The sequence below is a fragment of the Streptomyces sp. NPDC002623 genome (assembly GCF_053592635.1).
Genome location: NZ_JBSFWB010000007.1, coordinates 330,525 through 436,864, shown reverse-complemented (window position 1 = coordinate 436,864; position 106,340 = coordinate 330,525). Strand labels below are relative to the sequence as shown.

The window sequence follows — 106,340 nt, the reverse complement described above, 5'->3', positions numbered from 1 at the left end:
TGCCTATGACCCCGACCCGTCGGAGATGCCCAGATGTCGGAGATCCAGCGCCCCGGAGCCCTCTACCAGCAGGTCGCCGCCGCCATCCGCGAAGCGATCCTGTCGGGTGAGTTCTCACCCGACTCCCTCTTGCCGTCCGAAGCCCAACTCATGACCCGCTACGGCGTCTCGCGCCCGACCGTCCGCAACGCCATCGCAGCCCTGCGCGCCGAAGGTCTTATCGACGTCCGCCACGGCAAGGGCAGCTTCGTGCGCTCCGACGGCCAGCCCTCGCTGACGATCGAGCGCCGGATCAGTCGCACGGCTGACGGCAAGTTCGTCATGCCCAACGGCGACGTGTGGCAGGAGACCGAAGAGCCGAGCGCCTACCGCACCCACACGACGAAGACCACCGGCAGACTTCTTCAACTCGGCGAGGAGGAAGCCCTGTTCGGATGTGACCGGCTGCTGTTCGACCCGAGCACGGGCACGCGCGCGCTGCACCGCACCCTGGTCCCGTTCGCCGTGGCCGACAGCGTTCCGCTGCTCGCCGAGGAGCCCTGCAAGCGTCCGGCCGCGTTCTACCGGCTGCTCACCGAGGACGGCCACAAGCTCACGTGGACGGAGACCGTACGGGCCCGCATGCCTCTGCCCGACGAGCGCACCGCGCTCCAGCTCCCCGATGCGACACCGATCCTGCACCTGTCCCGCGTCACCCACGACACCGACGACCGACCGCTGATCCTCGAAGAACTCCGCGTCGGTGCCGACCGGGCCGAACTCGCCTACCAGATCGCCGCCGACAAGCAGCCCGTACGACGCACCCGAGGTTGACCGGCAACGCGCATCGGTCGAAACAGTCTTCACTTCCTCAAGGGCGCGCCTGCGGCGCGCCGGGCCGCCCGGCCGCCCCGGCCGGGCGTGCGGCGTGGCCGCCGGTCCCGTCCGGTCGCCGGACGCCCCACACCGCAGCCAGCCAGACGAGTCGAAGGGTCGACCGTTCGTCGAGGGCCGGGGCGTGGGTGGCCGGGGGTCGACGGCCTCCGAGACTTTAGGCAGCCACCATGGGGCGAGCCTCGAAGAACAGGGGGCCAATCGGGCACAACACCGGGCAGGTTCAGTACCTGCCCGATTCGCCGGGCGAGCGTAAGGCCCCCTGTTCACTCGCCCCATGGCAGCTCCTGCCCAAAGTCTCTGCGGCCGGCGACGTGCCCACGTGCACCGCTCACCAGCGGAAACACCCTTCACTCCGCACCGCCGTCACCATCGGCGAGGGCCTCCAGGAGCACGGCGAGCTGATCCACGGCATTCGGCCAGCCCGTAATGCGCACGACCCCGCGCCCGTCCTCGTGCGTCGAGGCGACCGCCCGTAACTCGGATAACTCCAGGCCGGACCCCAGTAAGGCCCGGTTCAGCCGGTCCGCAGCCTCACGCGCTGTACGCCAGCCCGCAATGTAGTCAACGCCGGACACCCACAGCCCGGAGCCCGCCCCCGTGACGCCGTCGAGTCCATCGCTCAGCCAACCTTCACCCGAGCCAGTCATGTTGCTGTCACCTCTGCCCTGATCTGGATAACGGATCGTCAACTCTCTTTGGCCCAGGGCAGATGCACAGCACGAAGACCCCGGTACCATCAGGCACCGGGGATCTTCGCGTTCCCCAACCGGGCCACCCCTTGCTTTCCAGGGCTGAGAGGGTGGCCCGGTCTCGGTATGAGGTTGTGAGGCGTGGCCCCCAGGCGCTGAGTGGGGAACTCAGCGAACCAGCCCAGGAGCCACGCCCCGATCTCCGGAGGGCTCGCCCTCCGGCTCCCGGCTGTCGGACCACTCCCGAGGGAGTGACACGGATGACGACAGCCGGAGATCATCAGGACGGATGGCCCCGAGTTCCGCCGTCGAGGTCGATTCGGCACCACACGGTCTTGCCGCCCCGGTCTTCCGGCGTCCACCAGACCGCCGCCGCCAAACGCTGAATGATCAGCAGTCCCCGGCCGTTGTCCGGCAGGACCGCTTCCGACAGCTCTTCCATCAGGCCCGGCCAGAACGTGTCACCGAGCGGTAGCAGCGGCGGTGACGAGTCCTCATCCGCGACCCCGATGAACAGCCACTTCGGCCACACCTTGAAGTGCACGTCGACACGGCGGGAGCCGCCAGGACGTGTCAGGGAGCGTTCCGGTACCACATGGTTCACGACGTTGCCGACCAGCTCTGAAACGATCAGTCGAGCGTCGTCCACCGCCTCACCAGCCCCCACGCCCCGCAGGAATTCGGCCGTCTGGTCCCGCGCGACACGGGCCACGTTGTCGCACTCCGTGAAGAGGGTCAGGGTGAGGTAGTGCCCGCCGGACGAAGGATCCGGCGCGGCGAACCAGTGTGCATGCGCGTCCAGTTCACTCGCTAAGTGCGCATGTGATCGCGCTCTTTTCGCGTCCATGAACGGGCCCCGTCTCAGGTCACGTCTACCGAGGCTTTCCCGGCAGGGAGATGAGGGTGCCCCCTTCAACCCACCTGCCGCTCCCCCCTCTTGGGGACCCCCCTCACCGGTACACTGGGCAATAGGACGTGAGTGCAGATCGAGAGAGCCGATCTGACGAAGGGCGTCAGGTCAATCACGATGGGGAAGTGAGATGGCCGAGGCAGCACCGACACCGGCAGCTCTGCCGCCGCACGTGCTGGAGCGCGCGGACGTGCGGTCAGCGATCGCCAACCACGACTTCGGCGAGGTCTTCAGACTCGCCAGGCTCCACGGCCACGTCAGCTACGCCAAGATCTCCGAAGCCGTCGGCTACAAGCGCGAACACATCGGCAAGATGGCCCGCCCCGAGACCGACGGCAAAGGCGTCCGCCCACGGATCACCCAGCACTACAAGATCCTCGAAGTCGTCGACGGCCTACGCATCCCTGGCCATCTCGCGGGACTCGCACCGCGGCCGTGGGAGTTGGAACGACCGGCCACCACCTCCCCGACAGACGATCCGAGCACGCTTATCGCGCAGGGCGGAGCCGGTCTGTGGGACATCGCCGAGATGCTCCGGCGCACCGAGATGTCCAGCATCAACAGTGCCGCCCTAGAGTCGATTGAACAGGGCATCGACCAACTCGCGCGCGCGTACCCGTACGCCGATGCCGACTACCTCCACGACCGCACCCGCAACGGCCTCCAGTACGTCACCAAGCAGCTCGAAGGCCGAACGACGCTCCGCCAGCACCGGGAACTACTGGTCGACACTGGATGGCTCTTTCTGCTCAACGCGTGTGTCCAGTACGACCGAGGTCAGCGCGAGGCCGCGAACCTCAGCAAGGCCGCCGCACTGCGCATCGGACAGGAGGCCGGACACGGCGAGATCATGGCGTGGGCATGGGAGATCGAGGCGTGGTTCGCCCTCACCCAGAGCCGTTGGCAAGACATGCTCGAAGCCGTCGAGGCCGGCCACGTAGCCGACCAGACCCACTCCGTAGGCGTCCAGCTCTACGCCCACAAGGCACGAGCCGCCGCCCGCATGGGAAACGCCCGCCTGGTCCGAGACTCCCTCGACGCCGGCCGCGCCCGACTGGACCGCCTACCCCGCCCCGACCACCCCGAACACCACTTCATCATCGACCCCGACAAGTGGGACTTCTACGAGATGGACGCCTACCGCCTCCTCGGAGACGACGAACGCGCCGCCGCCCACGCCCGCTCAGTAATCCGCATCAGCACCGGCCCCGACGGCACCGAGGCCTCCCCCATGCGCGCAGCAGAAGCCCGCCTCACACTCGGAGTTGCCGCCGCCCGCACCGGCGACATAGAAGAAGCCATCGGCATGGGCACCACGGCCCTCGAAGCCGACCGCAAGTCCCTCCCGTCCCTGCTTTTAGTCGCCGACGAACTGGATAAAGAACTTCGTTCACGATATCCGCGCGAAACAGCCACCCGGGATTTTCATGAACGCATTACGAATATCAAGCGAGGCGCGGCCGGGCCAGAACTCCCCTTTTAAGTTTTACTGAATGTGAAAATTTCAAAGAATCACCCATACACAAGTAGCGGCTAACCGCAAATCAGGCAGTGTCAGTAGAAAATGTGCTCAAACTTCCTTGAAAATCTTGCGTAGCGCGGCTGCCAGTTCAGCCCTGGAAACTCTGTTGCGTTCATGCTTCTTTACACGTCTCCCAGTTGAGATCCTGGATTCAATGGAAACATGGGATGAGCTTTGCTGGAGCACGCAAACATTTAGAGGCTGAGCTGTGGGCGTGGCCTGTGCTTCAAAACACATGAGATGCCCAGGATGAGGGTTAGTTCGTCGCCAAGACCGTCGATGATGAGTACAACGCGCCAATTCGTTGGCGAAGTCTCGTGCCGTCCCCTGACGACCCCCCGGCGAAATTGAAAGTCCCCTATCAATCACCTTGGCGAGGCTCAACGAGACATGGGGGGCCACATCGCGAATACTATTGAATTGACTCGCCAGGATCAAGCCTCTCCTTTCAGCTAGCCCAATCTCCTTGGGTCCCGTCGGATACTGTCCCGACAATATAAAAAAGACGGTTGCGGCGAGAGAATATACATCGGAGGCCACAGAGCACGCATCCTGCGCCATAGAAAGAACTTCGGGTGCAACGGTGGCCATAGTACCGTTCGCCGGTGCACACCCTGCGGCGTTTACGGATATAGCCATCCCCATATCACCGAGCAGCACATCTCCCTTTTCGTCAAGGAAGGCATTTCCCGGCTTTACGTCTCGATGCAGTAGACCCGCCTTATGCATTCGATCCAGCCCGAAACCCAGTTGCTGGCCCCAGCGAATCGCCATTCTTGGAGCGACACCGAATTCGTCTGCGAAGTTTTCCAGGTCGCCGCCGCCCATAATCGGCGTCGTAATGTATCGAATATCCGATCCGATTACAATGTCGGCGTTCAAGACAGGCATCAAAAACTCGCTACTGAGCTGCTTCAGAGTCTGCGCTTCATCCCAGTTGGCAGGTTGGTTCTGCTGGGGCTTCAGTAGCTTCAATGCCACCTCGGTGCCCAAATGATCATCAGCGACACGGTAGACCTCGCCGAAGGTACCTACCCCCAACATGGCGAGAACGCGGTAACGATCATTGATGCGGTCGCCCACTTGGGCAGCAACAGATCCGAGCATGCCGAACAGCTTATAGTGAGCTGCATGTTGACGCTCGGAGTCAGTACGTCGTTCGCTGCTGGACGCTCACCCGTCCTCACCCTGGTATTTGCGGAGGGTGATCTTCAGGAGTCAAAACTTGTCGATTCTTGCGAACTTCGGACTGCAGAGACGTTGATTCTTGATCAGATTGAGGACCTGGCCCGCAAGTTCAGTAGCACGCTCTCCGGTGCCAGTCCCAACACCGTCGTCATCAAGGTTGCTGACACTGCGCCAGCTGGAAACCGGACCTCAGGGCCCCGCCATCGCCTCATGATCGAAGGGGCGCTCGCCTACGTGTGCCGCGAACAGAAAATTCAGGACGTCACCCTGCGCAACGGCAAGGAGTTGGGGGAAGTGTTCGGGACAAGCAAGGCAGACGCGCTAGCTCGCGGGAAGAAACTCGACGCCAAGCGCGGTGAGGCAGCTGCTGCTGCGTTGTCCGGGCTGCAGTCACAAGCCTGAAGGAGTCCCCGTATAGCTGGGCAAGCTGATCGCACTGCTCGGCGTCTGCTCCAGAACCGTCAACTCGTCAACCCCGCAGTCGGCAGCTCGCGCTGTGACCGGAGTCAACTGATGTAGCACCGCCGCATGGATGTGCTCTGCGCCGGCCTTCCGCGCCAAACGAGCCGCTTGCGCGACTGCTGTTCCACTTGCGAGATTGACGTCAACGATCAGCACATTGCCCGCGGTTGGAGATTTGGCCGTCAGGCTCCGAAGGGCACTCGATACTTGCAGGACAGCCCCGACCAGCCGTTCTGCCACAGGGCTGGCTGCCAGCACCGTGAAGGCACCTGAAGATTTAGCCAGCTCCACCACACGTTCGGCTGCTGCCCGCAACTCAGCCGGTTGAGCAAGTTGATCAATATTCGTCTGAGCCGTTCCTACGGCCGCAAGCAAGTCCCCCATTACGCCACCCCGCGTCTCTCTGATGAGCCCCTACTCCTAGTCTCATCTGGTAACGATGTGTTGCCAAGGGCGTTGCGGAAGCCGTTACCAACATCTCGCCCTAGGTACCCATGGCTTGCTACAACCGCGGTTACTCCTGTTTTGGCTGCCCCACGGACGCTTGTGGGGCACCGATGAAGCGCTGGACGCAGCCTGATGATGTGGTGCAACGAACGCCCGCTGAGGTCAGTGCATGGCAGCGCCGGGTATCAGAGCAACTGCTCCTCAGAGGAAGCTACCCACTGCTGCCAGTGCGACAAGGGCAGCCTTGCTGTCTGAGAGCAGTCTGGAGCAGAACTCGCGTACTCGCCGTCGGAAGATCAGCAACTTCAGCTTCTGTCAGCGGTGCTGATGGATGTGGCGACCTAGGAGGATGCCGGTGACGTTGTTGCGGCAACCATCGGCCCGTCCTCTTACCGGAGCCCCACAAGTTACTGGAGCTTGAAAGAAGGACATGAGGAGAACTGCAGCGGACAGGGTGGTGATCACCGCCGGGCCTGCTGCCCCGTTGATCCACGTGACGACGAGGAATGCACTCGCCAAGAGGCTCCACCATCGTCTCAAGCCGCCGAGCTGACTTCCTCTTGCCCCCGATGCCGCCATGTCTTTAATCTCGAACCACCGCTCACGATGGTTCGCCTATGTGACCGACGCCTCTTTACCCTTCCGAAAATCGTCGATTAGTCGATCCCACTCGTCAATAATGATTTGCCCGTCCACGATCTTCTGCAATGCAACGTGCATTTCGTTCATGATTGGCCGAATGTGGCGACTCTCTCTCGCCAGTTGCCGTGCGCTATCCGAGAAGGTATTCAGCTGAGGTGTGACCTCTTGAGTTACTCTGACGAGTTCTTTGACGCTTTGGATGAATTCCATGACCATCACCTCGCCTCTCTCATCCAGGACACCTTCGGATGCTTGCCTGATGAGCGAAATGATTCCGGGGTCAACCTCAAGAAGCCCGGTTGAGTACTTGGTTCCTAGTTGTGACATGGTCTTGACGGGCGCAGCAAGGCGCTTGGCCATTTCTTGCGTAACTCGAACTCTGCCCGCAAATCCTCCCCCTCTTGCGTCCGAGTAAGTCAACTCGTTGGCAGCCCAATCGATTTCCGCAGTGATGGCTTGAGTGACTTCGGAAAATTCTTCGATAGTCGCCGTCCATTTAGGGAGGGCATCCTTTGTGACCGCCATGACTTCGATGAATTCAGGCTCATCGAAATCTCCTATTGTGCGATTTGAATCGGGCGGTAGAACGGTCGAAGCCGAATCGATGATGTTACTAATTCGGAGCGCGAGCCTATGGATTGCCTGCCGATAGGTAGGCGACTTTTCGTCATCTAGGCGAAGCTCACGCCAATCCTCCCATTGCTGCCGAGCGACTAGCGCCGCCACTTCGTCATCGGCGTCATCGCCGGAGAGTTGTGAAACGTTAACGTAGTGAATGGGGAGCAGGAGGTCTTCCAGGTTTAGACTGGCAGCGTGGCCTGCGAAAGTGATTACCCCCTTCCGGCATTCTTGACTTTTAAGGAATCGTGGAGTCACGACGGGAATGAAGAATGTGACGCTTGACAATGCCATGTCGATCCGAGTGCGCCAAGATTCACCCCACGAGATCGATGCATCATCCAGGAATATTTTCAACTCTTCGCCTGTAATGATTTCAAACTCATATGCGATGGATTGGGCCAGTCGGGTAATCCTCCCGCCGTCCAATTCGTCGTCCCGTCGGCTATAGCACCAAAAGGCGACGGGCTCCCCGCCGGCCGGGCGGGGAGGCGTGCGAGCACTCGTGTCGGTCGTGGCCGACAGCCAGAGTCGCCGGAACCGTTCCTCGTCGCCGTTCAGTTCGCGGACGATTGCGTTGACAGTCACCCACGAGGGGTGCCGCCTGCCCTTGAGAGTGTCGGCCACTGTGGTGTGGCTGACCGTGCCGATGCGCTGCGCGAGGGAGCGCAGGCTGGGCCTGCCTGCCTGGCCGTATAGATCTTGGAGCGCAGTCGCCAGCTCGGCAAGCGGCTCGGTTGCCGCGTCGTTGATCGGCATCGATCCCCTACTTCCGCTTAATGGGCGGGCCTGACCGCCTCTGTAACGTGTAATCTTACAGAGCTTTACGGCGATCTGTCGTTGGGCGGTTTCGGCCTGCATTGGCCACGATATCGAGGAGGCGCGGATGACCTCGCCCTCAGGGAACCTTGCGGCGGGTTGCGTGCAGGGTACGTGCACCGTCAACGAAGCTCGGCTGCCCGTCGAGGCCCGCCAGGCCCTCGCCCTCATCGCCGCGGGCGGCCCCTTCCCGTATGCGCAGGATGATGCTGTCTTCTCGAACTTCGAGCGTCGGCTGCCGACCCGCCCGCACGGCTACTACCGGGAATACACCGTTCAGACCCCGAGCGCCCAGGACCGCGGTGCCCGGCGCATCGTGACTGGACGGGGACGGGAGGTGTACTACACCGAGGATCACTACACGACGTTCTGGTCGGTACTCAAGTAACGCTAGTTCACGGGTGAGGTCCGGGTGCGCCCCCAAGAGGTGGTCCACTCGGTGGACTCGGGAGCAGGCACGATGCCCAGTCGGTGTTCTGCAGATCTTCATCGCGCTCATGGTGCTCGACGAGGCAGGAGTAAGAAATTGCCTCATCCAGCCCCCTGAGCAGCGAAGTCATTACCGCATCAGCCAGACTTGACCGACGATTCGCGCAACGCGGCGATCGGCGCCAGTTCCGCGCGGGTCTGGGCCCACAGGACGAGGGCGTACGCGAGGACGGACAGTGCGGCGCCGAGGAGGCCGACGGCGGCGAAGGGACGCAGGAGGGCGACGGTCCGGCCGCGCCAGCGGTGGACGGCGTAGGCCGGGAGGACGAAGCCCTGCACGGCCATCAGCCAGGCGATGTAGCCCAGCGAGGACCCCGAGGCGCGGACGCCGAGGCCGTCGACGACGGTGTACGCGGCGATGGTCAGTCCGGTCGCCAGCGCGGCCCCGATCGCCGCCCAGTCGGGCCGCCGGCCGCGCAGCCCCCACAGGGCGACGCCGGTCAGTCCCGCGCAGGACAGGGCGATCCCGGCGGCCGCCCAGCCGTCGGGCACCTCGTGCACGAACACGGCGGCCAGGACGGTGACCACGAGGGGCGCGGAGCCGCGCGCGATCGGGTACGCCTGCCCGAAGTCGCCGAGCCGGAACGACCGCATGAGCAGCGCGTAGTAGGCGATATGAATGAGCGAGGAGCCGAGCAGGTACGGCCACGCGGCCGGCGCCGGGAACGCGGTGAACGGTGCGAGCGCGAGCCCGATGACCATGCCGCCGCCGGCGATCAGCGTGAACCCGACGAGTTTGTCGGTGATCCGGTGGGCGATGGCGTTCCAGCCGGCGTGGGTGACCGCGGCGACCAGGACGGCCGTGGTGACCAGCGGTGTCACGCGGTGTGCTCGCGGACGTCCACGAGGGTCGCGTCGGCGTGCTCGACGAGGTCTGCGGGGGCCATGGGGAACACGGTGTGCGGGGTGCCCGCGGCGGCCCAGACGACGTCGTGGGCGAGGAGACTGCGGTCGGCCAGCACCGTGGTCCGGGTGCGGTGGCCGAAGGGCGGGACGCCTCCGATCGCGTAGCCGGTCGTCTCGCGTACGACGTCGGCGGCGGCCCTGGTGACCTTGCCGGCGCCGAGTTCTCTGCGGACCAGCTCCACGTCGACCCGCGAGGCCCCGTCCATCAGCACCAGCACCGGGACGCCGTCCGCCGCGAAGATCAGCGACTTGCAGATCTGGCTCAGCTCGCAGCCGATCGCGGCGGCCGCCTCGGCTGCGGTCCGGGTGGCCTCGGGGAAGCTGCGCGTCGGAAGGTCGTCCAGGCCGAGGACGCGGAGGGCTTCGGCGAAACGGGGGTGCGCGGCAGACGTCGTCATGCGGGCACGCTAACGGTCGGTGTAGGGGGCAGGCGAGCGGATTCCGCGCGTGACGACGCGCCGTCGGGCGTCGAGGCCGTGCCGTCAGGCGCCGCTGCCGTGCCGTCAGGCGTCGAAGCTGTGCCGTCAGGCGTCGAAGCTGTGGCGTGAGGCCTCGATGTGGCCGAGGTGGCGGTGGGTCCAGTCGCACATCGCGTCGACCGTCGCGCGCAGGCCGCGGCCCGCCTCGGTGAGGGTGTACTCGACGCGCGGCGGCACGGTGGGGTGCACGGTCCGCTCGGCGAGGCCGTTGCGCTCCAGCATGCGGAGGTTCTGGGTGAGCATCTTGTGGCTGATGCCCTCGACCTCGTCCCGCAGCTCGCTGAAGCGGAGGGTGCGTTCGCCGAGGGCCTCGATGATCAGGAGCGCCCACTTGTTGGCGACGTCCGAGAAGATCTCGCGCGCGAGGGAGTCGGCCCGCCTGAGGTCCGCCATTTCCTCGGGCGTGCCCTTGAACTGCTTGGTCACCATCAGGTTCCCCAGTCACCGAAAAGTGCGTTCTTCCATGTCAGGAGCCACTCTCTTACGGTTCCCCAGTAACCACAAGAGAGCACGGAAGCAGGCAATGTCATGCCCATCACCCTGATGAACCCCGCCGGACTGCCGACGATCGACGTCTACCGGCAGGTGTCGGTCGCGTCCGGCTCGAAGCTGGTCTTCGTCGCCGGACAGGTCTCCTGGGACGCCGACGGAGTCACGGTCGGCGCAGGCGACCTCGCGGCGCAGGTCGAGCGGTGCTACCTCAACATCGGTACGGCCCTGGCGGCGGCCGGCGCCTCCTTCGACGACGTGGCGAAGCTGACCGCCTACGTCGTCGACTGGACGCCCGACAAGATGCCCCTGTTCCTGGCGGGAGCGGGGCGGGCGTTCGCGAAGCTGGGGGTGACCCCGGTCCCGCCGGCCACGCTGCTGGGCGTCGCGGCGCTGGACGTCCCCGACCACCTGGTCGAGATCGAGGCGACGGCCGTCGTCGACTGAGCGCCGTCGACCGAGCGCCGTCGACCGAGCGCCGTCGGTCAGATGCGCCAGGTGTCGGAGTACTGGATGTGCAGACGGGCCGGTACGTGGCGGCGGGCGGTGGCGTGCGGCCAGGGGCCGGCGCCGAGTTCGACGCAGAAGTGCCCGGCCCCGGCGCCCGGGTGGCGATGGGCATACGACGGGGCCTCGTCGACCAGGGCGCGCAGCGCGGTGCCGTGTTCCCGGAACGCGGTGGAGCTGCCCACGACGAAGAGGGTGTGCGCGGCGATGTCGAAATCGAGGTGGTCGCGGAACTCCCGGTGGTGACGCCGGTCGTGGTCGATGGCCGTCTCGTCGGGGAAGTCCTGGTCCGGGGTGGTCACGGTATGGGGTCTGCCCGCGCCGAGGCGGGCCCTGATCTGCTTCCACGACGCGGTCGGAAACTGCAGGCTGTGGTGGACCAGGACCACATCCAGCGCGACCGGCTCGCCGTCGCCGACGACGCCCTCGGGGACCGGGTCGGCCCGGATCGGCAGATGGACCAGCGACCGGGCGGATCGGGCGGCCAGCGCCCACAGGGCGACGAGTTGGGCCGCGCCGTCCCGGTCGGCGTACATCGACAGCCAGTGCCGGTCGTCGCGCAGCGCCAGCCGTCCGGCGGCCGGGTCCGCCCGGATCACCCGGAACTCGTCGCCGCCCAGCCGTACGTGGTGTATCCGTACCCGAGTGCTCATCCGGCCCAAGGATACGAAGTCCCTTGGATCACCCGGACCGACGCCCGGGACATGAAAGAGCGGCGCGCCCGACCCGGAAGAAAGGGTCGGACGCGCCGCGGGCCGTGCGGGTCGGTCAGTGGCGGTCGCCGCCGTGGTGCTGACGGTCGCCGCCGTGGTTGCGGTCACCGCCGTGGTGCTGACGGTCACCGCCGTGGTTGCGGTCGCCGCCGTGGTGACGGTCGTGGCCCCAGGACTCCTCGTCGACGAAGCGGTCGCGGTCGTTGCGCAGGGTGGCGGTGTCGGCGCGGTTGCCCCACACCTCACGTCGACGGTCCTGGAACAGGTCGCTGCGGGTGTCGCGGCCCTCACCGGTGTGGATGCGGACGGTGGCGCGGGGGGCCAGACGGTAGCGGCGGAACGTGTAGGTCTCGCCGCTCTCGTCCGAGAGGGTCCAGCCGTGCAGGTTGATCTCGTGGCGGGTGGTGTTGGTCAGCTCCACCCACTCCTTGTTCAGGGAGCGGGCGGAACGGTCGTCTCGGCCCGGTGCGTCGTACTGCACGGCGCTGATCTCCACCTTCGGCCGGTCCTGACGCGGGTGGTCGGCGGCGGAGGCCGGCAGCGCCACCGTCCCGACCACGGCGGCGGCGACCGCGGCGACGGCGAGACAGCGAGCGGAAACAGAAGCAGACACAAGGTCTCCTAATTTGTGCGGGTTTGCGGACCAATCGGCCGCACGGCCAACACTTGACCATCACCACGCACCAAGCGCCCCATTGACACCGCTCGTTACGAACCGACCATATTTCGGTGACAGTAGCCTTCAATGTCCATGTATGTAACGAACGCTCCGAACCCTGGCCTGACCGGCCCGCATGGCCCGGGACGGGACCGCGCCTCACCCGAAAGTGGGTCACGAAGCGGGACACGAAGCGGGGCGCGAAGCGGGACACAAAAAAGAAGCCGGTGAGGGCGCCCCGTCCCCACGGAGCCCTCACCGGCGGTCCTTCAGTCGGAACGGGGCGTCAGACGCGCACCAGTTCCCGGTCCTCGTCCGGATCCGAGTGCTGGGCCTCGACGAGCTTCTGCAGGCCCTCGCCCTCGACGTCCACGTTGGGCAGGACACGGTCCAGCCACTTCGGGATCCACCAGGCCTTCTTGCCCAGCAGGGCGAGGACGGCCGGCACGATCGCCATGCGCACGATGAACGCGTCGAAGAAGACGGCGATCGCGAGGCCGAAGCCGATCATCTTGATGATCGGCTCGGTGGAGCCGATGAAGCCGGAGAAGACGGCCATCATGATGACCGCGGCGGCGGCGACCACCCGGGCGCTGTGCCGGAAGCCGGTCACCACGGCCTGGCTCGCGCTCTCGCCGTGGACGTACGCCTCGCGCATCCGGGTCACGAGGAACACCTCGTAGTCCATCGCCAGGCCGAAGACCACGCCGACCATGAAGATCGGCATCATCGACATGATCGGGCCGGTCTCCTCGACGCCGATGAGACCGCCCAGCCAGCCCCACTGGAAGACCGCGACGACGGCGCCGAGCGCGGCGAGCACGCTGAGCAGGAAGCCGAGGGCCGCCTTCAGCGGGACCAGGATCGAGCGGAAGACCACGATGAGGAGGAGGAAGGCGAGGCCCACGACCAGGCCCAGGTACGGGATCAGCGCGTCGTTGAGCTTCTGCGAGAAGTCGATGTTCATCGCCGTGGTGCCGGTGACCAGCACCTTCGCGTCCGTGTCGGCCGTCACGTCGACGCCCTCGGCACGGATGGCGTGCACGACGTCCTCGGTCTGCGTCGAGGACGGCTTCGACTCCGGGATGACGGTGATCATCGCGGTGTCGCCGGCCTTGTTGAACGTCGGCGGGGTCACCGTGACGACGTCCTTGAGGCCCTTGACCTCGTCGGTCACCGCGTTGGCGGCGGCCTGCGGGTCGGCGCTGTCCTTGGCGTCGACGACGAGCATCAGGGGGCCGTTGAAGCCGGGCCCGAAACCCTCGGACAGCAGGTCGTAGGCCCTGCGCTGGGTGGTGGACGTCGGCTGCGAGCCCTCGTCGGGCAGGCCGAGTTCCAGTTGGGTGGCCGGCAGGGCCATCGCGCCGAGGCCGACCACGCCGAGCAGCAGCACGGCGACCGGACGACGGACGACGAAGCTCGCCCAGCGGCTGCCCATGTTGGGCCGGTCGGCGACGGAGCCGTCCGTGGCGGCCTCGGCGGATCCGGCCTTCTTCGCCTTGCGGCCGCCGAGCAGCTTGCCCTTCTCGCCGGCCGGCTTGACCTTGCGGCCCGCGTAGCCGAGCAGCGCCGGGACCATGGTGAGGGCGATGAGGACGGCGATGACGACCGTGCCCGCCGCGGCGAGGCCCATCTTGGTCAGCATCGGGACGTTGACGACCGCGAGTCCGCCCAGCGCGATCACGACCGTGAGGCCCGCGAAGACCACCGCGGAGCCGGCGGTGCCCACGGCCCGGCCGACCGCTTCCTCGCGGTCGCGGCCCTCGGCCAGCTCGCCGCGGTAGCGGGAGACGATGAACAGCGCGTAGTCGATGCCGACCGCGAGGCCGATCATCAGGGCCAGCGTGGCGGTGGAGTCGCCGAGGTCGAACGCGCTGGCGAGGGAGGTGATGGTGGCGCCGCCGATGCCGACGCCGATGATCGCCGTCAGCAGCGGAAGTCCGGCCGCGACGAGCGAGCCCAGGGTGAGGACGAGGACGATCGCGGCGATGGCCAGGCCGATGATCTCGCCGGTGGCCGCCTGCTCGGGCTCGGCCTGCAGCGCGTCACCGCCCATCTCGACGGTCAGCCCGGCGTCCTTGGCCTTGTCCCCGGTGGCTTCCAGGGCGTCCCGGGTGGAGTCCTGGATCTCGATCGCGGAGACGTCGTACTTCACCGACGTGTAGGCGATCGTCCCGTCCTTGCTCACGGCGTTGGACGTGAACGGGTCGGTGGCGGAGACGACCTCGGAGCCGTCGCCGAGCTCCTTGACGGTCCTCTCGACGATCGCCTTGTTGGCGGTGTCGGTCACCTTCTGGCCGTCCGGCGCCTTGAAGACGACACGGGCGGTGGCGCCGTCGGCGCTGCCGCCCGGGAACCGCTGTTCCAGCAGGTCGAAGGCCTTCTGGGCCTCGACGCCGGGGATGGAGAAGGAGGAGGTGCCGGCGGCGGGCGCGGAGGCCGCGCCCACGCCTGCGAGGGTCAGCAGCGCCACCCATATCAGGACGGCGAAGTGTCGTCGGCGAAAGGCGAGTCGGCCGAGTTTGTAAAGGAACGTGGCCACGGAGGCGTACTCCCGGTCAGGTCGTGTGTGTGGGGGCCTGTGTCGGACCCCAAGGGCAGGGTTGACCAACCCGGCGGGGAGACACGGGTGATCGGCCCGACGACGTGAGCGGTGACGTCAGGAGGGCGGACCGTGGGGACGGTCAGGTGGTGGTGGGTGCGCAGAGGGCGGGGAGCACCACTGCGTCGATGTACGAAAGGAGGAAGGCCTGCGTCGGCGGCTGCTCGTCGAGCATGGTGCGGGCGGCGAACGCGCCGATCATCATGTGCGGGACGAACGCGAGCGCCGGGCTGTCCGCGCGGACCTCGCCCCGGTCGACCGCCCGCTGCATGACCCGGCGGAACTCGGCCATCTCCGGCTCGATCAGGTGTTCCTTGAACGCCTTCAGGAGGTCCGGGTTGCCGTGGATCGCCATGGCCAGGCCTCGCATCAGCGCGGAGTTCTGCTCCATCTCGCAGTCGTCCGAACGCATCGTGAGGGCGTGCAGGTCGCCTCGGACCGAGCCGGTGTCGACCGCGCCGGCGGAGCCGCCCGGCTTGTCGTGCCGGACCGCCCTGGCCACCAGCTCGGCCTTGCCGCCCCACTGGCGGTAGAGGGTCGCCTTGCTGGATCGCGTGCGAGCGGCGATGGCGTCCATGGTGAGGGCGTCGTAGCCGACTTCGCGGAGCAGTTCGAGCACGGCCTCGTAGAGCTCGGCCTCGCGCTCGGGGGTGATGCGGCTGCGACGCGCCGTTGCGACCTCAGTCATTCCGCTCACCTTCCCGCTCTGGACCCAGCTGAACCGACACGGTTCCGTATCCGTACATGACGAATGTAGCGCACTCTCATGCGAAACGAAACTGTTTCGTACGTGCTCTGCCTCACGTCGACCGGCGCCACGTACACATGTCGCACATCTGTCATAAGTTGCCCTGGTCCATCCCCCGGAAAAGCATGGGGAGGTGAGCTATCTGCGCCTGCCCCACCTCAGCGGTGACCTGTTGTGCTTCGTGGCCGAGGACGACCTCTGGCTGGCCCCCCTCGACGACCCGGGCCGCGCCTGGCGGCTCACCGTCGACCGGACGAAGGCCGGACACCCCCGCTTCTCCCCCGACGGCCGCCGGATCGCCTACACGAGCTGGCGCAGTCTCGTCCCCGAGATCCATCTGGTGCCGGTCGAGGGCGGACCGGGCCGGCGGCTGACCTACTGGGGCAGCTCCGACACACAGGTCCGCGGCTGGACACCGGAGAGCGACATCCTCGCCGTCGCCTCCCACGGCGAGCCCTTCTCCTACTTCACCTGGGCCTACAAGGTCCCCACCGACGGCTGCCCCGGCCGCAAACTCCCCTGGGGCCCGGTCTCCGACCTCCAGGTCGCCGACCTCGACGGCGAGCGCCGGACCCTCCTCCTCACCGGCACCCCACCGCATGAACCGGCCGCCTGGAAGCGGTACCGCGGCGGCGCCACCGGCCGGCTGTGGCTGCACGGGCAGCGGCTCCTCGAAGGCCTCGACGGCCATCTCGACTCCCCCCTCTTCGTCGGCGGACGGATCGCGTTCCTCTCCGACCACGAAGGCGTCGGCAACCTCTACTCCTGTGCCTACGACGGCTCCGGCCTGCGCCGGCACACCGACCACGACGCCTTCTACGCCCGGCACGCATCGAGCGACGGGACCCGGGTGGTGTACCAGTGCGCCGGGGAGCTGTGGATCGTCGACGACCTCGCCGCCGACTCCGCACCGCGCCGCCTCGACGTCCGGCTGAACGGTCCGCGGGCCGGGCGGCGGCCGTACCAGATCCCGGCCGCCCAGCACGTGGACGGCGTCTCCGTCGACGAGACCGGACGGGCGAGCGCCGTCGTCGTCCGCGGCAGCCTCTACTGGCTGACCCACCGGGACGGCCCCGCCCGGACGATCACCGACACCCCCGGGGTACGGGTGCGGCTGCCGGAGATGCTCGGCTCGGGCGGCCAGGTCGCCTATGTGACGGACGCGGAGGGCGAGGACGCCGTCGAGATCGCCTTTCTGCCGCGGGCCACCGGCGACCGCGAGCCCCGCAGGCTGGCCTCCGGGGAACTCGGCCGGGTCCTGGAGATGGTCTCCGACCCGCAGGGCGAACGCCTCGCCCTCGCCGCGCACGACGGCCGGCTCCTGCTCATCGACGCGACCGAGGAGTCCGACGGGGAGGTCACCGAGGTCATCTCGTCGACCAACGGACCCGTGCGCGACCTGGCCTTCTCCCCGGACGGAACCTGGCTGACCTGGTCGCATCCGGGCATCGGGCGCTCCCTGCGGCAGATCAAGATGGCCCGCATAAAGGACCGGCTGATCGTGGACGTGACCAACGGCCGGTTCGAGGACGAGAACCCCGTGTTCACGCGCGACGGCCGCTACCTCGCCTTCCTCTCCTGGCGCGGCTTCGACCCGGTCTACGACGTCCACACCGGCGACCTGTCCTTCCCGCTCGGCTGCCGGCCCTACCTGGTGCCGCTCTCCTCGGCGACCCCCTCCCCCTTCGCCCTGACCCCGGAGGGCCGACCCGCCGCCGGCGGCCTGGACCCGGTGGAGGACGACGAGGGCGGCGGCGACGGGACCGTGACCGTCGAGATGGAGGGCCTGGAGAGCCGGGTCACGCCCTTCCCGGTGACGGCGTCCAAGTACTCGGCGATGTACCCGGTCGCGGGCGGCGGACTGGTGTGGCTGCGCTGGCCGATCTCCGGCGCGCTGGGCGAGACGTTCGCCAACCCGGACGACACCAGCGGGCGGCCCACCCTCGAACACTTCAACATCAGCAAGGCGAAGAAGTCCGAACTCGTGGACCATCTCGACTGGTTCGCGCTCAGCGGCGACGGCAGCCGGCTGGTCCTGGTCGACGAGGGCGAGCTGCGCGCGGTGCCGGCCGGCGAGTCCGGGGACCTCGACTCCACGGTCTGGATCGACCTGCGGCGCATCCTGCACGAGGTGGACCCGGGCGCCGAGTGGCGGCAGTCCTACGAGGAGGCCGGGCGGCTGATCCGCGCGTACTTCTGGGACCCGGGGATGTGCGGGATCGACTGGGACGCGGTGCTGGACCAGTACCGTCCGCTGGTCGAACAGGTCGCCTCGCCCGACGAGTTCGCGGACCTGCTGCGCGAGGTGCTGGGCGAGCTGGGCACCTCCCACGCGTACGTCACCGCCGCCCGGCGCAACGAGGGGCCGCCGCACTACCAGCGCCTCCAGGGTCTGCTGGGCGCCAACTTCGTACACCGGGACGGCGGTTGGACCGTCCGGCGGATCCTGCCCGGCGACTCCTCGGACTCCAAGGCGCGCTCCCCGCTGGCCGGGACCGGGATCCGGGAGGGCGCGGTGCTCACCCACGTGGACGGCCGTGAGGTCGACCCGGTGACCGGCCCGTACCCCCTCCTCGCCGGAGCGGGCGGCACGACGGTCGAGCTGACCTTCACCCCCGCGGAGGGCGAGGCGGGCCGCTCCCGCCGAGTGGCCGTGGTCCCCCTGACCGACGAACGGCCCCTGCGCTACCAGGACTGGGTGGCCAAACGGCGGGCCGTGGTACGGGAGTTGAGCGGCGGCCGGTGCGGCTATCTGCACATCCCCGACATGGGCGGCTCGGGCTGGGCCCAGTTCAACCGCGACCTGCGCATGGAGGTGTCGAGACCGGCCCTGATCGTGGACGTGCGCGGCAACGCGGGCGGCCACATCAGCGAACTGGTCGTGGAGAAACTGACCCGCACGATCCTGGGCTGGGACCTGACGAGGAACGCCCAGCCGGTGTCGTACGCGTCGAACGCGCCGCGGGGCCCGGTCGTGGCCCTGGCCGACGAGGCGACCTCCTCCGACGGCGACATGATCACGGCCGCCTTCAAACTCCTCAAGCTGGGCCCGGTGGTCGGCCAGCGCACCTGGGGCGGAGTGGTCGGCATGACCGGCCGCCACCGGCTCGGCGACGGCACGGTCATCACCGTCCCGATGAACGCGGCCTGGTTCGACGCGTACGGCTGGTCCGTGGAGAACAGGGGCGTCGCCCCCGACCTGGAGGTCCTGCGCACCCCCCTCGACTGGGCCGAGGGCCGCCACGCCCAACTCGACGACGCGGTCCGACTGGCCCTGGACCTCCTCGCCACCGGCCCCCCGGCGACCCCGCCCGACCACACCGACGTCCCGGACCGCAGCCGCCCGAAGCTGCCGCCGCGGGCGCCTTCTTCTCCATAGGAGCGCGCGGAACCGCGCATCGTTTCAACGCACTCAGGGTGCCCTCCGAGAAGGGCACCCTGAGTAACCGGCAAGAGCCGAGCAGTACAGCTACGCCTGGGACACGACTACATGTCGTAGTCCTGGCTCAGCCGGTCCTCCTGCTCGCGCCGCATCCGCTCCGCGTCGCCCTCACCCGGCCGCGCACCCGGCCGCGCGCCCTGGCGCACACCCTGACGCTCGCTCGGCCGCTCTCCCGGACGCTCGCTCGACCGCTCTCCCGGACGCTCGCCGGGGCGCTCGCCGGGGCGCTGCTTGCCGCGCTGCTGGGCCTGCTCCTTGGCCTGTTCGGCCTTCTGCTTGGCCTGCTGCTTCCACTGCTCGGACTGGTCCTGGAACTTGTCCTTCATACCCATGTGGGTTCACTCCTGTGGGAGATGAGGGGGGGTTGGGGCCCCTTGGTGGGGCCTCGACCAGATTCACATGGGCGGTCACGGCGCGCATGTCGATCAACTACGCTGCGTAGTTCCCGTGCTCCTGGCCTGCTCGTCGGCCGAGCCGCCCGCGCCCACCAGCCCCGTCCGGATCCCCTGCAGCCTGGGCGCGAACCGTTTCATCTCCCGCGCGCCGACCGTCGCGACGATCCCGGGAAGACAGCCGCGCACGCCCTGCATGCCCCGCAGCCACCACTGTCCGTACACGTGCGACGAGCGCCGTTCGATGCCGGCCACGATCCGGTCGACGGCCGGCCCGAGCGGGTACGTCTTGTTCGACGGCCACGGCAGCCGCTGCCTCAACTCCCGCATCACCTCGTCCTGATCGGCCCCGCGCACCATGTCCGTGTCGGTCCAGGACAGATATCCGACGCCGACCCGGACGCCCTGGTACGCAACTTCGGCGCGCAGACTGTGCGCATACGCCTCCACGCCCGACTTGGACGCGCAGTACGCGGTCATCATCGGCGCCGGGGTGATCGCGGCGAGCGAGGCGATCTGGAGCAGGTAGCCGCGGCTCTCCTTCAACAGCGGCAGGAACGCGCGGGCGGTGACCGCCGAGCCGATCAGGTTGACCTCGATGACCCGCCGCCAGGCCTGCGGATCGGAGTCGGCGAACGGACCGCCGTTGGCGACACCCGCGTTGGCGACCACGATGTCCACCCTGCCGAAGCGTTCCTTCACCTCCGCCGCGACCCGCGCCATCGCCTCGTGGTCGGTGACGTCGGCGTACCAGTGGTCGCTGTCGCTGTGCAGCCGCTCGGAGACCTGCTTGAGCGCGTCCGGCTCCAGGCCGACCAGCGCGACCTTCGCACCGCGTGCGGAGAGCTTGCGGGCGAGCAGTTCCCCCACGCCCCGCGCGGCCCCGGTGACGACGGCCACCTGTCCTTCGAGGCTGACCCTGCCGCCCATGCTGCCCCTGCTGCCTGTGCTGCTCATGCGCCCTCCTTCAACTGTGCGTACGCGGTGACGAGTTCCCGGATTCTGCGGTTGACCAGGTCGGGCGCCTCGACCGGCGTCATATGGCCGAGGCCGGGCAGTTCGGTGACCCCGAGCGACCGGGGCAGGGCCGCGGCGATCCGATGGGCGTGGACCGGCGGGGTCAGCCGGTCGCCGGTGCCGACCAGCACCGCCGTCGGCACCCGCAACTCCCGTACCGAGTGGTCGAGATCGAGCAGACTCAGCACGTGCGACCAGGCGTGCCGCACCCTGCGCGGGCAGGCGTGCACGATCCGGGCGCAGGCGTCCACCAGATGCGGGGCCGAACCGGCGCCCATCGTCGCGTACTTCAGGATCCGTTTGGCGACCGGTGTGACCGGCCCGAGCGGCGCCCGCGACCCGAGGACGCGCCGGGTCAGCCAGGTCCGCAGCCGACCCGGCCGCAGGGGGACGACGGTGGACTCGGCGACCAGCCGCGAGGCGCCGGTGCTGCACAGCAGGACGGCCACCGCGTGCTCCCGGAACACGCCTCTGGAGGCCGCCGCCAGGATCGTCATGCCGCCCATGGAGTGACCGGCGATCACGGCCTTCTCCCCGGGCGCGAGCGTCGCGTCGAGGACGGCTTCCAGGTCGTCGGCGAGGGCGTCCGTGCTGCACACCGGGCTCGCCGGGGTGCGTCCGTGGCCGCGCTGGTCGTAGGCGATGACGCGGTGGTCGACGGCGAGGTCGCGGATCTGCGCCGCCCAGAAGGCCGTCGAGCAGGTCCAGCCGTGGGCGAGGACGACGGCGGGCGCGGTCCCGGGATCGTGATCGGGGCGGTGTTCGGGGTCGTGTCCGGGGCCGTGTCCGGGGCCGTGTCCGGGGCCGTGGATCTCGACGTGCAGCGGGGTGCCGTCGGCGGAGACGGCGGTGAGTTCGCGGTAGGCCGTCACTACGCCGTCACCTCGTCCTTCTCGTCGTTTCTCTCGTCGTTTCTCTCGTCGTCCCTCTCGTCGTCCTTCCCGGCCGTGACGGCGGGGGCCCGCAGGACCTCGTACTCCGCGAGGTCCACACGCCGCGTGGCCTTGCGGAACTCGGCGGTGGTGCCCGGCCAGACGGTGGTGTTGCGGCCGTTCGCGTCCAGGTACCAGCTGGTGCAGCCGCCGGTGTTCCACACCGTGCGCTTCATCCGCTCCTGCACCCGACGGTTCCAGGCCTGCACGGCGCTCGGCCGGGCGTCCAGAGCCGCGCGCCCGCCGAGGACGTCCAACTGCCGCAGATAGTCGGCCATGTAGTTCAGCTGGGACTCGATCATCAGGATCATGGAGGAGTTCCCGAGGCCGGTGTTGGGGCCGATGATCGTCATCCAGTTGGGGAAGCCTGCGGCGGAGGCGCCGCGCAGGGCCTCCATGCCGTCCTTCCAGCTCTCGGCGAGGGTCCGCCCGTCGGCGTCCACCACCCGGTCGGTGATCGGCATGTCGGTGACATGGAACCCGGTGCCGAAGACGATCGTGTCGACCTCGGCCTCGCTCCCGTCGGCCGCGACCAGCGTGGACCCCCGGATCTCGCTCAGCCCGCTCGCGACGACGTCCACGTTGGGCTGCGCGAGGGCCGGATAGTAGGCGCTGGAGAGCAGGATCCGCTTGCAGCCGATGCGGTAGTCGGGGGTGAGTCTGGCGCGCAGCGCCGGGTCCTTGATGGCGCGGGCCATGTTCCGCTTCGCGATCTGCTCGACCAGGCCGAGTTCGTTCGGATGCTTGGTGAACGCCTGGACCTGGAGTTCCCGCAGGCCCCACAGGAGCCCGCGGCGCAGCTGGGCGGTGACGGGCAGGGCCCGGTGCAGGGCGCGTTCGGCGCCGCTGATGGCCCGGTCGACGCGGGGCATCACCCAGGGCGGGGTGCGCTGGAAGAGGGTCAGCCGGGAGACGTCGGGCTGGATGGCCGGCACGATCTGGATCGCGGACGCGCCCGTGCCGACCATGGCGACCCGCTCACCGCGCAGATCGTGCCCGTGGTCCCACTGGGCGGAGTGGAACACCTTGCCGGGGAAGGAGTCGAGGCCGGGGATCTCCGGCACCTTGGGATCGGACAGCGGCCCCGTCGCCGACACGACCACGTCGGCGAAGTACCGTCGCCCGCCGCTCGTCTCGATGTCCCAGCGCAGCTCCTGCGGGTCCCAGGTCATCCGCAGCACCTCGGAGTCGAGCCGCAGATGCGGCCGGAGCCGGAAGACGTCCGCGACGTGCTCCAGATAGGCGCGGATGTGCTCCTGCCCGGAGAACGTGCGCGGCCAGTCCGGGTTGGGGGCGAAGGAGAAGGAGTACAGGTGGGAGGGCACGTCACAGGCGCACCCCGGGTAGCTGTTGTCCCGCCAGGTCCCGCCGACGCTGCTCGCCCGTTCCAGGACGACGAAGTCGGTGATCCCCTCGCGGCGCAGCCGCACGGCGGCTCCCAGCCCACCGAAGCCGGATCCGATCACCGCCACCCGTACGTGTTCGGTCATCCCGACGCCTCCTAGCCGTGCGTGCGACTCTACGGACCTTGCGACCTTGCGACCTTGCCAGTGAACACTGGCGCAATGGGAGCGTAGAGCAGCTCCGTACCGATGGGTAGGGCCGGGAGAGGGAGAGTTACCGGCGGTAGAACATAGGCTTCGCCCGTGACGGAGAAGCGGGAGTACCGGACGGAGGAGCTGGCCGGGGAGGCCGGCATCACGGTGCGCACGCTGCGCTTCTACCGCGAACGCAAACTGCTCGCGCCGCCCCGCCGCGAGGGCCGCATCGCCTGGTACGACGACCATCATCTGGCCCGGTTGCGCACGATCGCGGCACTGCTGGAACGCGGTCACACCCTCAACGGCATCGCGGAGTTGGCCGACGCCCTCGACCACGGCCGTGACGTCGCCGACCTCCTCGGCGTCGGCGGACCCACCGAGGAGGAACCGGTCCGGCTCACCCCCGAGGAACTCGCCGCCCGCTTCGAGGGCCAGGTCACCCCGGAGAACCTCGCCGCCGCCCTCGACCTCGGCTACCTGGGCACGGACGGCGACGAGATCGTCCACATCAGCCGACGGCTGCTGGACGGCTGCGCCGCCCTGGTCCGCGAGGGCATCCCGCTCGCCGAGGTCCTCGCGGCCGGCGCACGCGTCCGCGAACACGCCGACGCCCTCGCCGACCTCTTCACCGCCCTGATCCTCCGCCACACGACCGAGGAAGACCTGCCCCGCCTGCGCCCCCTGGCCGCGAGCGTCATGGACGCGGAACTCTCACTGGCGCTGGACCGACGGTTGCGCAAGCACAAGTAGCTCCGGTTGCGACGGCGACGGATTGCGCCATCCGGCACTGCAACCGTCCTGGATTTCACGGGCGTTCACACCATGGAGCCATTTCCCGGCCGACAGCGGACGGAAATCGGTTCGCACTCCGAGAGTGAGATCGAAAAGGCCCCGGCGGCTGTGCCATCAGCCCCGGGGTGTGGCCGAAGGCTCCCAACCCGACCAGCACAGGCCCTGAATGAGGCGGGGCGTACCGGTCGGGTGCGCCCCGCTCTTCTCACGGTTCGAACACCACCGTCACCGGAGCATGGTCCGACCACCGCTCCTCATAGCTGGCCGCGCGCTCCACGTACCCCTTGACCGCACGCCTGGCAAGCCCTGAAGTCGCGACGGCCAGGTCGATCCTCCACCCTGAGTCGTTCTGGAAGGCCCGTCCCCGGTACGACCACCAGGTGTACGGTCCCTCCACGTCCGGATGGAGCTCGCGCACGACGTCGACGTAGCCGCCGTCCGTCGGCGCGAGGACCCGGCTCAGCCAGTCCCGCTCCTCCGGCAGGAAGCCGGAGTTCTTCTGGTTGGCGCGCCAGTTCTTCAGGTCGGCCTGCTGGTGGGCGATGTTCCAGTCGCCGCAGACCAGGACCTCGCGGCCGTCGGCGGCGGCGCGGGCGCGCAGATCCTTGAGGTGGGCCAGGAACTCGGTCATGAAGCGGACCTTCTCGTCCTGCCGGTCGGTGCCGACCTCGCCGGAGGGAAGGTAGAGGGAGGCGACCGTCACACCGGGCAGGTCGGCCTCGATGTAGCGGCCGCTGCCGTCGAACTCGGCCGAGCCGAAGCCGATCCGGACGGCGTCCGGTTCACGGCGGGTGTACAGGGAGACGCCGGCCCGGCCCTTGGCGGCGGCCGGGGCGTGGGTGACATGCCAGCCCTCGGGCGCACGGACCGCCTCCGGCAGCTGCTCGGGCTCGGCGCGCACCTCCTGCAGGCACAGCACGTCGGCGGAGGTGTCCGCGAGCCACTCGACGAAGCCCTTCTTCGCGGCGGCACGCAGTCCATTCACGTTCACGGAGGTCACGGTCAGCACCCGGGCACGATACCGGCACACTGGACGAGGTCCAGTTTTCCGACCGGTTTCCGGCCTTCACGAGGGTGTACAAATTTACTGTGAGTGACATGAACATACGCCGGGTCCCCTTCGACCACCCCGACGCGGTCAAGCTCAACGACGAAGTCCAGGCCGAGTACCACGAGCGTTACGGCGACGGCGGCGACGCCACGGTCCTGGAGCCGTCCGACTTCCTCCCGCCGCGCGGGGTGTATCTCATCGCCTACGACGAGGCCGAGCGCCCCGTGGCCACCGGCGGCTGGCGCAGCCAGGACGAGAACGGCGAGGGCAACCAGGACGGCGACGCCGAGCTGAAGCGAATGTTCGTCGTGCGGGACATGCGCGGCCGGGGTCTGGCGCGGCGGATGCTCACCGAGCTGGAGGCGGACGCGCGGGCGGCCGGACGGATCCGGATGGTCCTGGAGACCGGCTCCGAGCAGCCCGAGGCCATCAGCCTGTACACGGCCACCGGGTACGAGCCGTGCACGAAGTTCGGCTACTACCGCGAGTACGACTCCAGCCGCTGCTTCGCGAAGCCCCTCAGCCTCTGAGGACCCTCGGCGCTTCTGAAGCCCCTCAGCTTCTGAGGTAGGCCAGCACGGCGAGGACCCGGCGGTGGGTGTCGTCGGCCGGGGGCAGGTCCAGCTTCGTGAGGATGCCGCCGATGTGCTTGCCGACGGCCGCCTCCGACACCACCAGCGCCCTGGCTATCGCCCCGTTGGACTTTCCCTCCGCGACCAGCGCCAGCACCTCCCGCTCGCGCGGGGTCAGCCGGGCCAGCGGGTCGCGGCGCCGGCGCAGCAGTTGTCGTACGACCTCGGGGTCGACGACCGTGCCGCCGGCCGCGACCCCGCGCAAGGCGTCCACGAACTCCTCGACCTGGCCGACGCGGTCCTTGAGCAGATAGCCGACGCCGCTGCCGTCCCCGGAGTCGAGCAGTTCGGCGGCGTACGCGCGCTGGACGTACTGGCTGAGGACGAGCACCGGCAGCCCGGGCCGCTCGGCGCGCAGCCGGACCGCCGCGTGCAGCCCCTCGTCCTGGAAGCCGGGCGGCATCCTGACGTCGGTGACGACGACGTCGGGCTCATGCTCCGCCACCGCCGTGAGCAGCGCCGACGCATCGCCGACCGCCGCGACGACCTCGTGGCCGAAGCGGGTGAGCAGGGCCGTCAGGCCGTCGCGGAGGAGGACGCTGTCCTCGGCGAGGACGACGCGAAGTGCTCGTGCATCGGTAGAGGTATCGGTATCGGTGTCGGTGTCGGTGTCGGCTCGCAAGGGATCTCCACACGCAGCAAGGTCGGTCCGCCGGGCGGGCTGGTCACGGACAGTGTTCCATCCAGCACTGACACTCGGTCCGCGAGACCGGTGAGCCCGGTGCCGCGTGCATGGTCGGCGCCGCCTCCGCCGTCGTCGGACACCTCCAGCACGAGCAGCCCTCCGTCCCGGTGCTCGACGTGCACGCGCGCGCGTGCCGCTCCGCTGTGCCGGGCCACGTTGGCCAGCGCCTCGCGGACCACGAAGTGGGCGGCGGCCTCCACCGCCTGTGGCAGCCGGGCCGCCTCCGGCAGCTCGCACTCCACGTCCACCGGGACCGGCGACCGGTCGGCCGCGTCGGCGACGGCCGCCGCCAGGCCGTGGTCGGCGAGCACCTTGGGGTGGATGCCGTGGATCAGCTCCCGCAGTTCGGCGAGCACCGCGCCCGCCTCGTCCTGGGCGCGCGCGAGCTGCTCGGCGAGCGGTCCGCCGGGCGGGGCGTCGAGCCGGGCCAGGCCCAGGGCCATGCTGAGGGCGACGAGGCGTTGCTGGGCGCCGTCGTGCAGATCGCGTTCGATGCGGCGCCGCTCCGCCTCGAAGGCGTCGACCAACCGCGCCCGGGACCGGGTCAGTTCGACGACCCTGGCCTCCCTGCCGCCGTCGCGCGGGGCGACCAGCCGACGGGTCAGCGCGGCACGCGCCCCGGCGGCGGCGCCGAGGACGTACGCGCCGCCCGCCAGCAGCAGCACGCCCAGCACGGCGGAGCCGAACGCGGCGGGCTGACCGGTGACCGTCCACAGCTTCACCACCCGTATCTCCCGCCCGGCGCCGACCGTCGCCAGCAGCAGCGGGGTCGCGGCCATCGCCAGCGGCAGGACCAGAGCGACGGCGAGCAGGACGGCCTCGGCCGGCCAGAGGAGGCAGGCGGCGAGGAGCGTGTGGCCCAGCTCGCGCCAGGTGGCGCGGTCGCGCAGGCGGGTGGTGAGCCAGGCGCGCACGCCGGGCGTACGGAGCTCGGCATGTGCGCCGGGCGCGGGCTCCCCGTCGATCCACCGCAGCCTGCGCCGCTCCAGCGCGCCCACGGGCAGCCCGGCGAGCAGGGTGACCGCGAGCAGGGGCAGCCCCACGAGCACGACCGCGAGGACCCCGCCGACGGCCACCCACAGCACGAGCCCCACCAGCACGACCGCCCCGCCGACGGCCCCCGTCAGCAGATAGGCGACGGCCCGCCAGGGCCACGGCGAGAGCAGATAGCCCGGCCGGGACAACGCCTGCCACACGTTCCGGGGAGTCGAGGGAGGCGGGGGAGGCAAGGGAGGCGAAGGATCCGACGGTTGAAGGGGATGCAAGGGATGCAGGGGATGCATACGGATCACCGTAGGAGTGCGGCCGACGGCCTGGCCATCCCTCTGGCCCGAGCCTTCGGGGTATGCCCAGCCCTACCCCAAGTCTCGTTCCTGCCCGACAGACCCGGCGGGGCTGCGCACGCTTTCGTTGAGCCATGACCGCAGCGATGACCGCAGCCACAACCGCACCCACCCTCCAACTGACCTCCGTGAGCAGGCGATACGGCACCGCCGGCACCGGCACCGGTGTGACCGCACTCGACGACGTCACCCTCGCCCTCCCCCGCGGCTCCTTCACCGCTGTCATGGGGCCGTCCGGCTCCGGCAAGTCGACGCTGCTCCAGTGCGCCGCCGGACTCGACCGGCCGACCTCCGGCTCGGTGCGGATCGGCGGGACCGAGCTGACCGGGCTGAGCGAGCGACGGCTGACGCTGCTGCGCCGGGAGCGGATCGGCTTCGTCTTCCAGGCGTTCAACCTGCTGCCCGCCCTCACCGCCGAGCAGAACGTGGCCCTCCCGCTGCGTCTGGCGGGCCGCCGCCCGTCGAAGGCGCGGGTGCGCGAGGCCCTGCGCCAGGTCGGACTCGCCGACCGGGCAGGCCACCGCCCCGCCCAGCTCTCCGGCGGCCAGCAACAGCGCGTCGCCCTGGCCCGCGCCCTGATCACCCGCCCGGAGGTCCTGTTCGGCGACGAGCCGACCGGCGCGCTGGACTCCACGACCGGCCGCGAGGTGCTGACCCTGTTGCGCTCCATGGTCGACGAGACCGGCCGGACGGTCGTCATGGTCACCCACGACCCGCTCGCCGCCTCCTACGCGGACCGGGTGGTCTTCCTGGTCGACGGCCGCGTCCACGCCGAACTCGCCAACACGGGCACACGCGCGCGTGTAGGTGGGAACGTCTTCGCCGAGACGATCGCGGCGCGCATGGCGGGACTGGAGAGTGCCGCGTGCTGAGCGTCGCGCTGCGCACCCTGCGGGCCCGGTGGGCCGCCTTCGTCGGCAGTTTCGTCGCCCTCGCGCTCGGCGTCGCGCTGCTCACCGTCATGGGGCAGGCGCTGGCCGCGTCGCAGAACGCGCCCGCGCGCGCCCCGGAGCGTTTCGCGGCGGCGCCGGTGGTGGTCAAGGGGCAGGACACGCTGCGGGTGGCGACTCCGACCGGCGAGCGGACGGCTCCGCTGACCCGTCCCCGCCCGGTGCCCGCCACGACCGTCGCCGCCCTGCGCGCGCTGGGCCCGGTCACCGAGGACCGCTCCTTCCCCGTCACGGCGGAGGGCGCCCCCGACGACCTGGTCGGCCACCCCTGGTCGACGGCCCGCTTCGCCCCGTACCGCCTGAGCACGGGCCGGCCGCCCGAGGCGGCGGACGAGGTGGTGGCATCCGGGGACTGGACGACCGTCGGCGCCCGACTCCGCACGTCGGACGGGCAATTGAGGGTGGTGGGAACGGCAGACGGCCCCGTCCGCTTCGAGAACGCCCTGTTCTACACGGACGCGCAAGCGGCCCGACTGGCGCCCGTGTCCCACCAGTTGGTGGTGGAGACGACCGACCGGGCGGCCCTACGGGCGATCGCGGACGACGACGTCCGCGTCCTCACCGGGGACGACCGTCGGCTGGCCGACGCCGCCCCCGGCCGGGACGCCGAGGCGCTGACCGCGCTGAACGCCCTGTTCGGCACGGCCGGCGGCGTGACCGCCTTCGTGTCCGTCTTCGTCGTGGCCTCCACCTTCGCCTTCGCGGTGGACCGCCGACGCCGCGAGTTCGGGCTGCTGCGCACCGTCGGCGCCACCCCGGGCCAGATCCGGCGGACGGTCCTGACAGAGGCCCTGCTCATCGGCGCGCTCGCCGCGGCGACGGGCTGCGCGCTCGGCGCGTACGCCGCACCGCACCTGGCCGAGCTGGTCGTCGACGGCGGGCTGGCCCCGGACTGGTACGCGATCGGCGGCCACGGCGAAGGGACCTGGCCGTACCACCTGGCCTTCTGGACAGGCCTGTCGGTCGCCCTCGGCGGCGCGGTCGCCGCGTCCTGGCGAGCCGGACGGACCGCCCCGGCCCAGGTGCTGCGCGAGGCCGCGGTCGACGGCCGCGCCCTGACCCGGGGCCGGCGTCTGTGCGGTACGGCGCTGCTGCTGACGGCCGTGGCGACCCTGGCGTATGCGCTGCTGACCGACCCGGGCGAACTGCTGCACCGCAAGACGTACATCAGCCGCCCCATGCTGCTCATCACGGCGGTGGCCCTGCTGTCACCCGTGCTGGTGCGCCCCCTGGTGCCCCGACTGCCCGGCACGACAGGCCTGTTGGTCCGCGCGAACGCCGTCACCGGGGTCCGCCGCACGGCCGCCGTGGCCGCGCCGGTCCTGATCACCGTGGCACTCGCGGGCTCGCTGCTGGGCGCGACGGCCACCCTGAACGAGGCGAGGGCGGCCGAGGTACGCCGACAGACGACCGCGGACTTCGTAGTGACCCCGCAGACCCCGCAGACCCCGAGATCCCCGGGGACCCCGACCGGGACGGTGCTGGAGGCAAAGGACGTCGAGCGACTGCGGCGGCTGCCCGACACGATCGTCTCCGCGGTCTCCGCCACCACGGTCTACACCGTCGAGGACGGTGTGGCGCTGGTGAAGTCGCAGGCGAGGGCGGCCGATCCGGCGCTGCTCGCCGCCACCGTGGCACTACCGGTGACGGCCGGTCGCCTCACGGACCTCGACGACGACTCGATCGTCGTGACGGAGGAATGGGCGCACCACCGCGTGGGACAGCAGGTGCGGTTGTGGCTCGGTGACGGCACTCCGAAGACCCTTCGCATCGCCGCCGTACTGGCCACCGGCACCGGGGACAACGGCGCCTACGTCACCCCGGCCAACGCGGGCGGAGCAGACGTGGACCAGGTCGACGTACGGGTGCGAGCGGGCGCCGACAAGGCTGCGGTGGCGGCGCGGCTACGGGCCATGGACGGGGTGAGGGTGAGGGTGATGGACAAAACCCAGTGGGTTCGCGCCACTTACCCGGAGACGAACCGGACGACCCGCCTCGGCGTGCTCCTCGTCCTGGGCGTCGCGCTCCTGTACACCGGCATCTCGCTCGCCAACACCCTGATGACGGCGACCGCCGACCGCCGACCCGACCTGACGGCCCTGCGCCTGGCCGGCGCCACCACCGCCCAGGTCCTGCGCCTGGCCACCGTGGAGACCCTGACGGTCGTCGCCCTGGGCGGCCTCCTCGGCCTCCTGGTGACGGCCGTCAACCTCGCCGGCATGACCACCGCACTGCACCTGCTCTCGGCCCCGACACCACCGGTCCTGCCCTGGCCGGCCCTCGCCTGGACGACCGCGGCATGCGCCCTGCTCGCGACGACCACGACTCTCGCGTCAACAGCACTGGCCCTGCGCCCCCGGAGGACGTGAACCACGCGAACGGGAGTTGGTGCCGGGCCGGGCACTGCGCAAGCCGGGCAAGCCGGGCAAGCACCTTGGGAAGCAAGATCCGGAGTAGTTGCCGTACTTCGCTGCTGATGCGACGCCAAAGAACCCCTACCGGGTTTCCCCGGCAGGGGTTCTGAGCTGCGGTGGACCTGTGGGGATTTGAACCCCAGACCCCCTCGATGCGAACGAGGTGCGCTACCGGACTGCGCCACAGGCCCTTGCAACGAGTGAAACTCTAGCACCCCCATCGGGCTGCTTGGAAATCCGTTCCCGGAGGCCGCTCGGAGCGGAGATTCCGTGCTGCGACGCAGGTCACTCGTTGGCCGCCCGGGGGCGGCCGCCTTCCTCGTACTGGTCGAAGAGGGGCGTGCGGCCCCGTTCGCGGGAGCGTCGGGCGGAGGCTGCGCGGCGCGCGTCGCTGCGCTCGTCGCCGCCCTCCGTCCGGCCGTCCGCCGGGTCCGAGTCGTCGGACTCGCCGTCGTCGGCCGCCGCCCCGGCCTCGTGGTGCTCGACCGCGTCCTGGTCCGGCGCGACGGAGCTCGAGCGGGCCGAGCTCCAGGCGTCCGGTGCGCCGAGGTCCACGTCGGAGGTGGCCCGCGGTGCGACCGGTGCGGTCACGTACGTCGGCAGGGGCACCGGTACCGGGTCCCAGCTGTCGCCGTGCCCGGGCCGACGCTGGCGCTCGCGCTGCTGGTCGACCCACTCCGCATGGTCGGTCTGCTCGACGAGCGCCCGGCGGTCCGCGGCGAGGGCCAGCAGGCCGGGGTCGGTCTCCGGTTCGGGGCCCTCGTGCGGCTCCTCTGCGCCGGCGTCGGGGCCGGGGTCGACCGACGACGCGGCTGCCGAAGCGGGCGCGCGCCGGCGCGGCTGGCGTTCCCGGAGCCGCTGCGCGGCGACCTCGGCGCGTCTGCGGTCCATCTGGAAGGCAAAGCGGCGGCGCTCCTGGGAGCGCAGGTAGGCGATGTACGCGCTGAGCAGGACGGCGGGCACGCCGGGTGCCCAGAGGAACGCGAGCCCGCCGACCGCGGCGACGATCGCGCCGAGCGTGAAGGCGAGGAAGAGCATCACGGTGGTGCGCCGACGGCGGGCGAGCGCCTTCGAGCGCTGTGCGCGCGCGGCGGACGCCTGAGCTGAGGCCTGAGCAGCGGCCTGCGCGGCGGCGGATGCCTGAATGGAGGGCGCGCGTCGCGCGACCGGCGCACGCCGGCCTGCGGGAGCGGCGCTTCCGTCACGGTCACGCTGTTCCCGCGCGGGCTTGGCCGCCGAGTCCCGGGCAGGCTCCCGCACCGACTCGCGCGCCGGAGTGCGCTCCTGATTGCGCTCCTGATTGCGCTCCGGTTCGCGTGCCGTCTCCGGACGCCCCTGACCTCGCTCCTGACCCCGTTCCTGACCGCGTTCCGGAGCTCGCTCCTGACCGCGTTCCGAACTCCGCTCCTGGCCCCGCTCCTGCACCGGTGCCTTCACCTGACGGCGGGCCGGGGGCATGGCGAAGGCCCGGACGTCCACCGATGCGGTGACGACGTCCGGAACGTCGGCGTCGGGCTGCCCCTCCTCGGTGGAGCGCGCCCGCAGGTCCTTGGCGTACCGGCGCTCCATGCCCGCTCGTCCGGACAGCAGCCGGATGGCGGTGCTGAAGCGTTCCGTCGGACGGGCTTCGTTCAGCTCGTCCTGCCTACGGAGCCACATGGGCACCAAGTAGGCGGCCCAGGCCCCGACAATGACTGCGTAGATGAGGCCGCTGCTGCTCACGCCTCACACGGTAGAGGGGTTTACGTGAGGCCATCCGCCAATTGGGCCGGTGTGTCGCACGATCTGGCTGATATTTCGAACTTTTTTTGTGACCGATGCGATCAGCAGGCCGCCGGGGGCGCGAATTCCACGCCCCAGACGGTCACCACTCGATCATTATCGAACACTTATTCAATTTCCGGAGCTGCCGAGATTCCCGCCGAGATTCCCCCCGGCATTCCGCGCGCTCCGGGAGCGGGTGCGCCGCCAGCGGCTCAGCAGGCCCTCCGGGACCTCCTCCGCCGTGAGCGCGAACACGAGGTGGTCCCGCCAGGCGCCGTCGATGTGGAGATAGCGCGGCCGCAGCCCTTCCTCACGGAATCCGAGTTTCTCGACGACCCGGCGACTGGGGCCGTTCTCGGGCCGAATGCAGACCTCGATGCGATGCAGTCCGACGCTGCGGAAACAGTGGTCCACGACGAGCGCCACGGCCGTCGGCATCACTCCCCGGCCGGCCACCGATTCGTCCACCCAGTAGCCGACGTGCCCGGAGCACATCGACCCCCAGGTGATCCCGGCGACCGTCAACTGCCCGACGAGCCGCCCCTGGTACTCGATGACGAACGGCAGCATCCGCCCCGCGTTCGCCTCGGCCCGCAGATGCCGGACCATCTGGCGGTAGGTCGGCCGGTGCGCGATCGGCCCGCTGGGCGCGGGCGGCGGAATCGTCGCCTCCCAGGGGCGCAGCCAGTCCCGGTTGCGCCGGTTGACCTCGCGCCAGGCCCGCTGGTCGCGCAGCTTTATGGGCCGTAGGACGATGTCGCCCTCCGTCAGTTCGACGGGCCAGGATGCGCTGTTCAGCTCGCACCCCCATGGCTGGGTCTGGGGTGGTCGCCGCCGCGGAGCTGGTCCACGGCGTGCTTCAGCAGGGGCTCCAGGACGGCCAGGCCGTCCTTCACCCCGCCGGTGGAGCCCGGCAGGTTGATGATCAGAGTGCGTCCCGCCACGCCGGCCAGGCCCCGGGAGAGCGCCGCGGTGGGCACCTTCTCCCGACCGTACGCCCTGATGGCCTCGGCGATGCCCGGCACCTCGTGATCGATCACCGCGCGGGTGGCCTCGGGGGTGCGGTCGGTGGGCGAGATCCCGGTGCCGCCGGTGGTGACGACGACGTCGTACCCGGCCTGTGCGGCGGCGCGCAGGGCGCTCTCCACGGGTTCGCCGTCGGGCACGACCTGCGGCCCGTCGACCGCGAAGCCGAAGCCGCGCAGCCCCTCGGCGATCAGCGGGCCGCCCTTGTCCTCGTAGACGCCGGCGGCCGCCCGGTTGGAGGCGGTCACGACGAGTGCCCGGTACGGCACCGCGCTCATGTCCGACTCCAGTCGCCCGACTTGCCGCCCGTCTTCTCCTCCACGCGCACGTCCGTGATCACCGCTCCCTTGTCGACCGCCTTGACCATGTCGATCACGGTGAGCGCGGCGACGGAGACCGCGGTGAGGGCCTCCATCTCGACGCCTGTGCGGTCCGTCGTCTTCACCGTGGCGGTGATCTCCACGGCGTCGTCCGCGACCGACAGATCCAGTTTCACACCGGAGACGGCCAGCGGGTGGCACAGCGGGATCAGATCCGGGGTGCATTTGGCGCCCATGATGCCCGCGATCCGCGCGGTGGCCAGTGCGTCGCCCTTGGGGACGCCCTCGCCGCGCAGCAGCTCGATCACGCGGGGCGAGACGAGGACGCGCCCGCTGGCACGCGCGGTGCGGGCGGTGACGTCCTTGCCGGAGACGTCGACCATGCGGGCCGCGCCCGCGTCGTCGATGTGCGTCAGTCGGTCCTGCGTAGTCATGCTCGTGGCGCTCCCGGTCCGGGCCCGGCGCGGTGCCGCGCACGGGCCTGCTGTGCGCGACACGGTACCCCCAACCAGGAGGGCTCAGCCGAGCAGGACGACCTCGACGTCGGCGCCGGGCTCGACGGACTCCACGTCCTCGGGGACGACGACCAGCGCGTCGGCGTGCGCGAGGGCCGCGACCAGGTGGGAGCCGGCGCCGCCGACCGGGCGGACGGCGCCGTCGGCGTAGGTGGCGCGCAGGAACTGTCTGCGGCCCTTCGGCGAGGTCAGCGCCTTGTCGGCGAGGAGTTTCGCGCGCGTGGTGGGCCGGTGGACGTCCGCCAGCCCCATGAGGGTGCGGATGGCGGGGCGGACGAACAGCTCGAAGGAGACGTAGGACGACACGGGGTTGCCGGGCAGTGCCAGCAGGGGGATGTGGTCGGGGCCGATGGAGCCGAAGCCCTGGGGCTTGCCGGGCTGCATGGCGAGCTTGCGGAACTCGATGCCGCTGCCCTCCTCGTCCTCGTCGCCGACGTGCTCCAGCGCCTCCTTGACGACGTCGTACGCGCCGACGCTCACCCCGCCGGTGGTGACGACGAGGTCGGCACGCACGAGCTGGTCCTCGATGGTGGAGCGCAGGGTCTCGGCGTCGTCGGCGACCGCGCCGACCCGGTAGGCGATGGCGCCGGCGTCGCGGGCGGCGGCGGTGAGGGCGAAGCTGTTGGAGTCGTAGATCTGGCCGCTGCCCAGTTCCTCGCCGGGCTGGACGAGTTCGCTGCCGGTGGACATCACGACCACGCGCGGGCGCGGGTGCACGCGTACGGCGGCGCGGCCGATGGCGGCGAGCAGGGCGATCTGGGGCGGGCCGAGGACGGTCCCGGCGTCGAGGGCGCGGTCCCCCGCCTTCACGTCGCTGCCCTTCGCGCGTACGTGCGCGCGTGCCTCGGCGGGCCGGTACACGCGTACGTGCCCCGAGGCCTGCTCGGGGGCGAGGCTGCGGGCGCGCATCCCGCTGACCGGGCCCTCGCCCAGCCCGCCGTCGGTCCACTCCACGGGGACGACGGCCTCGGCGCCGGGCGGCAACGGGGCGCCGGTCATGATCCGGGCGGCCTGGCCCGGCCCGACGTGCAGCAGGTCGGCCGCCTGGCCCGCCGCGACGTCCCCGACGACGTCCAGAGCCGCCGGGAACTCCTCGCTCGCGCCCGCGACATCCGCGACCCGCACCGCGTACCCGTCCATGGAGCTGTTGTCGAAGGGCGGCAGCGAGACCGGCACCGTGACGTCGTCGACCAGGACGCAGCCCTGGGCGTCGGGGAGTTGCAGCTCGATGGGTTCCAGGGGGCGGACGGTGGCGAGGATGTCCTCCAGGTGTTCGTCCACCGACCAGAGGCGGTCCTGGGCGGTGGGGTGGGGCGCGGCGGTGCTCAAAGTGGCTACATCTCCTCGGTGACGTAACTGCGAAGCCAGGACCGGAAGTCCGGACCCAGATCTTCACGTTCGCACGCGAGTCTGACAATGGCACGCAGATAGTCGCCGCGATCGCCGGTGTCATAGCGGCGGCCCTTGAAGACGACGCCGTGGACCGGGCCGCCGGCCTTCTCGTCCTGCGCGAGTTGCTGCAGGGCGTCGGTCAGCTGGATCTCGCCGCCGCGGCCGGGCTCGGTCTCGCGCAGCACGCCGAACACGCTCGGGTCGAGGACGTAGCGCCCGATGATCGCGTAGTTCGACGGGGCGTCCGCCGGGTCCGGCTTCTCCACGAGGCCGGTCACCTTGACCACGTCGCCGTCCTCGGTGGCCTCCACGGCCGCGCAGCCGTAGAGGTGGATCTGCTCGGGGGCGACCTCCATGAGCGCGACGACGCTGCCGCCGTGCCGCTCCTGCACCTCGATCATCCGCTGGAGCAGCGGGTCACGGGGGTCGATCAGGTCGTCGCCCAGCAGGACGGCGAACGGCTCCTGCCCGACGTGCGGCGCCGCGCACAGGACGGCGTGTCCGAGGCCCCTGGGGTCGCCCTGGCGCACGTAGTGCATGGTCGCGAGGTCGCTGGACTGCTGAACCTTGGCGAGGCGGGCGGCGTCGCCCTTCTTCTGCAGGGCCGACTCGAGTTCGTAGTTGCGGTCGAAGTGGTCCTCCAGGGGCCGCTTGTTGCGGCCCGTGATCATGAGGACGTCGTCGAGACCGGCGGAGACGGCCTCCTCGACCACGTACTGGATGGCCGGCTTGTCCACGACCGGCAGCATCTCCTTGGGAGTGGCCTTGGTGGCCGGCAGGAACCGGGTGCCGAGGCCGGCTGCGGGGATGACAGCCTTGCTGATCCTGGGGTGGTGCTGAGTCATGTCCGCAACCTTATCCGGTGACTTTGAGACGAATCTGTGCGTTCGGTTAATTCATGATCATATGAGCGTAGTAAAGCTGTGTGCGAGCAATGTGGGACCGGCGCGGGAGCGACAGATGAGCCACCTCGAGGGCGGACCAGAGCCTGACAAAAGAATGTTGCGGCGAGGGTTCCTCACCGTGAGGAACACGTTGACGACGGATGACGTGCGGACTGCGGCCTCGGCGCTGGCCGAGCATGCGCTGGAGCTGCCCGAGTTGGCGCACGCGCGCACGGTCGCCGCGTATGTCTCCGTGGGCTCCGAGCCCGGCACCCTGGCGCTGCTGGACGCGCTGTGCGCGCGGGGCGTGCGCGTCCTGCTCCCCGCGCTGCTGCCCGACAACGATCTGGACTGGGGCGCCTACGCGGGTGAGGGCTCGCTCGCCCGGGTCCAACACGGCGGGAAGATGGCCCTCTTGGAGCCGGCCGGGCAGCGCCTCGGCCCCGACGCCGTGACCTCGGCCGACGTGGTGCTGCTGCCGGGGCTCGCGGTCGACGCGCGCGGTATGCGGCTGGGTCGCGGCGGCGGATCGTACGACCGGGTGCTGGCCCGGCTGGCGGACTCCGCGGCCAGTCCCTCCCTGGTGGTGCTGCTGTACGACGCCGAGGTCGTCGAGCGCGTTCCCGAAGAGGCGCACGACCGGCCGGTGCACGCCGTGGTGACGCCGTCGGGGGTGCACCGCTTCACCTGACACGCGCGCGTACGCGAAAGGGGCCCTCCACGCACGCGTGGAGGGCCCCTTCTCGTAGCTCGGTCGCTCAGGGCTTGAGGACCAGGGTGTCGCTGGTGCTGTCGTCGACGGCCTTCTTGGAGAAGGACCAGTCGAGGAGCTCACCGTTGGCCCACTTGCCCGTCTGGTCGGTGTAGTGGGCGCTGAAGGCGTGTCCCGAGGCGCCGGAGAGGTTGATCCACTTCGACTTGTCGAGGTCGTCGAGGTTGACCACCATCCGCATCGACGGCACCCAGACGACGCCGTAGCCGCCGGCCGCGTTCCAGCCGGTCGCGTTGACCGTCCCCTCGCCGCCGCCAAGCTTCCACGGGCCGCGGTTCAGGATGTACTGCAGGAAGCCGGGGCCGCTGGTGCCCAGGGTCTGGTTCTTCAGGAACAGGCGGTGCAGCCGGCCCCAGCTCCAGGTGTCGATGTCCTTGCCGAGCTTGGCGGTCAGCTCCCAGCGGGCGTCGATCATGGCGCGCTCGAACAGCTTGTCGCGGTTCTTCTCCGCGCCGGGGCGGGTGCCCGACTCGGGAGTCGTCCACCACTCGCTGTCCGTCTTCTCCAGGAGGTTGCGCACGACCTCGAACCAGCGGTCACCGCCGTCCGGCTGCGCCTGGTCGGCCTCGCGCTCGCCGCACTCGATGACCTTGTCGGTGTCGTCGACGGGGCCGGTGCTGTCGACCGGGTCGACCCACAGGCACTGGTCCTCGACCCGCAGTTCCTTGGGCAGCTTGTTGCCGAAGGCCAGCTTGAGGATGTTGCGCCACACCGCGTTGAAGTAGGCGGCGGCCGCCGAGTCGGCGTCCTGGGTGTAGTCCCAGCCCTGCAGCAGCTTCTGCGCCTCGCGGACGTCCGGGTCGTCCAGGTTGATCTTCAGCAGGATGGGCACGAGCAGCCGGGCGATCTGGCTGTCGTTGTCCAGCTGCATCTGCCGCATGTCGTCGGTGGAGATCTTGCCGCCGCCCTTGATCTTGCCCTTGATCAGGTCGGTGATCCGCTGGCTGCGCGCGCCGTAGCCCCAGTCCGTGGTGAGCGTGTAGGGGTACTTGTCCTTGTCGATCACGGCCTGGTTGGCGGTGACGATGTACCCGCGCGCGGGGTCGTACTCGTAGGGCAGCTCGTCGAAGTCGATGTAGCCGGTCCACTTGTACTTGGAGTTCCAGCCGGGCGCCGGGATCGAGCCGTCCACGCCCTTCGCGCGCGTGGGGATCTTTCCGGGCAGCTGGTAGCCGATGTGGTTCGAGGTGTCGGCGTAGACGAGGTTCTGCGAGGGCACGTCGAACTTCTCGGCCGCGGCGCGGAAGTCGTCCCAGTCGGCCGCCTTGTTCATGGCGAAGACGGCGTCCATGGAGGTGCCGGGCTCGAGCGCGGTCCACTTCAGGGCGACGGCGTAACCGTCGCCGCGGTCGGGCGCGGCCGCGTCGACGGTGGCCTTCTTGCCGACGTCGACGAGTTCGTCGTCACGGTCGGACAGCAGGGGCATGCCGTCCTCGGTCTGCCGGACGACGATTTTCTTGGACGTGCCGCCGGCGACCTTGATGGTCTCCTCGCGCGTGACGAACGGCTTGACCTTGTTGTCGTACTGGTAGCCGTCGTCGCCGGAGAGCTTCTCCAGGTAGAGGTCGGTCACGTCGACGCCGGAGTTGGTCATGCCCCAGGAGATCGTCGCGTTGTGGCCGATTATGACGCCGGGCATGCCTGCGAAGGTGTAGCCCGAGACGTCGTACCCGCACTTGGCGGAGACGGTTCGGCAGTGCAGGCCCATCTGGTACCAGACGGACGGCAGCGAGGCCGACAGGTGCGGGTCGTTGGCCAGCAGCGGCTTGCCGGTGATCGTGTACTTCCCGGCGACGGCCCAGGAGTTCGAGCCTATGCCGTTGCCGTTCACGCCGACGGCCGTGGGCAGATCGTCCAGGACGTCGTACAGGCCCGAGAGCTGGCTCGTGAGGGCCGATCCCGTGTCGTCCGAGGTGCCGGTGCCGTCGCCCGTGCTGTCGCCCGTCCCGCCGTTCGTGGACGTGTTGCCGGAGTCGCTGTCGCTGTCGCCGTCGCTCTGTTCGAACGTCTTGGTCAGCTCGTCGTACTGGCCCTCCTGGACGATCGCCTGGTTGCGGTCGTACGGGTACTGCGGGTACAGGTCGGCGATCTGCTGCGGGCCGAGGCGGCTGGTCATCAGGGCGCGGTCGATCTCGTCCTGCATGTTGCCGCGCAGGTCCCAGGCCATCGCCTTCAGCCAGGAGACCGAGTCGACCGGGGTCCACTCGGCGGGCTTGTAGTCGTTGGTGAACCCGAGGGCCGCGTACTCCAGGGAGATGTCCGCGCCGTCCTTGCCCTTGAGGTAGGCGTTGACTCCCTTGGCGTAGGCCTGAAGGTACTTCTTGGTGGAGGCCGACAGCTTGGTGTCGTACTCCTCCTTGGCGACACGGTCCCAGCCCAGGGTGCGCAGGAACTCGTCGTTGTCGACCTGGCTCTTGCCGAACATCTCCGACAGGCGCCCGGAGGTCATGTGCCGGCGTACGTCCATCTCGTAGAACCGGTCCTGCGCCTGGACGTAGCCCTGCGCCATGAAGAGATCTTCGTCGGAATCCGCGTAGATCTGCGGGATGCCGTAGCCGTCCCGCTTCACGTCGACGGGCCCGGACAGGCCCTCGAGTGTGATCGATCCCTTGGTCTGCGGGAAGGACGCGCGGACCGTGCTGATGGACCAGTAGGCGCCGTAGGCGATGCCTCCGATGATGGCCAGCACCAGCACAAGCACGATCAAACGGGCTTTGCGCCCCTTCTTCCTGCCGGACTTGCCGGGCTTGTCACCCGATGTGGCGGTGGTGTTGGGGGGCATCGCTGTCCTTGCTGTCCTAACGCGAGCGGCAGGCGGTCCTGGAGTGCTGGAGCAACCATAGGCGCAGGGCCTCGCGGCACTTGACGCGGAGTCCGGTACCAGCACGGAAGGATGTTCGATCTTGCCTCGTCCAACGTCAAGAAATCGTCAAGAGTTAGGTAAGGTAACGAAGTAGTTGGACACGGGGCGCACACCTTCGTGTCCGATGTATCCGATGCACATGTGCGTCCGCGCGCCAGGCGCGCGCGCCGGTGAAGGGAAGCGCCGCTGACTGTCCACCACCTCAACCAGCTCCTGCTCGTCTGCTCGCTCGTCCTGCTCGTCGCCGTCGCAGCGGTCCGGATCTCCTCGCGCAGCGGGCTCCCCAGCCTGCTCGTCTACCTGGGCATCGGCGTCCTCATGGGCCAGGACGGCATCGGCAACATCCACTTCGACAACGCCGAGATGACGCAGGTCATCGGCTACGCCGCCCTGGTCGTGATCCTCGCCGAGGGCGGACTCGGCACGAAGTGGAAAGAGATCGAACCGGCCCTGGCCTCCGCCTCCGCACTGGCCCTGGTCGGAGTCGCGGTGAGCGTGGGCGTCACGGCCACGGCCGCGCACTTCGTGACGGGGCTGGAGTGGCGGCAGGCGCTGATCATCGGTGCGGTGGTGTCCTCGACGGACGCGGCGGCGGTCTTCTCCGTCCTGCGCAAGATCCCCCTGCCCTCGCGCGTGACGGGCACGCTGGAGGCCGAGTCCGGCTTCAACGACGCCCCGGTGGTCATCCTGGTGGTCGCCTTCTCCACGGCGGGCCCCGTGGAGCACTGGTACGTGCTGGTGGGCGAGATAGCGCTGGAGCTGGCCATCGGCGCCGCCATCGGCCTCGCGGTCGGCTGGCTGGGCTCCTGGGGCCTCAGACACGTCGCCCTGCCCGCCTCCGGCCTCTACCCGATCGCCGTCATGGCGATCGCGGTCACCGCGTACGCGGCGGGCTCCCTGGCCCACGGCAGCGGCTTCCTGGGCGTCTACCTCGCCTCGATGGTCATGGGCAACGCGAAGCTGCCGCACTGGCCCGCCACGCGCGGGTTCGCCGACGGCCTCGGTTGGATCGCCCAGATCGGCATGTTCGTGCTGCTCGGCCTCCTGGTCACCCCGCACGAGCTCGGCGACGACGTGCTGCCCGCGCTCGTCATCGGCCTGGTGCTGACCATGGTGGCCCGCCCGCTGAGCGTCGTGGTGTGCCTGACGCCGTTCCGGGTGCCCTGGCAGGAGCAGACCCTGATGTCCTGGGCCGGGCTGCGCGGCGCGGTGCCCATCATCCTGGCGACCATCCCGATGGTGCAGGGCGTCGAGTCCAGCCGCCGCATCTTCAACATCGTCTTCGTCCTGGTCGTCGTCTACACCCTGGTCCAGGGACCGACACTGCCCTGGCTGGCCCGCAAGCTGCGCCTGGGCAAGGACTCCGAGGCCGCCGACCTCGGCGTCGAATCGGCGCCCCTGGAGCGACTGCGCGGCCATCTGCTGTCCGTCGCGATCCCCACGGGCTCGAAGATGCACGGCGTCGAGGTCAACGAACTGCGACTGCCGGCCGGGGCCGCCGTGACCCTCGTCGTGCGCGGCGGGACGTCGTTCGTGCCGCTGCCGACGACCGTCCTGCGGCAGGGGGACGAACTCCTCGTCGTCGCCACCGACCCGGTCCGCGACGCGGCCGAACAGCGCTTGCGCGCGGTGGGACGCGGCGGCAAGCTCGCGGGATGGCTGGGCACGGGCGACGAGACCCGTTAAGTGCATGTTTCGCACTGTTCACACCCCATGGTTTCAGGGGTGCCCCGGCCCTGTGGTGCTCATCTTCACAGGCGTCATCGGCCTTGACCCCTGTACGATGAAGGCAGACCTTGATCGAACCAACTCTGCCTGATGCAGAGCTGGCGCGACCGTATGGCGGCCGGGACACCTCCTCGCAGCGGACTCCGGCATCTACCGCAGCACGCGCAAGAGGACAGCTCTCGGCGCCCCCGCACGGGCGCGCCACCAGGCGGCAGAAAGGCACGGGCCGTGGCATCCACGGTCACCACCGAGCCGTCGAAGAACTCGTCGGCCTCCGCCCGCCCGGGATACGGGCGGCTGCTGCGCACCCGCGGCGCATGGACGTTCCTGCTCCCCGGCTTCGCGGCACGCCAGCCGTTCGCGATGCTCACCATCTCCATCGTGCTGCTCGTCCAGCACACCACCGGTTCGTACGGCGCGGCCGGCGCCGCCGCGGCCGTCACCGGTGTCTCCATGGCGCTGTGCGCGCCCTACAGCGGACGCCTCGCCGACCGCTACGGGCAGCGCGCGGTGCTGGTCCCCGGCGTTCTCGTGCACACCCTGTCGGGCCTCACCCTGACCGCGCTCGCCCTCTCGCACGCGCCCCTGTGGGCGCTGTTCGCGGCCGCCGTGCCCACGGGCGCCTCGGTGCCGCAGATCGGGCCCATGGTGCGGGCCCGCTGGGGCGTCACGCTGAAGGGCTCGCCCCTGATGACGACCGCGGCGGCCTTCGAGTCCGTCACCGACGAGCTGACCTTCGTGTTCGGCCCACTGCTGGCGACGGCCCTGTGCACCGCCGTGAACCCGGCCGCCGGTCTGATCACCGAGGCCTCGCTGACCCTGCTCGGCGGCCTGCTGTTCGCCGCGCAGAAGAACACCCAGCCCCAGGTCGCCGCCGCCGGACACGCGCGCGTGGCGCACGCCTCGGCGCTGCGCATCCCCGGTGTGCGCGTGCTGATCGCGGCCTTCCTGGGCATCGGCGCCGTCTTCGGCGGAATGCAGGTCTCGCTGGCCGCGTTCACCGAGTCGATCGGCGAGCCCGGCCTGAACGGCGTCCTGTACGGGACCTTCGCCGCCGGCAACATGCTCTCCGGCCTGGTCTGCGGCGCCATCGCCTGGAAGACGGCCCCGCAGCGGCGCCTGGTCGTCGCCTATGCCGCGCTGGCGCTCGTCGCCTCCGGGCTGTGGGCCGCGCACTCGGTGCTCGTCCTCGCGGGCCTGGGCCTCCTGGTCGGCATGTGCATCGCGCCCGCGCTGATCACCGGCTACACGCTGGTCGAGGGCCTGGTCCCGGCCGGGGCGCGCACCGAGGCGTTCACCTGGCTGACCGGCGCCGTGGCGCTCGGGCAGGCGGCCGCCGTCACGGTCGCCGGACAGCTGGAGGACCGCTTCTGGGGCGGGGCCGGTTTCCTGGTGCCGATGGGCGGCACCGTGCTGGCCCTGGCGGTCCTGCTGGCACTGCGTTCGCGGCTCGCTCCACGCCCGCGTGGCCGTACCGTCGCACGTGGCGTCGGTCACCGCGTGCCGGTGACAGTGGACTGATCCCCGGGAATGCGTCAAGATAGACCGTCGTTAGCACTCACTGAGTGAGAGTGCCAGGAGGAAGACAGTGCCGACCTACCAGTACCAGTGCACCGAGTGCGGCGAGGGCCTCGAGGCGGTGCAGAAGTTCACCGACGACGCTCTGACCGAGTGCCCCAACTGCTCCGGACGCCTCAAGAAGGTGTTCTCCGCGGTCGGTATCGTCTTCAAGGGCTCCGGCTTCTACCGCAACGACAGCCGCGGCTCGTCCTCGAGCAGCACGCCGTCGTCGTCGCCCGCGAAGTCGTCTACGTCCGGCTCCGACGCGAAGTCGTCGAGTTCGACCTCGTCGACGTCGTCGTCCTCGGACTCGAAGTCGTCGAGCACCGGCACCTCGGCCGGCAACAGCTCCGCCGCGTAGGACCCCTGCTCAAGGGGCCCCTTCCTTACGGCCTCACAGGACCCTGTCGTCATCCGGCGACGGGGTCCTTCGGCGTTCCTCAAGAGCGCCTGGGGTACGGCTCAGGTATGACGAACGTGCGGTTAGGGTGCGACGCATGGCGAACATGGCGAACGCAGAGATCGGTGTGATCGGCGGCTCCGGTTTCTACTCGTTCCTCGACAACGTGACCGAGCTCCAGGTCGACACCCCCTACGGGCCGCCCAGCGACTCCCTCTTCCTGGGCGAGATCGCCGGCCGGCGGGTCGCCTTCCTGCCCCGGCACGGACGCGGCCACCATCTGCCGCCCCACCGGATCAACTACCGGGCCAACCTGTGGGCGCTGCGCTCGCTGGGGGTGCGCCAGGTCCTCGGTCCGTGCGCCGTGGGCGGTCTGCGCCCCGAGTACGGGCCCGGCACGCTGCTCGTGCCCGATCAGCTGGTCGACCGTACGAAGTCGCGGACCGGGACGTACTTCGACGGGCTGCCCCTGCCCGACGGCACGGTGCCCAACGTGGTGCACGTGTCCCTGGCCGACCCCTACTGCCCCACCGGACGCTCGGCGGCCCTGAAGGCGGCGCGCGGCCGGGAGTGGGAGCCGGTGGACGGCGGGACGCTGGTCGTGATCGAGGGGCCGAGGTTCTCCACCCGGGCAGAATCGTTGTGGCACCAGGCTCAGGGCTGGTCGGTGGTGGGTATGACGGGCCATCCGGAGGCCGCGCTCGCCCGTGAACTCGAGCTCTGCTACACGTCGTTGACGCTGGTCACGGATCTGGACGCGGGCGCCGAGAGCGGTGAGGGCGTGTCCCACGAGGAGGTCCTGCAGGTGTTCGCGGCCAACGTGGACCGGCTGCGGGGCGTGCTGTTCGACACGGTGGCCGCGCTGCCCGCGAACGGGACGCGGGACTGCCTGTGCACGAACGCGCTGGGCGGGATGGACCCGGGGTTCGAGCTGCCGTAACGGGAGTTGACGTAACGGCAGTTGGCGCGACGGGATCCGGCATAACGGGATCTGACGCAACAGGAGTTGGCGTTTCCCGAGGTCGGCGAGCCGGACGGAACGGGCAGCGCGGACCGGAGGGAACGGGGCGGACGGAAAGGGACGGAACTCACCGTTCGGGTGAGGGAGTTGTCCACAACCCGTGAGTGGTCCACCGGCTCCGGCGAGCGGCGGCGCGAAGCCTCATCGTGGCTTCGCAACCCGTCCCTCTTCGCAGGTGGTGATCCCGTGTCCCCTCCCCCCGCTTTCCCGCCGTCCCCCGCTTCCTCTCCCCACCCTCCCTCGCCCCGACCGCCCACTCCCCACCCTCCTTCCGCTCCGTTCGCCCTCCCGTCCGTGTCGCGTCCGCCGGGGGCGGAGGCTCCTGCCACATGTGAGGTGCCTCCTTTCGACCCCGTGCGCGTCCGCCACGGGTGGTACCGCCCGGGGCCGCTGGGCCGGCTGGTGCGGAGCCGACGGCGTGCCGTCGCCCTCGGTCTCGCCGTCACCGCCGCGGCGCTCGTCGCGGTCGGACCCCGGAACAGCGATCCGGCGCACGGGCATCCCGGCGAGAGCTCGCAAGCCCGCGCGCACGGGCCGGTTCGCGCCCCTGCACCAGGTCCAGCCGCCGTACAGAAGGTGACAGCGCCGGTACGGATCGCCGACGCGGCCACCGTCCGGCTGCTGCGCCCCGGTGACCGGGTCGACGTCATCGCCGTCGAGGAGAGTCCGCCGGGCGGCGTGGGCGGTGCGGCCCGCGTCGTCGCACGTGGGGCGCTCGTGACCAAGGTGCCGGAGCCACTGGACGCCTCGGGCGCCTCCCTCGACACGGCGGACGGCGGCGCGTTGGTCGTCCTGTCGGTGCCCCGCCCCACCGCGGCGCGCCTGGCGGGAGCGAGTGCGACGGCTCGGTTGGCGGTGACCCTGTGGTGAAGTCAAGTCCCTCGATCGAGCTATCGAATTGGACACGCCCGCCTCGGGGTGACGTAGGTTGCGGAACTGTTTGTTCCACAACCTGTACATGCGAGGAGTGTCCCCCAGATGAGCGAAAAGAAGGCGAGCGTCTTGCAGGGCTTCAAGGCCTTCCTGATGCGTGGGAACGTCGTCGATCTGGCAGTCGCGGTCGTGATCGGCGCGGCCTTCACGAACATCGTCAACGCGGTGGTGAAGGGGATCATCAACCCGCTCATCGGAGCGGTCGGCACGAAGAACCTGGACAGCTACAGCTCCTGTCTCAAGGGGCCCTGCACGGGGACGGGCGACAGCGCGACGGGCGTCCGGATCCTGTGGGGCTCGGTCCTGGGCGCGACGCTCACCTTCGTGATCACCGCGGCGGTCGTCTACTTCCTGATGGTGCTTCCCATGTCGAGGTACCTGGCGAAGGTGGAGGCCCGCAGGAAGGCCAAGGAGGGCGCCCAGGAGGTCCTGGAGGTGACCGAGCTGGAGGTGCTCAAGGAGATCCGCGACGCGCTGGTCGCCCAGCGGGGCTCGGGCCACAGCGGGCGGTGACGAGGCTGCTCGGGGCCTTGCGGACGGCGGTCCGCGGGGCCCGCGAGGCCGGCCGGACCTGCCGGAGGGCAGCCGCCCGGGTTCAGATGTGGTGGGGCGGCTTCTCGTCGAGGAAGCGCTTGAGGTCGGCGGCGCTGTCAGCGCCGGCGGCCGGCCGCTCGCCCCACCCGCGGTCGGTGTCGTCCGAGGACTGCCGGTCCAGCGGGTCGTCGAAGATCAGCGCGGCCTTCGGGTCGCGTGGCTCGGGGGCGGAGGGGGTGCTCATGCCTCCAGGGTACGGGCCCGGGAGCCGCCCGGAGCAGGGCCGCAGGCAGCGACGCCCGGCCGTCGGACCGCCCGTGCGCCCCGCGCAAGCTTTTCCGGCAGATATCTGCTGTGCTGGGACCCATGACGTCCCGCACGCCTCCGCCGACCCCTCCCCCAGGCTCCCCGGCACCCGGCTCCGGCCCCGCCCCCGACCTCTCTCACAGACGACCGCTGCGCAGGCTCACCGCGCGCGGTCGGAACGAGGTGCACCGGGTAGCCACGCCCCTGGAGCTCTTCTTCGACCTGTGCTTCGTCGTGGCGATCGCCCAGGCGGGCGTCCAACTGGTGCACTCGGTGGCGGAGTCCCACGCCGGCGAGGGAATCCTCAACTACGCGATGGTCTTCTTCACCATCTGGTGGGCCTGGATGAACTTCACCTGGTTCGCCTCGGCGTACGACAACGACGACAGCCTCTACCGGGTCGTCACACTGATCCAGATCAGCGGGGTCCTGGTGCTCGCGGCCGGGGTCTCCCGGGCGTTCGAGGACCAGCAGTACGTCGCCGTCGTACTGGGCTACGTCATCATGCGAGTGGCGCTGTCCTCACAATGGCTACGCGTCGCCCTGTCGACCGAAGGCCCGGAGCGGACGATGGCGCTGCGGTACGCCGGCGGCGTGCTGCTCTGCCAGCTCGGCTGGCTGGGGCTGCTGATCGTGCCCCAGGGCGCCAAGGTCTGGCTGTTCCTGGTGATGGCGGTGCTGGAGATGTGCGTGCCGCCCTACGCGGAGCGGAACCATCCGACGTCCTGGCATCCGCACCACATCGCGGAGCGCTACGGACTGTTCACGATCATCGTGCTGGGCGAGACGATCGCGGCGGCCACGATCGCCGTGAAGTCCGGCCTCGACGAGAGCGACGCGCTGAGCGATCTGCTGCCGATCGCGGTGGGTGGGCTGCTGATCGTCTTCGCCGCCTGGTGGATCTACTTCGTGGTGCCCATCCATGGGCATCTGCGCTCCAACAAGCAGGCGTTCGTGTGGGGCTATGGGCACTACGTCGTCTTCGCGTCGGCTGCCGCGATCGGGGCGGGGCTGGAGGTGGCGGTCGAGCAGGCGATCGGCAAGGCCCACCTCTCCACGCTCGCCGCGTCGGCGGCCGTGACCCTGCCCACGGCGCTGTTCCTGATGACGGTGTGGCTGCTGCACGCCCGCCACTTCAAGGTCGGCCTGGCCCAGCAACTGGTGCTGCCCGTCACCGCGCTGCTGGTGCTCTGCTGCACCTTCCTGGGCGAGTGGGCGGTCCTCGCGGCCGGCCTGGTGTCGGCGCTGGCGGTGGCCACCGGGACGACCCTGACGGCGCGCATGGCCGCGCGCGAGCCGCGGGAGTCGCCCGCGGCGCAGGAGTCGCCGAAGTCACCCGAGCCGTCGGAGTCTCCGGAGACCCCGCAGTCACCCGAGTCTCCGGACAACGAGGCGGGGGCTTCGAGCACGGCCGTGTGACACGGCGTGACGGCAGCGCGCCCGGCACGCGCCGAGCGAGACTGGCTCCCATGACAGTTGACGCTCTGACGGACGTCCCCGGCGTGCGGGTCGGGCACGCCACGCGCACCGGAGACGGTTGGCTCACCGGCACCACGGTCGTCCTGGCACCCGAGGGCGGCGCGGTGGCCGCCGTGGACGTACGCGGCGGCGGTCCCGGTACCAAGGAGACCGACGCGCTGGATCCACGCAACCTGGTGCAGCGGGTCGAGGCGATCGTGCTGACGGGCGGCAGCGCCTACGGGCTCGACGCGGCCTCCGGTGTGATGGCCTGGCTGGAGGAGCAGGGGCGGGGCGTCCCCGTCGGCCCGGACCCGACGCACGTCGTGCCGGTGGTGCCCGCCGCCTGCGTCTTCGACCTGGGGCGCGGTGGCGACTTCCGGGCCCGTCCGGACGCCGCCACCGGCCGGGCCGCCGTGGAGGCGGCCGCGGCGAGCGAGCCCGGCACGCGCGTGCGGGAGGGGTGCGTCGGAGCCGGGACGGGCGCGGCGGTCGGGCCGATGAAGGGCGGGGTGGGCACCGCGAGCGTTGTCCTGGACTCGGGGATCACGGTGGCCGCGCTGGTGGTGGCCAACGCCGTGGGGTCGGTGCTGGAGCCGGAGACGGGGGTGCTGTACGGGGAGCTGTTCCAGGGGCGCGTGACGTACCCGGAGGCGCAGGTGCACGAGGCCGCGCGCCGGCGGCTCGCCGAGAGCGCGGCGAGGAGCGCGCCCGCCCCGCTCAACACGACGCTCGCCGTGGTGGCCACCGACGCGGATCTGTCGAAGGCGCAGGCGCAGAAGCTGGCGGGCACGGCGCACGACGGGATCGCACGCGCCGTGCGGCCGGTGCACCTGCTCCATGACGGCGACACGGTCTTCACGCTGGCGACGGGCGCGCGCCCGCTCGACCCCGACCACCCGCTCGCCCTGAACGACATCCTCGCCGCGGGCGCGGACATGGTGACCCGCGCGATCGTACGGGCCGTGCGCGCCGCCGAGTCGGTGCAGGCGCCGGGCGGGGAGTGGCCGTCCTACGAGGAGTTGTACGGGACCCCGTGAGCCGGGAGCCCCCGGCGGAGGAGTTTGTCGCGGTTCTGTCACGTGATGGTGCCAAGGGCGGCCGGAGGGAACCCGACCGGCCGTCGGATCCCTCTTTCTCCACGTAACGGAGCGGATCACTCACATCACACGAAGCTGGAGCAGCCCGTGACAACGGCGGACAAAGCAGCGCGACGAGCCGTGGGAGCCTGTGCCGTCCTGGTGGTCGGCGCCCTGACCCTGACCGCCTGCGGGGGCAGCGCCAACGCCAAGGACGACGATGCCAAGGGCGGTAAGGCCACGGCCAAGACGTCCACCGCGAAGATCGTCATCTCGGCGAAGGACGGCTCGACGGGCGCGTCGATCAACACGACCGGAGTGAAGGTGAGCGACGGCCGGCTCACCGAGGTGAAGATGACGGTGGCCGGGTCGGGGCAGGCCGTCGAGGGCTCCTTGTCGGCCGACGGCAGCACCTGGAAGCCGAAGGAGCAGCTGGAGCGCGGGACGAAGTACCAGATATCGGCGACCGCGAAGGACTCGAGCGGCAAGACCGCCGCGGCCAACTCGATCTTCACGACGGTCACTTCGGCCAACAGCTTCATAGGGACGTACACGCCGGACAACGGCACGACGGTCGGCGTGGGGATGCCGGTGTCGTTCACGTTCGACAAGGCCATCGGCGACAAGAAGGCTGTGCAGTCGCACATCACGGTCAGCTCCAGCAGCGGTCAGCAGGTGGTGGGGCACTGGTTCGGCGAGCAGCGGCTCGACTTCCGGCCGGAGGAGTACTGGAAGGCCGGCTCCAAGGTCACGATGAAGATCGACCTGGACGGCGTCGAGGGCGCGAACGGCGTCTTCGGGGTGCAGAAGAAGACGGTCAGCTTCACCATCGGTCGCTCTCAGGTGTCCACGGTGGACGTGAACACGCAGACCATGACGGTGGTACGGGACGGGCGGACGCTGAAGACGGAGCCGATCTCGTCGGGCAGCGCGGAGCACACGACGTACAACGGGCAGATGGTGATCTCCGAGAAGTTCACGCAGACACGGATGAACAGCCGGACGGTCGACCTGGGCGGGGAGTACGACATCCCGGACGTGCCGCACGCGATGCGTCTGACGACGTCCGGGACCTTCATCCACGGCAACTACTGGTACAAGAAGAGCAATCCGCCCTTCGGCCGGGAGGGCACCAGCCACGGCTGCGTCGGCCTCGCGGACGTGCAGGGCGCCCAGGGCGACACCCCCGCCAAGTGGTTCTACGACAACTCGCTGATCGGCGACGTGGTGATCGTCAAGAACTCGCCGGACAAGACGGTCGCTCCGGACAACGGGCTGAACGGCTGGAACATGGGCTGGGCGGAGTGGACCGCCGGAAGCGCCGTCTGACCGCCCGGGCCGGCGGGGAACCTCCCCGACCGGCCCCCACCGGCTCTGACCGGCTCTGACCGGCTCTGACCGGCTCTGACCGGCGATTCATGACGGGACGTCGGGCCGCGCGGGAACTTTTCGCGCGGTTCCTGCGTTTTCTCCGACGTACGTTTTCTCGGTTCCCGGACATGATGTCCGACCGAGGGGCTACGGTATGCACCCACAAGGTGACATGCAGCAACGCCGGGAGAAACCTTGAGCGTTCCGTACGAGACAACAGCGTACGAACCAGCCGAGTCGCCCGAGTCTCCGGAGGAGCACCTCGCGCGACTGCTCGGTCGCGCCCTGAACTCGTTCGAGCTGCCCGACGAAGCACTGCGGCGGCTCGACTGCGCACTGGCCCACGACAGCTCCCTGCACTCCGCGCACCACAGCGCGGGCCTGCACCGGGAGACGTACCGGCACACCTGGCTGCTCGCCGACGGCTGCGCGCTCACGCTGTGGGAGCTCGTGCACAACACCGCGCCGGGCAGCGAGCCCCAGCACGAGGTGTACGTCGACGAGGAGGAGCTGCGCGCCGCCACCGCCCGGCTGCCGCTGCCGTCGGACACCCCGGACTTCGAACTGCCGGTGCTGGTGCAGTTGTCGCCGGTCCCCGCACCCCGCCATGTGTACGTGCTGGACGACTCGGCGGATCACGCGCGCCGGCTGCTGCGCCGCGCGGAGAACCCCGACCCGCCCGACGCGGACACGGCGACGACGCTGTTGACGTCGGCGTTCGCGCACCAGATCACCCAGGCCTTCGGTCGCCCCTGCCGGGCGGGCCGTATCGGCCTCGGCTACTCGCTGTACGAGCACGCGTTCCTGCTGCGTGACGGCCGGGAGATCTCCCTCTGGGAGGTCGAGCACACGGCGACGCCGGACGGGCGGCACATGTGCGAGGTGTACGTCTCCGAGGCCGCGGCCCGCGACGCGATGGAACGCCGGGCGGCACAGGTCTCCTGAGACCCTGAGGGACGCCGAACCCGAGGGACGCCTGGGGCACCCCTACCTGGGGCACCCCTATACGCAGCACGGTCCGGGACTTTCGTCCCGGACCGTGACGTATTTCGTGGCCGGCAGGCGGCCGGCCACCGGTGTTACGCGGCGACCGGCTGCTTCGTCTCCGTCGCCGCGGCGGTCTCGGCCGCTTGCGCGGTGCCGGGCTCCGTGGCGCCGGGGACCGGCTTGCGCAGGCCCTTGAGGACGATGACCACGGCCGTCGTCACGCACACGCCCGCCGCGATGGCGACCAGGTACAGGAACGGGTTGCCGATCAGCGGGACCACGAAGATGCCGCCGTGCGGAGCGCGGAGCGTCGCGCCGAAGGCCATCGACAGGGCGCCGGTGACCGCGCCGCCCGCCATCGAGGCCGGGATGACGCGCAGCGGGTCGGCCGCGGCGAACGGGATCGCGCCCTCCGAGATGAAGGAGGCGCCCAGCACCCAGGCGGCCTTGCCGTTCTCGCGCTCGGCGGAGGTGAAGAGCTTCTTGCGGACGACCGTCGCCAGCGCCATGCCCAGCGGCGGGACCATGCCCGCGGCCATCACCGCGGCCATGACCTTCATCGCGGAGTCGCTGGGGTCCGCGACGGCGATGCCGGCCGTGGCGAAGGCGTACGCGACCTTGTTGACCGGGCCGCCGAGGTCGAAGCACATCATCAGGCCGAGCAGCACGCCGAGCAGGATGGCGTTGGTGCCGGAGAGGCCGGCCAGCCAGTCCGTCATGCCCTTCTGTGCCTCGGCGATGGGCTTGCCGATCACGACGAACATCAGGAAGCCGACGATCAGCGAGGAGATCAGCGGGATCACCACCACCGGCATGATGCCGCGCAGCACCGGCGGGATCTTGATCCGCTGGATCGCCAGGACGACACCGCCCGCCAGCAGACCGGCGGCCAGACCGCCGAGGAAGCCGGCGGCGATGTTGGAGGCGATCATGCCGCCGACGAATCCGGGCACGAGACCGGGCCGGTCCGCCATGCCGTAGGCGATGTAGCCGGCGAGGACCGGGATGAGGAAGCCGAAGGCGACCCCGCCGATCTGGAACAGCAGCGCGCCCCAGCTGTCGACCTGGGTCCAGGAGAAGTGCTCCATGACCGAGGGCGCCTTGTTGATCTCCCAGCCGCCGATCGCGAACCCGAGAGCGAGCAGCAGACCGCCCGCGGCGACGAACGGGACCATGTAACTGACGCCGGTCATCAGCCACTTGCGCAGCTTGGTGCCGTAGCTGTCGCCGGACTCGCCGGCCCGCTCGACCGGCGTCCCGCCCTTGGCCGCAGCGCTCACCTCACCGCGTGCCGCCTTCGCGCGCACGTCGGTGATCAGCTCGGCGGGCCGGTTGATGCCCGCCTTCACGCCGACGTCCACGGTGGGCTTGCCGGCGAAGCGGTCCTTGTCGCGTACGGGGACGTCGTGGGCGAAGATCACGCCGTCGGCCGCGGCGATGACGGCCGGGTCGAGCCGGGTGAAGCCGGCCGAGCCCTGCGTCTCGACGACCAGTTCGACGCCCGCGTCACGGCCCGCGTTCTCCAGGGACTCGGCCGCCATGTAGGTGTGGGCGATGCCGGTCGGGCAGGAGGTGACGGCGACGATCCGGAACGGGCGGTCGCCGTCGCCGACGCCGGGTGCGTCCGGGGTCTCGGTGGCCGTGTCGGCGTCGGCGGAGGCCGCCGCCGACGCCGACACGGAGTCCTGGGAGGCGGAGTCCGCAGCGGCGGACTCGGCGGCCGGCGCCTCGTCGCCGCGGATCAGGGCCGCTGCGGCCGCCGCGTCGCCGACCGAGCGCAGCGCGTCGGTGAACTCGGCGTTCATCAGCTGGCGGGCCAGCGACGACAGGATCGTCAGGTGGGCGTCGTCCGCGCCGGCCGGGGCGGCGATCAGGAAGACCAGGTCGGCGGGGCCGTCCGCGGCGCCGAAGTCGATGCCGGCGGAGCTGCGTCCGAAGGCGAGCGTCGGCTCGGTGACGTGCTCGCTGCGGCAGTGCGGGATGCCGATGCCGCCGTCGAGGCCGGTGGGCATCTGGGCCTCGCGGGCGGCCACGTCGGCGAGGAAGCCGTCCAGGTCGGTCACCCGGCCCAGGGCCGCCATGCGCTCGGCGAGGGATCGCGCCGCCGCTTCCTTCGTTTCGGCGGACAGGTCGAGATCGACCAGGTCCGCGGTGATCATGTCGCTCATCGCGGGCTCCTTCGCACGCGTATCGCCCGGGGCGTGGGGTGGTGGGCGAGGGGGGTGACGGGGACGGGGGTGGAGATGGGGGTGGGGACAGGGAGGGGGGTGGAGACGGAGGCGCAGTGGGGGGACGCGGGGGCGCCGAGTAACGAGAGGGACGTCATGACACGGGCTCCTTGAGTTCGCGGTCCACCGGCACCTCCGCCGTGACCGTCACCGCCGCCGGGTCCAGATCGTCCGGGGTCGGCATCACGCTGCCGGGCAGCTGGACGGCGGCCGCGCCATGGGCGACCGCCGAGGCGAGCGCCTGCGGGCCGCGGCCGCCGGCGATGAGGAAGCCGGCGAGCGAGGAGTCGCCCGCTCCCACATTGCTGCGTACGACGTCGACGCGCGCGCTCGCGAACCAGGTGCCCGTGTCCGAGACGAGCAGTTGCCCGTCGGCGCCCAGGCTCGCGAGGACGGAGCGGGCGCCCATCTCGCGCAGTTCCTCGGCCGCCTTCACCGCGTCGCCCACGGTCGCCAGGGGGCGTCCGACGGCCTCCGCGAGCTCCTCGGCGTTCGGCTTCACCACGTCGGGCTGCTCGCGCAGCGCCTCGAGCAGCGCGGGCCCCGAGGTGTCCAGCGCGATGCGCGCACCCCCGGCGTGCGCCCGCGCGACGACCTCGGCGTACCAAGAGGGCGCGAGCCCGCGGGGCAGGCTTCCGCAGCAGGCGATCCAGTCGGCGTCGCGCGAGTGCTCGCGCACCGTCTCCAGGAGCAGTTCCTGCTCTTCCGGGGAGAGCTCGGGTCCGGGCGCGTTGATCTTCGTCAGGACGCCGTCCGATTCGGCCAGCGCGATGTTCGAGCGGGTGGCTCCGGCGACCGGGACCGGCGCGACCTCGATGCCCTGGGCGTCGAGCAGATCCGCGACGAGCGCGCCCGGCGCACCGCCCAGGGGCAGGACGGCGACCGTGCGCCGTCCGGCGGCCGCGACGGCGCGCGAGACGTTGACGCCCTTGCCGCCCGGGTCCATCCGCTCGCCGGTGGCGCGGATGACGTCGCCGCGGTCGAGGGACGGAACCTCGTAGGTGCGGTCCAGGGACGGGTTGGGGGTGACGGTGAGAATCACGCCGCCCGCGCCGTTCCGGCTCGTGTCCGCGCTGCTCGTGCTCGTGTCCGCGCTGTTCGTGCTCGCTTCCGCGCTGCTCATGCTCGCGCTGCTCATGCTCGTGCCGCTCATGTCGATGCCGCTCATGCTCGTCCCGCTCATGTCCGTGCCGCTCATGCTCGTACTACTTCCGTGCCGCCGCGCTCGATGGCGGCCGCGTCATCGGGGCTCAGTCCGCTGTCGGTGATCAGCAGGTCCACGTCGCTCAGGTCGCCGAAGCGGGCGAAGTGCTCCTGGCCGTGCTTGGCGGAGTCGGCGAGCAGCACCACGCGGCGCGCCGCGGCGATGGCCGCCCGCTTCACCGCGGCCTCGGCGAGGTCGGGGGTGGTCAGCCCGTACTCGGCCGAGAAGCCGTTGGCCGCGACGAACAGGACGTCGGCGCGGATCTCGCCGTAGGCGCGGAGCGCCCAGGCGTCCACGGCGGCGCGCGTACGGTGCCGCACGCGCCCCCCGACGAGGTGGAGCTGCATCCCCGGGTGGTCCGCGAGGCGGGCCGCGATGGGCAGGCTGTGGGTGACGACGACGAGCTCGGCCTCCAGCGGGAGGGCGGCGGCCAGCCGGGCGACCGTCGTACCGGCGTCGAGGATCATCGTGCCCTCGGACGGCAGTTCCGTGAGGGCCGCCTTGGCGATGCGGTCCTTCTCGTCGGTGGAGGTGCCCTCGCGTTCGGCGAGGTCCGGTTCGAAGTCGAGACGTCCGGCCGGTATGGCGCCGCCGTGGACTCTGCGCACCAGGCCGGCTCGGTCGAGGGCCTTCAGGTCGCGGCGGATGGTCTCCGCGGTGACCTGGAACTCCTCGGCCAGCGACAGGACGTCCACCCGGCCGCCCTCACGGGCGAGCCGCAGGATCTCCTGCTGCCGCTCCGGTGCGTACATGTCCGTTCTCCTCCGGCCTGTCCGAGTTTCATGCCCGAACTTGTGGTTTCGACACGGAGGCTACGCCTGGATTTCCGGAAAGTAAACAGGTTCGGACGTGATTCGGGCATGAACGGACTTCGGGGGCTCAGGTGAAGATCGTCGGACATGCCCAAGGGCCGTCACCGATGCGGTGACGGCCCTTGAACGGGAGCCTCGACTCAGCCGACGAGCTCGCGCTCCCGCCCCTCGGAGGGGGCCGCCTCCGAGGAGTCCAGGGCGCCCTCCACCTGCTGGGCCGACCGCTTCGGCAGCGCGAACATCAGCAGGAAGATGGCGAACATCACCAGGGCCACCCAGCCCAGGGCGTACTGGAAGGCGTCCACGAAGGCGGGGCCCACCTCGGCCGGGGTCAGCCGGTCGCCGATCCGCCCGAAGAAGACCACCGCGACCAGGCCGAGGCCGAGCGCGTTGCCCATCTGCTGGACGGTGTTGATGAGCCCGGACGCCGAGCCGGCGTGCTCACGCGGCACCTCCGACAGCACCGCGTCCGTCAGCGGGGCGAAGATCAGGCCCATGCCGGCACCCATCACGACCAGCGGGAGCGCCATCTGCCAGGGCGCGATGCCGAGGCCGTAGCGCTCGGACTCCCAGATGTAGAGCAGCACGCCGACGGTCATGGTCAGGGCACCCGCCTGGAGCACCTTGCGGCCGAAGCGCGGAACCAGCTGCTGCACGGACATCCCGGCGGCCACCGAGACCGCGATCGAGAACGGGACCCCGGTCAGGCCGGCCTTCAGCGGGCTCCAGCCCAGTCCGGTCTGCATGTACAGCGTCCAGACCAGGAAGAACACCCCGAGGCCGACCCCGAAGACGGTCTGCACGGCGACGCCCGCCGCGAAACTGCGCACCCGGAAGAGGGAGAGCTCGATCAGCGGCGAGCCGTCCCGCGCGCCCTTGCGCCGCTCGTAGGCGACCAGCGCCCCGAACACGCCGAGCGCGCCGGCCATCGACACATACCCCCACACCGGCCAGCCCAGCTCGCGGCCGCGGGTGAGCGGGTAGAGCAGCATGAGCAGCCCGAGGGTGACCAGGACGACGCCGACGAGGTCCAGCTTCAGGGCCTTCGGTGCCCTGGACTCGGTGATGAAGCGGCTGCCGAGGATCAGGCCCGCGATGCCGACCGGCAGGTTGATGAGGAAGATCGGCCGCCACTCCAGCCCGAACAGGTTCCACTCCGTCAGCAGCGCGCCGAGCAGCGGACCGGAGACGGCCCCCAGTCCCACGATCGCGCCGAAGAGCCCGAACACCTTGCCCCGCTCGTGCGCCGGGAAGGTGGCGTGCACGATCGACAGCACCTGCGGGACCATCAGCGCCGCCATGCCGCCCTGCAGGATCCGGGAGGCGACCAGCATCTCCGGGTTCGCGGCGAAGCCGCACAGCGCGGAGGCGACGGTGAAGCCGCCGATGCCGACGAGGAACAGCCGCTTACGGCCGTGGATGTCGCCGAGCCGCCCGCCGGTGATGAGCCCGGCGGCGAAGGCGAGCGCGTAACCGGCGGTGATCCACTGGATCTGGCTCCAGGAGGCGCCCGCGTCCGCCCGTATGGAGGGGATGGCGATGTTGACGATCGTGACGTCGACGAGGTCCATGAAGGCCGCCGTCATCACGATGGCCAGCGCGAACCAGCGGCGACGGTCGCCCGGCGTCTTGTCCGGCATCGCGTCCGGCGTCGCCGCGTCCGTGGTCCCGGCAGTGGACGGTGGGGGCGGAACGAACGATGCGGAGGGTACGGACGGAACGGACGGGACGGACGGGACGGGCGGTGTGGACGGGGTCTCGCTGGAGGTCTCCGTGGAGGTCATGATGTGACAGTAGGACCGTAGTAGGTCAGTTCATGTCCTAGTGGTGCGGCATCCTCGGACACATGACGACGGACACTCCGGCTCGGCTGCTGCAACTCCTCTCCCTCCTCCAGACGCCCCGCGAATGGCCCGGCGGCGAGCTCGCCGACCGGCTCGGGGTGTCCCGCCGCACGGTCCGACGGGACATCGACCGGCTGCGCGAACTCGGCTATCCCGTACAGGCGACCATGGGCTCGGACGGCGGGTACCGGCTGGTCGCCGGCAAGGCGATGCCGCCGCTCGTGCTCGACGACGAGGAGGCGGTGGCGATCGCCGTCGGCCTCCGGGCGGGTGCCGGACACGCGCTGGAGGGCGTCGACGAGGCGTCCGTACGCGCCCTCGCCAAGCTGGAGCAGGTGCTGCCGGCCCGGCTGCGCCACCGCGTCTCCACCCTCCAGGCCGCGACCACACCGCTGACCAGCGGGGACGGCGCGAGCATCGCCCCCGAGACGCTGACCGTCATGGCGTCGACGGTGGCCGGGCAGGAGCGGCTGCGGTTCGCCTACTGCGCGAAGGACGGCACGGAGTCGCGCCGCCTGACCGAGCCGTACCGGCTCGTCTCGACGGGCCGACGGTGGTACCTCGTCGCATACGACCTCGACCGCGAGGACTGGCGGACGTTCCGGGTCGACCGGGTCCGCGACCCCTTCGCCACCGGGGCGCGCTTCACTCCGCGCGAGTTGCCGACGGGGAGCGCGGCGGAATACCTCCGGCAGTCCATCCAACAGCGCCCGGACGCACGCGAGTACGAGTACGACGTCACGTTCGAGGCACCGGCGGAGTTCGTGGCGGCACGGCTGCCGGCCTGGCTGGGAACGCCGGTCGCGGATCCGGAGATCCCGGGTGCCCCCGGCGAGAACGGCGGGAACAGCGAGAACGGCGGGAACGGCGGGAGCGGCGGGAGCAGGTGCCGGCTGCGGGGGTCGACCAGGGACCCGGTGGAGTGGGTGGCGGTGCGGTTCGCGATGCTCGGATGCGAGTTCTCGATCCGCGGGTCGGGGGAACTGGCGGAGTACGCACGGGAGTTGGGCGGACGGCTGGGGCGGGCCGGGAGTGGAGAAGGGACCAGGAAAGGGGCCGGGGAAGGGAACCGGGAGGGGAGCAGGGACGGTAATGGGGAGGGGACCCGTTAGCCCTCCTCCGGGTCTCCCGTCTCCCCCATCTCTCCCGTCTTCCCCGCACCCTCTGCGGGCCTCGCTTCCCACGCGAACCCCCGCAGGGTCCGCAGGTTCTGCATCGCCAGCTCCGCCGGGCCCTGCGGCCCGGTGGGAGCGGTGTTGGTCGCCGCCCAGCTCTCGACCGCGACCCGGACCGCGGCGCTGGCCACGGCCGCGGTGAAACGCTGGTGCGGGGAGGGGACGTCGCCGGGAGCGAGGGTGCCGGGAGGGCCGTCGCCGGGAGCAAGGGCGTGGGGAGCGAGGGCGTGGGGAGCGAGGGCACTTGGCGCCGCGTCCGTCCCGGTGACGTCCGTTCCGGTCGCGTCCGTCCCCATGGCGTCCGTCCCCATGGCGTCCGTCCCGATCGCGGCCGTTCCGGCGGCGTCGGTCCCGGCGGCGTCGGTCCCGGTAGCGCCCCTGCCCGTGGCGTCGGCCCGTTGTCTCAGGATCTCCGCGAGGGTCGTTTCCGCGGTGTGGCAGACCTCCGCCCAGACCTTGCCGAGGGCCGGGCTGGTTCCGGCCAGTCGGATCAGCGTGCGGACCCATTCCCAGGACGCCGCCGACACCCCTCGGCCGGGGGCGAGCGTGTGCCGCACGGCGTGTTCCAGGGCCTGCGGCACGGGCAGTTCGGCCGGGGCCTCGCGTACCGCTTCCGCCCAGCGCTCGGCGCCCGCCGCGTAGAGGGGCGCGACGGCCTCCTCCTTGGTCGCGAAGTACCGGTAGAACGTGCGCGGGGCGATGCCCGCCGCCTGGGCGATGTCCTCGGCGCGGGTGGCCCTCAGGCCCCGGCTGACGAAGAGGCCGGCCGCTGCCCTGGCGATCTCCATACGGGTCGCCGCTTTGCGCCGCTCGGTCAGCGAAGCCGAGGCGGGGGTGGGGGTGGAGCTGATCACGTCGGCAGGCTATGCCCATGTGGCACAATCTGCCATTCGGGCGGGCCACCCCGTGGTTCAGGTACGGGGTGGCCCGCCCACCGAGCGTGCCCGCGTGCCCTGTCGTACGCCGGGCGGGCCGTGTGCGCCCGCAATCCCCGCCGGTGACGGCCAGGGGACCAGCGGGAGAGAAGAGAGCCGGGCCCCGGCACCTGGGGGGAGAGGCGCCGAAGCCCGGCTCGGGAGAGTCCCGGCGCCGGGGGGATGTGCGTCGGGACTTGGCTCATGTTGTGTCGGGACCTGGCTCACGTGGGGCGACCTGGCGCATGTGGGGCAGAGATCTCGGGGAGGGCTGCAGGGTCCGATCGACCCTCGAACTCCAGCGCCGACCCGAACTCCCGTGCCCAGAAGTCTTGTTCCCGCGCTTCTCCCGATTGAAGCGGCGTTCCCACGCCATGTTTGCGCGGCCCGCCACCACCCGGCGCACGCGGGCGGAAACCCGCACCACGAGCCGCCGGAAGCCCACCGGAAGCCCACCGGTGAAGCTCACTCGCCCACCCCGGCCCACCGCGCGGCCGGGCGACTACCGCAACCCGATCCAGCCCGGGTCGGCCCGGCCGGGCCGACAACCCCGCCCGGGCCGCCCGGCCCCGCCGCTCAGCCGTCCACCCCCTGGCACCACTGCTACCGCTACCGCTACCGCTACCTACGCCGCCGCCTCGAAGCCCGTGTCGCGGGCCAGCTTCTTCAGTTCCAGCAGGGCGTGCTTCTCGATCTGGCGGATGCGTTCCCTGGTCAGACCGTGCTCCTTGCCGACCTCGGTCAGGGTGCGCTCACGGCCGTCGTCGATGCCGTACCGCATCTTGATGATGGAGGCGGTGCGCGGGTCGAGGCGGTCGATCAGGCCGTCCAGCTCCTCGCTGCGCAGCAGGGTCATGACCGACTGTTCGGGCGAGACCGCGGAGGTGTCCTCCAGCAGGTCGCCGAACTGGGTCTCACCCTGGTCGTCCACCGCCATGTTCAGCGAGACCGGGTCGCGGGCCCAGTCCAGGACGTCCGTCACGCGCTCCGGAGTGGAGCCGAGCTCGGTCGCGATCTCGGCGGGCTCCGGGTCGCGGCCGTTCTCCCGGTTGAACTCGCGCTGCACGCGCCGGATCCGGCCGAGCTCCTCCACGAGGTGGACGGGCAGGCGGATGGTGCGCGACTGGTCCGCTATCGAGCGGGTGATGGCCTGACGGATCCACCAGGTCGCGTACGTGGAGAACTTGAAGCCCTTGCGGTAGTCGAACTTCTCGACCGCGCGCACCAGGCCGGCGTTGCCCTCCTGGATCAGGTCGAGGAGGGGAAGTCCGCTGCGGGGGTAGCGGCGGGCGACCGCGACGACCAGGCGGAGGTTGGACCGGATGAAGACGTCCTTGGCCCGCTCGCTCTCGGCGACCAGGGCCTCCAGCTCCGCACGGGAGGCGTCCGCCTTGGACTCCTCCTCGCCGTCGAGGACCTGCTGTGCGAACACACCCGCCTCGATGATCTGGGACAACTCGACTTCCTTGGCGGCGTCGAGCAGCGGTGTACGCGCGATCTCGTCGAGGTACATGCCGACCAGGTCGCGGTCGGCGATCTCGCCGCCATGGGCGCGAACACTGCGGGCCGCGCCACTCGTCTCGCCAGTGGCGGACTTGCGACGGGCGACGGCACGGGTTGCCATGCGTGCTCCCTTGCGATGGAGGTTCAGCGGGTGGCCCTTCGGACGCCCGGCACTCTCGGAGTTCTCGGAGTTCTCGAACCTCTCGGAACTTCTGAACTCTTCTCGTGTGCCCTGCATCCGATGGAAACAACGACTGGAATCAGGACAGAATTCCCAACCCGCACCCCGATTTTTGTGATCATGCAGTACCCTGTCCGACCCCGTGAGGAGGCGTGATGTTGTCGGAACGTACAGAGGTGCAGGTCAGGCCGGGAATCGAGGGTGACCTCGAAGCCCTCACCAGCCTCTACAACCACTACGTACGTGAGACGCCCATCACATTCGACACCGTGACGTTCAGTCCGGAAGAGCGACGTCCTTGGTTGCTCTCCCATCCTGAAGACGGCCCGTACCGCCTGATGGTTGCCACAGAAACGGACTCACAGGACATCCTGGGGACCTCACAGGAAATCCTGGGTTACGCCACATCCAGCCCGTTCCGGCCCAAGGCCGCCTACTCCACCTCGGTGGAGGTGACGGTCTACGTCGCCCCGAACGCAGGCCGGCGCGGCATCGGCTCGCTCCTCTACAGGGCGCTCTTCGAGGCGCTGGCGGACGAGGACGTGCACCGCGCGTACGCGGGCATCGCGCAACCGAACGAAGCGTCCGCGCGGCTGCACGAACGCTTCGGTTTCCGGCACGTCGGCACGTACCGCGAGGTGGGCCGCAAGTTCGACCGCTACTGGGACGTGGCCTGGTACGAAAAGGAGCTGTAGCAGGCCGCCGCCAGCCGAACCGAACCCGAACCCGAACCGATCGACCGGCACCGATCAGCCCAACGTCACCGGCCGGCCGAACCGCACGCTCAGCCGAACTGCACCGACCGCTTCGCCATCCCCATCCAGAACCCGTCGATCACGGACTTCTGCGAGTCCAGCTCGCCGGACACCTCCGCCGCACCCATGGTCACGAAGAGCGGGGCGAAGTGCTCGGTGCGCGGGTGGGCGTACCGGCCGGCCGGGGCCTTGTGGAGGAAGTCCAGCAGGCCGTCCCAGTCACGGGCCTCCAGCGCGCGCCGGCCCCAGTCGTCGAACTCCGAGGACCAGGTCGGCACGCCCGGGCCGGTGTGCCGCAGCGCGGCCAGGTTGTGGGTGAAGAAGCCGGAGCCGACGATCAGGACGCCCTCGTCGCGCAGCGGCGCGAGCTTGCGGCCGATCTCCATCAGCTTCACGGGGTCGAGGGTCGGCATGGAGATCTGCAGGACCGGGATGTCGGCGGCCGGGAACATCTCGACGAGCGGGACGTAGGCGCCGTGGTCGAGTCCGCGGTCGGGGATGTCCTGTACGGGGATGCCCGGGGCGCGCAGCAGCTTGCGCACGCTCTCGGCGAGCTCCGGTGCGCCGGGAGCGCCGTACTTCACCTGGTAGTAGTGCTCGGGGAAGCCCCAGAAGTCGTAGACCAGGGGGACCGGGTCGACCGCGCCGAGGGCGAGGGGGGCCTCCTCCCAGTGGGCGGAGACCATGAGGACGGCCTTGGGGCGGGGCAGGTCCGCGGACCAGGCGGCGAGTTCACCCGGCCAGACGGGATCGTCCGCGAGCGGCGGAGCGCCATGACTGAGGTAGAGCGCGGGCATGCGTTCCTGAGGGAGGGCGCGCTCCTGAGCTACGGCGGACATGGCGGCGACTCCTTCCGGGACCTCGGCCCCTGTGCACTCCTGGACATTCCCTTGAGGTTGCTTGAAATGTAAAACGTCAACATCAATGAGCATATTCCCAATTGGTTTAAATTTCAAGGAGCGGACGCTTACAGTGGAGTACATGACGACGGCATCCACATCCGGTGAAGAGCCCCGCTGGCTCACCGCCGAGGAGCAGCTCATCTGGCGCTCCTACGTACACGCGACGACCCTGCTGGAGGACCACATGGACCGCCAGCTCCAGCGCGATGCGGGCATGCCGCACATCTACTACGGTCTCCTGGTCAAGCTCGCCGAGTCCTCCCACCGGAGGCTGCGGATGACCGAACTCGCCATGCACGCCAAGATCACCCGCTCCCGGCTCTCCCACGCCGTCGCCCGGCTGGAGAAGAACGGGTGGGTGCGCCGCGAGGACTGCCCCTCCGACAAGCGCGGCCAGTTCGCGGTGCTGACCGACGAGGGCCTGGAGGTGCTCAAGCGGGCCGCGCCGGGCCATGTCACCGTCGTGCGCAACGCGGTGTTCGACCGGCTCAGCGCGGAACAGCAGAAGTCCCTCGGCGAGATCATGCAGATCATCGCCGAGGGACTTCAGCCGAACGAAGCGGGTGCCGATCTGCCCTGGCTCCGCTAGGTCCCCAGGGACTCACGTCCCTGAAGGGAACCCTTAGGGGGCCGGGGCCGCCGTCCTCAGTGGGCCATCACCGGCACCACGTCCTCGGCGTCCTGCGCCCCCGAGCCCGCGACCGAGCCCATGTCCGGCTTGCCGGCGTTGATGAAGGTGAAGGCGATCGCGGCGGCGGCGACCAGGATGCCGACGGCGAACCAGATGGCGCTGGTGTAACCGTTCACCATGCCCTCCAGCTGCACCAGCTGCTGCTGGGGCTTGGAGGCGGCGCCGGCCATGTGGTCCTTGATGTACGACGTCGTCGCGGACGCGGCGATCGTGTTCAGCAGGGCGGTGCCGATGGCGCCGCCCACCTGCTGCGAGGTGTTGACCATCGCGGAGGCGACACCGGAGTCACGCGGCTCGACGCCCAGCGTGGCCAGGGACATGGCCGGCATGAACGCCGTGCCCATGCCGAGACCGAGCAGCAGCATCGCCGGGAGCAGCAGCGCCGCGTACGAGGAACCGATCTCCAGCTGGGTCAGCAGCAGCATGCCCAGCGCGGCGACCAGGAAGCCCGGGCCCATCAGCAGCCGCGCCGGAACGCGGGTCATCAGTCGGGCGCCGATCTGCGTGGAGCCCGTGATCATGCCCACGATCATCGGCAGGAAGGCGAAGCCGGTCTTGACCGGCGTGTAGCCCTTCACGATCTGCAGGTAGTAGGTGAGGAACAGGAACAGACCGAACATCGAGATGATCGCGAGGCCGAGCGAGAGATACACGCCACCGCGGTTGCGGTCGGTGATCACGCGCAGCGGCAGCAGCGGGGCCTTGACCTTCGACTCGACGAGCACGAAGGCGGCGAGCAGCACCGCCGACACGACGAACAGGCCGATCGTCGTGGAGTCGCTCCAGCCCTCGGACTCGGCGCGGGTGAAGCCGTAGACGAGGGAGACCAGACCCAGGGTGGACAGGACGACGCCCGGGATGTCGAGCGGCGAGCGGTTGCGGCCCTCGGCCGGCTCACGGATGACGAAGTACGCGCCGAGGGCGGCGACGACCGCGAACGGGATGTTCACGAAGAACGTCCAGCGCCAGTCGAGGTACTCGGTGAGGAAGCCGCCGAGGATCAGGCCGACGGCGCCACCGCCACCGGCGATCGCCCCGTAGATGCCGAACGCCTTGGCGCGCTCCTTGGCGTCGGTGAACATCACCGCGAGCAGGGAGAGCGCGGCGGGCGCGAGCAGTGCGCCGAAGGCGCCCTGCAGGGCGCGGGAGCCGAGCAGCATCGCCTCGTTCGTCGCGGCGCCGCCCAGGGCGGACGCCCCGGCGAAGCCGATCAGACCGGTGACGAAGGTGTTCTTGCGGCCCCACAGGTCGGCGATCCGGCCGCCGAACAGCAGCAGTCCGCCGAAGGCCAGGGCGTAGGCCGTGATGACCCACTGCCGGTTGCCGTCCGAGATCCCCAGGTCCTGCTGGGCGGAGGGCAATGCGATGTTCACGATGGTCGCGTCGAGCACGACCATCAGCTGGGCGAGCGCGATGAACGTGAGCGCCTTCCAGCGGTTGGAGTCCGGGGCGCCCGGCTTACCGGGGGCCTTCTGGGCTGTTTCAGACATGGGAATACCCGCTTCGGGACTTCGTGACGGAAAAGTCAGGTGACGGAAAACGCGAGGTACGGCATGGCGCTACCCAAAGGCCGTACGCAACGCGAGGTACGGAAAGAGGTACAGAAGAAAGAGGTACGGAAGAAGGTGCGGAAGAAGGCGGAAAGAGGTACGGAAGTCGAGTTGCAGGGCGGCTGCGGCCCGTCGCTCGATGTGTGTGATGACCGCATGTGATGACTGCTGCGACGCAGCGGACTAATCGCTCAGGGTCCGGTCCCTCAGGGCCGGCGCAGGTCCTCCATGGTCACGGCCGTGCCCGGCAGTACGGAGGGGGCCGGGGCCCGCAGTCCGTCCAGGAACAGCTGTAGGTGGCGATGGACGTAGCGGTCGGCACTCAGGCAGTCGGTGCCGGCGGGGGGCCGGCTGAGCTGGGCCACCACGATCATCACGTCGCCGACGCCGACGTCGGACCGGAGCTGTCCGGCCGCCTTGGCGCGGTCCATGACCTCCTCGATGATCCGCTCGACGCGTTCGCGGGCGGCCTCGAGGTCGGGGTGGTGCTCGTCGAAAGTGCTGGAGATCATCGGGCAGAGCGCGCTGATCCGCTCGTCGGCGGAGGCGTGCACGAAGCGCTCCAGCGCCCCGAACGCGTCACCGGACTCGGCGAGGGCGACCTGTCCGGCCCGGACCGTGCGGTCCAGCACCGAGCAGACGACCTCACGGACCAGTGCGTCCCGGTCGGGGAAGTTACGGTAGACCGTGGCATTGCCGACGCCGGCCCGGCGGGCGATCTCATCGAGCGGCACACCGGGGCCGAACTCGGTGAACATCTCGCGGGCGGCGGCGACGATCCGCTCCCGGTTACGCAGGGCGTCGGCACGGGGCCGGGTCACCTTGCGCGCGGTGGGGACAGCGGTCTGCACGGCTTACTCCTGTCTGAGTGTTCTGTGTAGCTGGCGCGCGATCCGGGGATCGTCTCCCCGTTTCGCTCGGACACATGACTAAACGGGGAGGGCGTCCCCGGTTATTTCCCGATCCCGGAAGTTTCTTGATGTGACCTGAGTCACGGCCTCGATCTCCGTGCTGGCGGGTCGACATCAGCCGGGCATCGGCCCGGCGGTCGGCCGGTGTCAGCCCGGCGGTCGGCCGGCGTCAGCCCGGCGGTCGACCGGCGTCAGCCCGGCGGTCGACCGGCGTCAGCCCGGCGGTCGACCGGCGTCAGCCCGGCGGTCGACCGGCGTCGACCCGGCGGTCGACCGGCGTCGACCCGGCCGATATCGACTGATAGCGCCCGACGGCTTCCGATATCTTCCGATACCGGCCGGTAATCCACGATCGGTCTCCCCCAACGCGCGCCCGCGTGCACCCCGGCAGAGGGTGATCGAAAGGGTGCAGCCGGTGACCGGTGGCTGCCTGGAGCGAAAGGCACCGCATGCAGCCGCAGCCCGTGCGCACCGCCCCGGCCCGCGCAGGCGAGCCGCTCAGCCGTCGCATACGCCCGCGCCGCGTCGCCGCCCTGGCCTCCGTCACCGTGCTGACCCTCGCGGTCAGCACCTCGGCCGGCACGGCCCGGCTCGCACCGACCCCCGGCTCGACGACGGCCGGCGCCGGCCCCCTCACCCTGGCCCACTCCTCCGCCCTTGCGCCCTGCATGATCAACGGAGGGGCGTCCGTCCAGATGTCCGAAGGCCTGCCCACAGCCGGCGGCTACTCCCGCTCCACCGGCACCGTCCGCGCCCTCACCTTGATGATCGACTTCTCGGACGCGCCCGGCCGGGGCAGCGCGCTGAGCCGCTACCGCGAGTTCTTCCCGCAGACCGAGGAATGGTTCCGCACAGCGTCCTACGGCCGCCTCGACTACCGCGGCGAGACCCCGATCCGGCGCTGGCTGCGCATGCCCAAGCCGTTCCGCGAGTACGGCATAGAGCGCGGCGCGCCCTTCGACCCCGGCTACCGGGAACTCGTCCAGGACATCGTGGCCGCCGCCGACCCGATGGTGGACTTCCGCGCGTACGACCTCCTGAACGTGCTGGTCACCCCGAACGCGGGCCCCTCCGCGCTGGACACGGTCCTGTCCGTGACGTTCGCCGGCAACACGGAGGCGCCGGTCGCCGACGGGGTGACGGTGTCGAACGCGTCCTTCGTCTACTCCCGCCAGGACGACGGCTCCGGCTCCTACGACCGCACCGGCTACCGGGTCCTCCCGCACGAGAACGGCCATGTCTTCGGCCTGCCCGACCTCTACACGCAGGAGGGCGGGGGCGCCGTCGGCCACTGGGACATCATGAGCGAGGACTGGGGCACCAACAACGACCTGCTCGGCTGGCACAAATGGAAGCTGGGCTGGCTGGACGCCTCCCAGATCGCCTGCGCCGCGACGCCGGGCACGACGGAGTACCCGCTGACCCCTCTCTCCCGCACGGGCGGCCCGAAACTGGTCTTCGTCCCGGTCAGCAACCGCACCGGATACGCCGTCGAACTGCGCGCCCGCGGCGGCAACGACGAGACGGTGTGCCACCCGGGCGTCCTCATCTACAAGGTCGACGCCGACGTCGACACCGGCATGGGCCCGGTGACCGTCTACGACTCGCACTCCGACAGCGGCGGCTGCACCCGCAGCCCCAACGTCCACGCGGAACTCTCCGACGCCCCGTTCGCCCCTGGCGAGACGTTCAAGGACCCGAAGCGGGGCATCCGGATCTCGGTGACGGCAACGGACCTGAAGGGGGACTACCGGGTACGGGTGACGCGGAAGTAGGTGGGGGCCGCCGTCCGCCTACTACGGTGTCCCGGAGATCCTCCACGGGAGCACACACCACACATGCCACACCCCGAGCCCGCCGTACCCGCCGAGACCCCGGCCACCCCGGCCACCCCGGCCACGACCGATGCACCCCCCGCCGAGGCGGTGGCGCCGCTGATGCGCGGCGTGGCCGTCCTGCACCGGCTCACCGAGGCGAACGGCGTGCTGAGCCTCAGCGGACTCGAACGCGCCACGGGCCTGGCCCGCTCGACCGTGGACCGGATCGTCGCCACCCTCGCCCGCATGGGATACGTCCGTCTCGACGGCCGGGACGCGATCCTGACCCCCCGCGTCATGGAGCTGGGCAACGCCTACCTGGCCGCCCTGCGCCTGCCCGAACTGCTCTCCGCCCACGCGGACCGCCTGGCCGACGAACTCGACGAATCCGTCTCCCTGGCGGTGGCCGACCGCGACGGCATCCGCTTCATCCACCAGGCGACCCGCCGCCGCGCGATGTCCCTGAGCTTCCGCATCGGCGACCTGCTCCCGGCCGAACGCACCGCGCCGGGCCCGCTGTTCGCGACGGAGTGGACGGAAGAGGAGTGGCAGACCTGGCGCGACCGCCGCACGAGGGACCCCCGGAACACCGCGTACCCGACGATCCCGCCACCCCCGAACACCGCACGCGCAAAGGACGGGCACGACGCCGGGCACTACGCCGGGGACGGGAACGGGAACGGGAACGGGGACAGGAACGGGAACCGGGACAGGAACGGGAACGGGGACTTCATACGAAGGACCGAGCGGGCGGCGAACGAGAACTGTGCCCTGGACGACCAGCTGATCGAACCGGGCCTGGTGGCGATCTCCGTCCCCGTACGGGATCCGCGAACCGCCCGGATCGCCTGCGTGGCGAGCGTCGTCAGCCACACGAGCCGTCACACGGCGGCGCATCTGCGCGCAACGCTGCTCCCCCGCCTACGAACGGCAGTGGCGGCGATGGAGGAGACCCTGCGCCAGGCGCCGCCCCCACACCCCGGCCCGCCCCCCGCGGGCCTGGCGACCTGGACGGGCGCGTCGAAGCAGGAACTGGGCCGCGAGTTCATCGAGTCCCTGGCCCGAGGCCTGACCGTCCTGACCGCCTTCGGCGAGGGCCGGGCAGAACTGACCCTGACGGACGCGGCAAAGGCAACAGGCCTGTCCCGGGCCACCACCCGCCGAGCACTGATCACCTACGAGCACCTGGGCCTGGTGACACCCGCCGCCCACCGCACCTTCGCCCTCACCCCCCAGGTCCTCTCCCTCGGCTTCCCACCCCTCTCCCGCACGACCCTCCCCCGCATCGCAACCCCGCACATGACGACCCTGACGGCCGAGATCGGGGAAACGACGTCCCTGGCGATCCTGACCGACTCGGGCGACGAGATCCAGTACACGGCCCAGGCCACGGCACGCCACGTCATGAGCGTGCACATCACGGTGGGCACGCGGCAGCCGGCCGCCTCGACATCGATGGGCAGAACCCTCCTGACCTCGTCGCCCTACACCTTGCTGGACGAGGAGCTGGAACAAGGGGTGCGCACGATCGCGGTCCCGATCCACGACCGCACCGGCCGGGTGATCGCCGCCCTGAACGTGGCGACCCACGTAGCCCGCCGCACCCCCGAACAGTGCGTCGACGAGATCCTCCCCGCCCTGAGATCGACGGCCTCGCACATCGAGACAGACCTCCACACAGCGTCCCGCTTCACTCACGTCCCCCTGACCTGACCCCCGCACCCCCACACCCCAGATCCGGTACGCTGACGCCTGTGACCCAATGGGCCACGACCCACGCCTTCGTAGCTCAGGGGATAGAGCACCGCTCTCCTAAAGCGGGTGTCGCAGGTTCGAATCCTGCCGGGGGCACGGTGTCTGACCAGGCACGATGCATTGAAAAGGCCCCTCGGAAGTGATCTCCGAGGGGCCTTTTGGCCTTGCATGGGAACGAATGGGAACGCGCCGTCAGGCAGCGTCCTGCGGGGGAACCTCAACGAATCACCTGATTTCGCCCCCCACTAGCACGGCCGCCGCCAGCACGCCCCCGTCGACATCGGCGCCTCGAGCCCGACAAGGAATCCGCGGTCGTCCTCTACAACGTCCTCTCCGACCGCCTGCCGGAGTCACGCCCGCCAGCGTCCACAACGGACGACCCAAGCAGACGACTCAGAGAGTGTTCTGCGGCATCGACTGGGCCAGCGACCACCACGACATAGCCGTCGTGGACGAATCAGGGGCGCTCATGGCGCGGGCCACGTGCTCCGCATCAGCCTGGTCGCCGCGGTCGGCCAGGCACTCATGCGGGTCGCGGATGCACAGGCCGGCCAGTTGGGGGTCGGTCGTCCGACCTGTCGCCAGGGCCGTTGTCGGGTTCTGCTGCGCCGAACGCCACGCTCGCTCGTGTCCGCTGTCGATCGGTCAGCGTGCGGCCGAGTATGCCGGCACACATGGCAGGGGCCGATGTGACGAAGTGACGAAGTGACGAAGTGATGTCGGACAGTGTCGAAATCGACTGGCTGCGCGCCTAAGGACGGAGGGCTTTTCGTTGGCCTGTGGCGGCGGACCGTACGATCGCGTCAAGGAGTCGGTGGCGCTTGACGGCGTGGGTGAAGTCCGGGGCGACTGCCGTTCCGTGGATGAGGTCGTCCCGAATCGCGGCGTAGGCGTGCACCAGCGTGTGGATCACTGTTCCGGCCAGGCCGGGATAGTCGTCGTAGCCGCTGTGCAGCGTGACCTTCGTAGGCCGACCGCCGCCGCGTGTGCCACGCACCGTGACCGGACCGATGTGCGGGAACTCCTCGACGGTAATCTCAAGTCGCCCCTCCCTGCCGTCGATGGTCAGAGAGAACCCTGCACCCGATGCCGCGCCTCCACGGTGGTGGACGGACAGGATCGCCCCGCCCGCAACGGTGCCCGAGATCGCGATCTGGTCCTCGGCGGTCATCGGAACGATCTGCCCGGTGCGCCCGAGGGGAACCTGGCGGCGCCGGGTCGCGGTCGTGGCGACCACTTCCTGAAGCTCGCCGACGACCATCGACACCAGGTCGATCGCGTGTCCGAACGCGATGGTCAGCATCGTGGCCCCGAGCTTGCGGTCGAGCGTGTAGACCATGTTCTGAGACACCGGAGTGCCCCATTCGGTCGAGGACGCCACGACGGTGGCGGAGAGCACTTCCCCCACGAATCCTTCGGACACGAGGTCGGCCAGCCAGCGGAAGGTAGGCGAGGAGCGTCCCTGAAGACCGACGAAGGTGCGCGTCGTCCCGGCGGCACGCTGCATCTCCTCGGCCTCGCGCAGGTCGACGGCGAGCGGCCACTCGGAGAGCACCGGCACTCCCGCCTTCAGCACGGGCAACACGAGTTCGCGATGCTGGGGCACTTTGACGGCGACAACAACGAGGTCGACGTTCTCGTCGCCGGCGAGCTGCTCGACCGACGTGTACGCGGGTACGCCATACGCCGCTCCCGCGGCCTGGGCCGAGGCTTCGGAGCTCGCCGCCAGCGCGCGAAGCTCGATCCCGTCGACGGCTCTCAGCGCGGGCAGGTGAGCCCCGGCCGCCCAGCCTCCCGTGGCGCTCAGGCCGACGATGCCGACGCCGATCGGCTTACGGGGGTCAGGCACCGAGCTGCCGCCTCAGGGTCTCGGCGTCGTGCAGGGCCGTCATGTGCACGAACCGCCCGTCACGAACCTGGTAGATGGCGTACTCGACGATCTCGAACGAGGCGCCGGTGGGAGCCACGCCGAGCCACTCCTTGGCGGGCGTGCCCGTGTTGGTCAGACGGGCGGCCAGGCGATCACCATCGACCGCGATCTCCCGGGGCTCCCAGTGGAAGTCCGGGACCGCGTCGATGTCGTCGTTCAGCACAGCGATGACCTGGTCCCGAGTGCCCGGCTCGCCGTTCAGGGTGGTCTCGTCGTTGATGAACTCGTCCATGCGGTAGATCTCGTGGGCGTTGAGCGCCCCGATGTAGCGCAGGTAGAACTCGCGCAGGTCGGCGTCGGACATGATCTCCTTCTTCGGCCCCCGGAGCGGAGGTCATGCTCGGTGTTTCGCGACGGCTCTTGACGGTTTCGTCGCGGTGATCGTCGGCAGGGGGAGGAACCACCGCCCGAAACTTCTGTCCCGGACGGTACCGAAGTTTTGCGGCACCGTCACGGCCCTCATGCGAGGGGAGCGTCCCACCGGGGCGACGGCCCTCATGCGAGGGGAGCGACTCACCGGGGCGAGCGAAGGGGTGCAGCCGCTATGCAGGCCAGCCGAGCAACGCCGTGTCGACGATCTCATCGAGCTCAGCAGGACCGAGGCCGTTGGCGGCCTGCACTGCGATGCCGAAACCCATCGTCATGATGAACCGGGCAAGACGCCGAGGGTCGGCGTTGCGCGGAAGATCACCCTCGTCGACGGCGCGCCGGAAGCGCTCCTCAAGGCGGACCCCCGCGTCGTTGCGCCAGTCGACAAGCAGGTCGTGGACGGCCCGGCTCTCGTCGCCCGACGCCAGCGCACCCTGCACGGTCAGGCACCCGGAGGGGCCGCCGGGAGGGGTCGTGGTGCAGACCGCTCCGCGGAGGAACGCCAAGGCCACAGCCCGTGCGGTGGGCTCCTCCAGGGCGCGCGCGGCGTAGGCGGCCGGCCCCGCGCCGTAGCGCTGGAGGGCCTTGCGGAACAACTGCTCCTTGTTGCCGAAGGCCGCATACATGCTCGTCTTGGTGATCCCCATGGCGCCGGTCAGTTCAGCGAGGCTTGCGCCTTCGTACCCTCGCGCCCAGAACACCCGCATCGCGTGTTCCAGCGCCTGGTCGATGTCGAATCCTCGAGGCCGACCCATGACGGCCCTACGTGAGTCACCCATGCCACAAGCGTACCTCTCGGTACAGATCTACGCTGACCAGCAGTTTCATCCCCGCAAGGTGGCGAACACAGTTCAGTACCGGTCGGTCTTGATGTGCTACCGTTCCGCACCGACCGGTACTGAACTAATGTGAAGGGAAGTCCGCGCCATGAAAACCGTTTCGCTCGGCAGCCTCAAGGTCTCGCGCATCGGTCTCGGAGCCATGGGAATGTCGGCGTTCTACACCGGCGCCGGCCAGTTCGACGACGAGTCGATCCGCACGATCCACCGCGCTCTGGACCTCGGGGTCACCCATATCGACACCGCTGAGGGGTACGGCCCCTTCATCAACGAGGAGCTGGTCGGCCGGGCCGTGCAGGGGCACCGGGACGAGGTCGTGCTGGCGACCAAGTTCGGACTGATCTCCCACACCGGTGGCACGACTCCGGACAGCACCCCGGCCAACATCCGCCTGGCCGTGGAGGGATCACTGAAGCGCCTGGGCACCGACTACATCGACCTCTACTACCAGCACCGGGTGGACCCCGGCACACCCATCGAAGAGACCGTTGGCGCGCTGGCCGAACTGGTGACCGAAGGCAAGATCCGCCACATCGGCCTGTCGGAGGCCGGCCCCGGCACGATCCGCCGCGCCCACGCCGTGCATCCGGTCACCGCGGTCCAGTCCGAATACTCGCTGTGGACCCGCGACCCGGAGGCCGAGATCCTGCCTGTCCTGCGCGAACTGGGTATCGGCTTCGTGCCGTACTCCCCGCTTGGCCGCGGCTTCCTGACCGGCAGCATCCGCTCCCTGAACGATCTTGACACCGACGACTGGCGCCGTACCAACCACCGCTTCGCCGACGGCAACCTGGAACGCAACCTGCGAATCGTCGACGAGGTGCGGGCCGTAGCCGCCGAGATCGACACCACGCCCGCGCAGGTCTCCTTGGCCTGGCTGCTCGCCCAGGGTGACGACATCGCGCCCATCCCCGGCACCAAGCGAGTCGCCCGGCTGGAGGAGAACGCCGCCGCCGACCACATCGAGCTCACCGCCAGCCACGTCGCCCGCCTGAACCACCTGCCCCGGGCCTCCGGCGAGCGCTACGACGCGGACAACATGGCCGCCATCGACCGCTGATCGAAGACGTACCACCACGCCCGCCGCGGGTCGGCATCCGGGCGAGGAGTGCCGCATGTCCAATGAGACTGTGCAACTTGAAGTACGCAGGTCACGGGTCTGGTGTGCGGGGCGGGGCGGGCGGGGTACTCGCGCCGGTCGTCGGCGGGTGTCCATGGTGAAGATCGTCCGACCTGTCGCCAGGGCCGTTGTCGGGTTCTGCTGCGCCGACCGCCGCGCCCCTCCTACGACCCCTGACCGGGCCGATGCCGGGAGAGCGCGGAGAGGGCGTGGGGATGCTGGAGCTGGAGCGGATCACGGCTCGCCGGAATGAACTGGACACGCTCGCCGAGGAGTTGGCCAAGAAGCTGGCGGAGGTCCAGGCCGAGCGGGAGGAGTTGGTGATCGCCGAGCGGGTCCTGCACCGGCTGGCCGAACAGGACCGGGCTGTGGCGGAGGCCGCCGCGGCCGTCGCCCCGACGGCGGCCCGGGCGGCGGGCCAGGCGGCGGCCCGGGCGGCGGGCCAGGCGGCGGGCCGGGCGGTTTTGCTGATCCCGCACCGCGGCGGGACGGGCGATGAGGCCGCGCTGCCCGCTGACTACCGCAAGATCCTGGCGATCGTGCGGGCTGCCGACGGCCCGGTGCAGGTCAGGGCCGTCGGCGAGGAGCTGGGCCTTGAGGTGACGGTGCGCGGGAAGCTGGAACCGTTGCAGGCGAAGATGACCAAGCTCGCCGACCGCGGCTGGCTGCACATCGAGGACTACTGGCGACGGGACGACCAGCACGGCGGCGAGGCACTACGGCCGGCCGTCGTCGGCCAGCTCCGCGACGTGGTGGGACTGCTGAAGGAGAGCCGCCCGCCGTCCATCCAGAACGGCCTGTACGGAATCGCGGCCGAGCTGGCACGCCTCACCGGCTGGACCTCCTTCGACGCCCGCCAGTACAACCAGGCCCGCGCCTACTTCACCGAGTCCCTGCAACTCGCCAAGGCCATCGACGACCGCCAGTTCATGGCCAACGTCCTGGCCTGCATGAGCTTGCAGGCGACCTACCAGGACAAGCCCGCGGATTCCCTGGCCCTCGTGACCGCCGCGCAGGACCAGGCCCGCTCAGATCTCGGCACGACACCGCGAGTGCTGTCGACGCTGTCCATGCGCGAGGCGTTCGCCCATGCCACCCTCGGCAGCCACACATCGACCCACCGAGCAATCGGGGAAGCACACCGCCAGTTCGAGCAGATCCAGGCGAGCGACCCGGACCCGTCATGGGTGACCTACTTCGACGAACTCAAGCTCACAGTGGACACGGGCATTGCCCACGGCCGACTCGGCGAGGCAGCGACGGCTGAACCACTGATCGCGGACGCGTTGCGCCGGAAAGCCCGCACCAATCAGCGCGGCCGGGCGTTCCACGCCTTCTGGTTGGCCCGTACCCAGCTGGACCAAGGCAAGCTCGATCAGGCGTGCAGCACCGCCACACAGGCGCTGGAGTCCGCGTCGGCAGTGGCCTCCGAGCGGGTCTCGGGCCATCTCAGGGAGTTCTACGACCAGTTGGCCCCACACAGGCAGGAGCCCGTAGCCCTGGCCTAAGCCCTGGCCTTCGAGGCACGGCTACGGGCAGTCCTCCCGCCGGTCAGCGGATCGCTTCATCCATGAGCAGATAGTGGGGTTCCCATCCCGGACAGGCATCCCAGGCTTCCCTGTTTCCGCAGGTTGTCGGGGGTGGGATCGCCCCACCGTTGCAGGTTGGGTGGCGGCTGTTGTCCCAGGTCCACGAGGCATCCGAAGCTATGGCTGTCGCACCGGCTGAAGCGGCCGACCGCCCGGCAGCGCCACGACACCCCGAACTCACCCGTCCCCTGGGACACCCACCTCTTCGGGCGCCCGGGATGCAGGGCGCGGACGCGTGCGACCTCATACCGATCAGAAAAGGAACACGCATATGAACGTGAAGTCCCTTACGGGCCGCCGTGCGGCCGTGGCCGCGGGTCTCGTCCTGGCTCTCGGGTGTGGTGTGTCGGTGTCGGCACAGGCCTCCGCCACCGGGCCGCTGACGATCGGCGGGAAGGCCGATGACGCGGTGACGCATCGCTCGGGCGGCAGTGGCGACAAGGGCGCCGTCGCCACCTGCTCCCAGGAGGTCCTCGGGGTGTCCGCCACGAAGGAGCCCGCGGACAGCGAGGACGCCAGGCACCTCCTCCTCACCGTCCAGAACGCCGGCGACACGAAGTGCAACCTCTACCGCTACCCTCTCGTGCGGCTCGGCAACGGTCGGACCACAGCCCCCGTGATCAAGGAGAGCGACCCGCACCCGGGGGTGCCCGTCACCCTCGCTCCGGGTGAGGAGGCATATGCCGGTCTGCTCGTCAACGGCCCCATGGACGAGTACGAGGCGAAGAGCATCACCCTCAGCCTCCAGGGTCGTAAGCCCGGCAGCAGCGCGGGCAAGCCGATCGATGTCCCCATGCCCGTCGAGACGTTGTACGCCAACGACTATCAGCGCGTCACCTACTGGACGACCGCTCCCGGTTTCGCCCTGGATTTCATCATGTCGAAGTGACGGACCTCGATCGGGACCGCTTCCCGGCGGCCGGCCAGGACGCCCACATGGCCTACTGAACACCGGCTCCCGCCGTCGGGGCCGACCACCGTCGTGGCCGGCTGTCGTCGTGATCGGCTGTCGTCGGCCGTCGTCCGGGCGGGCCCCGGATTCGCCTGGAGTGTGGGGGAGTTCGTGGCAGCAGCGCATTTTCTCCCCGGCCATGCTCCGCCTTGCCATGTCCGTCACCACTCGCGGGCGGACTCGAACAATTACCGAATTCTTGGAGGTTTGATGAAGCCCGTCATCCAGAAGGTCGCAAGCTTCGCGGGGGTGAGCATGGCGGTCGCGGCCATGTCCATGACCGGCGCATCCGCAGCCCACGCGGAGTCCCCCACCCAGGGCTGCCCGTACCCCTATGTCTGCTTCTACGTGGACGACAACGCCTTGATCGCGGGCACGCCGCTCTCGAAGTACAAGGACGTCACCAGCGGCTATCAGGCGGTCACGCCCCGGCCGCACTACGGGGTCCTGAACACCCGGAATGACGACGTGGTGTACCTGCGGCTCCAGAGCGGGGGCTCGATCTGCCTTGAGCCGAACACCCAGACCGTGTTCGCCAACGCCTACAGCGTCAACGGAATAAGGATCTCCAGCAGCTCCAGGTGCTGAATCCGCCAAAACGCCCGGCAGGCGCGCGTGATCGCGCCCGCCGGGCGACGGGCAGGAGTCGGCCGGGTGTCCTCGCTTCGGGACGTCGTGGGGCGGCGGGTACCGCGGGTGTTGCGGGTGTTGCGGGTGTTGCGGGGTGCCGTGGGGATCACCAGGCAGGGCGGAGTCGGGCGTGGAGGAGCAGCCGGATGCCGGCGAGGCCGTGGCCTCCGCATCGTCGACGGGGGGAGGATCCCGGGCCGGTGTGGCTTCCGTGCTGCGGGGCCTGAAGCCGAACAGGCTCACGAGGTGCGCGGCACCACCTCCCTGTCCCGCCCCCGCCGTCGGCGGTCCTGCTGTCGGGCGGGCTGTGCGGGCTGTTGCTTCGTCAGCCGCCGCTTTCCGTCTCGTCGTAGGCAGTGGTCATGGGGACCCAGCCAGTGGGGTTGCGGTACCAGTAGTGCGGTAGCCCCTTGATGTCGGTGGTGCGGAACGGGCGGCCGTGGTCGTCGATGCGCACCGTGCCGGTCCGGCCCTGTGAGGACCAGTCGAGGTCGAGGTACCAGTCGCAGGTGCAGGACTCGGTGCGCGCGGAGAGCAGCAGGACCTCCGGCTCCTGCAGGGACACCTGATAGGGGAAGTCGATCGCGGGGTCCGGTCTTCCCGGGTCGTTGCCGGGAATCGAACGGGCCAGGGGTCGGTGCGCGTCGAGGTTCACGGAGAAGTGGCGGGGGATGAGGATGGCGCCGCAGCCTTCGTACATGGAGTAGGCGATGCCCTGGCGGGCGGCGGGGGTGGTGCGGTTGACCACGCGCACATGCAGTGCCTCCAGGACGACGGCAGCGGAGCCGCGTCCCTGCACCGAGATCCGCACATGGGTGGTGCGCCCGTGCACCGCCCCCAGGGACGCGGCCCACGCCGCGGCGTCCTGTGGGGCCGGCGGCGGCGGGACCTGCTGCGGTGGCTTGGCGATGACGTAGTCGTGGTCGCACTCGGGTCGCCAGAGATGGGAGTTGGCCGTCCAGGTGAGCGGGGCCGTCGAGGAGGACGTGTCGGCGCTCGCCCGGTTCTCCTGCGGGCTGCCGCCGTTGTGCGTGGCCGGCGCCGAGGGTTTCGGTGTGGTGCGGGCGGAGGCCGACGACTCACCGCCACCGGAGGGAGGTCCGGCAGTGGATGTGGTGAGGCCGGCGAGCGCGACGGCGAGCGAGGCCGCCACTGCTATCGATCGCACGGGCCGTCGTCGGGGGCGCCCGGCGGGGGGCCGCCGGTCGGCCGACGAGGTCGGCCCCGGGCGCGGGTCGGCTGGCAAGGTCGACTCAGGCGCCTCGTCCGCCCGCAAGGTGGGCTCGGGCGCCTCGCCCGGCCGCAAGGTCGGCTCGGGCGCCTCGTCCGCGGGGCTGCTGTGGCTCGCGGATGCGGCCGATGCCACGGTGCTCGTGGTGTCTTGGGGCGTCGGTGCCCGCCGGGCAGCCGATGGGCGTGTTCGTTGCCGTGCCGCGACTGCCAGGATCCACCGGCGGTGCAACTCCACGCGTTCCTCGGGGGAGGCTCCGCAGAGTGCGGCGAACCGCTCGATCCCGGTGAAGTCCAGGGGAACGGCCTCTCCGGCGCAGTAGCGGTGCAGCGTGGAGGCATTCAGGCCCAGACGGCGGGCCAGCGCCGCGTAGCTGCGGTCTGTGCGCTCCTTCAGACGCGTCAGCAGCAACGCGAACTCCGCTACATCATCGTGGATTGCATCCATGTGGCCCGTACTCGCATCCATCTGTCGGCCTGTGCAGTCATGTCCCGATCCGGGACGGCATCCCAGGCACTCCCCCGTACCTGTACGTCAACACGGCTGGGATGGTTGCAGGGTTGCGCCATCCCTCTCCTTGAGACCACCCTCACCCGACGCGAGCAGACCCTCCACCACGCCCACCCCGACACCCCGCGGGCGGGCCACAGGTCACCATGGGCGAACTCCGGCTGGTCAGCCGTGTGCCGTCCGAGCCGGCAGACCAGTTCCACGACTACGTGCTGTCACAGGGCTGCGTGACAACGTCTGCTTCTCCCAGGAAGGCGACCGGCGACCCCGGAGCCGATGAACTCGGCCTGCTGACATCCATCGCCGACATCAACGTCTCAACGCCTACAGCGACGCTCTCGAGACGCGGTTCGTCGACGACAAGGAGGGCAACGGCTGACGCATGCGCACGCGCCGTCCGGCGGCGTCCGGCGGCGTCCGGCGTGGGATTCTGAAGAATCTCGTCAGGTGCCGAGGTCCTCGCTTCGGACGTTCGCTGGAACAGGGCGTTCACCACGTAGACGTGGTCGCCCGTGTAGGGGCGCTCGTGATGGGTGTAGTTCACCGACCAGGACTCGTACGGATGGCGAAGGAGTCCACCCACGGAACAGCCGCTGCGGCCGGTCTCCAAGTGTCCGCCGCCGAGCACGCCCAACACGCCCATGGTGCGAGTGGCGTGCCACGCCTGATAGGTGGCTCGGATACCCAGCTCCACGAACTTGGACCAGGGGACGACGGCCAGGGGTTCCGGCGCTCCGGGCTCGTGGTGCTCCATGCCCTCGGCGGTGAGGACCAGGCACGAGCCGCCCTCCCGCTTCGGGTCCCCGATGATCCAGCGGTCCCCGACCAGTTCCAGCGGCCCCAGGTACTCCGTCATGATCCCCCGTCGGTCATGTGTTCGCCCGACCTGAGACCCTATCCTCCGGCCGGATGCTCCGGCCGGCCCCGCTCACCCGGCTCCACACCTGCGGTCACCACGCCGGGAGACCGGTCACCCCCGCCATATCCCCGACCTCACCGCACAACCAGCACGCCCCGAAGCCCATACCCAAGCTCACGGCGTCCGCTCTTGACGTGGACGGACCACGTCAACCCTCTCTGGTCTGGCGGTTGCCTGCGAAGCCGATGCCTCCTACGAGGCGGTCATGGCCTGCATGAGTGTCGGCTTCGGCTTCATCGCCGCCGCCGCGGTCCTGTTCCTGCTCTCGGCGCGCAAGGATTCAGACGCCCGGGCGGCCGGCCCCGCCGAACCCCGCCAGAACTGAAACTGCCGACCTCTCGGCCGCGTAACCGCCGGACGGTTTCACTCCCGGGGCGTCAGGAGGGGGCCAGATGGCGGTGGCGGTGGCGGGTGAATCATATTTCTGCTCAGGGGATTTGAGAGGAAAATTCGCTCGGCCCATAACGTGCGGAGTTGGGCGCGAATTACATTAATTACGAAACGCTCTCCTCAGTATTCCCCTTGCGCCAGGGTCACTCATTTGCCGCGCACCTGGAGGAAGGGAGCGGCGTTAGCGGGATATGACGAAAGAAAGGCCCCAGGGCCTGCCTCAACGCAACGTGAGGACGGATAATCTGCCTGCGGCCCGTGATCTGACAGTGGGGAAATACACTTTCCCGTCTGCTGCGGCATACTCGGCGCTTGCGGTACAGACCACGGTGACCGGGGACGGCGCGTGGGCCGAACGTCAGGTTGCCGAGCCGCTGCTTCGCGAGTTCCTCGCGCTGCTGGAGGCGATCCAGGAAGAGCTCAATTCGCGGTGGAACGGCCAGGAGTACTCGGGCCGTCATGGGGACCGTGCCCGACGGGCGCCTTCCTATGAATCATGAATATGCAGATCCTTCGTTTGAGCGGCGCGCATGGTATTCCGACAGTTACTCCTACGGGCCGGACACCGGCTGGAACGGTGAACCTGTCGACAGCGTGCACGCAGGGGTTCCCCTGACCCCACCCGACGCGGGCTGGGACCCGGTCGAGGAACTTGCCTATCTCATGCAGGAGGCTGTTCCGACGGAGCAGACGGCCAGGGTGCCGCCGCCTCGCGGCGAGCCTTCGGCCGGCGTCGACTTCACCGACCCGATGGAGAGCCTGGCGCAGGTCACCGCTCAACTGCCGTCCACTCGAGGCTTTTCTGTCGGGCATCGGAAGATGCGGGTCCGGAAAGTCCGACTCAAGTGGTTGCAGACCGGCAGTTTCGTCATCGTCGCACTCGTTGCCGTCATCGTGGCGATGGTCAGCGTCTTCGGCGGGGTGGTGGCCTACCGGCCTCTGCAGGACATCACGTCCGGAAGCGGACGCGAAACGGTCCCGTCCTGGCCTTTGCTCGTGTACGGCCCCTGGATGGTGGCCTCGCTCTCCATCCTCCGCACTGCCCTGCATCAGCGCCGAGCTGTGCATTCCTGGTTCATCGTGCTGTTCTTCTCCTCCGTCGCGATGATGCTGTGCGTGGCGCAGGCGGACAAGACCTTCACCGGTATCGCCGGGGCTTCGCTGCCCGCCATCGCGTCGCTCGCGTGCTTTCAGCAGCTCGTCCGGCAGATCACACTGACCCTGCCGCCGCGACAGGCCGCGCGCCGCCACCGCCAGTAGCGGCCGGGTCCGGCGGGGCCGTACCGGACGGAAGCGTGCACCAGTGCCTCCGTCCGGCCGTCGCACCAGTCGAGGACAGCAGCAGCCGTAGCAGGGTCGGATCGAAATCCCGGCGCCTTTTCGGTTCAGGCCAGGCCGAACTTCTCGGCGTGGACCTGTCGGGCGGGGACCCGCAGGTCTCGTAGGCCGGCGAGGACGGTCCTGGTCATGGCGGGCGGGCCGCAGACGTACACGTCGCGTTCGGTGAGGTCGGGGACCAGCCGGTGCAGGTTGTCCGGGCCGAACGGCGGGGTGCCGCCCTCGTCGGTTCTGCCGGTGAGCAGGTGCAGCCGTCCGCCCCGTAGCGCGACCAGGTGGCGCACCTCGTCCAGCAGCACGGCGTCGGCCTCGCTGCGCACCCGGTACAGCACGACGACGTCGCCGGTCGCCTCCTCCTCCAGCATGGCGCGCACGGGCGTGATGCCCACGCCCCCGGCGATCAGCAGGGTGCCGGGCCGGGTCCGGTGCAGCGAGGTGAACGCCCCGTACGGGCCCTCGACGAAGGCGCGGCTGCCGACCGGGATGTTCCGCAGGCCGGCGCTGGTGCTGCCCGCCGCCTTCGCCGTGAGACGCAGCCCTTGTCCGTTCGGCGCCGCCGACAGGGAGAAGGGGTTGGCCAGCCACCAGTGGTTGTGCCCGGGGAACCGCCAGATGCAGAACTGGCCGGCGCGGGCCGGGAGTTTGTCGAGGTGTCGGCCGGTGACGTACACGGAGACCACGTCGTCCGACTCCGGTACCACGGCCGTGACGCGGAACCGGTGGTGGGCGTTGCGCCACAGCGGCAGGGCGAGCCGCCCGGTCAGCAGGGCGCCGAAGGCGAACAGCCAGAGCATCCACCAGTAGGCCGTGGCGAACGCGGAGGACGTGAACGTCGTGGTCTCCTGCAACTGGTGGACGAACGACAGGCCCAGGGCCACGTAGAGCAGCAGGTGCAGTCCGTGCCAGACCTCGTACGGCAGTCGCCGCCGCAGAGGCCGGGTGGAGATCACCGCGATCACGACGATGACGGCCGCGGCGAGCATGCCCAGCAGGGAGGCCGGCACGCCGCTCAGCGCGACGATCGTCTTCCCCATGGACACGTCGCTGAGGTTCGCGTAGCCGAGCACCACCAGCGTGGCGTGGGTGAGGACGGTCCACAGCAGCAGGAAGCCGACCCAGCGGTGCCACACCGTGAGCCGGTCCATCCCGATACGGCGGTCCAGCCAGGGCAGCCGGGCCACCAGCAGCAGTTGGAACAGCATCAGCAGGGCCGCGTGCAGTCCGAAGAACTTGGCGACCGTGAGCACCCCGTTCTTGCCCGAACCGGCGCTGAGGAACAGCGCCTCGACGATCACCGCGTTGACGATGACGAAAGCCCCCATCGCCCAACGCGCCGCGTCCACCGGAACCACGGTGCCTCTGCGCACCGTGTCACTCGTCGTCGCCATGCTTTCCTCACATCCCCCGTGGCCGCCCGCTGCACGCGCGGCCCGTGTGTACCGACCTCATGAAGATCGAGTGGTTCATCCGGATATGCGCCTCGATCGGATACACGTACGGACCTCGTGCCCGACCCGTTCACGCCAGAACCGTCGAATCCGATCGCCGCGTCACTTCGGAGGCCTGCCGACGGGGAGGGGGCGTCAGCGACATCAGCGTGCCGGACGGGCGGCAGACAGTACGCTGAATCCGGCGGCGGATTCTGGCGAACGCCCTGGATGCCGCCGCGGGCCCGGAGTGGAATGCCGACACCGACTTCGACGTCCGGCTTCAGGACGTCCCGCTCACCAATCGCCGCCCGGGCGTCGTCGTGTACCGCGCAGACACGATCGACGTCACCCCCACCCGCCCCGAGCATGTGCTGCTGGTCGCGGAGGTGGTGTCGCCGGGCTCGGAGACCACCGACCGGGTCGTGAAGGTCGACCAGTACGCCAAGGCAGGCATCGGCTTCTACTGGCGGATCGAGCAGGCCGTGACCGGCGTTCCTCTCGTGTACACCTACGTTCTCGACCCCGCGACGAAGACCTACCGGGACGGAGACGTGTTCACCGGCGTCCTGAAGGCAGTGGCCCCCTTCCCGGTGGAGATCGACCTCGGTCGGCTCTGACCCGCTCGCAGCTCGGCGGTCAGTCCGGCGGCCGGGGGCCCGGGCCCGGGGTGATCAGGCCTGTTTCGTAGGCCACGACCACTGCCTGGGCTCGGTCTCGTAGGCGGAGTTTGGCGAGGATCCTGGCCACGTGGGTTTTCACCGTGGCCTCGCTCAGGGTGAAACGGGTCGCCAGTTCGGCGTTGCTCAGGCCGGTGGCCAGGGAGCGGAGGACTTCCAGTTCGCGGGGGGTGAGGACCGTCAGGTCGCGGTGCAGTGCCGTGGGGGTCGCGGCCTCGTGGGAGACGAAGCGTTCGATCAGGCGGCGGGTGATGGTCGGGGCCAGCAGTGCGTCGCCGGTGCGGGCTGTGCGGACGGCGGCCACGAGGTGTTCCGGGGTCACGTCCTTGAGGAGGAAGCCGCTCGCGCCCGCGGTGAGCGCGGCGTAGACGTAGCGGTCCAGGTCGAAGGTGGTCAGCATGATCACTCGGGGTGGGGTGGGCGGCGCGGCGGCGGAGAGGATGCGTCTCGTCGCTTCCAGGCCGTCGGTGCCGGGCATGCGGATGTCCATGAGGACCAGGTCGGGAGCGGTGCGGGCGACCGCTTCGATCGCCTCTTCGCCGTCTCGGGCCTCGGCGACCACCTCGATTCCGTCCGCCGCCAGGATCATGCCGAAGCCGGTGCGGACCAGTGCCTGGTCGTCGGCGATCACCACGCGCGGCGGGTCGGTCACGCCGGCTCCTCGACGCCGACCGGCAGGACGGCTGTGACCTGGAAGCCGCCGGTGACGCGGGCCGCTGCCTGGAGGGTGCCGCCGTAGACGGCCAGGCGTTCGCGCAGGCCGGTCAGGCCGCGGCCGCCGCCCGGGGCGACCCGGGCCGCGGGAGTGCCGCCGGTGTCGGACACCTCGATGCGCACGGCGTCGGGGAGGTGGTCGACGGCGATCCGGACCTTCGCGCCGACCGCGTGTTTGACCGTGTTGGTCAGGGCCTCCTGCACCACGCGGTAGGCCGCCAGGTCTGCGCCTGCCGACAGCGGCGCCGGGGTGCCGGTGACGGTCAGTTCGACGGGGACGCCGGTCTCGCGTACACGGTCGGCGAGAGCCGCCAGCTGGCCCAGGCCCGGTTGCGGAGCCAGGGCCGGCTCGTCCTCGGGCGTCATGGTCAACAGGCCCATCGCATGGCGTAGTTCGGCCATCGCGGTGCGTCCGCCGGCCTCGACGGCCAGCAGCGCGTCGCGGGCCCGGTCGGGCGCCGCGTCCATCACCTTGCGGGCCGCCCCCGCCTGGATCACCATCACGCTCACATTGTGGGTGACGACGTCGTGCAACTCACGGGCGATGCGCGAGCGTTCGCGGTGGACCGCCAGCCGGGTGGCGGCCTCGTGCTCCTCCTGGAGCACCCGTACGCGCTGCTTCCACGTGTGGACGGCGTTGGCCGCGAGCCCCACCCCGAGCAGGGCGAAGAACGGCCACAGGCCGGGGGTGACGGACGGGAAGTTCTCGTCGTGGAGCAGGGCCAGGACGGACGCTCCCACCAGCAGGCTGACCAGCGCTCTCGCTCGGTACGGGCTGTACACCGCCGCGCTGTAGGCGGCGACCACGCACGACAGGAACGTGTACACGGTCGCGTCGGCGCCGCTCAGCCGCTGGTTGAACAGCAGGCTCGCGCAGATCACCGCCCAGAACGCCGACAGCGGACACCTTCTGCGGACCGTCAGGGGCAACGCGGTGAGGGCCGCCAGCGCCAACTGCCAGGGCTGGGCCGCCGCGAGGTGCTGCACCACCTCCACCCGCGCGAAGGGGGCGGACGCCTCGGCGCCCGGCGCCGGCACCTGCGGGGGCATCGGCACCTTCATCGGCGGCAGCGGGACGTCGCCGCTGCGGCTGTGGGCCGCGGCCACCGTGCAGGCGGCCAGGACGACGGCGATGATCACGTCGGCCGTCCACATCCAGCGCGACGGGCGCGGCAGCGGGCTCCGCTGCCGCAGCGATACGACGGCCTTGCGCCATCGCTCGACGAGCTCCGCTCCGAAAGTTCCGCCCATGGGCTCAGTCTCGCAACTCCCTCACCCCGTCACATCCGACCTCGTGCGGACGGGCCTGACGGGGCGTCTACATCGCCCGCGTACATCGCAGGGATGACGTGCTCGGCCGGTCATCCCGGGACGGTAGCCGCTCTCGCCGTCACGGGCGACGCCCCCGGCACGGCCGCGCCCCTAGCTTCGGGGCGAACGAAACCGTCCATCACACCACCCGCTCCTGGAGGCACCGTGGCCGCGACCGCGACCCCGCCCGTCATCGACATCCGCGAGGTGACCCGGACGTACGGGGAAGGGCCGCCCGCTCTCGCCGACGTGACGCTGAGCGTGCAGGCCGGAGAGGCGGTCGCCGTGCTGGGGCCGTCCGGCAGCGGCAAGTCGACGCTGCTCAACCTGGTCGCCGGACTCGACCGGCCGAGCGCGGGCAGCGTCACCGTCGACGGGCTGCGGGTGGACGGGCTGAGCGAGGCCGGGTCGGCGCGGTACCGGCGGTCGAAGGTCGGCATGGTCTTCCAGTTCTTCAATCTGCTGGACGACCTGACGGTCACCGACAACGTGCTGCTGCCCGCCCAGTTGGCCGGAATGCCCCGGGCCGAGGCCCGCGGTCGGGCCGCCGGTCTGCTGGAGCGCCTCGGCATCGACCGGCACGCCGGCGCCTACCCCGGCCGGCTGTCCGGCGGGGAGCGTCAGCGGGTCGCGGTGGCCCGGGCCCTGATGAACCGTCCGGCCCTGCTGCTGGCCGACGAGCCGACCGGCGCGCTGGACTCCGTCTCCGGTGCGGACGTCCGGGAACTGCTGACCGAGCTCAACGCCGAAGGGCAGACGATCGTCCTGGTCACCCACGATCTCGGGCTGGCCGAGTCCTGCGCGACCCGGACGGTCGAGCTGGTCGACGGCCGGGTCGTCCGGGACAGCAGGCATGCCGCGGCGGTGACCCGATGAGCGCTCTGGGGCGGGTGGTGCGCGCCGGGGTCGGACGGCGGCGCGTGCAGACCACGGTCATGATCCTCACCACGCTGGTGGCCGTCACCGCGTCGGTGCTCGCCGCCGGGCTTCTCCTCGCGTCCCAGGCGCCCTTCGACCACGCCTTCGCCAAGCAGCACGGCGCCCATCTGACCGCGCACTTCGACGGGGCGAGGGTCTCGGCCGAGCAGCTCGCGGCGACGACGACGGCGACCGGCCGGGCGTCGGGCGTGAGTGCGGCGGCCGGACCCTTCCGGACCGTTTCCGTGCGCCCTCGCACGGCCTCCGGCTCGGATGTCGTTCCGGCCGGTGTCGATCTGCCGCCGATGACCGTCGTCGGCCGGGCCGACGCGACGGTCGGCGTCGACGACGTCGACCTCGTCGAGGGCGAGTGGGCGACCGGCCCCGGGCAGATCGTCGTCGCCCACGACGGGGTGCCCGCGCCGCTGGGCGTGCGGCTGACGATCCCCGGCGCGCCGGGCGGCGACACGCTGACCGTGGTCGGCGTCGCCCGGTCGGTGACCGGCACCGCGGACGCCTGGGTGACTCCCGCGCAGGCCGAGGCGCTGGCCACGGCGGGCTCCGCGCCCACGTACGAGATGCTCTACCGCTTCCGGCAGGCGGGCACGGACGCCCAGGTGGCCGCCGGTCGCGCCGCGATCGCCGCGAGTGTGCCGAAGGGCGCGCTGACCGGTGTGCAGTCCTATCTGAGCGTCAAGCAGGAGGCGACGGCCAACTCGATGGCGTTCGTGCCGTTCCTGGCCGCGTTCGGGCTCCTCGGACTGCTGCTGTCGGTGCTGGTCATCGGCATCGTCGTCAGCGGGGCGGTGGGCGCCGCGACCCGGCGCATCGGCGTTCTCAAGGCCCTCGGCTTCACGCCGGCGCAGGTCGTGCGGGCCTACGTCGGGCAGGCGCTGATCCCGGCGTCGGTGGGCTGCGTGCTGGGCGTGGGGCTGGGCAATCTGCTGGCCGTTCCCGTGCTCAGCGAGGTCGGCGAGGCCTTCGAGGGGCCGGCGGCGTCGATTCCCGGGTGGCTCGACGTGGTCGTGCCCGCCGCCGCCCTCGTCCTGGTCGCCGTCGCCGCGCTGGCGCCCGCGCTGCGCGCCGGGCGGCTGCGCACGGTGGAGGCGATCACCGTCGGGCGTACGCCCGGGGCCGGTCGGGGGCGGCTGGTGCGGCGGCTGACGGGACGGCTGCCGTTGCCGCGCGCGGTGAGTCTCGGGCTGGCCAACCCCTTCGCCCGTCCGGCGCGTTCGGCGACGACGGCCGCCGCGGTCGTCTTCGGCGCCGTCGCCGTCACCTTCGCAGTCGGGCTCGCGCTCACGCTCGGGGCCGTCCAGTCGGGCCGCATGCTCAACTCGGCCGGGTCGGTCGTGGTGGGGACCGGCGGGGGGCAGGCGCCGCCGGGCGCCCAGGCGGTCCGCGCGGACGGCGGGCCCGAGGCGCAGAAGGCCGACCCGGCCGCGGTCGCCGCCGCACTCCGTGCGCAGCCGGGGACGAGCCGCTTCTACGGCACGGCCCAGGCGGAGGTGAGCGCGTCCGGGATCACCGGCGCCACCACCGTGGTGGCGTACCAGGGCGACGCCTCGTGGGCCGGTCCCCCGATGGTCTCGGGCGAGTGGCTCGACGGCACGCCGGGCCAGGCCGTGGTCACCGCCCGGTTCCTGAAGGCGGCCGGGATCCGGGTCGGGGACACGGTGACCCTGACGGAGCAGGGGCGGCAGGCCTCGGTACGGATCGTCGGCGAGGCCTTCTTCACGGAGGGCGAGGGGATGGAGCTCCTGACCGGGACCTCGACCCTCACCGCGCTGGGACTCGACGCGATTCCGGGCCGCTACGACGTGCAGACGAGATCCGGCACGGACCTGTCCGGCTATCTGACCGCGCTCAACCGCGCGCTGGACCCGCTCGACGCCGTCGCCATGGCCGATTCCGGCGACTCGTCCAGTGTGATCGCGGCCATGGACGCGCTGATCGGGATGCTCACGCTGATGCTCGTCGTGGTCGCGGGGCTGGGCGTGCTCAACACGGTCGTCCTCGACACCCGCGACCGCGTCCACGACCTCGGCGTCCTCAAGGCGCTGGGCATGGCTCCCCGCCAGACCGTGGTCATGGTCGTCACCTCGGTCGCCGGGATCGGCCTGCTCGCGGGCGTGGCGGCGGTCCCGGCCGGGGTCGCCCTGCACCGGTTCGTCACGCCGTTCATGGGCGAGGCCGTCGGCATGAACCTGCCCACGTCGATGATCGCCGTCTACGGCCCGCCCCTGTCGGCCCTGCTCGCCCTGGGCGGGCTGGTCATCGCGGTGGCCGGTGCGGCCCTCCCGGCGGGTTGGGCGGCGCGGACCGGCACGGCCACGGCGCTGCGCACGGAGTGAGCCCGGGCTCTCGCACGGACCGGCCAGCTGATCGGAAATTCCTCGAAACATTCGAGGCGTCGAAAGTTGCGTACCGATCTTGAAGCGGCGATCACTCTGCCTCCATCCGGTCGAGATCCGCCGCATCCCGTCACTGAGCAGCAGAAACAATCCACCCAGCGACTCACCAGCAAGGCGAATGTTTCGGGATCATTGCCGAAACTGTTGACAGTTGGCAGGGGCATACCAAAACTCCTCCTCATCGACCTCACGACGATGAGGAGGAAGCACCCCCCATGAACAACGCACCCGCACGCAGTCCCGGCCGCTTGAGGCTGTTCATCAGCGGCGTCTGCACGACCGTGCTGGTCGCCGTGGCCGCGATGACCCTGCCGGGCACCGCACACGCCGACACCGTCGTCACCACGAACCAGACCGGCACGAACAACGGCTACTACTACTCGTTCTGGACCGACGCCCCGGGCACGGTCTCGATGAACCTGGCCGCCGGCGGCAACTACAGCACCTCCTGGAGCAACACCGGGAACTTCGTCGCCGGAAAGGGCTGGGCCAACGGCGGCCGCAGGAGCGTGAGCTACTCGGGCTCCTTCAATCCGTCCGGCAACGCCTACCTGGCTCTCTACGGATGGACGTCGAACCCGCTCGTCGAGTACTACATCGTCGACAACTGGGGCACCTACCGGCCCACGGGAACGTACATGGGCGCGGTGACCAGCGACGGCGGCACGTACGACATCTACCGGACGACGCGGTACAACGCCCCGTCCGTCGAGGGCACCAAGACCTTCGACCAGTACTGGAGCGTCCGCCAGTCGAAGCGGACCGGCGGCACCATCACCACCGGCAACCACTTCGACGCCTGGGCCCGCGCCGGCATGCCGCTCGGCAGCTTCAGCTACTACATGATCATGGCGACCGAGGGCTACCAGAGCAGCGGCAACTCCAACATCACGGTGGGCGGGACCGGTTCGGGCGGCAGCGGCAGCAGCTGCTCCGCCGCCCTCTCCGCGGGGCAGCAGTGGAGCGACCGGTACAACCTCAACGTCTCGGTCACCGGCGCCGCCGACTGGACGGTCACGATGAACGTCCCCTCCCCCGCGAAGATCCTCTCCACCTGGAACATCACCGCCGCCTACCCCAGCGCCCAGGTGCTCACGGCGAAACCCAACGGCAGCGGCAACAACTGGGGCGTCACCGTTCAGCCCAACGGCAACTGGACCTGGCCGACCGTCTCCTGCACAGCGCCCTGAAGGGAGGAGACCCCATGAGAATCCGCCGCTCACTCGCGCAACCGGCGGTCGCCGCCCTGACCGTGGCCGCCACCCTCACCCTCGGCTCCACACCCGCGCAGGCCGGCACGCCCGGACAGGCCGCCGCACCCGTGCCGGCCGCCGTCTGCACGGGATACGTCGGGCTGACCTTCGACGACGGCCCGTCCGCCAACACCGCGGCCCTGCTCGGCGCGCTCACCCGCAACGGGCTGCGGGCCACGATGTTCAACCAGGGCCAGTACGCCGCCGCCAACCCGTCCCAGGTGCGGGCGCAGGTCAGCGCCGGCATGTGGGTCGGCAACCACAGCTACACCCACCCGCATCTGACCCAGCTGGGCCAGGCGGCGATCGACTCCGAGATCTACCGCACCCAGCAGGCCGTCGCGAGCGCGGGCGGCGGCACTCCGAGACTGTTCCGGCCGCCGTACGGCGAGACCAACCCGACGGTCAAGGCGGTCGCCGCCAAGTACGGGCTCACCCAGATCATCTGGGACGTCGACTCACAGGACTGGAACGGCGCCGGCGCCGACGCCATCGTCCAGGCCGCCGGACGGCTCACCGGCGGGCAGATCATTCTCATGCACGACTGGTCGGCGAACACGCTCGCCGCGATCCCCCGGATCGCGCAGGGACTCGCCGCCCGCGGCCTGTGCGCCGGGATGATCTCCCCGCAGACCGGCCGCGCGGTGGCGCCCGGCAGCGGATGACCGTCCGTGACGGGGCGTCTGACGTGTGACGTGTGACCCGTGATGCGCGAGTGTCGCTCTTCGGCTTCCGGCGCCGCCTACGATGGGCGCAATGAAGGCCTTGGAGCGGCACCTCGCGTCGACGCCCGTGCGGCGGTGGCGGGTGCTGCTCGTGCTCGGGGTGCTGGCCGGGCTGTTGGCCATGCACGCGCTGTCTCCCGTCGGAGCCGTGCACGAGCACGCCGGGTCGCAGCCGCCGTCACAGGCACAGTCGCCGTCGCAGTTGCAGTCGCAGTCGGCGCAGCACATGGAGGCCGCCTCGGGGGCCGTCTCGGTCAGTGCCTCCGACGACTGCGCCGGAGAGGGCGGGCACTGCGGAGGCGGCCACCTCCAGCACGCCGATCCGACCTGTGCGGCGGCCGCGGTGAGCGGCGCTCCCGCCCTGCCCGCCCTCGTGCCCGACCCGGTCGCCGTACCCGTGCGCGCCGACGCCGCCCGCTCGTACGGCGCCGAGGCCCCGGACTGCGCACGCGCGCCGCCCTCCCTGGCGGAACTCCAACTCCTGCGGATCTAGACACCACGCGTCACCGCGTCCACGTCCGGATCTCTCTTCGCAGAACGCTCAGAGCACAGCAGGAGTTTCAGCATGCGCAAAACCCGTACCCTGACCCGTCGCGCCGTTCTCGCGGCCGCGGCCGTCACCGCCGCGTTCACCCTCGCCGCCTGCGGCAACGACGACAGCGGCAGCGACACCAGCAGCGGAAGCGGAAGCAGCAGCGCAAGCAGCAGCACGGCCGCCGGCGGGCACAACGAGCAGGACGTGTCCTTCGCACAGGGCATGATCCCGCACCACCGGCAGGCCCTGGAGATGGCGAAGCTCGCCGCCGGCCGGGCCTCGTCGGCCGAGGTCAAGGATCTCGCCTCGCGCGTCGAGAAGGCGCAGGACCCGGAGATCAAGACCATGAGCGGCTGGCTGACGTCATGGGGCGAGGACGTCCCGACGACGTCCGACAGCACGGCCGGGTCGACGTCCGGCATGGACCACTCGGGCTCGTCCGGATCGCACGGGATGCCCGGCATGATGGACGGCTCGGACATGGCCGAGTTGGAGAAGGCGTCCGGCGCGGACTTCGACTCCATGTTCCTGACCATGATGGTCGAGCACCACGAGGGCGCCGTGGACATGGCCGAGGTCGAGAAGGACAAGGGCGAGTACGGTCCCGCCACCTCCATGGCCGACGACATCGTCACCGCGCAGACCGCCGAGATCGCCGAGATGAACAAGCTTCTCGGCAAGAGCGGCACGAGCGGCACGAGCGGCAAGAGCTGACCCTTCCCGGGCGGGCGGCCCGACGGCCGCCCGCCCGGGGCGCTCCAGGTCCGCCCCGACGCTTGCCCTAGATACCCCCTAGGGGTATACAGGACCCATGGACAACGCCCATCACCAAGATCATCAGCGCGCCGGCGCCTCGTGGGCCATGGCCGTGCAGGCGACACTGCACTGCCTGACCGGGTGTGCCATCGGCGAGATCCTCGGCATGGTCATCGGCACCGCTCTCGGCTGGGGCAATGTGCCGACCATGGTCGTCGCGATCGCGCTCGCGTTCCTGTTCGGCTACTCCTTCACCCTGTTCGCGGTGCGCCGGGCCGGGCTGGACCTCCGGGCCGCGGTCAAGGTGGCGCTGGCCGCCGACACCGTCTCCATCGCCGTGATGGAACTGGTCGACAACTCGATCATCGCCCTCACCCCGGGCGCGATGGAGGCCGAGTTGACGGACGGTCTGTTCTGGTCGGCCCTCCTGGGCGGCTTCGTGGTCGCCTTCCTGATCACCACACCCGTCAACAAGTGGATGATCGGCCGCGGCAAGGGCCACGCCGTCGTCCACGCCCACCACTGAGAGCCGGTGCCACAGGCTCCGAAGCCCGGCCGGCAGCGCAACAGCTGTCGACCGGACCGTCAGCCCGCGTCGTTGAACGTCGACGGGCCCGCCGCGAGCACCGTGATGCTGCGGCGGAGGCGGCGGGCGCCCAGGGACCCCACGGACGTCGCGGACTGGAGGTGGGATTCGAAGACGGCCTGGTACGGGCGCAGGGCGGCGGCGAGGTCGGGGTGGTCGGCGGCGAACTCGGTCAGGTCGGCGAGATCCCTGGTGCCCGCGGCGGCGAGGGGCCCGAGGCCGTCGAGGCCGGCGAGCAGGTCGGCGAGGCGGCCGGCGGCGGTGGCCCCCGCGAGGGCGAGGGTCAGGTCGCCCGCGGAGGAGCGCGGCGGGTGCGAGACCAGGCGGTCGACGGCCACGTTCTGGAAGCGGGCGCGCCAGGGCGTGGGCGGGAACCAGTGCAGGGCGCGGGCGACGGCCGGGGAGTCGGCGACCAGGGGTTCGCGGGCCGGCAGATCGCCGACGCCCCGCACGGGCCGGCCGGCCGCCGCGAGGGCCTGGCAGGCATGGCCCACCTCGCGCCACATGGCCCGGTCGTCGAGGACGATGGCGCGGGCCAGCAGCGTGACGATCCGGGCGTTGACGGCCGCGGCGACCGCTCCCCCGTGATGCGGCTGCAGTTGGCCCACCAGCCGGAGCAGCAGCACCGCGGACGGCAGGTCCACGTGATCGACCACCCGCTCCCAGCCGACCTCCTCCAGCATCTCCAGCGTGCGCGACGCCCGGTCCCGGTCGTCGAGGCTGGTCAGCATGGCGGCGAGGCCGATGGTCGGCTCCAGGTCGGCGATCAGGCCCAGCCGCAGCCGGCGCGCGGGCTTGGCGAGATCTATCTTCGGGACGAGTTCGATCGCCCAACGGCGTTCCCAGAGCGCCATGGTGCGCAGGATGTCCCGGATGGCGCGCGGGCTGGAGACCGTGGACACGATCCGCAGCTTCAGCTCGTACGTCATCTGCATCCACTCCGCGTTGCGGGGGTGAGTGGGTCCGATCCCGATCCGGCTGAGGTGCAGGGCGGCGGTGTACTGCTCGCTCGGGTTCTGCAGCAACTGCAGCTCGTCGGTGAAGATCTTCATCAGGTGGGTGTCGTCCGAGAGCCCCGTGTAGACGGCCCGGCCGAGCTCGGCGACCTGCTCCAGCTTCGAGAGCATGCCGGTGGCCGCGAGCGGGTTCTGGTACATGGCGGAGCGGGTCTTCCACACCAGCCGCAGTTCCTCCGTCGCATGGACGGCGGTGAGCATCGTGCGCTCGCCGTACTCGCCGAGGAGACGGCGGACGAACCCCCGGTCGATCTCGCTGAGGATGCTCAGGAACTGGGTGAACTCCTCGCCCGTGCGGACGGTGTCGAGCCGGTCCGTCCACACGTCCCGCCGCCCGATGATCTTGCCGGTCTTCTGCAGCAGGCCCGCCCCGGAGACCCCGTTCTCGTCCCGCTTGCCGTGCCGCATGGTGCGGGCGACCTCGCGGCAGGTCTCGGCGACGGCGATGGACGAGGCATTGGCCAGCCGGTGGGCCAGTTCGCCGACGTCGAAGGTCTGGGCGTACCGGTGCGCGGCGTTCGGGTAGAGGGCGCGGGCCAGCCGGTGGAACTCGGCCTGTGCGTCCGGCGGCGACCACACGCTCATGCCGACCAGCAGATCGTCGATGCCGATCCGCTCCTGCAGGTCCGCCAGGAAACCCGGGCCGAACTCCGGGTCCGCGCCGATCCACAGGGCGAGCCGGGGACCCCAGGCCCGCCGTGAGATGGCGAGCGACTGCGCGACGATGTCGACCATCAGGCCCAGACACCGCTCCCGGTACCCGACCTGCGCCTCCCACAACCCCTTGACCAGGTAGTACTTCACGGACGATCGAGGGTCCTTGGTCAGCCAGTCCGCGACGGTGGTCTCGCCGAGCGCGTTGCCGAAGCGCTGGGCGAAGCTCTCGCCGCTCTGGTGGTAGGGGTTCTCCACCGAGTGCGTCACCGACAGCAGCATGCCCGCCGCCTTCGGGTCGCCTTTCGTCGCTTCGGCCAGGCTTGCGGCGAGCTCGTGGTCGGGGTCGTTGTCCTCGGTCCACACCAGGCCCGGGGTCGGGGCCGCCAGCAGCAGACAGGCGCACCAGGCGTGCAGGCCCTGCACGACCCGCAGGAACTCCACGGTCTCCATCGGGGTGGCGCGCCGCAGGAGAGCGCGCAGCGCGCCCAGGTAACGGCCCCCGTCGCGGTGGGTGTTGACGGCCCTTTTGAAGATCTCGTTGCGGTGCATGCCGGAGGTCCGCCGCAGTTCGTGCAGCGCGGTGATGACGTCCCGGGGGCTGCTGTTGTCCAGGGCGGGCTGGAGGAGGTCCTGGTACTCGTCGATCATCGTGACCCACTGGGTCTGGTCGGTCCGGTCGACGTGGCGGCGCAGCATCATCCCGGCGAGGACCACGGCGAAGCCGTCCTCCGCCCGGGGCCGGTAGTCGATCAGCAGTTCCGGGCCGGCCTCCTGGTCGACGGGGTGGTAGCCGGGGGTGTCCTCGTAGTGGCGGGCGGCGTCCTCCGCCACCCGCCGCCACAGCCGCCGTTGCAGGCGCAGGGCGCGCAGCACGAGGAAGTAGTCGGCGGGGCGGGTGGGGTCCAGACCGGTGACGACCTCCGCGACCCGCTTGACGGCGATCTCGTCGAGGTCGGCGTTCTGGAACCACTCGATCCGCTCCAGCAGGTGCAGCCGCTGCTGCGCGGTGCCCTCCCCGGCCGTCAGGACGGCGTTCACCTGCGCCCGCAGCCAGGTCCTGACGCCGTCCAGGACGAGCGCGCCGGTGGACATGGCGTGCCGGATGCCGCGGATCACGGTCACCAGGTCGTGCAGCCGCAGGGGCGACGGATCGTCCTCCAGGCGCTTGGTGAACTCCAGGACGACGTCCCCGGCGATCTCCTCGCTCAGCGAGGAGCCGAGCGCGGTGAGACAGCGCGCCAGTTCGGCGGCCTGCGCCCCGGCGAGCCAGTCGGCGAACGCGCCGCCGCGGGTGCGGTCGAGGAGCTCGGCGGCCACGCGCGCGTGGTGGAGCCGGGCGCCGAGCAGCCAGGTCAGGACCTCGCGGGACTCGTGCCGCATCAGTTCCTCGACCCGGGGCTGCAGCCGCTCGACGACCTCGGCGCGCAGCCGGTGCTCGCCCGGGAGGGGCACCAGCTCGGGCTCGTCGCGGTCGTCGCCCTCCTCGATCTCCTCCCGGATCTGCAGGACGCGTTGCAGGATCCGGGTGCAGTCCTCGACGCACGGAATCCTGGCCAGGCCGTCTCCCCCCGCTCCCGTCAGCGTCCGGACGCCGAGGGCTGCACGCTCTTCCTCACCGAGGTCGAGGTCGGCGAGGGTCTCCTCAGGGATGCCCGAGTGGATCAGCGAGGCCGCCGCCAGGTCGGCCACCGCCTCCTGCTGGGCGAGTCCGAGACCGCCGAAGCAGTCGAGCACGGGGTCCTCGCCACCGTCGGCGCCCATGACCCTGATGATGCGGTCGAGGTCCCGGCTGCCGTCGCTGCGCCGGACCTCCGCCAGCCCGACCTCGACGTCGAGCTGTCCCGGCCGCGCGAGGGCCACGTCCTTGACGAAGTCCTCCAGGTGCGGCCCGCCGACGACGGCCGCGGCGACGTCCAGGCCGTCCGTGTTCCACTCGAACTGCGCGGAGACGTCGTACTCCAGCAGCGCGAGGACGCTGCCGCAGATGTCCTCCGACACCATCGGCAGCAGCGCGTTCACCGCATTGTTGCCGCCCTGGAGGGGGAGCAGCCCGTCCAGGATCAGCAGACAGGGCTTGCCCTCGTCGCGCTCCATCAGGTCGATCGCCCGGCAGGCGGCCTCGATCAGCGGGTCCCGGTCCGGCAGTTCACCCCGCGTGGAGCTGATCGCCTGCACCTGCCAGCCGCGGCTGCGCAGATCGTCGGCGAGGTGCTCGGCGATCGTGGTCTTCCCGCTGCGCACGGTGCCGCCGACGACGGCCACCCGTCTGGCTCTCCCGGTCTGCTTGCGCCCGCCCGCCCCGCCCTCTTTCTCGCTCTCCTTCTCCTTGTCCTTGCCCTGGAAGATCTCCCGGAGGCCGGCGACCTGTCTCGCCACGGGGTCGCCGGGCCGGGCCGCCTTCAGCGGCTGGGGCACCCAGCCCAGGCGGAGCAGTTCCTCGCGGTGCCGGGCGTGCTTCCACTCGGTCCACGGCTCGCCCCAGACCGCGGCGGCGGCCCCGTCCAGGGTGAGCGCGCCGGGCAGCGCTTCGAGGCCGCCGCCGGGGCCGGCCTTGACCCAGCCCTGCGCGGTGGGGGCGAGGACTTCGCTGACGCCGATCAGCGCGAGCGCCTCGACGCGTCCGGTCAGGTCGGCGTCCGTCATCGGCGCCAAGGCCTGCCCGTCCGCCAGGACGCCGACGGCGAGGAGGTCCGGCCGGGGCAGCCCGGCGACCTCGGCGAGGAGGTCGAGGGCGTAGCCGAGTCCGATGGCCGGGTCCTCGGGCCGGGGGGAACCGGCCGCGACCGGGAGAGCCGGCCGGCCGCCGGCCTCGGCGGCGCCCAACCGGGCCAGCAGGGCGACGACGGCCTCCCGCGCCTCGATCAGATACCGGCCGGCCCACTCCAGGGGCCGGATCCAGCCGGGCCCGGCGACCGACGCCGACGCCTCGGCCAGGGTGATCGCGACCCGCCCGCCGACTGTGTCGACCACCGCCGCGTGCGCCGGCCCGCCGTCCCGCTCCGCCGGATCGATGCCGACGGGACACTCGGCCCACAACTCCGATAGCTGGTCCGGGACTTCGTCGCCGAGCAGCGGCAGCAGCCGCTGCATCCGCAGGTGCGCCGCGGAGTCCGTGGGCTCGGTCCCCGCGCCGGAGCAGACGTCCACCAGGGCGGTGAGGCCGCCGGTGTCGGACACCGTCAGCCACTCGGGGAGAGCGGCCAGGACGGCGTCGCGGTCCGGCCGGGCGAGCAGCTCGCCGAGCCAGCCGTCCGCGAGGTCCGACCCGGCCACGGCGGCGGCGAGTTCCTCCTCGGGCATGTCCCGCGCGGCCGCCTGGTTCAGTAACAGCAGCAGACCGACCAGCCGGTCGCGCACGAACGCGGTGTCGGGGACAGCGGCGGCTGGAGAGAACGGCGTTGCTGTCATCCGGGTTACCTCCTGCGGCCGTACTGCGACATTCCGTGCTGCGACATTCCGTGCTGCGAGGTGCGGTGCTGCGAGGTGCGGTGCTTCGGTTCGGTGCGGGCGCGCAGCAGGGCGGGCGCGCGGGACGTCACCACGACCAGGCCGTCCGAGCCGCCCGAGCCGTGGGAGCCGTCCGAGCCGTCCGAGCCGTCCGAGCCGTGGGAGCGGATTCCCGTGGGCAGTCCGTCCAGCGGCCAGCGGGCGCTGCTGCCGTCGGTGACGCTGTACGTGTCCAGCCAGTTCCCGCCGGCGCCGCCACCGGGCCCCTGCCCGTACCCGGCCCCGTCGCCGCCCGCGACGACGAACCAGTCGGCGGTCAGCTCCACGGCCCGCAGATTGTGGGGCAGTGCCGGGACCGCGCCCGCGAGGGCGGCCGCGCCGCCGACGAACGTGCAGTTGCCGTCCGCGTCGACGATCACGGCCGTCTCACCGTCCGCGGCGGCGGCCAGCCGCACGGGGTGCGGGCACAGCGCGACCCTGCGCGGTGCGCCGGGTGCGGCCGGGGACCAGCGGTGGACCACGCCGTCGAGGGTCGCCGCCCACAGGACCGGGTCGTCGGGCGGGCCCGCCAAGGCCGTCAGGACGACCGGCTGCCGGAACGGCTCGCGGCCCACCTGCTCCAGGTCCTCGCCCGACGGGCCCACGGCCAGGACCTCGACGGCCGGGCCGTCGCCGAGGGCGAGGAAGCCTGCCGGGTGGCCCGCGGAGTGGCCGGGCAGCTCGCCCCGCCCGGTCCGCAGGACCTGGTCCGGCGCCCGGTCGGCGTCCGGGGCGCAGCGCAGCACCGAGCCGTCGGCGAGGACCACGAGGGCGTCGGCCCCGTCAGCGGTCTCCAGCAGGTGCAGGCCGACGATGCGGCGGTCGGCGACCTGCCGCGACGGCCCCTGCTCGCCGCTGCCGCCGTCCCACCACACCAGCGTGCCGTCGTCGTGCGCGGTGACGACGGAGCCGGGTCCGGGACTCCCGGCGACGGACACGCGCGTGGCGGTGTGCCGTTCGCGGACGCCCGGCCGCGCCCAGCGCACCTCCAGCGATCCGCACGGCGCGGCGACCGGCCCCACGGCCTGTGCGAGGTCGGCGAGTCCGCACCGGGTGGCGGCGAGCGCGAGGGCGAACCGGCGCTGGTGCGGCTCGGCCTGCCGCGGCTGGGCGTTCCACACGGCGGCCCGCGCGGCCTGGTCCGGGCCGCGCAGGGACTTGACCGTCCGGGTCATGGTGGGCCGCGGCAGGGCGAGCAGGAACCCGGGGTCGTCCAGCAGCCGGCCGACGTCGCCGACGGGATCGGCCGCGGCCGCAGCGAGGATGTCGAGCAGGTGGGGTGCGACGCGCTCCCAGCCGGCGAAGCCGACGGAGTCGGGGCCGATCTCGTCGAGCAGCTGCCGCAGCACGGCCCGCACCACCGGCCGGGGCCGCCCGGGCGGGCGGACGGTGGCGTCCCGCCGCTCCAGGAAGGTCCGGCAGGCGGCGAGGCAGGCCGCCAGCTCCGCTGCGTCGACCGGGGTCCGGGCGCGGCGCGCGGTGACGGCGGCCCAGGTCGGCAGGTCGAGGAAGAGGTCGTCGTGCAAGGAGCAGAGCGCGGTGAGGACGTCGACCGCCGTGTCCGCCACCGGCAGGGGGAGGAACTCGCCCAGCGTCCGGCGGAGCAGGTGGTCGAGCCGCTCGGCGGCGGCCTCGGACGCCCGGTCGAGGGCGTCGAGGCGGTCCCGGACCAGGATGTCCGCCGCCGCGACCGCCGCCGCGAAGCAACCGCCGCAGAGCCGCTCCAGGGCGGTGACGGCTTGCGGTGAGCCGGGGCCGCCGGAGGTGCCCGGAGCGCCGTAGGCGAGCCGGGTGCGCAGGTAGGCGCCCACGGCGGCGGGGCCGCGGTGCGCCGGTTCGTCGAGGTCGACGGTGAGCCCGGCGGGGTGCCCGGGCAGCGGGCGCGCGGCGCCGAGCACCACCCGGACGTCCGGCAGCGCGGCCAGCGGCCCGATCAGGTCGGCCAGTACGGCGTCGGGCCCGTCCGCCTCGTCGACGTGATCGACGATGACCCCCCGGACGGCTCCGCCGTTTCCACTGTTTCCGCCGTTTCCACTGCCTCCACTGCCTCCACCGCGTCCACCGCTTCCGCCGCTTCCGCCGCCGAGTCCGGCCAGCAGGTCGGCGACGCTCTCGGCGGCGGTGAGCTTCAGCTGGCGGGCGATCTCGGCGGCCAGCCTGTCCGCGGTGCGGCCGCGCGCGTCGACCGGCGCCAGGGCGAGTTCGCCGACGGGCAGGACCCCCTGCCGGGCCACGACCGGGAGCCTGGCACGAAGGTCCGGGGTCGCGGTGGTGGCGATCCGGCCCAGGACCGCGGTCTTGCCGCTGCCGTGGGAGCCGGTCAGCCACAGCGGCGGAGCGGATCCGGCGCCGGACAGATGGTCGAGGACGGTGCGCAGCGCGGCCTCACGGCCGGTGAAGTACCACCCGGGCGCCTCCTGGTTGTGCACCCCACGGGAGCTCCGACTCCACCCGGCCGGGAGCCCGTCCGGCGGTTCGGAGGGCATGGACAGCGGGTTGGGCAGGGCCCGGCAGTGCGGGTCCTCGTGACCGGCGACGATCCGCGCCTTCTGCGAGGTGCGGCTCAGTGCCTTCTGGACGGATTCCATCACCTTCGTCAGATCCAGGTGCGGCTGGTCGAAGGACCGGACGGCGGTGTCGCGCAGCGCGGCGGTGAACGCGTCGGAGAACACGGTCTGCCGAGCCGTCTCGGCCCGCCGGGCCGCGGCCACCACCCACAGGTCGAACTGGCCGTCGATCGGCCGGTACCGGGCCTTCTCCAGGGTGTCCAGCAGGGTCTGCTCGCCGCCGGGTCCGGCCCCGCAGGCGTCCAGGACCAGCAGGACCTGGGCGAGGTCCGTCCGCTCCTTCAGGGCGGCGATCAGGTCCGCGGGCGGCACGGAGGCGCGCGGGTTCAAGGGGTCGTCGTGCTCCGGCGGGACGAGCACCCACTCGTTCTCCGACTGGTGGCCGTGGCCGGTCGCGTAGATGACGAGCGTCGCCGTCCGCTCGCGCTCGTCTGAGTCCGAGTCCGAGTCCTTGTTCGGGGCCTCGGCAGTGGGCTTGCTCCAGTGGAACAGGGCGTCGCAGAGCTCCGCGTGGGTGAGCGCGTACCCTTCTCCGTCCTTGCCCTGGGCCTTGGCCTTCTCCTTGACCTCGTCGGCGAACAGCTCGGTCAGACCGAGCGCGCCGAGCCTCTTGCGGACGGCCCGTACCTCCTTCGGCAACAGCTCCAGATCCGCGAAGGTCCCGCCGTACGTGGGCCGGCCCGAGATGCAGAAATACCCCGCCCGGCCCGCCTGCCCGGAACCCTCAGCCAAGAGCCACCTTCACCGACTTGGACGTATGAACGTTCTTCAGGTACACGACGGCGTCGTGGGCGGTGCGGCGGGAGTTGGCGGCGGGGAAGTCGTGGATCTTCCCGGCGAACAGTCCGTCCAGCTCCTTCACGGTGGCGACGACGTCCTCCTTCGCGGCGACGTTCACCCAGGTGTCGATGCCGACCGGCCAGGGGGCCTGGCAGGAGTCGAGGTACGGGTGCAGCTCACGCAGGACGGGCCGCAGCCCCAGCGGTGAGCCGAGGGTGATGAGGGTCGTCGCGGAGGTCCGCGGGTTGGACCGCAGCCAGTCGTAGGCGACGACGCTGCCCAGCGAGTGGGCGACGACGAGCCGCGGCCCGGTCTCCATCGCGGCGCTGAACTCGGCGTGCACCTTCTTCTTGAAATCCGGGTCGCGCAGATAACGGGCCACCTGCTTGACGAGCCCGAGAATCGCCGCGTTCGCGCCACCGAGAAACTTGCGTTGCTGCAGCTTGTCGATGGCCCACTGCACACTCCGCGGGGCGTATGCGGACTTGCCCGCCGCCTCGTCCTGCGCCGGGTCGTCGACGCTTTCCGCGAAGGAGATCAGCAGCTCCTCCTCGAGTCCGGGCGCGATGTCCCCGATCTCGTACTGCCAGGCGGGTCCCGCTTTTCCGTCGTTGTAGAGGTACCCGTAGAAAACGCATTCGACCGTGAGACTGTCGACTTCACGGAACCGCACATTCCGCAATCCCTCGCGCAGTGCGGCCAGCCAGGTGTCGTGCATCTCGTCACGACTCGACCTCTCGGCGAAAATGCCATGTACGACGACAACGTCCGCCATGAAACCACCACCCCCGGTTCGTCCCGGCCTCGATTATGGCAAGAAAAGGGCCAACGGCGCTGCCCTCGTGCGCAGTCGGCCAATTGCCGGGAAGGGGCCTCCTGAAACCGCGCGAGCGGCCCCGATACCCTTCTCCCCCATGGGGAGAGCCGCAGGTGAACAGATGGGCGTCGTGACCGCGTTGGTACGGTCGACGTTCCTCGTGAACGCCGTCTACGCCGAATCGAGCCGCGCCTACGGCATCACTCCTCAGCAGGGGCAGCTGCTGTGCGTGCTGATGCCGCAGCCGTACGGCATGAGCGAGCTCGGCGAGATGCTCGGACTCGCCAAGTCCAGCCTGACCGGGCTCGTGGACCGGACGGTCCAACGCGGGCTGGTCCGGCGCGAGCCCGATCCGCGGGACGGACGGGCCGTGCGCGTCGGACTCACCGAGGACGGCGACCGGCTCGCGCACCGGTTCTGCGACGAGGCGTGCCGCCGCCTCGAGAAGCTGCCGTCGGCGCTGCACACGAACGAGCGCGACCGACTGGCCGCGCTCCTCGCCCGCGTGGTCCTCGACAACAAGGTGCCGGAGGTCTTCACCGACCCCGACGACCAGGGCGGTTCCCGGCCGGTCGGGCTTCGACGGTGCTGACCGCCGTGGTGCGGGCGGCGAGTTGCAGCGCCAGGGTGACCGCGAGCGAGGTCAGGGCCATGGCCGTCATCGCCGTGGCGGGTGAGGTGAGTTGGGCCACCGCGCCCGCGAGCGCCGCGCTCACGCCTTGCATGGTGAGCATCCCGGCCGAGTGCAACCCCAGGGCCTGGCCGCTGAGTTCGGCGGGCGTGAGGGCCATCAGCCGCTCCTGCTGGACCAGGCTCGCGCCGAAGCCGACGGAGGCGAGTGCGGCGCAGGCCGCGGCGAGCGGCAGCGCGGGGTGCAGGGCGAAGAAGGTGTAGGGGGCGGCGAGGAGCAGCAGGAGCGGGGTGGTCAGGCGGGGGCGCAGGCTCGGCGGCAGAAGGCGGCCCACGAGCACGTCCCCGGCCAGCATGCCCAGCGCCGCGCACGCGAACAGCGTGCCCGCCGCCTCGGGGTCGTACGACACGAAGAGCGCCTCGCAGCCGACGACGAGGCCGTTGGGCAGCCACAGGCCCAGGTAGGTGAGGCGGCGGGGCCGGGAGGACCACAGGGCGGCGTTCGTGCGCCGGGTCACCGCGACCGAGGGCCGGCCGAGGACCCGCGGCGGGCGGACGGTCAGTCCGAGGCGGGCGACCACGGCCGCGGTCGCGTGGAGCAGCGCGGCGAGCAGGAGGACGGGCCGCGGGGACAGGACGGTCACCAGGGCCCCGCCGGCGGCGTATCCGGTGATCTGCACGAGCCCGCTCATCATGTTGAAGAGCGAACGCCCCGGCAGATAGCCGTCCTTGGTGAGGATCTCGTTCAGCAGGCCCCAGCGGACGCCGCCGCCGAGCGAGGCGATGAGCCCCTGGACGAGTACGACGGCGAAGACGCCCCACACCGGCAGTCCGGGCAGCGCCATGACGGCCGTCGCGGCGGCGAAGGCGAGGGAGAGGCCGGTCAGCGCCGACCTCGGCGGCAGCCGGTCGGCCCCCGAGAGGAGGACGGTCGCGCCCAGCACCTGCGCGAGCGACGGGCCGAACATGCTCACCGCCGACAGCATCGGGGAGTCGGTGGCCCGGAAGACGAGCGTGCCGAGGGCGAGTCCGCTCACCGTCTGGGCGGCCGTGTGGGCGGCGGAGGAGAGGAAGAGGGGTGTGAGTTCCGGGACGCGGAAGAGCTGTCGGTAGGTGTGGCCGGTCATGCGGGGAGTCTGGGGCGGGCCGGGGAGCGGCGGATATTGTTTCGCGGTCACGCGAAACATCGTGAGTGTCGCAGGTGCGGGGAGGGGTCGTCGTCGTGGGCTGGTGGCAGATGAACGCGGACACTCTGGCCCGCAGCCGGTTCGTGCTGTCGCCGCTCGCCGAGACCTTCGCGAGCCTGAAACTGCTGCACGCGGGCGTGGGCACGCATCCCGGCGAGCAGGAGTGGCTGCACGCCCACCTGCCCGCCTACCGCGCTCGGCTCGCCGCCGAGCCGGTGACGGCGCTGCTGGTGCGGGCGGGGCTGGGGCGATGGGGGTCCCCCCGCTCGAGCGCAGCCGAGAGTGGGGGATGGCTCGCCGACTTCCTCACGCCCACCCCGCGGGACGGCGAGAGCTTCGAGGAGGGCGTGGCCCGGGTACGGGCGGCCCGTCCGGCGGACGCCCGCGCCCATCTGCGGACATCGCTGGCCGGCCCGCTCCCCGCCGCCCTGGACCGCGACGACCTCCCCGAGCGGGCGGCCGGGCTGCTGGAGTACGTGTGGGAGACGGGCGTACGGCCGTACTGGGACCGGCGTCGGCGCGTCCTGGAGGCCGATGTCGTCGCGCGGACCGCGCAGGTCAGCCAGGGCGGCTGGGCCGCCGTACTGGACTCGCTGCGGCCGGGGACCCGCTGGCTCGGCGAGAGCCGCTTCCAGGTCAATCTGCACGAGTACCCGCCCCGCGAGATCTCCGGCGCGGAACTGGTGTTCGTCCCGGTGACCCCGAAAGCAGGCTGGGTGTCCTGGGAGGAACAGAAACACGGACAGGGAGAGGACGAAGGGGAGGACGAAGGAGAGGGGGAGGGGGAGGAGGAGGGGAAGGGACAGGGAGAGGGCGAGGGTGAGTGGCGGGGCCGGTACGCGGTCGTCTATCCCTGCGCAGGAGCACTGGCCGAATCCCATCGCGCCCACGCCGCACCGACCGCACTGGCGGCCCTGCTGGGCCGGTCCCGGGCGACCGTCCTGGTGCTTCTCGCCACTCCCCTGAGCACCACCCAACTGGTGGCCCTGACCCACCAGCCCCTCGGCTCGATCGGCCGCCATCTGAAGGTGCTGCGTGACGCAGGCCTGATCCGACGCCACCGCGCGGGTCGCTCGGTGCTGTACTCCCGCACGACTGCGGGCGAGGTCCTGACGGGGGCGGCCGCGGGGCCGGAGCCGGAAGTGGAGGGTGCCCCCGAAAGAGGCGAGGGCACCTTGCGGGGCTAGCATCCGAGGCATGACTACTGATGCCGGTTCCTCTCCCCTCGATGTCCAGATCGGCGCTCTCAAGGGCGGCTCCGCGGAGCTCTCGCAGTACGCGGGCACGGCCGTGCTGGTGGTGAACGTGGCCTCCAAGTGCGGCCTGACCCCGCAGTACACCGGCCTGGAGAAGCTCCAGGAGCAGTACGCCGCCCAGGGCTTCACCGTGCTCGGCGTGCCCTGCAACCAGTTCCTCGGGCAGGAGCCCGGCAGCGCCGAGGAGATCGCCGAGTTCTGCTCGGCCACCTACGGCGTGTCCTTCCCGCTGACCGAGAAGATCGAGGTCAACGGCGCGGACCGGCACCCGCTGTACGAGCGGCTCGTCGGCTTCGCGGACGGCGAGGGCCACGAGGGCGACATCCGCTGGAACTTCGAGAAGTTCCTGATCGGCCGGGACGGCTCCGTCGTCGCCCGCTTCTCCCCGCAGACCGAGCCCGAGGCCGCCGAGCTCGTCGCCGCGATCGAGGCGCAGCTCGCCGGTTGACCTTGCCCCTGGGGCAAGGCGCAGTCTCCTCGTCACCGGGCGCACCAGACCGCCCGGTGACGGAGGCTACCGCTACTACCGGGCCGACCAGGTCGACCGCGCCCGGCTGGTGGCCATGCTGCGCCGGCTGGACATGCCGCTCGCGCGGATCGCGGACGTGGTGGAGACCACTGCAGACCCGTCGGACTCGTCAGGCCCGTCGGATCCGTCAGGCCCGTCGGATCCGTCAGGCCCGTCGGATCCGTCAGAT

At 70.6% G+C, this 106,340-nt stretch carries 88 protein-coding genes, 2 tRNA genes and 4 pseudogenes (1 of these 94 only partly in view); 44 read left to right on the top strand and 50 right to left on the bottom strand.

The window, feature by feature from the left end; all coding sequences use genetic code 11:
- Positions 1-33: 33 nt before the first annotated feature.
- On the top strand, positions 34-813 hold the full coding sequence (locus ACWD4O_RS16265; RefSeq protein ID WP_451280312.1) for a GntR family transcriptional regulator: 780 nt from the start codon (positions 34-36) through the stop codon (positions 811-813).
- A gap of 410 nt (positions 814-1,223) precedes the next feature.
- Here ACWD4O_RS16265 and ACWD4O_RS16260 read toward each other — a convergent pair whose 3' ends face one another.
- On the bottom strand, positions 1,224-1,523 hold the full coding sequence (locus tag ACWD4O_RS16260; protein ID WP_451280311.1) for a hypothetical protein: 300 nt from the start codon (positions 1,521-1,523) through the stop codon (positions 1,224-1,226).
- 322 nt (positions 1,524-1,845) lie between these two features.
- Positions 1,846-2,412: an ATP-binding protein gene (locus tag ACWD4O_RS16255; RefSeq protein ID WP_451280310.1), complete on the bottom strand. Its 567-nt coding sequence runs from the start codon at positions 2,410-2,412 to the stop codon at positions 1,846-1,848.
- Positions 2,413-2,605: 193 nt separating this feature from the next.
- Here ACWD4O_RS16255 and ACWD4O_RS16250 point away from each other — a divergent pair, with 193 nt between their 5' ends.
- Positions 2,606-3,958 (top strand): tetratricopeptide repeat protein, encoded by a 1,353-nt coding sequence (locus ACWD4O_RS16250; RefSeq protein ID WP_451280309.1) that lies wholly within the window; start codon positions 2,606-2,608, stop codon positions 3,956-3,958.
- Positions 3,959-4,045: 87 nt separating this feature from the next.
- Here ACWD4O_RS16250 and ACWD4O_RS16245 read toward each other — a convergent pair whose 3' ends face one another.
- Positions 4,046-5,104 (bottom strand): serine/threonine protein kinase, encoded by a 1,059-nt coding sequence (locus tag ACWD4O_RS16245; RefSeq protein ID WP_451280308.1) that lies wholly within the window; start codon positions 5,102-5,104, stop codon positions 4,046-4,048.
- 24 nt (positions 5,105-5,128) lie between these two features.
- Between ACWD4O_RS16245 and ACWD4O_RS16240 the strand changes: the two genes are divergently transcribed.
- Positions 5,129-5,587, top strand: coding sequence for a hypothetical protein (locus ACWD4O_RS16240; protein ID WP_451280307.1), 459 nt, complete (start codon positions 5,129-5,131; stop codon positions 5,585-5,587).
- On the opposite strand, the gene ACWD4O_RS16235 is transcribed toward ACWD4O_RS16240, so the two are convergent.
- A complete protein-coding gene (locus ACWD4O_RS16235; protein ID WP_451280306.1) occupies positions 5,576-6,031 on the bottom strand; it encodes a phosphoribosyltransferase in 456 nt (151 codons plus the stop codon). The genes ACWD4O_RS16240 and ACWD4O_RS16235 overlap by 12 nt on opposite strands.
- A gap of 678 nt (positions 6,032-6,709) precedes the next feature.
- Positions 6,710-8,113 carry a molecular chaperone Tir gene (locus ACWD4O_RS16230; protein ID WP_451280305.1) on the bottom strand — a complete coding sequence of 468 codons (1,404 nt, stop codon included), beginning with the start codon at positions 8,111-8,113 and terminating at the stop codon, positions 6,710-6,712.
- Between the two features lie 127 nt (positions 8,114-8,240).
- Here ACWD4O_RS16230 and ACWD4O_RS16225 point away from each other — a divergent pair, with 127 nt between their 5' ends.
- Positions 8,241-8,561, top strand: a complete 321-nt coding sequence (locus ACWD4O_RS16225; protein WP_451280304.1) for a ribonuclease domain-containing protein — start codon at positions 8,241-8,243, stop codon at positions 8,559-8,561.
- A gap of 179 nt (positions 8,562-8,740) precedes the next feature.
- Here ACWD4O_RS16225 and ACWD4O_RS16220 read toward each other — a convergent pair whose 3' ends face one another.
- The 3 genes from ACWD4O_RS16220 to ACWD4O_RS16210 form a co-directional block, all read right to left on the bottom strand.
- The gene (locus ACWD4O_RS16220; RefSeq protein ID WP_451280303.1) at positions 8,741-9,484 is read right to left on the bottom strand and encodes an EamA family transporter; all 744 of its coding nucleotides are present in this window, start codon (positions 9,482-9,484) and stop codon (positions 8,741-8,743) included.
- A complete protein-coding gene (locus ACWD4O_RS16215) occupies positions 9,481-9,966 on the bottom strand; it encodes a YbaK/EbsC family protein (RefSeq protein ID WP_451280302.1) in 486 nt (161 codons plus the stop codon). Before ACWD4O_RS16215 ends, ACWD4O_RS16220 begins: the two co-directional genes overlap by 4 nt.
- Before the next feature lie 126 nt (positions 9,967-10,092).
- On the bottom strand, positions 10,093-10,476 hold the full coding sequence (locus ACWD4O_RS16210) for a winged helix-turn-helix transcriptional regulator (protein ID WP_450950076.1): 384 nt from the start codon (positions 10,474-10,476) through the stop codon (positions 10,093-10,095).
- Between the two features lie 99 nt (positions 10,477-10,575).
- Here ACWD4O_RS16210 and ACWD4O_RS16205 point away from each other — a divergent pair, with 99 nt between their 5' ends.
- Positions 10,576-10,983 (top strand): RidA family protein, encoded by a 408-nt coding sequence (locus ACWD4O_RS16205; RefSeq protein ID WP_451280301.1) that lies wholly within the window; start codon positions 10,576-10,578, stop codon positions 10,981-10,983.
- 38 nt (positions 10,984-11,021) lie between these two features.
- On the opposite strand, the gene ACWD4O_RS16200 is transcribed toward ACWD4O_RS16205, so the two are convergent.
- The 4 genes from ACWD4O_RS16200 to ACWD4O_RS16185 all read right to left on the bottom strand — a co-directional run bounded on the left by ACWD4O_RS16200 (position 11,022) and on the right by ACWD4O_RS16185 (position 15,704).
- Entirely contained in the window at positions 11,022-11,696 is a 675-nt protein-coding gene (locus ACWD4O_RS16200; protein WP_451280300.1) for a hypothetical protein, read from the bottom strand.
- Positions 11,697-11,811: 115 nt separating this feature from the next.
- Positions 11,812-12,369: a lamin tail domain-containing protein gene (locus tag ACWD4O_RS16195; RefSeq protein ID WP_451280299.1), complete on the bottom strand. Its 558-nt coding sequence runs from the start codon at positions 12,367-12,369 to the stop codon at positions 11,812-11,814.
- Positions 12,370-12,700: 331 nt separating this feature from the next.
- A complete protein-coding gene (locus ACWD4O_RS16190) occupies positions 12,701-14,956 on the bottom strand; it encodes an MMPL family transporter (protein ID WP_451280298.1) in 2,256 nt (751 codons plus the stop codon).
- 142 nt (positions 14,957-15,098) lie between these two features.
- Positions 15,099-15,704 (bottom strand): TetR/AcrR family transcriptional regulator, encoded by a 606-nt coding sequence (locus ACWD4O_RS16185; RefSeq protein WP_451280297.1) that lies wholly within the window; start codon positions 15,702-15,704, stop codon positions 15,099-15,101.
- 193 nt (positions 15,705-15,897) lie between these two features.
- Between ACWD4O_RS16185 and ACWD4O_RS16180 the strand changes: the two genes are divergently transcribed.
- Positions 15,898-19,143, top strand: coding sequence for a S41 family peptidase (locus ACWD4O_RS16180; protein WP_451280296.1), 3,246 nt, complete (start codon positions 15,898-15,900; stop codon positions 19,141-19,143).
- A gap of 107 nt (positions 19,144-19,250) precedes the next feature.
- Here ACWD4O_RS16180 and ACWD4O_RS16175 read toward each other — a convergent pair whose 3' ends face one another.
- From ACWD4O_RS16175 to ACWD4O_RS16160, 4 genes are all read right to left on the bottom strand, one after another.
- Positions 19,251-19,538 carry a hypothetical protein gene (locus ACWD4O_RS16175; protein WP_451280295.1) on the bottom strand — a complete coding sequence of 96 codons (288 nt, stop codon included), beginning with the start codon at positions 19,536-19,538 and terminating at the stop codon, positions 19,251-19,253.
- 93 nt (positions 19,539-19,631) lie between these two features.
- The gene (locus tag ACWD4O_RS16170) at positions 19,632-20,528 is read right to left on the bottom strand and encodes an SDR family oxidoreductase (protein WP_451280331.1); all 897 of its coding nucleotides are present in this window, start codon (positions 20,526-20,528) and stop codon (positions 19,632-19,634) included.
- A 23-nt stretch (positions 20,529-20,551) separates the two neighbouring features.
- Positions 20,552-21,487, bottom strand: a complete 936-nt coding sequence (locus ACWD4O_RS16165) for an alpha/beta fold hydrolase (protein ID WP_451280294.1) — start codon at positions 21,485-21,487, stop codon at positions 20,552-20,554.
- Positions 21,487-23,037: a flavin-containing monooxygenase gene (locus ACWD4O_RS16160; protein ID WP_451280293.1), complete on the bottom strand. Its 1,551-nt coding sequence runs from the start codon at positions 23,035-23,037 to the stop codon at positions 21,487-21,489. Before ACWD4O_RS16160 ends, ACWD4O_RS16165 begins: the two co-directional genes overlap by 1 nt.
- Before the next feature lie 156 nt (positions 23,038-23,193).
- Between ACWD4O_RS16160 and ACWD4O_RS16155 the strand changes: the two genes are divergently transcribed.
- Positions 23,194-23,838, top strand: a complete 645-nt coding sequence (locus ACWD4O_RS16155; RefSeq protein ID WP_451280292.1) for a MerR family transcriptional regulator — start codon at positions 23,194-23,196, stop codon at positions 23,836-23,838.
- Positions 23,839-24,085: 247 nt separating this feature from the next.
- Here the strand turns inward: ACWD4O_RS16155 and ACWD4O_RS16150 are convergent, their stop codons facing one another.
- Positions 24,086-24,889 (bottom strand): exodeoxyribonuclease III, encoded by an 804-nt coding sequence (locus ACWD4O_RS16150; protein WP_451280291.1) that lies wholly within the window; start codon positions 24,887-24,889, stop codon positions 24,086-24,088.
- 89 nt (positions 24,890-24,978) lie between these two features.
- Here ACWD4O_RS16150 and ACWD4O_RS16145 point away from each other — a divergent pair, with 89 nt between their 5' ends.
- On the top strand, positions 24,979-25,461 hold the full coding sequence (locus ACWD4O_RS16145; protein ID WP_451280290.1) for a GNAT family N-acetyltransferase: 483 nt from the start codon (positions 24,979-24,981) through the stop codon (positions 25,459-25,461).
- Positions 25,462-25,486: 25 nt separating this feature from the next.
- Here ACWD4O_RS16145 and ACWD4O_RS16140 read toward each other — a convergent pair whose 3' ends face one another.
- Together ACWD4O_RS16140 and ACWD4O_RS16135 are read right to left on the bottom strand one after the other, a co-directional pair.
- Positions 25,487-26,083, bottom strand: coding sequence for a LuxR C-terminal-related transcriptional regulator (locus ACWD4O_RS16140; RefSeq protein ID WP_451280329.1), 597 nt, complete (start codon positions 26,081-26,083; stop codon positions 25,487-25,489).
- Positions 26,080-27,444 carry a sensor histidine kinase gene (locus ACWD4O_RS16135; RefSeq protein ID WP_451280289.1) on the bottom strand — a complete coding sequence of 455 codons (1,365 nt, stop codon included), beginning with the start codon at positions 27,442-27,444 and terminating at the stop codon, positions 26,080-26,082. The genes ACWD4O_RS16140 and ACWD4O_RS16135 overlap by 4 nt, the downstream gene beginning before the upstream one ends.
- Positions 27,445-27,677: 233 nt before the next feature.
- On the opposite strand from ACWD4O_RS16135, the gene ACWD4O_RS16130 reads away from it, so the two are divergent.
- Together ACWD4O_RS16130 and ACWD4O_RS16125 are read left to right on the top strand one after the other, a co-directional pair.
- Positions 27,678-28,463 carry an ABC transporter ATP-binding protein gene (locus tag ACWD4O_RS16130; RefSeq protein ID WP_451280288.1) on the top strand — a complete coding sequence of 262 codons (786 nt, stop codon included), beginning with the start codon at positions 27,678-27,680 and terminating at the stop codon, positions 28,461-28,463.
- Positions 28,457-30,910: an FtsX-like permease family protein gene (locus tag ACWD4O_RS16125; RefSeq protein ID WP_451280287.1), complete on the top strand. Its 2,454-nt coding sequence runs from the start codon at positions 28,457-28,459 to the stop codon at positions 30,908-30,910. Before ACWD4O_RS16130 ends, ACWD4O_RS16125 begins: the two co-directional genes overlap by 7 nt.
- A gap of 162 nt (positions 30,911-31,072) precedes the next feature.
- Here ACWD4O_RS16125 and ACWD4O_RS16120 read toward each other — a convergent pair.
- The 7 genes from ACWD4O_RS16120 to galU form a co-directional block, all read right to left on the bottom strand.
- Positions 31,073-31,146, bottom strand: a tRNA-Ala gene (locus tag ACWD4O_RS16120).
- Positions 31,147-31,240: 94 nt separating this feature from the next.
- Entirely contained in the window at positions 31,241-32,677 is a 1,437-nt protein-coding gene (gene sepX / locus ACWD4O_RS16115) for a divisome protein SepX/GlpR (RefSeq protein WP_451280286.1), read from the bottom strand.
- A gap of 171 nt (positions 32,678-32,848) precedes the next feature.
- The gene (locus ACWD4O_RS16110) at positions 32,849-33,517 is read right to left on the bottom strand and encodes a GNAT family N-acetyltransferase (RefSeq protein WP_451280327.1); all 669 of its coding nucleotides are present in this window, start codon (positions 33,515-33,517) and stop codon (positions 32,849-32,851) included.
- Positions 33,514-34,023, bottom strand: a complete 510-nt coding sequence (locus ACWD4O_RS16105) for a MogA/MoaB family molybdenum cofactor biosynthesis protein (protein ID WP_451280285.1) — start codon at positions 34,021-34,023, stop codon at positions 33,514-33,516. The genes ACWD4O_RS16110 and ACWD4O_RS16105 overlap by 4 nt, the downstream gene beginning before the upstream one ends.
- Positions 34,020-34,499 (bottom strand): cyclic pyranopterin monophosphate synthase MoaC, encoded by a 480-nt coding sequence (gene moaC, locus ACWD4O_RS16100; RefSeq protein ID WP_451280284.1) that lies wholly within the window; start codon positions 34,497-34,499, stop codon positions 34,020-34,022. The genes ACWD4O_RS16105 and moaC overlap by 4 nt, the downstream gene beginning before the upstream one ends.
- Positions 34,500-34,583: 84 nt before the next feature.
- Complete coding sequence (glp, locus tag ACWD4O_RS16095; RefSeq protein ID WP_451280283.1) at positions 34,584-35,909, bottom strand: molybdotransferase-like divisome protein Glp; 1,326 nt, start codon at positions 35,907-35,909, stop codon at positions 34,584-34,586.
- A 5-nt stretch (positions 35,910-35,914) separates the two neighbouring features.
- Entirely contained in the window at positions 35,915-36,817 is a 903-nt protein-coding gene (gene galU, locus ACWD4O_RS16090) for a UTP--glucose-1-phosphate uridylyltransferase GalU (RefSeq protein WP_450950056.1), read from the bottom strand.
- A 115-nt stretch (positions 36,818-36,932) separates the two neighbouring features.
- Here galU and ACWD4O_RS16085 point away from each other — a divergent pair, with 115 nt between their 5' ends.
- Entirely contained in the window at positions 36,933-37,547 is a 615-nt protein-coding gene (locus ACWD4O_RS16085; RefSeq protein ID WP_451280282.1) for a 5-formyltetrahydrofolate cyclo-ligase, read from the top strand.
- Between the two features lie 67 nt (positions 37,548-37,614).
- On the opposite strand, the gene ACWD4O_RS16080 is transcribed toward ACWD4O_RS16085, so the two are convergent.
- On the bottom strand, positions 37,615-40,410 hold the full coding sequence (locus ACWD4O_RS16080; RefSeq protein WP_451280281.1) for a penicillin acylase family protein: 2,796 nt from the start codon (positions 40,408-40,410) through the stop codon (positions 37,615-37,617).
- Positions 40,411-40,677: 267 nt separating this feature from the next.
- Between ACWD4O_RS16080 and ACWD4O_RS16075 the strand changes: the two genes are divergently transcribed.
- From ACWD4O_RS16075 to mscL, 6 genes are all read left to right on the top strand, one after another.
- Positions 40,678-42,177 carry a potassium/proton antiporter gene (locus ACWD4O_RS16075; RefSeq protein WP_451280326.1) on the top strand — a complete coding sequence of 500 codons (1,500 nt, stop codon included), beginning with the start codon at positions 40,678-40,680 and terminating at the stop codon, positions 42,175-42,177.
- Between the two features lie 270 nt (positions 42,178-42,447).
- Positions 42,448-43,740, top strand: a complete 1,293-nt coding sequence (locus ACWD4O_RS16070; RefSeq protein WP_451280280.1) for an MFS transporter — start codon at positions 42,448-42,450, stop codon at positions 43,738-43,740.
- A gap of 67 nt (positions 43,741-43,807) precedes the next feature.
- Positions 43,808-44,140 (top strand): FmdB family zinc ribbon protein, encoded by a 333-nt coding sequence (locus tag ACWD4O_RS16065; RefSeq protein ID WP_450950052.1) that lies wholly within the window; start codon positions 43,808-43,810, stop codon positions 44,138-44,140.
- A 136-nt stretch (positions 44,141-44,276) separates the two neighbouring features.
- Positions 44,277-45,119 (top strand): S-methyl-5'-thioadenosine phosphorylase, encoded by an 843-nt coding sequence (locus tag ACWD4O_RS16060; protein ID WP_451280279.1) that lies wholly within the window; start codon positions 44,277-44,279, stop codon positions 45,117-45,119.
- Between the two features lie 375 nt (positions 45,120-45,494).
- A complete protein-coding gene (locus ACWD4O_RS16055) occupies positions 45,495-46,070 on the top strand; it encodes an RcpC/CpaB family pilus assembly protein (RefSeq protein WP_451280278.1) in 576 nt (191 codons plus the stop codon).
- A gap of 108 nt (positions 46,071-46,178) precedes the next feature.
- Positions 46,179-46,646, top strand: coding sequence for a large conductance mechanosensitive channel protein MscL (gene mscL, locus ACWD4O_RS16050; protein WP_451280277.1), 468 nt, complete (start codon positions 46,179-46,181; stop codon positions 46,644-46,646).
- An 82-nt stretch (positions 46,647-46,728) separates the two neighbouring features.
- Here the strand turns inward: mscL and ACWD4O_RS16045 are convergent, their stop codons facing one another.
- Positions 46,729-46,911 carry a hypothetical protein gene (locus tag ACWD4O_RS16045; protein WP_358803418.1) on the bottom strand — a complete coding sequence of 61 codons (183 nt, stop codon included), beginning with the start codon at positions 46,909-46,911 and terminating at the stop codon, positions 46,729-46,731.
- A gap of 122 nt (positions 46,912-47,033) precedes the next feature.
- Here ACWD4O_RS16045 and ACWD4O_RS16040 point away from each other — a divergent pair, with 122 nt between their 5' ends.
- From ACWD4O_RS16040 to ACWD4O_RS16025, 4 genes are all read left to right on the top strand, one after another.
- The gene (locus ACWD4O_RS16040; protein WP_451280276.1) at positions 47,034-48,392 is read left to right on the top strand and encodes a low temperature requirement protein A; all 1,359 of its coding nucleotides are present in this window, start codon (positions 47,034-47,036) and stop codon (positions 48,390-48,392) included.
- 50 nt (positions 48,393-48,442) lie between these two features.
- Positions 48,443-49,471, top strand: a complete 1,029-nt coding sequence (locus ACWD4O_RS16035) for a P1 family peptidase (protein ID WP_450950047.1) — start codon at positions 48,443-48,445, stop codon at positions 49,469-49,471.
- 147 nt (positions 49,472-49,618) lie between these two features.
- Positions 49,619-50,839 carry a L,D-transpeptidase gene (locus ACWD4O_RS16030; protein WP_451280275.1) on the top strand — a complete coding sequence of 407 codons (1,221 nt, stop codon included), beginning with the start codon at positions 49,619-49,621 and terminating at the stop codon, positions 50,837-50,839.
- A 237-nt stretch (positions 50,840-51,076) separates the two neighbouring features.
- Positions 51,077-51,826 (top strand): DUF6227 family protein, encoded by a 750-nt coding sequence (locus ACWD4O_RS16025; RefSeq protein WP_451280274.1) that lies wholly within the window; start codon positions 51,077-51,079, stop codon positions 51,824-51,826.
- Positions 51,827-51,960: 134 nt separating this feature from the next.
- Here ACWD4O_RS16025 and ACWD4O_RS16020 read toward each other — a convergent pair whose 3' ends face one another.
- From ACWD4O_RS16020 to ACWD4O_RS16005, 4 genes are all read right to left on the bottom strand, one after another.
- Positions 51,961-54,036 carry a PTS fructose transporter subunit IIABC gene (locus ACWD4O_RS16020; RefSeq protein WP_451280273.1) on the bottom strand — a complete coding sequence of 692 codons (2,076 nt, stop codon included), beginning with the start codon at positions 54,034-54,036 and terminating at the stop codon, positions 51,961-51,963.
- A 154-nt stretch (positions 54,037-54,190) separates the two neighbouring features.
- Entirely contained in the window at positions 54,191-55,138 is a 948-nt protein-coding gene (gene pfkB, locus ACWD4O_RS16015; protein WP_451280325.1) for a 1-phosphofructokinase, read from the bottom strand.
- Between the two features lie 152 nt (positions 55,139-55,290).
- Positions 55,291-56,052, bottom strand: a complete 762-nt coding sequence (locus ACWD4O_RS16010) for a DeoR/GlpR family DNA-binding transcription regulator (RefSeq protein WP_351914532.1) — start codon at positions 56,050-56,052, stop codon at positions 55,291-55,293.
- Between the two features lie 200 nt (positions 56,053-56,252).
- Positions 56,253-57,752, bottom strand: coding sequence for an MFS transporter (locus tag ACWD4O_RS16005; protein WP_451280324.1), 1,500 nt, complete (start codon positions 57,750-57,752; stop codon positions 56,253-56,255).
- A 206-nt stretch (positions 57,753-57,958) separates the two neighbouring features.
- Here ACWD4O_RS16005 and ACWD4O_RS16000 point away from each other — a divergent pair, with 206 nt between their 5' ends.
- Positions 57,959-59,068, top strand: a complete 1,110-nt coding sequence (locus ACWD4O_RS16000; RefSeq protein WP_451280272.1) for a helix-turn-helix transcriptional regulator — start codon at positions 57,959-57,961, stop codon at positions 59,066-59,068.
- Here ACWD4O_RS16000 and ACWD4O_RS15995 read toward each other — a convergent pair.
- Together ACWD4O_RS15995 and ACWD4O_RS15990 are read right to left on the bottom strand one after the other, a co-directional pair.
- Complete coding sequence (locus ACWD4O_RS15995; protein ID WP_451280271.1) at positions 59,065-59,985, bottom strand: TetR/AcrR family transcriptional regulator; 921 nt, start codon at positions 59,983-59,985, stop codon at positions 59,065-59,067. The genes ACWD4O_RS16000 and ACWD4O_RS15995 overlap by 4 nt on opposite strands.
- A gap of 685 nt (positions 59,986-60,670) precedes the next feature.
- Positions 60,671-61,669 carry a sigma-70 family RNA polymerase sigma factor gene (locus tag ACWD4O_RS15990; RefSeq protein ID WP_451280270.1) on the bottom strand — a complete coding sequence of 333 codons (999 nt, stop codon included), beginning with the start codon at positions 61,667-61,669 and terminating at the stop codon, positions 60,671-60,673.
- 215 nt (positions 61,670-61,884) lie between these two features.
- Between ACWD4O_RS15990 and ACWD4O_RS15985 the strand changes: the two genes are divergently transcribed.
- Entirely contained in the window at positions 61,885-62,424 is a 540-nt protein-coding gene (locus ACWD4O_RS15985) for an N-acetyltransferase family protein (protein WP_451280269.1), read from the top strand.
- Positions 62,425-62,513: 89 nt separating this feature from the next.
- On the opposite strand, the gene ACWD4O_RS15980 is transcribed toward ACWD4O_RS15985, so the two are convergent.
- A complete protein-coding gene (locus tag ACWD4O_RS15980) occupies positions 62,514-63,323 on the bottom strand; it encodes a dioxygenase family protein (RefSeq protein WP_450950040.1) in 810 nt (269 codons plus the stop codon).
- A gap of 142 nt (positions 63,324-63,465) precedes the next feature.
- Here ACWD4O_RS15980 and ACWD4O_RS15975 point away from each other — a divergent pair, with 142 nt between their 5' ends.
- The gene (locus ACWD4O_RS15975) at positions 63,466-63,975 is read left to right on the top strand and encodes a MarR family winged helix-turn-helix transcriptional regulator (protein WP_451280268.1); all 510 of its coding nucleotides are present in this window, start codon (positions 63,466-63,468) and stop codon (positions 63,973-63,975) included.
- Between the two features lie 56 nt (positions 63,976-64,031).
- Here ACWD4O_RS15975 and ACWD4O_RS15970 read toward each other — a convergent pair whose 3' ends face one another.
- A complete protein-coding gene (locus ACWD4O_RS15970) occupies positions 64,032-65,567 on the bottom strand; it encodes an MFS transporter (RefSeq protein ID WP_451280267.1) in 1,536 nt (511 codons plus the stop codon).
- 266 nt (positions 65,568-65,833) lie between these two features.
- Complete coding sequence (locus ACWD4O_RS15965) at positions 65,834-66,478, bottom strand: TetR/AcrR family transcriptional regulator (protein WP_450950038.1); 645 nt, start codon at positions 66,476-66,478, stop codon at positions 65,834-65,836.
- A 509-nt stretch (positions 66,479-66,987) separates the two neighbouring features.
- Between ACWD4O_RS15965 and ACWD4O_RS15960 the strand changes: the two genes are divergently transcribed.
- The 3 genes from ACWD4O_RS15960 (at position 66,988) to ACWD4O_RS15950 (ending at position 70,206) form a co-directional block, all read left to right on the top strand.
- Positions 66,988-68,313 carry a M6 family metalloprotease domain-containing protein gene (locus ACWD4O_RS15960; protein ID WP_451280266.1) on the top strand — a complete coding sequence of 442 codons (1,326 nt, stop codon included), beginning with the start codon at positions 66,988-66,990 and terminating at the stop codon, positions 68,311-68,313.
- A 63-nt stretch (positions 68,314-68,376) separates the two neighbouring features.
- Positions 68,377-70,068 carry an IclR family transcriptional regulator domain-containing protein gene (locus tag ACWD4O_RS15955; RefSeq protein ID WP_451280265.1) on the top strand — a complete coding sequence of 564 codons (1,692 nt, stop codon included), beginning with the start codon at positions 68,377-68,379 and terminating at the stop codon, positions 70,066-70,068.
- A gap of 65 nt (positions 70,069-70,133) precedes the next feature.
- Positions 70,134-70,206: transfer RNA gene (locus tag ACWD4O_RS15950), tRNA-Arg, on the top strand.
- A gap of 655 nt (positions 70,207-70,861) precedes the next feature.
- On the opposite strand, the gene ACWD4O_RS15945 is transcribed toward ACWD4O_RS15950, so the two are convergent.
- From ACWD4O_RS15945 to ACWD4O_RS15935, 3 genes are all read right to left on the bottom strand, one after another.
- Positions 70,862-71,959, bottom strand: coding sequence for a Gfo/Idh/MocA family protein (locus ACWD4O_RS15945; RefSeq protein WP_451280264.1), 1,098 nt, complete (start codon positions 71,957-71,959; stop codon positions 70,862-70,864).
- Positions 71,952-72,344, bottom strand: coding sequence for an ester cyclase (locus ACWD4O_RS15940; protein WP_451280263.1), 393 nt, complete (start codon positions 72,342-72,344; stop codon positions 71,952-71,954). The genes ACWD4O_RS15945 and ACWD4O_RS15940 overlap by 8 nt, the downstream gene beginning before the upstream one ends.
- 238 nt (positions 72,345-72,582) lie before the next feature.
- Positions 72,583-73,188 (bottom strand): TetR/AcrR family transcriptional regulator, encoded by a 606-nt coding sequence (locus ACWD4O_RS15935; RefSeq protein ID WP_451280262.1) that lies wholly within the window; start codon positions 73,186-73,188, stop codon positions 72,583-72,585.
- A 148-nt stretch (positions 73,189-73,336) separates the two neighbouring features.
- Between ACWD4O_RS15935 and ACWD4O_RS15930 the strand changes: the two genes are divergently transcribed.
- The 4 genes and pseudogenes from ACWD4O_RS15930 to ACWD4O_RS15915 all read left to right on the top strand — a co-directional run bounded on the left by ACWD4O_RS15930 (position 73,337) and on the right by ACWD4O_RS15915 (position 77,497).
- On the top strand, positions 73,337-74,308 hold the full coding sequence (locus ACWD4O_RS15930) for an aldo/keto reductase (protein WP_451280261.1): 972 nt from the start codon (positions 73,337-73,339) through the stop codon (positions 74,306-74,308).
- Between the two features lie 731 nt (positions 74,309-75,039).
- Positions 75,040-75,942: pseudogene (locus ACWD4O_RS15925) on the top strand (hypothetical protein); the annotation flags it as partial.
- A 286-nt stretch (positions 75,943-76,228) separates the two neighbouring features.
- Positions 76,229-76,846, top strand: coding sequence for a DUF4232 domain-containing protein (locus ACWD4O_RS15920; RefSeq protein WP_451280260.1), 618 nt, complete (start codon positions 76,229-76,231; stop codon positions 76,844-76,846).
- 273 nt (positions 76,847-77,119) lie between these two features.
- Positions 77,120-77,497, top strand: a complete 378-nt coding sequence (locus ACWD4O_RS15915) for a hypothetical protein (RefSeq protein ID WP_451280259.1) — start codon at positions 77,120-77,122, stop codon at positions 77,495-77,497.
- A 367-nt stretch (positions 77,498-77,864) separates the two neighbouring features.
- On the opposite strand, the gene ACWD4O_RS15910 is transcribed toward ACWD4O_RS15915, so the two are convergent.
- From ACWD4O_RS15910 to ACWD4O_RS15900, 3 genes and pseudogenes are all read right to left on the bottom strand, one after another.
- Positions 77,865-78,707 carry a hypothetical protein gene (locus ACWD4O_RS15910; protein WP_451280333.1) on the bottom strand — a complete coding sequence of 281 codons (843 nt, stop codon included), beginning with the start codon at positions 78,705-78,707 and terminating at the stop codon, positions 77,865-77,867.
- A 351-nt stretch (positions 78,708-79,058) separates the two neighbouring features.
- Positions 79,059-79,217, bottom strand: a pseudogene (locus ACWD4O_RS15905) (helix-turn-helix domain-containing protein); the annotation flags it as partial.
- A gap of 268 nt (positions 79,218-79,485) precedes the next feature.
- A complete protein-coding gene (locus tag ACWD4O_RS15900; RefSeq protein ID WP_451280258.1) occupies positions 79,486-80,136 on the bottom strand; it encodes a hypothetical protein in 651 nt (216 codons plus the stop codon).
- Positions 80,137-81,078: 942 nt separating this feature from the next.
- Here ACWD4O_RS15900 and ACWD4O_RS15895 point away from each other — a divergent pair.
- The gene (locus tag ACWD4O_RS15895) at positions 81,079-81,849 is read left to right on the top strand and encodes a DUF2637 domain-containing protein (RefSeq protein WP_451280257.1); all 771 of its coding nucleotides are present in this window, start codon (positions 81,079-81,081) and stop codon (positions 81,847-81,849) included.
- 125 nt (positions 81,850-81,974) lie between these two features.
- Here the strand turns inward: ACWD4O_RS15895 and ACWD4O_RS15890 are convergent, their stop codons facing one another.
- Positions 81,975-83,315, bottom strand: coding sequence for a ferredoxin reductase family protein (locus ACWD4O_RS15890; protein WP_451280256.1), 1,341 nt, complete (start codon positions 83,313-83,315; stop codon positions 81,975-81,977).
- A gap of 248 nt (positions 83,316-83,563) precedes the next feature.
- Between ACWD4O_RS15890 and ACWD4O_RS15885 the strand changes: the two are divergent.
- Positions 83,564-83,974: pseudogene (locus ACWD4O_RS15885) on the top strand (Uma2 family endonuclease); the annotation flags it as partial.
- A 19-nt stretch (positions 83,975-83,993) separates the two neighbouring features.
- Here the strand turns inward: ACWD4O_RS15885 and ACWD4O_RS15880 are convergent.
- Both ACWD4O_RS15880 and ACWD4O_RS15875 read right to left on the bottom strand, forming a co-directional pair.
- Positions 83,994-84,686 carry a response regulator gene (locus tag ACWD4O_RS15880; protein ID WP_451280255.1) on the bottom strand — a complete coding sequence of 231 codons (693 nt, stop codon included), beginning with the start codon at positions 84,684-84,686 and terminating at the stop codon, positions 83,994-83,996.
- Positions 84,683-85,999, bottom strand: coding sequence for a sensor histidine kinase (locus ACWD4O_RS15875; protein WP_451280254.1), 1,317 nt, complete (start codon positions 85,997-85,999; stop codon positions 84,683-84,685). Before ACWD4O_RS15875 ends, ACWD4O_RS15880 begins: the two co-directional genes overlap by 4 nt.
- Positions 86,000-86,224: 225 nt before the next feature.
- Between ACWD4O_RS15875 and ACWD4O_RS15870 the strand changes: the two genes are divergently transcribed.
- From ACWD4O_RS15870 to ACWD4O_RS15840, 7 genes are all read left to right on the top strand, one after another.
- Entirely contained in the window at positions 86,225-86,935 is a 711-nt protein-coding gene (locus tag ACWD4O_RS15870; RefSeq protein ID WP_451280253.1) for an ABC transporter ATP-binding protein, read from the top strand.
- Positions 86,932-89,331, top strand: coding sequence for an FtsX-like permease family protein (locus tag ACWD4O_RS15865; RefSeq protein ID WP_451280252.1), 2,400 nt, complete (start codon positions 86,932-86,934; stop codon positions 89,329-89,331). Before ACWD4O_RS15870 ends, ACWD4O_RS15865 begins: the two co-directional genes overlap by 4 nt.
- Before the next feature lie 275 nt (positions 89,332-89,606).
- Complete coding sequence (locus ACWD4O_RS15860) at positions 89,607-90,581, top strand: glycoside hydrolase family 11 protein (RefSeq protein WP_451280251.1); 975 nt, start codon at positions 89,607-89,609, stop codon at positions 90,579-90,581.
- Positions 90,582-90,595: 14 nt separating this feature from the next.
- Positions 90,596-91,309 carry a polysaccharide deacetylase family protein gene (locus ACWD4O_RS15855; RefSeq protein WP_451280250.1) on the top strand — a complete coding sequence of 238 codons (714 nt, stop codon included), beginning with the start codon at positions 90,596-90,598 and terminating at the stop codon, positions 91,307-91,309.
- Positions 91,310-91,400: 91 nt separating this feature from the next.
- Entirely contained in the window at positions 91,401-91,862 is a 462-nt protein-coding gene (locus ACWD4O_RS15850; protein ID WP_451280249.1) for a DUF6153 family protein, read from the top strand.
- A 72-nt stretch (positions 91,863-91,934) separates the two neighbouring features.
- Positions 91,935-92,618 (top strand): DUF305 domain-containing protein, encoded by a 684-nt coding sequence (locus ACWD4O_RS15845; RefSeq protein ID WP_451280248.1) that lies wholly within the window; start codon positions 91,935-91,937, stop codon positions 92,616-92,618.
- A gap of 97 nt (positions 92,619-92,715) precedes the next feature.
- On the top strand, positions 92,716-93,186 hold the full coding sequence (locus ACWD4O_RS15840; RefSeq protein ID WP_450950009.1) for a DUF4396 domain-containing protein: 471 nt from the start codon (positions 92,716-92,718) through the stop codon (positions 93,184-93,186).
- Positions 93,187-93,245: 59 nt separating this feature from the next.
- On the opposite strand, the gene ACWD4O_RS15835 is transcribed toward ACWD4O_RS15840, so the two are convergent.
- The 3 genes from ACWD4O_RS15835 to ACWD4O_RS15825 are packed head-to-tail and all read right to left on the bottom strand — an operon-like array spanning position 93,246 to position 102,527.
- The gene (locus ACWD4O_RS15835) at positions 93,246-98,327 is read right to left on the bottom strand and encodes a hypothetical protein (RefSeq protein ID WP_451280247.1); all 5,082 of its coding nucleotides are present in this window, start codon (positions 98,325-98,327) and stop codon (positions 93,246-93,248) included.
- Positions 98,328-98,332: 5 nt separating this feature from the next.
- The gene (locus ACWD4O_RS15830) at positions 98,333-101,704 is read right to left on the bottom strand and encodes a hypothetical protein (protein WP_451280246.1); all 3,372 of its coding nucleotides are present in this window, start codon (positions 101,702-101,704) and stop codon (positions 98,333-98,335) included.
- Positions 101,697-102,527, bottom strand: a complete 831-nt coding sequence (locus ACWD4O_RS15825) for a hypothetical protein (protein ID WP_451280245.1) — start codon at positions 102,525-102,527, stop codon at positions 101,697-101,699. The genes ACWD4O_RS15830 and ACWD4O_RS15825 overlap by 8 nt, the downstream gene beginning before the upstream one ends.
- A 163-nt stretch (positions 102,528-102,690) precedes the next feature.
- Here ACWD4O_RS15825 and ACWD4O_RS15820 point away from each other — a divergent pair, with 163 nt between their 5' ends.
- Entirely contained in the window at positions 102,691-103,161 is a 471-nt protein-coding gene (locus tag ACWD4O_RS15820; protein ID WP_451280323.1) for a MarR family winged helix-turn-helix transcriptional regulator, read from the top strand.
- Here the strand turns inward: ACWD4O_RS15820 and ACWD4O_RS15815 are convergent.
- Positions 103,106-104,326 (bottom strand): MFS transporter, encoded by a 1,221-nt coding sequence (locus tag ACWD4O_RS15815; protein WP_451280244.1) that lies wholly within the window; start codon positions 104,324-104,326, stop codon positions 103,106-103,108. The genes ACWD4O_RS15820 and ACWD4O_RS15815 overlap by 56 nt on opposite strands.
- A 95-nt stretch (positions 104,327-104,421) precedes the next feature.
- Between ACWD4O_RS15815 and ACWD4O_RS15810 the strand changes: the two genes are divergently transcribed.
- The 3 genes and pseudogenes from ACWD4O_RS15810 to ACWD4O_RS15800 all read left to right on the top strand — a co-directional run.
- On the top strand, positions 104,422-105,573 hold the full coding sequence (locus ACWD4O_RS15810; protein ID WP_451280322.1) for an ArsR/SmtB family transcription factor: 1,152 nt from the start codon (positions 104,422-104,424) through the stop codon (positions 105,571-105,573).
- A gap of 10 nt (positions 105,574-105,583) precedes the next feature.
- Positions 105,584-106,090, top strand: coding sequence for a glutathione peroxidase (locus ACWD4O_RS15805; RefSeq protein WP_451280243.1), 507 nt, complete (start codon positions 105,584-105,586; stop codon positions 106,088-106,090).
- Between the two features lie 64 nt (positions 106,091-106,154).
- A pseudogene (locus ACWD4O_RS15800) lies at positions 106,155-106,340 on the top strand (MerR family transcriptional regulator) (its annotated part continues 250 nt past the right edge of the window); the annotation flags it as partial.

Coding starts and splice junctions, on each gene's coding strand:
- ACWD4O_RS16235 (WP_451280306.1), bottom strand. CDS start 6,031: ATGGGGGACTTGCTTGCGGCCGTAGGAACGGCTCAGACGAATATTGAT.
- ACWD4O_RS16060 (WP_451280279.1), top strand. CDS start 44,277: ATGGCGAACATGGCGAACGCAGAGATCGGTGTGATCGGCGGCTCCGGT.
- mscL (WP_451280277.1), top strand. CDS start 46,179: ATGAGCGAAAAGAAGGCGAGCGTCTTGCAGGGCTTCAAGGCCTTCCTG.
- ACWD4O_RS15815 (WP_451280244.1), bottom strand. CDS start 104,326: ATGACCGGCCACACCTACCGACAGCTCTTCCGCGTCCCGGAACTCACA.
- ACWD4O_RS15970 (WP_451280267.1), bottom strand. CDS start 65,567: ATGTCTGAAACAGCCCAGAAGGCCCCCGGTAAGCCGGGCGCCCCGGAC.
- ACWD4O_RS16130 (WP_451280288.1), top strand. CDS start 27,678: ATGACCGCAGCCACAACCGCACCCACCCTCCAACTGACCTCCGTGAGC.
- ACWD4O_RS16250 (WP_451280309.1), top strand. CDS start 2,606: ATGGCCGAGGCAGCACCGACACCGGCAGCTCTGCCGCCGCACGTGCTG.
- ACWD4O_RS16205 (WP_451280301.1), top strand. CDS start 10,576: ATGCCCATCACCCTGATGAACCCCGCCGGACTGCCGACGATCGACGTC.
- ACWD4O_RS15895 (WP_451280257.1), top strand. CDS start 81,079: ATGAATCATGAATATGCAGATCCTTCGTTTGAGCGGCGCGCATGGTAT.
- ACWD4O_RS15990 (WP_451280270.1), bottom strand. CDS start 61,669: ATGGCAACCCGTGCCGTCGCCCGTCGCAAGTCCGCCACTGGCGAGACG.
- ACWD4O_RS15940 (WP_451280263.1), bottom strand. CDS start 72,344: ATGTCCGACGCCGACCTGCGCGAGTTCTACCTGCGCTACATCGGGGCG.
- ACWD4O_RS15865 (WP_451280252.1), top strand. CDS start 86,932: ATGAGCGCTCTGGGGCGGGTGGTGCGCGCCGGGGTCGGACGGCGGCGC.
- ACWD4O_RS15955 (WP_451280265.1), top strand. CDS start 68,377: ATGCCACACCCCGAGCCCGCCGTACCCGCCGAGACCCCGGCCACCCCG.
- ACWD4O_RS16000 (WP_451280272.1), top strand. CDS start 57,959: ATGACGACGGACACTCCGGCTCGGCTGCTGCAACTCCTCTCCCTCCTC.
- ACWD4O_RS16040 (WP_451280276.1), top strand. CDS start 47,034: ATGACGTCCCGCACGCCTCCGCCGACCCCTCCCCCAGGCTCCCCGGCA.
- ACWD4O_RS16230 (WP_451280305.1), bottom strand. CDS start 8,113: ATGCCGATCAACGACGCGGCAACCGAGCCGCTTGCCGAGCTGGCGACT.
- ACWD4O_RS15840 (WP_450950009.1), top strand. CDS start 92,716: ATGGACAACGCCCATCACCAAGATCATCAGCGCGCCGGCGCCTCGTGG.
- ACWD4O_RS16215 (WP_451280302.1), bottom strand. CDS start 9,966: ATGACGACGTCTGCCGCGCACCCCCGTTTCGCCGAAGCCCTCCGCGTC.
- ACWD4O_RS15835 (WP_451280247.1), bottom strand. CDS start 98,327: ATGACAGCAACGCCGTTCTCTCCAGCCGCCGCTGTCCCCGACACCGCG.
- galU (WP_450950056.1), bottom strand. CDS start 36,817: ATGACTCAGCACCACCCCAGGATCAGCAAGGCTGTCATCCCCGCAGCC.
- ACWD4O_RS16085 (WP_451280282.1), top strand. CDS start 36,933: ATGAGCCACCTCGAGGGCGGACCAGAGCCTGACAAAAGAATGTTGCGG.
- ACWD4O_RS16020 (WP_451280273.1), bottom strand. CDS start 54,036: ATGAGCGACATGATCACCGCGGACCTGGTCGATCTCGACCTGTCCGCC.
- ACWD4O_RS16260 (WP_451280311.1), bottom strand. CDS start 1,523: ATGACTGGCTCGGGTGAAGGTTGGCTGAGCGATGGACTCGACGGCGTC.
- ACWD4O_RS16045 (WP_358803418.1), bottom strand. CDS start 46,911: ATGAGCACCCCCTCCGCCCCCGAGCCACGCGACCCGAAGGCCGCGCTG.
- ACWD4O_RS15860 (WP_451280251.1), top strand. CDS start 89,607: ATGAACAACGCACCCGCACGCAGTCCCGGCCGCTTGAGGCTGTTCATC.
- ACWD4O_RS15985 (WP_451280269.1), top strand. CDS start 61,885: ATGTTGTCGGAACGTACAGAGGTGCAGGTCAGGCCGGGAATCGAGGGT.
- moaC (WP_451280284.1), bottom strand. CDS start 34,499: ATGACTACGCAGGACCGACTGACGCACATCGACGACGCGGGCGCGGCC.
- ACWD4O_RS16265 (WP_451280312.1), top strand. CDS start 34: ATGTCGGAGATCCAGCGCCCCGGAGCCCTCTACCAGCAGGTCGCCGCC.
- ACWD4O_RS16200 (WP_451280300.1), bottom strand. CDS start 11,696: ATGAGCACTCGGGTACGGATACACCACGTACGGCTGGGCGGCGACGAG.
- ACWD4O_RS15820 (WP_451280323.1), top strand. CDS start 102,691: ATGGGCGTCGTGACCGCGTTGGTACGGTCGACGTTCCTCGTGAACGCC.
- ACWD4O_RS15855 (WP_451280250.1), top strand. CDS start 90,596: ATGAGAATCCGCCGCTCACTCGCGCAACCGGCGGTCGCCGCCCTGACC.
- ACWD4O_RS16255 (WP_451280310.1), bottom strand. CDS start 2,412: ATGGACGCGAAAAGAGCGCGATCACATGCGCACTTAGCGAGTGAACTG.
- ACWD4O_RS15935 (WP_451280262.1), bottom strand. CDS start 73,188: ATGGGTGACTCACGTAGGGCCGTCATGGGTCGGCCTCGAGGATTCGAC.
- ACWD4O_RS15980 (WP_450950040.1), bottom strand. CDS start 63,323: ATGTCCGCCGTAGCTCAGGAGCGCGCCCTCCCTCAGGAACGCATGCCC.
- ACWD4O_RS15890 (WP_451280256.1), bottom strand. CDS start 83,315: ATGGCGACGACGAGTGACACGGTGCGCAGAGGCACCGTGGTTCCGGTG.
- ACWD4O_RS16245 (WP_451280308.1), bottom strand. CDS start 5,104: ATGCTCGGATCTGTTGCTGCCCAAGTGGGCGACCGCATCAATGATCGT.
- ACWD4O_RS15900 (WP_451280258.1), bottom strand. CDS start 80,136: ATGACGGAGTACCTGGGGCCGCTGGAACTGGTCGGGGACCGCTGGATC.
- ACWD4O_RS16035 (WP_450950047.1), top strand. CDS start 48,443: ATGACAGTTGACGCTCTGACGGACGTCCCCGGCGTGCGGGTCGGGCAC.
- ACWD4O_RS15915 (WP_451280259.1), top strand. CDS start 77,120: ATGAAGCCCGTCATCCAGAAGGTCGCAAGCTTCGCGGGGGTGAGCATG.
- ACWD4O_RS16105 (WP_451280285.1), bottom strand. CDS start 34,023: ATGAGCGCGGTGCCGTACCGGGCACTCGTCGTGACCGCCTCCAACCGG.
- ACWD4O_RS16240 (WP_451280307.1), top strand. CDS start 5,129: ATGTTGACGCTCGGAGTCAGTACGTCGTTCGCTGCTGGACGCTCACCC.
- ACWD4O_RS16005 (WP_451280324.1), bottom strand. CDS start 57,752: ATGCCGGACAAGACGCCGGGCGACCGTCGCCGCTGGTTCGCGCTGGCC.
- ACWD4O_RS15875 (WP_451280254.1), bottom strand. CDS start 85,999: ATGGGCGGAACTTTCGGAGCGGAGCTCGTCGAGCGATGGCGCAAGGCC.
- ACWD4O_RS16170 (WP_451280331.1), bottom strand. CDS start 20,528: ATGGGCGGCAGGGTCAGCCTCGAAGGACAGGTGGCCGTCGTCACCGGG.
- ACWD4O_RS16145 (WP_451280290.1), top strand. CDS start 24,979: ATGAACATACGCCGGGTCCCCTTCGACCACCCCGACGCGGTCAAGCTC.
- ACWD4O_RS15850 (WP_451280249.1), top strand. CDS start 91,401: ATGAAGGCCTTGGAGCGGCACCTCGCGTCGACGCCCGTGCGGCGGTGG.
- ACWD4O_RS15960 (WP_451280266.1), top strand. CDS start 66,988: ATGCAGCCGCAGCCCGTGCGCACCGCCCCGGCCCGCGCAGGCGAGCCG.
- ACWD4O_RS15825 (WP_451280245.1), bottom strand. CDS start 102,527: ATGGCGGACGTTGTCGTCGTACATGGCATTTTCGCCGAGAGGTCGAGT.
- ACWD4O_RS16010 (WP_351914532.1), bottom strand. CDS start 56,052: ATGTACGCACCGGAGCGGCAGCAGGAGATCCTGCGGCTCGCCCGTGAG.
- ACWD4O_RS16080 (WP_451280281.1), bottom strand. CDS start 40,410: ATGCCCCCCAACACCACCGCCACATCGGGTGACAAGCCCGGCAAGTCC.
- ACWD4O_RS15930 (WP_451280261.1), top strand. CDS start 73,337: ATGAAAACCGTTTCGCTCGGCAGCCTCAAGGTCTCGCGCATCGGTCTC.
- ACWD4O_RS16225 (WP_451280304.1), top strand. CDS start 8,241: ATGACCTCGCCCTCAGGGAACCTTGCGGCGGGTTGCGTGCAGGGTACG.
- ACWD4O_RS15805 (WP_451280243.1), top strand. CDS start 105,584: ATGACTACTGATGCCGGTTCCTCTCCCCTCGATGTCCAGATCGGCGCT.
- ACWD4O_RS16175 (WP_451280295.1), bottom strand. CDS start 19,538: ATGGGTATGAAGGACAAGTTCCAGGACCAGTCCGAGCAGTGGAAGCAG.
- ACWD4O_RS16160 (WP_451280293.1), bottom strand. CDS start 23,037: ATGACCGAACACGTACGGGTGGCGGTGATCGGATCCGGCTTCGGTGGG.
- ACWD4O_RS15975 (WP_451280268.1), top strand. CDS start 63,466: ATGACGACGGCATCCACATCCGGTGAAGAGCCCCGCTGGCTCACCGCC.
- ACWD4O_RS15920 (WP_451280260.1), top strand. CDS start 76,229: ATGAACGTGAAGTCCCTTACGGGCCGCCGTGCGGCCGTGGCCGCGGGT.
- ACWD4O_RS15845 (WP_451280248.1), top strand. CDS start 91,935: ATGCGCAAAACCCGTACCCTGACCCGTCGCGCCGTTCTCGCGGCCGCG.
- ACWD4O_RS16185 (WP_451280297.1), bottom strand. CDS start 15,704: ATGACTGAGGTCGCAACGGCGCGTCGCAGCCGCATCACCCCCGAGCGC.
- ACWD4O_RS16210 (WP_450950076.1), bottom strand. CDS start 10,476: ATGGTGACCAAGCAGTTCAAGGGCACGCCCGAGGAAATGGCGGACCTC.